Origin of the sequence: Wolbachia endosymbiont of Litomosoides sigmodontis (assembly GCF_013365435.1) — a bacterium.
Taxonomy (GTDB): Bacteria; Pseudomonadota; Alphaproteobacteria; order Rickettsiales; family Anaplasmataceae; genus Wolbachia.
Genome location: NZ_CP046577.1, coordinates 57,672 through 173,014, shown reverse-complemented (window position 1 = coordinate 173,014; position 115,343 = coordinate 57,672). Strand labels below are relative to the sequence as shown.

Here is a 115,343-nt window from a genome sequence, read left to right as displayed (position 1 = left end):
AAGGTACACCTGACGGTATATCTGCTGAAGAGATAAAAAGTAAAATCATATCTGAATTACCTGAAGTGGTAGATGTACATCATATACATGCGTGGTCACTTTCTGATAATTATTTTATAATTACTATGCATGCCAAGGTAAAGGAAAATGCACAACACACTAATATTTTGTATGAAATAAAAAAAATACTACTAGATAAGTTTGAAATAGCGCACTCCACAGTTGAGATTGAACATGATGAATGCGCAGACAACAAGATAATTAAACATTGATATTATAAGCTATCAGCAACAACTGCACAAACAGCATAATTAAATAAACCAAGATTCAAGTAGCTTATAGGAATATAAAAAATTACTTAACACATCTTGTCGGCTCTCTTAATCAGCAGTAAGTTACTTTATACAACTTCCTAATCTGCGCAGATTAAATGATAAAAAGATTTTATATCTGGCACACTATTGCCTAATTACTTGGACTATGTACACCGTATTATGCCCCCTTTATAAAATTTCAAGCTCTCACCTATACAAGCTGAAACGTGCTTATAAAGCATTCAAGACATCACCAAATATCACTTTTTTAAAGTAAAGAGTCAGTAACACTAATTACATTATTAAAGGATAAGGTGGAACTTTTTGGATAACCAAAAAATATTTCACTGACGAACAACTATGTTGAATAGCAAATACGGCATTATGTCGCTTATCACAAAAACTCATATTTTGCACAATCGGAAAGAGTAAATACATTTTTCGAACGAATAATTTTATTCCACTTAACATGTTAAAACAAAAGAGACTAAATCTTTTCACAATCACCTATTTTACCGTCTCTTACACCGCTTAGCTGAATAGATACTATTATACAATCAATGAATCACCTGTCATTTCATTTGGTTTCTTAATTCCAAGTAACTGTAAAATAGTAGGAGCAATATCAGATAATCTTCCATCTTTCAACTTTAGGTTGTTACGAGAATTAGAGTATACAATAAATGGAACTTTATTTAGAGTGTGTGCTGTGTGAGGTGTATTACTTTCTTTATCAAACATACATTCCACATTTCCATGATCTGCAGTAATAATTAACGCAGCATCATTTACTTCCTTAACAGCATTTAATATTTTTGCAAGGCAATCATCAACAGCTAGTACAGCTTTTTTAGCTGCTTTCATGTTCCCTGTGTGCCCTATTATATCTGGATTAGCATAATTTACAACTATTAGCGCAAATTCTTGGGAACAAATTTTTTCTACAAGTTTTTCTGTAAGTTCAAAAGCTGACATTTCGGGTTGCAGGTCATAAGTTTTAACTTTTGGTGAAGGAATAAGTATTCTTTCTTCATTGAAGAAAGGCTCTTCTTTACCACAATTGAAGAAAAAAGTCACATGAGCATATTTCTCAGTTTCAGCAATACGTAATTGCCGCAATTTATTATCTGCTATTGTCTCTCCTAAAGTGTTAGTAAAAGATGTAGGGGCAAAAAGACAAGGAATCTGAAAGTTTTCCTTATATTTCACCATACTTAAAATTGAAGAAAATTTTGCTATCTTAGTATAACCTGTTTTGCCTAGCAAAACACTTGTCAACTGTATCATTCGATCAGCACGAAAGTTGGCTAATAATACCCCGTCTTTTGCTTCTATGCCTTTGTAACCACCTATTACTGCAGGCTTAATAAACTCATCAGGTATATTGTTTTGATAATTACTGTCAATCAACGACATTACACTATTGTGATATGTTGCCTTTGCAAATGCGATAGCTTCGTAAGCTTCTATTGTTCTTTCCCACCTATTATCTCGATCCATAGCATAGTAACGCCCAGAGACAGTAACAATTTCTATGTTATTGCCCTTTATATTCTCTTCAAATTCTTGAATGCACTTTTTTCCTGAATTTGGCAGTGTATCTCTGCCATCTAAAAATGCATGTATTACCACTTTGATCTTATGCTGTGATATTTTATTTGCTAGAATTGACATATGTTTTTGATGCGAATGAACACCACCATCTGAAACCAATCCCATTATGTGACACACGCCATTCTTATCCTTTAGATCACTAATAAAACTTTGTAAATTAGCATTGTTCTCTATTGTTTCAATTTCTTGATTAATACGTTGCAGACTTTGCATTACCACTCTACCACTACAAATGTTCATATGGCCAACTTCCGAGTTGCCCATCTGACCATCTGGTAATCCAACATCAGTTCCACAAGCAGATAAACTGCACTTTGGATAATTAGAGCTAATATATTGCCAACAGGGTGGATTTGCGTTGCTAATGGCATTGTATTTACTATCTCCTATTCCCCAACCATCTAGTATACATAAAATAACTGATTTAAAGTTCATATAGAATAATAGAGAAAAACGCTCCCCGGGCCGGATTCGAACCAGCGACCAATTGGTTAACAGCCAACTGCTCTACCACTGAGCTACCGAGGAATAAACTGTTTTCAATTTATCATGCTGAGCGCTAGTTGTAAACGTTTTTGTGCTTTATAAGATTTTAGTGATATCATCTTGAACAAGCTTCACCAACTTTCTTGTCATAGTACCTAAGCCACTTATTTATTTTCTCTGTACAGATAAAATGACAAAAATTTAATGTATATGAAAAATTCTATAAGCAGCACTTTAAAATAGAAAAAGTTACCAAAATAAGCTCCTTTTGAGAAAAATATAGTTTTTAGTGGCAATTTTAGAGCATTATTAGTAACTAATAGAGTTCTAATTTTATTTATTTCTAGCAAAAGGTTTATGGTTTTGTTTGGCAAAGAATTTTTATTTTTATGAGAAATGTTTTTAAGTTGTAGGAAGGTTGTTGTGTGAGAATGCCTGAAATAATTTGAGTAATTGCTCTTCCTTTTACATATTTGCTCTTATAGATATTCTTTTGAGAAGATGATTTATCAGATAAATGTGATAATTTCTAATATTTTTGATTCTCACCTAATATCAATTTCTACTGTATAAGAAACAAGCAGATAATAATGGAAAAGAAGCCATACTGAAGTAAGTAAAATAGCGAGATTTAAATAGCGTTGAACCCAAAATTATTGGATAAAAAAGCCGTAGAATTAGCAAAAGGAATATGAAGACAGCATTGATTACATGGATAAAGCACCTAAAATTTGAAAGAGAAGTAAAATTATTTACTCTTCTTAATTTCGTAAAAAAAACAGATTTGAATCAGAATCAATTCGAATAAGTTGAAGTATAGATACAAGGAAATCCTAATATTACCATTAAAAATGAGAACAAGGATCAAGGAAAAATTTGGCTTGAATGTCAGCAAGTCCACAATATACCGTAATATGTAGAAAATGAAGTTCTCATATATTACTTCAAGATCAATTCATAATAAACAAGATAAAGGTAGACAAGAAGAGTTTAAAAATTTAATGAGACTATCAAGATAGTATTCTGAACAAGAGTTATTTTTTTTTGATGAATTACGGTTCTGCACCACATTTGAAAGTTGGACAAGAGTGATTTAAAAAGGACGTTAAAACACGAATTAAAATAAAATTAGATAGATAAAATTCTTATCTCTACAGTACAGTTAATCCTAGAAATGAAGAGAGCTCCAGTTTTATTTACGCCTAATGTGGCAATACCGATTGTATGAGTATATTTCTCAAATAAATGTCGCAATATTTAAGAACATAAGAAGCTTTCCTTGTCATAGATATGCTAATTAGCATAAATCAAAAAAATTGAAGCACCTAAAAATATCTAGATTATATACTCACCATCATACTTACCAGAACTTAATCGTACTGAGGAACTTTAGTTATATATAAAACAGAACATTTTGCATAATAAAATCTATAATATAGTGCTTTGCTTGAGAACCCCTTGTGCAAATTTATTACCTCTCTCTTTTCTCACTCCACAATTAAACAACTCTGCAACGTCACTTATTTGACCAGTTTTAATAATGAGAATTAGTACTACTTACTTCAGCATGGCTTTCTTTTCCATTATTATCTATCAGTTCCCTATGTAAGGAGAATCGGTATAAATACCTAAATTTGAGTAAAAGAAATCTCACTATCACTCACTAATCTAGCTAAAATTCAAGTATTTCAATATCTTAGTTATTTCTCAAATAGAATTAAATTCATTGATACAGATAATGAATCACTAATCTTAAATTATGATCAGATTGACTATAAAAAAACAATATTTTCGGTAAGTTACTTACACCCTAACTATAGCTGGCCTTTCATAAGCAGAGATGCAACAAAGTCATTCTTTTATCAATTAATTCTTGTCTATCAGGTCAAGTGTGAATTACTGCACATGCCGGCTGTCGGACTTGAACTGACAACCTACTGATTACAAGTCAGTTGCTCTACCAATTGAGCTAAGCCGGCGTTAAATACGTTAACAATATACAATTATCAATGAATTTCAGTCAACTATTTTTATAATGACTAAAGTATTGCATAATGAAGTGGTATGAAAAAATTTTCATTTAAGCCAAAAAAAAGTCTAGGTCAAAATTTTATTTTATCGAGTGAGATAACAAAAAGAATAGTCATTTTAGCTGGTAATTTAAAAGATTTTAACGTCATTGAAATTGGCCCTGGATGTAGCGCATTAACAAGAGAGATATTAGCGCATAATCCCAAGTCTCTGCTGGCTATAGAAAAGGATAGTAATCTGGTGAAGCGTCATAACCAATTGCTTAATGAATACCAGAACAAATTTAGAATTGTAGAAGCGGATGCGCTTTATGTTGTAGAAGAGGACCTAATAGAACACCCAGTAAAAGTCATTGCAAACTTGCCTTACAATATTTCGGTAGCGTTATTTTTAAAGTGGTTAAACAAAATAAAACTTTTTACAACTTTGACATTAACGTTTCAGAAAGAGGTAGCAGATCGTATTATAGCAAGACCCAATTCTAAAGATTATGGTTCCCTATCAGTGCTAAGCCAGTTACTATGTGATGTAAGAAGGGAGTTTGATATCGAACCTAAAAAGTTTTTTCCAAGGCCGAAAGTATATACTTCAGTAATTACAGTGAGGCCTTTACCTACACAAAGATTCACAGTAAATTTAGAAGTCTTAACAAAATTAACACGTACTGTTTTTGGTCAAAGAAGAAAGATGCTAAGGAATAGCTTGCAAAATGTAACGAATCATACTGAAACCGCTCTTAAAAACGCTAAATTAAGTGGAAATGAGCGTCCAGAAAATTTAACTATTGAACAATTTTGTTTACTAGCAAACAGTATATAAACCACCTAATTTGCCGAAAGCCTTTAGCTACAAATATTACGTAGTAACAAAACAAGATAGACAAAATAGTATAAAAAGATAATGGAGCAAAAGTGGGGTAATAAGATAAACCTTTTAGAATTCTAGAAAAGTCTGCAGCAAAAAATAGCAAAGTTAGAAGCAAAAATAGAAAGATCCGTAAAGAGAGAATGAAAGTCTAAAGCTAAGAGAACAAAACCTTGAAGGTAGAAAATGCTAAATGAAAGGAAAAGGTTAGTTTAAATTCAAAAATTTATCAATATAAAGCAAAAAAGAACAACTGAAAAGCGAAAAGAATATTGTGTAATTAAATTGGGGGACATAAGAAAACTGTCAGGCTAAAATAGATGCAAGTGAGGCTATAAAAGTAGAATTGCTTCATGTGATAAATCACATTTTCACCAATTAAGGTGTTGATTTTCTAAAAATCGAGCCTTATGTGATGAAATATCAACCAGAGCACGTTATTGAAAGAGAGTAACAAATTACCAAAAGCAGTATATCAGACACATTTGGGCCAAGACTTAATACCCAATTCTCATTGTTAACAAGTTAAGTAATTAATATTGCAGAATTGTTTAATTGCGAAGTGAAAAAGAGAGTAATAAATTTGTACAAAGCACTTTCAAGAAAAGCAATTATATCATAAACTTTATTACGCAAAATGTTCTACTTTATATACAACCAAAGTTTCTGAATAAGATTAAGCTTTAGTGAGCATGGTGGTAGGTATACAATCTTAATATTTTAGATATCTTGCAATTTTTTGATTTATGCTAACCAGCATAATCCGTAACAAGAAAAGCTTCTGATGTTCTTTTAAATGGCACAAATAAACCAGGGCTCTCTCCATCTCTAGAATTAACCACATTGTGGAGATAAAAATTTTATCTACCTAATTTTACTTTAACCTGTGTTTTAACGTCCTTTTCTAACTACCATTGTCTAACTTTCAAGTGTGGTGCTAAACTATAATTCATCAAAGATGAATAACTCTTGTTCATGATACTTGCCAATAGTCTCATTAAGTTTTTTAAAACTCTTCCTGTCTACCTTTATCTTGTTCATTATGAATTGATCTTGATGCAATATACGAAAACTTCATTCTCTACATATTATGGTATGGCTGTAGATTCACATATTCAAGCCAAATTTTTCCTGAATCTCATTTCTTTAATGAAAATATCAGAATGTTCTTGCATTCATACTTCAACTCATTCAAACCGACTCTGATTCAATCTAGTTTTTCTACGATCTTAAGAAGAGCAAACAATTTTCTTCTTTTAAATGAAACTTTGCTGCAGCTGTTACACAGTACTTTTTTGCTACAATTACAGCATTTAGTGTTTTTTTGCAACATATGCATTATTTTACACTTCCTTCAAGCATTTTTTTGCTGACTCTATGATTTTCTTACTTAAAAATTTTGATTTCAATGCTATATACTAGCTTTTAACAAAAATGAAAAAGCACTAGCTACAAAACTCACAGAGAATTTCAATGCAAAATTAGCTAAAGGTTTAGATGATATAAGAAAAAATACAAATCTTGAAATGAAAGCATTTGATCTTAACTCTAAAATGTAAAATATGCCTAGCGAATACAAGAGCAAGGTGGTTAAACTATTAAAATGCGTATATATCTGATCTTACATATCAATGCGGAAGATTTAAGAAAAACATAAGAACATTTTTAAAATTGATACTGAGAAGGAAAACTTGACGCTTACATAATTCTAGGTGTAATAAAGAAACACTAAAGAACTATTTCTTTTTTTAACTATTTATATTCAATTACAGAACTACACCATAAAGTTAGTAATGAAATACATGTATTAGTTAAAAGCGATAAATGTAAGTAATTTATATTAAACAACAAGAGAACGTGCTCTTACAATACCAATTCTCACTACATAAGAAACGGATAGACAATAATAAAAAAGAAGCCTTACTGAAGTAGTAAGATAGCGAGATTTAAATGGCGTTGTGTGAAATCAAAATTTTTGAATAAGAAAGTCATAGAGTCAGCAAAAAAATGCTTGAAGGAAGTGTAAAATAATGCATATGTTGCAAAAAAACACTAAATGCTGTAATTGCAGCAAAAAAGTACTGTGTAACAGCTGCAGCAAAGTTTCATTTAAAAGAAGAAAATTGTTTGCTCTTCTTAAGATCGTAGAAAAACTAGATTGAATCAGAGTCGGTTTGAATGAGTTGAAGTATGAATGCAAGAACATTCTGATATTTTCATTAAAGAAATGAGATTCAGGAAAAATTTGGCTTGAATATGTGAATCTACAGCCATACCATAATATGTAGAGAATGAAGTTTTCGTATATTGCATCAAGATCAATTCATAATGAACAAGATAAAGGTAGACAGGAAGAGTTTTAAAAAACTTAATGAGACTATTGGCAAGTATCATGAACAAGAGTTATTCATCTTTGATGAATTATAGTTTAGCACCACACTTGAAAGTTAGACAATGGTAGTTAGAAAAGGACGTTAAAACACAGGTTAAAGTAAAATTAGGTAGATAAAATTTTTATCTCCACAATGTGGTTAATTCTAGAGATGGAGAGAGCCCTGGTTTATTTGTGCCATTTAAAAGAACATCAGAAGCTTTTCTTGTTACGGATTATGCTGGTTAGCATAAATCAAAAAATTGCAAGATATCTAAAATATTAAGATTGTATACCTACCACCATGCTCACTAGAGCTTAATCTTATTCAGAAACTTTGGTTGTATATAAAGTAGAACATTTTGCGTAATAAAGTTTATGATATAATTGCTTTTCTTGAAAGTGCTTTGTACAAATTTATTACTCTCTTTTTCACTTCGCAATTAAACAATTCTGTAATATTAATTACTTAACTTGTTAACAATGAGAATTAGTATAACTAAGTTGATTGTGATAAATTGATTTTACTTTCATTGCAATTTATTATGCATAGGTAATCTTAGTAAAAAGAATGAAGCTAAACGAAATTAGAGAAAGATTTATAAAATTTTTTGTACGTAATAATCATAAACAGATTTCTTCGTCTCCCTTAATTCCAGAACATGACCCAACACTTATGTTCACAAACGCTGGCATGGTGCAGTTTAAAAACATTTTTACTGGTATACAAAAAACTAACATGAAACGTGCTGTTTCGAGTCAAAAATGTCTAAGAGCAGGTGGTAAACATAACGATCTTAAAAATGTTGGCTATACAACTCGGCACCACACATTTTTTGAAATGCTCGGAAATTTTAGCTTCGGTGATTATTTCAAAGAAACCGCAATAGAATTTGCGTGGAAATTTATCACTGAAGAATTGCCTCTTGATAAAAAGAGATTGTTTATAACTATCTATCATACTGATGATAAGTCATATGAGATTTGGCGCAAGGTAAGTGGTTTTTCAAACGATAAAATCATCAGAATTGCAACAGATGACAATTTTTGGAGTATGGGCAATACTGGACCATGTGGTCCATGTTCTGAAATTTTTTACGACCATGCAAAGCCTAATTTACAGTACGACAACAGAATTATTGAAATCTGGAATTTAGTATTCATGGAATTTAACAAAGATGAAGAAGGCAATCTGCAAAAATTGCCCCAAAAATGCATCGACACTGGTATGGGCCTTGAGAGAATAGCTGCTGTGGTGCAAAACGTCTATGATAACTATGACATAGATCTATTTTCTGCTCTGATAAATAAATTACAGGAATACTGTGGAGATGTAGAGAATAAAGCAGCGCATAAGGTCATTGCAGATCATCTTCGTGCAGCTGCATTTCTCATTGCAGAAGGAGTGCTACCTGGAAATGAAGGGAGAAATTATGTATTACGCAGATTAATTAGGAGAGCAGCATGCTATATTCATCAACTTGGATATAATGATTCCCTGCTTCATCACATTTTTCCAGTGTTAATAGATAGAACAAGTTTAGCTTATATGGGAGATGTCTATCCCGAATTAATCAGAGCTAAAAGCTTAATAGAAACAACGTTAAAATCAGAGGAAGAAAATTTTAAAGACACTCTGATGAAAGGCATTAATCTTTTGGAAAAATTCACTATAGATTTAAAACCAGGCGATACTTTATCGGGAGAGTCAGCGTTTAAGCTATATGACACTTATGGATTTCCCTTGGACATTACACTTGATATCTTAAAAGAGAGAAAAATAAACTTTGATCAAAAAGGTTTTTATAATGCAATGAAAGAACAAAAAGAAAGAGCACGTGCTAAATGGACTGGATCTGGTAAAAAATCTGTTGAGCAAGTATGGTTTAATCTGATTAATAAATTCGGCAAAACAGAATTTGTTGGTTATGATTTTAGTGAAGTAAAAGATGCAAAAGTACTAGCTATACTTTCCTCTAAAAATGAAATGATTGATTCTACAAAAGAGGGAGAAAAGATAACTATTATACTTGATAAAACACCTTTTTATGGCGAATCAGGTGGACAGATGGGAGATACTGGTAGTTTCATTACTGCTGAAGGTATAGCTATAGTAGAGAATACCAATAAAGTTAATGACCTATATTTGCATAGATGCATAGTTAAATCCGGCCCAATCTATAAAGATAACATAGTTACAGCAAGCATTGATAAGGAAAGAAGGCAAAACCTAAGAAAAAATCACTCAGCTACACATCTTCTGCACTTTTCATTAAGAAAAATCTTAGGTGATCATATTACTCAAAAAGGTTCCCTAATTGCACCAGATAGACTACGATTTGACTTTAGTCATAATACTCAAGTTACTCACAATCAACTATTTTTAATAGAAGATATGGTAAACTCTTTAATCAGAGAAAATCTTTCCGCGTTTATAAAAATTCAAAGCCTGAATCAGGCAATAGATGAAGGGGCTATGGCATTATTCGGCGAAAAATATGGAGATCAGGTTAGGGTTGTAAACATTGGAGATTCAAAAGAGTTATGCGGTGGTACACACGTAGAGCGTACTGGAGAAATTGGCTTATTTAAAATAGTAACAGAATGTTCCATTGCATTTGGAGTAAGAAGAATCGAAGCTTTAACTGGTCAAGAAGCAATTAATTATGCACGTAACAATGAAATCAACTTAAAAAAAATTGCAGAACTTGTAAAAGCTCCAGTAAATGAAATAACAAGCAGGTTAAGCATTTTAAACCAAGAGCGTAAAGAATCTGAAATTAAAATAAAAAGCCTCTACAAAAAGCTTGTAAGTACAGAAAACATAAAAAGCATTGAAATAAATGGAATGAATTTCATAAGTCATTCTTTTACTGACATTCCAGCAAATATAGTAAGGAAATTTATTTTGCAGCAACAAAAACCAAAAACAGTAATAGCTTTTACGGCAACGGAAAAAAATAAAACAGTATTGATCGTAAAAGTAAGTAAAGATTTAGTTGATAAAGTTAGCACAAAAGAGCTAGTATCTAGCGTAACCGGGAAAAGTTATGGTGAAAACGCTGAGCTTGCTCAAATAGGTTGTGATAGTAGTGATATTTTTACAGCTATTTATAGTTACTTAACAAGATAGTTGTATTACGCCCCTGTTACTGAGCAAAGCTCATTAACAGGATTCTTATGTTCCTGTGTTACAAGCCCATTCAATTTAGCACTTACTGTTTCCTTTGTTTCTTGACAGATATTTCTATTTTTGCTGACTAATGTGAATTCAATATCCTTAAAGAATCTATCCCACATTCCACATAAATGATCTTTTATTTTAGGCCATATATTTTTTTTAAACGTTTCACCATCATCAGAAAATACATCACCTACTAAAGCTCCCACTTCTTCATAACTCGACTCAAAATATTTAAGCAATGTCTCTACTTCCTTATAAGTATCATGTGCCACATCTAACGCTTTTCCTTCTGTACTTTCGTTCTTTTTCGTAGCTGACCAGCCCATTTTAATATAGCCTAAACCAACTTTACAAGAGCTCAAAAATCTTGAAAGTCCACTTTTATTATCCTTTGGTACATTATTTATTATATTTTCTGCCAAATTGCTTATCAAAGGAGACAATAAAGCTTGACAGAAATGTTTGACATTATCTTTCGTTTTAATCACAGGATATTTAATACATTTCTCTGCTAAACAGTACTCAAGCTCTGCTTTCTCTAATAATTTCTTGATTGCCTCTCCATCAAAGGTTTCATTCTTCTTGAAGACATCCAGCAATTCATCTTCTATTACTGCAAATTTTATTTTTTCTCGAGATGTTAGCTCTTCTTTGTAATCACTTTTTGTTTTTTCATTTATTAACAACTCCTCTTTAAATAACTCTAACTGTTCTAACGCTTTTAGAATTCTTTCATTTCTTTCTAAAAGGACTTTTATTAATTTTGTACATGGATGCCCCTTTTCCCTACCATTTAGTTTAATTTTTAAACGCTCATTTTGATCTTTTAGTGCTTGTTCTACCTCCAAATGTCCTTGTCTGCGAAAAATCTCAATCATTTCTGCTAAGCCAGGTTCATATTCTTTTAATATCCTGCATAAATCCAGAACACCTTTCTTCTGTTTTTGAAGTAACCTTTGCATTTCATATTGCTTTATCTCTAAATACGTCCTTTCTACAAAGCCATCTACTTTACTTGAAGTTTTTGCTTCCAACTCATTAAGCTCTTCCATTAAAGACTGCTTTACTCCATCATCTAACCTATTCAATAGAGCCCGAATAGCCTTTATTCTTGATTCTATTAACCTTTGCTCAATCTCTTGATCATCATGATCTAATTTAAAAAGATCTTCTAATCTCCTTTTTAAGGTACCATTTTTTAAGTTACCATTTCTCCAATTCTCATGCATTTTTTCCAGCTCTTTATATATATCATTATACCTTTTTAATACTAACTCCTTCAAATATTGAATTTCTTCTTTTGCATTACCTAGAGCTGTCTTTGTTTCTTGAAGATACTTATTCTCAGAAACCTCAATAAATGTTCTTTTACGCACTTCTTTGCTGTACCTCCATTCTGCTTCATATACAGAAAATTCATATTCTTTTAAGTCTTTTGGTACTTTTATCCCTGCATTCTCCAAATCTTCTATTATAATATCTTTTTTACTTGATAATTCCTTACCTTGGCTTTTTAATTCTTCCTTTACCAATACTTCTTTTAGTCTTTCCTCCAACGAAAAACCTTCCTTCCTCATTCCTTCCCCTTGTGCAATCTTGATTGCCTGTATAAAAGCGACTCCGTAAGCATCCTGCATCAAACGACTTGTTAATTTAGGACCTACACTATTCACCACTCTTAGTCTAAATCCGTTTAACAACTCCCCCAGCTTATCATATATAATATCTTTCTTTTCTAGCTTTATCAGCTCTTCCATAGTCCTCGCAAACTCTTGAATCGAAGTATTAAGCACTTCCTTGATCTCATTATGCAAAGTTATAAGACTATTTCTTAAATGAATATTAGCTGATAATTTCAGTACAGTATTATGTTCCGAATCTCGTGTAACAAATAGCTTATCATTTTTATCTTCATACAAATCTCTAAGCAACTGCTCAAATTGTGGAGGAAATTTTATTTCCATATCCCATGCAATGTTTGGTTCAGTAACTTCTGCTTCATGAAAAGATATTGCAATATTCTGGTGTTCACTGCGATACAGTCCCGCGCTTACTTTAAAAGCAGCACTCAAAGAACGAGATAATTCCTTATTCAAAAAATAAAAAGTAGCCAAAGCGAGTGTTGCAGGAACAATTAATACTATAAGCACAGCTATATTAACAAGAGTCGCTATTGCAGCAAGAAAACCATATACTAATCTTTTTACTGTACTTTCACTTACTTTACTCCTTTCTATTTTATTCTTCTCTGAACTATTCTGTGTTTTACTATTTGCTTGAAATCTGTTATATATAACTAATCCTAATGCAATAACAGCAATATAAGGAAGCATTAAAACAGATAAAGCTAAATTTAGTAGCAGTTTTTCTCGGCAAGTTCTGTTTATCTCTTTAAATATTTCACTTGACACATTATACCAAGAAGTAAAAAAGTCAGAGTCATAACTTTTATGACGAAATACACTTAGCGGGATATCAAAACCAGCCAACAATTTCTTCTTTTCTCCCAACTTGGAAATAGATTGTTGTTTTCCTAAAGTAAGAATAGGTTCTTTTTTATCATTATTTGAACCAAAAACTTTTTCACAACTTACAACAGTATTCATATTATATCACTTTACTACACCTACCTTAAGTATAGCATAAATGCTGATAATTCGCAACTATTAACAATTTAACTCAATACCAATAATTAAATCCCGGTATTCTTTAGAATGAAAGTTAGCTCCAATTTCTATATTAATTTCTAAAGATAAAGAAAGAGTCTGCTCTTTTATATATTTACCCCACATATTTATTGCTCTTTTAATTTTCTCATCTTCGGTTTTGATTATTACTTTGATCCTATCCGATATATGAAAGTCAGCTTGCTTTCTGGTCTCCTGAATGAGTCTTATAACATCCCTTGCAAGCCCCTCTAGGACCAGTGCATCATCTAAGGCAGTATTTAAGATAACAATTCCTTTGTTATTATCAAATACAGAGGAATATTCACTGTTCGTCTTTAATAATAGCTCATATTCGCCTTTTTCTATAATGTAGCTTTCCAACTCATTACCTAAAAATACTTTTTCATTATCAATTTGCTTCCATTTCCCTTCTTTGACATATTGAACTAGTTTCTTGACCTTATCTGGAATTCTTTTCCCAAGCATAGGAAAATTTAATTTCAACTCCAACGATGCAATACCTTCAAGACTATTTACTAATTCTATTTCCTTTACATTTACTTCATCTTTTATCATTTCTTGGTACTCATTCATGCTTGGTGTCATTTCATTGTTTGACCATTCCCACTCTTTCTTGATCTTAGCATCACACATCTGGGTAACATGAGAGAATTTTGGAATGACAACAGAAAGCAGTTTCCTTTTAAGAAAATTGCAGGAAGATTGATGATAAATGATCATGCTGCTAAGTGGCTGTCTAACACGTATATTAAAAGTGTTTCTAATAGATAATGCAGAGTTGCATATTTCTTTTACTAAATCCATCTTGACAATAAGTTCACTATCATATCTCTCTAATTGTGGAAAATCAGCTAAATGAACAGATATTTCTTTATACTTAAGTCCCTGCCATATAGTCTCTGCTATAAGCGGCAATAAAGGAGCAGCAGCTCTTAATATGTAATAAAAAACCGTATATAGAACATTATAAGCATCAGTTTTATCTTGATCTAAATTACTTTTCCAAAAACGCTCACGACTGCGACGAATATACCAATTATTTAACACTTCAAAAAAATCTACCAGAACCTTACAAGCTTCTTGCGAATTATAATCGCTCATAGAAGCTTTGATACGTTCCACAGCCTCAAAGCATTTGGAAATCATGTAGGAATCAATAGTATTCTTATAGTCCTTACAAATCTCAGCTTTAATTCCGTCTGCATTGGCATACATGGTAAAAAAGTGATAACTGTTCCAAATAGGTTTTATTACATTTTTCAGAACATCTCGTACTAGATTTCCTTCTTTATCAAGCAATAAATTGCCTCCATAAACAATAGATCCAGAAAGCATAAGAAAACGCAGTGCATCAGAACCATATTTATCAAAAACTTCCATCGGGTCTGCATAATTATTTAGACGTTTAGATAGTTTTTGTCCTTTTACATCAAGAACTACACCGTGGCATATGCAATTTTTAAATGGTTCACTGTCAAATAAAGCAGTGGATAATACAAAAAGCGTATAAAACCACCCTCTTGTTTGGGCTATATATTCAGTGACAAAGTCTGCGGGGAAATTATCCTCAAACCATTCTCTATTTTCAAACGGATAGTGAACTTGTGCAAATGGCATCGAGGCAGATTCAAACCAACAATCAAATACGTCAGATACACGACGCATAATTGATTTTCCTGTTGGATCATTAGGATTTGGTCTTGTTAAAGAATCGATAAATGGCCTATGTAAATCATCCACTTTAACATCAAAATCTCTTTCTAATTCTGCTATTGAACCATATACATCTATCCTTGGATATTTTGCATCATCAGATTTCCATACAGGAATTGGCGTACCCCAAAATCGGTTGCGAGAAATTGACCAATCGTGTGCTTCTTCAAGCCATTTTCCAAATTGACCATCTCTTATATGGCTCGGCATCCAATTAACTCTCTTATTCAATTCAGTCATTCTCTTCTTGAACTTTGTCACAGCAACGTACCAAGAAGGCATAGTACGATAGATCAAGGGAGTATCAGTCCTCCAGCAATAGGGATAATTATGTATATATTGTTCGGTTTTGAACCAATTCCCTTGCTCTTTTAACTTCTTTATTACTGCATCATTAGCATCAAAAACATGAATTCCCGTTAAATCTGAAACTTCAGTAGTAAATCTTCCACTGTGATCAATTGGACAAATGGCTGAAATATCATGGCTCTGACACAAGTAAAAATCTTCTTCGCCGAACCCAGGAGCAATATGTACAACGCCAGTACCATCTTCTCCTGTAACATAATCAGCAATGAAAACACGGAATGCATTCTTCGTATCTTTAAAATAAGAGAACAGTGGCTTATAAGAAAGACCTGCCAGATCATTTGCTCTAAGTTTTATATTGCAGTTTTTATATAAAATATTGTTTTGTTTACAATAAACAATAAATTTTTCTAGGTAGTCTTTAGAAAAAATATATACCTCATTATTTATTAGACTTCTTTCATTGTCCTCTGCTCTCATTTCAGTAATTCCTTTTTTCATCATCTTAGCATCTGATATTGAGATCCAGGTTTCCTTTTCTTTGGGTTCCAGTGTGTGATGCTGGAATGAGACCAAAGAGTAGACTAATACTGCACAATACTCAATATTTTCTCCTATTGCTAAAGCCAAGTTACTCGGCAACGTCCAAGGAGTTGTAGTCCAAGCAAGCAATTTACATTTTTGTTTAAACTGCCGTGGATTTTCTAAAAGCTCAAATGCAACAGTTACAGCCTTACTAAGCTTTTCTCTATATGCATTATCAAGCCTTGTTTCAAAATTAGACAATGGAGTTTCACATGCCCAACTATATGGAACAACGCGCAGCGATTCATATACTAAACCTTTATCATAAAGCTGCTTAAACGCCCACATGACTGACTCCATGAACGACTTATCCATGGTCTTGTAGTCATTATGAAAATCTACCCATCTTGCCTGCCTATTTACATACTTTTCCCATTTTGATGAAAATTTCATCACAGAAGTACGGCAATAGTTATTGAATTTTTCAATGCCAAATTTTTCTACTTCAGTTCTACCAGATATTTTAAGTTCCTTTTCCGCTCCCATCTCAGCTGGCAGTCCATGACAATCCCAACCAAATCTACGTTCAACCTTTCTTTGAAGCATAGTTTGATATCTTGCAAATGTATCCTTTATGAAACCAGTAAGTAAATGCCCATAATGCGGAAGTCCATTTGCAAATGGAGGTCCATCGTAAAAGACAAAACAGTTATCCTTAGAACGCCTCTGAACTGACAGCTCAAAAATTTTATTTTCCCGCCAAAATTTTATGATTTCCTTTTCTAAGGATGAAAAATCAGGGCAGTTTATTGTAGCAGGGTAATGCTTTAGCTTCATGCTCACTATTTAAAACTAAAGAGTATATAACTTTCTAGAAAATCACAAATTCAAAAACAAATTCATTCCTGTAATTCACACCCTAATAAGCTATTTTGCCAAGCTTCTAATACCTTTACATTTACTATCTTGTCTCTATATTTATTTTCAGGATCATCAATGCACACTGATTGCATATATGGACTTTTACCAATAATTTGATTTTGGTATTTACCTTTTTTATTGCTAAATAGAACAGGTATAGTTTTACCTACCATGCTCTGATTAAAGTCAAGCTGTTGCTTACTAATTAATTTCTGTAAACGAAGGAGTCGTTCTGTTTTAACCTCTTCTGGTACTTGATCTTTTCTTTCTGCCCCTGGTGTACCTGGCCTTGTACTGTATTTAAAGCTATAAGCCTGAGCATACTTCACTCTTTTCACTAATTTTATAGTCTCTTCAAAATCTTTTTCAGTTTCCCCAGGGAAACCAACAATAAAGTCAGAAGAAAATTCGATTTCTGGTTTCAATTTGCGAAACCTTTCTATTACTTCCAAATACTCCTCTACAGTGTGCTTTCTGTTCATCGCACGCAATATTTTATTTGAACCTGACTGTACAGGCAGATGAATAAATGGCATGAGTTTTGGTACTTCCGAATGTACCAAGTAAAGAGACTCATGCATATCTCTTGGGTGAGAAGTTGTATAGCGAATCCTTTCTAATTTTTCAATTTTTGCAATATGACTAATTAACTTTCCTAAATCCCATACTTCCCCTTTGCATTCTCTATGATAAGCATTGACATTCTGACCAAGTAAATTGATTTCCCTTGCCCCACTTGCAACTAATTTCAATGCTTCGCGAAATATTTCATTTACTGGACGCGAATATTCAGCCCCACGAGTATACGGTACCACACAAAATGTACAAAACTTATCACAACCTTCTTGTATGGAAAGAAATGCAGAAGATCCTTGGCTACTACCGTAACACTCATCCTGTAATCTATCAAATTTCACAATCTCAGGAAAATCAATATTTATTACATGGCCTTTATTCCTACTTGCTTTAACTATCAGCTCTGACAGGGTAGCTATGCTCTGTGGTCCAACAACAATATCAACAAAAGGAGCTCTCCTAAATACTTCTTCTCCCTCTGCCTGAGCAACACATCCCGCTACCACTATAGTAATTTTTTTATTTTTTTGTAATGAATGAATTTTCCCAAGCTCAGAATAAAGTTTTTCTGCTGCTTTTTCCCTAACATGACAGGTATTAAGTATCACCAAATCAGCTTTTTCAGGATCACTAACAACGTTAAACCCCAGAGGTTTAATTATATTTTCCATTAAAACGGAGTCATAAATGTTCATTTGACAGCCGTAAGTTTTAATGTACAGGCCTTTCATACTTTTATCATTTGGTACGTTTTTTTTAATTTCTTCACTCTATACATAAATGTCTAAACACGCACACTGATGTCATTCTAGTATGTGATACTAATAGACTTGTCACAGGTAAATGTGATAGATTTTTATGAGATAATACGGATAACTCGATCCCAGTGTCAAGCGTATAGATGTACATACACTATAACTTTAGTCCGCCTGGTGTTTATTTCAGCTTCTTTTTCTGTTACCTCAGTACCCTCCTTCTGTCATCCGAGTATCTGATACTGTGATTTCATTTCACGCATTGTAGCTATAAATATCAAGAAATTTAACAAACAAGAAAAAGGCAAAAGAATCCTGTGATAGAAGTTACTATATCAATTCCTACTGTATCAAGGAACAGACAGACAATAATGAAAAAGAAGTCATACCGAAGTAAGTAAAATAGCAAGGTTAAAATAGCATTAAAATTAATGGACGAAAAAATCGTGCAATCAGCAAAAGAGTTACAAAAAAATTAAATGCTGTAATTATAGCAAAAATATGTTGCATTTCAAGAATATGCACTAACTGCATAGACAAAACACCTAAAATTTGAAAGAGAAGAAAAATTGTTTGATCCATCTTCAATTTCGTAGAAAAACTAAATTGAATCAGAGTCAATTTGAATAAATTGAAGTACGAATACAAGAAAGCCTTAATATTACCAAGAAAGAAATGAGGATAAGAAGAATCCCCTAGAAGTTTTTGTATATTGCGCCAAGATCAATTCATAATGAACTAAATAAAATTAGACAGAAAGAGTTAAAAAAAATTAATGAGACTACTGATAATACCAATTCTCATTGGTAATGAATCAAATAAGTAATATTGCAAAGCTATTCAATTGCTGAGTAAGCAAGGAGAAGTAATAAATTTGCACAAGCACCCTCAAGCAAACAATTGTATTATAGACTTTATTACTCAAAATGTTCTACTTCATATACAACTAAAGTCTCTTAATAAGACTGAGCTCAGGTGAATATGATGTGGTATATAATCTCTATATTTTTAGGCACCTTTAAATTTTTGACTTATTCTAACTAGAATAATCTCTGACAAGAAAGTCTTCTCTTATTCTTAAATATTGTGACATTTACTCAAGAAATACATTCATACAATTAGTACTGACCATTTCAGAGCAATAAGTTAGAATTCTCTCCATTCCTAAAAGATTAACTGTACTTTAGAAACAAAAATCTTATCTACCCAATTTTTTACTTTAACCTATGTTCTAACACCCTTTTTAAACTACATGTACAATTTTCAAACATGTGCTAAACTGCAATTCATTAAAAATGAATAACTCTTATTCAGAATATTTATCAATATCCTTATTAAGCTTTTAAACTTTTCTTATCTACCTTTATCTTATTTATTTATGAATTGACCTTGGTGTAATATACGAAAACTTCATTTTTTGAATATTAGTGTTGTTCCGAAATGCAACATACTTTTGCTACGGCTGTTACACAGTACCTCTCACACACTTTTTTTTCAGCACTTCTTTTGCTGATTCCACAACTTTTTTTATCCAATAATTTTGACTTCAATACCATTTAAACTTCGCTATTTTACTTGCTTCATTAAGGTTTCTTTTTCATTATTATTCATCTGTTCCTTGTATAAGGTAGTGAGAGAATTGAGTATAAATACCTTCAATCTCATGGTAAGGAAATTGACAAAATTTGCCAAGTAGTTTTTCAGCAAGGTTTTATAAACTACTCAGATAAGTAAGAAAAAGAATACTAGATTTTATAACTTTTACACTCAAATTCACATAAATCACGAATCATGCACGTTTCACACGAAGGTTTTTGTGCTCTGCAAACATATCTACCATGTAAAACTAGCCAGCGATGAGCATAGAGTAGGTATTTTTTTGGAACTACATCTAAAAGAGATTTCTCTGTTTTGAATACATCTTTTTCTTTTATAAGGCCAATTCTATTACTTACTCTAAAAACATGAGTATCAACTGCCAATGTTGGAATGCTAAATCCAGTATTTAAGAATACATTAGCGCTTTTTCTTCCAACTCCTGGCAAAGACACTAAGTCATCAAAATTAGCAGGCACTTTACTATTGTATCGCTCAATCAATATCCCGCTGAGCTCAATTATGTTTTTTGCTTTGGAATTATATAAACCAATACTGCTTATGTATTTTTTAAGCCCACTTTGTCCGAGATTTAACATCTTTTCTGGTGTATCAGTGATGCCAAACAGCTCTTTTGTAATTTTATTAACACTCACATCAGTTGTACGTGCCGACAGAATTATTGCAATCAGTAATGTAAAATGATTGGTATAACTCAGCTCTATTCTCGGTATAGGATTCGACTGTTTAAATTTCTCAAATATCAATTCTATCTTTTCTAAATCCATGCACTTAGAGCTAAAAATTTATACTATACTGTAATATTCTACTGCAAAACTCTTTCTGACAAGAGGCATAATTATTTGCATTAACAGTTTTCATAAACCATACTATATCTAATAGAACAGAAAAAACAGCGATAAAGATAGTAAAAAGGAGCTTATCGTCTAGTGTAATACAGATCATTCTGTTCCCCAATTCATCAATAAAAATTTCACTATCTCTATAACTTAGCCATACAATAGATTCGCTAATTTATAAATAACGTATTCATAAACAAAATATCAAATGCTACTATTCTACATAGTAAATAACAGCCTACAGCAATTGGTAATTAATAGATCTAAAGGTAAAGCACCTTCCTTTTCAGACATTTTTTTATGCAACATGAATTCTAATGCCAAGATCTTTTTATCCTCTTCAAAAGCACTCCTACCTTTTCCTAAAAAAATAATATAATTGAATAATTGTATGCTTTGCTTGATATTGATTCAGTTTTTGCATGAACTTTTTAATTTTCATCCCTTTTTTGAAGATATCTAAACTTGGACCTTATAAATTAAGTCTTCTTCAAACAAAAAGTCTTTGACTTTTTGAGTTATAGACATCAATTCACCTTCAGCACCACACTAACTTTAATATATGTGTTCCACAGTGTTCTAAAGGTTTAATATATTTTTTCAGCTCTTCATCAGCTTGATGAAGCTATATAAACCTATTATTGTCTCTATTTTTATTAGAGTGATTTACAAATATCAATTTCTTATGCCGCTCCTTTAAAAAAGAGGCCAAGCTCTTTATAATAATTCAAGAAAAAAACCCCTTTTTTTCATCATACAAATATAACTTATCCATTCTCACCACATCAAATCTATTTTCTTCGAGTTTGATTAGCAGGTCATTTACATCACTGTTTGTAATAATTTTCTTTTCATTATTTACAACAAACCTGCAAGTCACTTGGTCACTCGAAGATTTTGAATACCCAGGCCAAATCTCTAGTCCTTTTGAATATATTGCTATAACCTTCAGATTACTTAATTCAAATAATTTTACTATTTGATCAAAATTACTTGATCCATCCCAAGCAAGTGTTATATCACTACCAACCAATTTCCTAACTTTATAGTCTTGTTCAAAGTTACTTTGTATTTTACTCATTTCACTACTCACACCACTGCTAATTACAAGACTAGGTAATATTTCAGGTTTCTTCCCTAGATTATCTATAACAGCTTCTGCAAACTCTTTTGTACCAACTTTCCGTTTACTCCTTTTCTCTCTATATAAATCAGCAGTATGTATCCCACTCTCCAAAGTCTTTAGCCACGCATCGTAAACTAATTTTGCAACATCTGCTTGATCTATATAGATCAACATATGCACTGCAGCATTTAAAAGGCCAGAAGGATTAGCTATATTTTTTTCTGCAATATCAGGAGCAGAACCATGAACTGCTTCAAACATTGCATACTTACTACCTATATTACTACTTCCAGCAAGTCCTATAGAACCTGAAGTTTGTGCTACTATGTCTGACAATATATCTCCGTATAAGTTCTCAGTTACTATAACATCAAAATTTTCCGGTTCTGTGGCAACACGTGCTATTCCAATATCAACTATATAATGTTCTGCCTTTATATCTGGGTATTCTTTTGCAATAGAATCAAATGCTGTATGGAAAGTGCCGTCGGTCATTTTCATTATGTTATCTTTAGTCAGACAAGTTATTTTCTCCCTATTATATCTTTTTGCATACTCAAAACCGTACCTACATATTTTTTCTGATCCAGATCTAGTAATAATTTTGGTGCACTGGTAGGAATCACCGGTGAGTCTATGCTCCATTCCTGTATAAAGGTCCTCTTCATTTTCGCGTATTATTACAATATCAAACTTATCGAATTTATTTTCTATAACAGGATGATATGAAATGCATGGTCTAATATTTGCATATAACTCTAGCTTTTTTCTAAGCGCAACATTTAAGCTTTTGTGCCCTTTACCTTGTGGAGTTGTTGTTGGAGACTTAAGCAATATCTTCGTTCTTTCAATAGATTCCCAACCACTTGGAGAAATTCCGTGGGACCATTCCTTATTATAAATACGCTCCCCTATTTCAATAACATCTATTGAAATCTTTGCCTCTGCCTGACGCAATATCGACAGCACCGCTTCCATAATCTCCGGTCCGATGCCGTCACCATATGCAACTGTGATTGGTGTTGACATAACTTCCTTAACTACAAACGATTTAATATTAATTCAAATAATAGAGCGGGTCAATTTTAATTAAATTAGCATATTTAAAGTTATTTAATAACGTGAGCAATTAAAGAAATGAGAATTAAAAATCTAGAAAAAATTTACTTGAATGTCAGCAAGATTACAGTACATTGTAATATGTAAAAAATGAAGTTTTCATATATTACGCCAAGACCAACTTGCAATGAACAGTCTAAAGTAGATAGGAAAAATTTTAAAAAACTTAATGAGATTATTGGCAAGCATCCTAAACAAAAGTTGTCTTTACTTTGATAAATTGCGATTTAACCAACATTCAAAAGTTGGACAATGGTAGTTTAAAAAATGGTATTAGAACACAGGTTAAAGTAAAATTAGGTAGACTAAATTTTTATCTCTTACAGAGTAATTATCCTAGAAATAGAGAGAACTATACTTAGTTGCACTGATGTAACACTAATTATATGAATATATTTCTCAAACAAATATCACAATATTTAAGAATAAGAGAAGACTTTTTTGTCAGAGATTATGTTAGTTATAATAAATCAAAGATTTAAAGATACCTAAAAATATAGAGATTATATACCTACACCATACTCACCTGAACTCAATTCTATTACAGAGACTCTTTAGATGTATATAAAACAGAACATTTTGTGTAATAAAGTCTATAATATAATTGCTTCGCTTAAAAATGCTTTAGACAAACTTACTACCTCTCTTTTCTCATTCCGCAATTAAATAACTTTGTAATGTCACTCATTTGATCTATCAACAATAAGAATTAATATTAGCATAGGAAATAAAGCTTGTCATTGAATTTACCTTACACTTCCTCTAATATGGCTGAAATGCTTTTAAATAAAGCAGCAACTATATAAGTAACAGGCTAATATTTGAATTAACATTTTAGTATTTATAATATAGAATTTAGTGACACTTCACCAAGACAATTGGTACTTTATATGCACGCAAAAGATAAAAATACACTTGAAAAAACCACTCTAATATAAGCTAAACAGTAGCTTTCTGAGTGTTATATTTTATAATCGGTTACACACTGCTTAATGTTTTAGTCTACTTATAATTGTATTAACCTTAATCATATTATTAAAGATCTTTAATCAGCGTGAGCAATTTCTTCACGATAAAATTGCAAAAACAGTAGCAATGGATTGCAAATTTAGTTGATATTTTTCTTTAGTTATTGATATCACCACAGAATCCCTCGTTCTCATGTCTTGAACTATTGATAAGCCTATTACAATAAAGTATTATAGCCTTATTAGCTGAACATTACTTTAAGTATATGAGAATTTTATGGACAATTCTGGGGAAAATATTAGGCAAGATTTTTCCTGCTAAAACAGTAAGTTCTTTTCTAGGAATAGGGTATTTACCAGGCTGGCAGAACTATTGGTCTTCTTTCTTAATATTACTTGCTACCTACATTACATTAATTCTCACATATGGAGGCAATTTTATACTATACAAAATGCCAAGTTCTGGCATAGTTGTGGCTGTTATTTTTATGAAGTTAGCAGTAGTTATGTTAGTGCTGCAATTAGTTGGAATATCTATTTTTCATGCTCATGAACCTTCAGCAAGTAGTGGTGAAAATATAGTAATACAAATAGCGTCAGGACAGGTACTGACCGTTGCATTTTCAATGCCAGCAATAATGGCAATTTACTACACCGTGAGCAACCTCTATGGAAATATATGTAAGCAGATACTTCAATGTCCATTCTGGTTTAATGATTTTATGCACTCGTTCTTCTTTTTTATAATACCTTACATATTTTTTAACGTTGTAGAAATGATGAAACCTTGGCCAATAAGTTCAATACAGCTAAGTTATAACAATGCAATATCAATTACCCTTGAAGGGATTTTTCATACGTTTTACGCAGTAATTTTGCTATATTTAACTGCATTTATACTCTGCGACTTAACTATACATAATGCAATCATACTAAACAAAAGCATAATTCAGCACATGAAAGAAAGTTCGGCGTTTTTAGGCGATTATTTACATAACACTGTTAAAAAAATAAATATTGAGTAGTACTTATTTATTTATATATTCAGTATAAAAAGTATATAGTTTGCGTGAATTTACAAAGCATAATAAAAGAATTACAAAATTTTTGGGCTGGTAAAGGATGTACCATACTTCACCCATATACGTCTGAAATTGGAGCTGGAACATTGCATTCTGCAACAATCATGTCAGCAATTGATATAAAACCAACGAAAATTGCATATCTACAACCAGTAATTAGACCAGCAGATGGGCGCTATGGTAATAACCCTAATCGCTTATACCAACACCATCAATACCAGGTTATAATCAAACCTTCTGGCAACAATTTACAAGATGTCTATTTAAGTAGCTTAAAAGCTCTTGGCATATCCATAGAAAAATATGATATTAAGTTTATTGAAGATGATTGGGAAAATCCAAGTGTCGGTGCATCAGGACTTGGTTGGGAAGTAATATGTAATGGAATGGAAGTAACACAACTAACTTATATACAACAAGTAGGAGGTATTGATTGTAAGATAATCCCTGGTGAAGTGGCGTATGGGTTAGAACGTTTAGCGATGTGCATACAAGGTGTAAATAATGTTTATGACATAACGTGGAACGATAGTGGTGTAACTTATGGAGATATTTTCAAGCAAAGAGAGTATGAATTTTCTTCCCTGGCATTAGACTATTATAATACTGAGGTAGTGCAACAGCAATTTGAAGATACAGAAAAACTGTGTAAATTTCTTATTGAAAAAGAGTTACCGGTAGCAGCTTACGACCAATGTGTTAAAACCAGTCATTTACTTAATCTGCTTGATGCAAGAGGTGTACTTGGTATGAATGAACGCACAGCATATATTAGTAGAGTGAGAGAGCTCACAAAAAAATGTTGTGAATTATACATGAGTAAGTAATATATGTCGTCACAATTGTTGTTTGAATGTCTTTCAGAAGAAATACCATCAAGAATGCAGAACTCAGCTGCAGCTCAAGTTAAGAGTTACATCACCAATGCCCTCAATAAAAACAATGTGAAATTTGCATCTATAGAAGTTTTTATAACGGCACGTCGCATCACCCTTTTTGTTGACAATATAAGCATCTCTAGGCTAAAAAGCTCCAATGATGAAATTAAAGGACCAAATGTCAACGCGTCCAAAAGGGCCATCGAAGGTTTTTTAAGGAAGAATAAAAAAAACAAAACAGATCTATTCGTTCGCAAAGTGAATAATGCAGACTTTTACTGTATTAAAAAGGACGTTTGCTCATTTAACATAAGAGAATTTCTCAAAAGGCAACTAGAGGAAATGCTCAAAAATTTCTCTTGGCCAAAAAGCATGAGGTGGAGTGAAAGGAAAGAAAGATGGGTTAGGCCAATTAAAAACATTTTATGTATTTTAAATAACGAGATAATACCTGTATCTTTTGCAGGAATAACAGCATGCAATACAACATATGGCCATAGGTCTTTCTCAAGTGACACAGCATTAACTGTTAAAACACCTAAAGACTATTTTGAATTGCTAGAGAAAAGCAACGTAATCCTTCAGCCGGACAAAAGAAAGCAATTTATACTGGATCAGATCAACAAATTTGCAAAGGAGCGGAATCTACAACTTGAAAAAAATGATTATTTACTAAATGAATTAACAGGACTTATAGAGTGGCCAATTGTACTATTTGGTGAAGTGAACCAAGAGAAATCATTGAGATTACCAAAGGAAGTAATCCTTAGCATAATTAATACACAGCAAAGGTATCTTGCTTTGAGCAGTGGACAGAAAATCTCACATTTTATTACTGTTGTAAACGTTAACAATGATGAAGTTGTTAAAGGACACGCAAAGATATTGGAAGCTCGTCTTGCTGATGCCCAATTTTTGATATCTCAGGACAAAAAGGAAAACTTGGATTATTATGTCAAAAAATTAGACTCTATACTATTTCATGGTTCTCTCGGTAGTGTTGGAGAAAAAGTAAAACGCATTATAACTTTATCAAAATATATAGCAATATATGTTCCACGTGCCTCACTAACCAAAATTGAGCGTGCTGCATATTTAGCAAAAGCTGATCTAGCAACATTAATAGTAAAAGAATTTCCAGAATTGCAAGGAATAATGGGTGGATATTATGCTTCTTATTTCCAAGAAGACGAGGAAATAGTGGAAGCTATAACAGAACATTATAAGCCAATTAGACCAGAGCAAGAATGTTCCAAGTCTTCTACCGCAATTGTTATATCTATCGCTGATAAGGTAGATAGCTTGGTTGGTTTAATTGCAGCAGGTGAAAAAATTTCCGGCTCATACGATCAATTTGGTCTGCGAAGAATGGCAATAAGTATAATCAGAACAATACTCGAAAATAATTTGTATATTCCAATCAAGCCATTAATAAACAAATCAATATCTTTATACCCCAAACTTGCATTTACTAAAGATGCAACATCAGTTGATTGTCCCAATAAATTAACTAGAGCAGAGCTGGTACTTAAGTTTTGCTTAGAAAGATTCAAGGTCATTTTAAAAAACAGAGATATAAGGCAAGGCATTGTAGATTCAATATTATATAAAGATGATATTAATGATCTGCTCACAGCAGAAAAGCAAACTATTATATTGGATCGTTATCTTAGTACGCCCGAAGGCGAGCAGATTCTGAGCACTTATAAAAGGGTTAATAACATAGTTAACAAAGCAGAAAAAAATGATAATACTGCTTACAGCATGCCCTATAATAAGAAGTTTTTTATTGAAAGTGAAGGAATCGCATTATCAGATTATGCTATAATTGCTTGTAGAAGCATTAAACAAGCAATAAAAAGTGACGACTTTAATGCAGCGCTTAATGAACTTACTCAGTTCATCCCATTTATTAATCAATTTATGGACAGTGTAAAGATTAACTGTGCTTCTGATAAATTAAGAAAAAATAAATTATCTTTGCTTGCTAATGTAATTTCCACATTTCATTTAGTAGCACATTTTAACCTCATATAAGTTAAACAATGGGCTATGTTATAAATGTTCAAGCAATAAAAAAACAAATCGAATCATCTCCACAATCTTGTGGCGTGTACCAAATGATTGGAGATAAAGATAAAGTTTTATATGTTGGAAAGGCAAAAAACTTAAAATCAAGATTATCAAATTACCTTCGATATGAAAACCTTTCTGAACGAATTAAATTCATGCTCTCGCAAATTATTAAGATAAAAACACTTATTACTAATAATGAAATAGATGCACTACTTCTTGAAGCACGATTAATCAAATCACTGAAGCCACCTTACAATATTGTGCTTAAGGATGGAAAATCCTATCCTTATATAACAATTTCCAAGCACGACTACCCAAGAATAGCCCAATATAGAGGAAAATTTAAAAAAGATGGACTGTACTATTATGGTCCATTTACATCTACCACTGCAGTTAAGCAAACTATATTATCATTACAAAAGGCTTTTCTTCTGAGAATATGTTCAGATCAATATTTTTCCTCAACAAAAAGGCCATGTATTGAATATCAGATCAAACGCTGCTCAGCACCATGCGTAGACAAAATAACAAAAGATGATTATTATCAATCAGTAAAACAAGCACGAGACACATTACTTGGAAGGAATGAGAAAGTAAAAAAACAGTTATCCTCTACAATGGAAAAATTTAGCAAAGAAGAAAATTATAAGTCCGCTGCTGTATATAGAGATCGGTTAAAATTTCTTAAGCAAATTCAAATGCGGCCAATGGATTTTTCTTTTGAAAAAGATGCAGATTTTTTTAGTATTGCACGTAAAGAGGATCTAGCGTGTATTGGTGTATTATCATTTAGAAATAAAAACAATTATGGAAGCACTCCTTACTTTATTGAGAACTGTAGTGATCATCTAGATGATGAAATTTTATCCACCTTTTTGATCAATTTGTACAATTCAGTTAACATAGCTCCAACACAAATTTATATTCCTGACTTTGTTACCGATGAGGAAATTGTAGAGCAAGCACTACGTAACGTTACTCGAAAACCAATAAAAACCCTACACGCAAAAAGTAAAAAAGAACGTAATTTATTAAAATTTGTTTACGATAACTCACAGCATAGTTTAGAACAAAAGCTTGCTGATTATAAAAATAATCTAGAAAAACTTGAAGAGCTTAGCAAAGTTTTTCTGTTACCAAATATTCCAAGACGTGTCGAAGTTTATGATAATAGCCATACATCTGGAAATCAACAAGTCGGTGTCATGATTGTTGCAAGAAAAGAAGGCTTTTTAAAAAGTGAATACAGAAAATTTACTATCAAAGAAGAAATTTTAGGAGATGATTACAAAATGATGAAGGAAGTGCTAACCAGACGTTTCTCCGGTAATATAAAGGACGTAATCCCTGACTTTCTACTAATTGACGGTGGTCCAGGACATATTTCCGTAGTACAGAATGTGTTAAACACATTAAATATAAACGTTCCTTTTGCTTGCATAGCAAAAGGCTCTTACCGCAATGCAGAAAATGAGAGATTTTATATGCCAAACAGAGAAGATTTTACTTTGGAAAATAACAGCAAACTCATGCTTTACCTACAATCGCTACGTAACGAAGCTCATCGTTTTGCAATAACTTCGCACAGAAAAAAACGTGATAAGCAGTTTTTTATTTCACCGTTAAGCAAAATAACTGGCATTGGCAACAAAAGAAAAAATGCTTTGATGCATCATTTTGGCTCAATAGAAAATATAAGCAAAGCTTCTCTAGCTGAAATTCAAAATATAGCTAGAATTAGTAAGGGGTTAGCAGAAGTTATCATTAAATGCGTCAATAATAAAGAATAGACACAGAGGTATAGTTAAGATATAAGTGAAAAGACTTTAAATTTTTACTCTAACCTAGATTACACCTTAATTTAGCTCATCTCATTCTAATACTAATTCTCATTGTTAATAGGTCAAATAAGTAACATTGTAAAGTTGTTTAATTGCAGAGTGAGAACAGAGAGATGATAAATTTACACAGAGTGCTCTCAAGCAAAGCAATTATGTTATAGACTTTGCTACATAAAATGTTCTATTTTTATATACAACTAAAGTCTCTTAATAAGATTGAGCTATGGTGAGCATGGCAATAAGTGTATAATCTTGATATTTTTAGGTGTCTTTAAATTTTTCAACTTATATTAACTAGCACAATCAATGACAAGAAAGGTTTCTCTTATTCTTAAATATTGTGACATTTGTTCAAGAAACTACTTTACATACAATCAATGTTAACATTCGGTATAAATAAGCTAAAACTCCCCCTATTTCTAAGATTAACTATACTGAAAATAAAAAAATTTTCCACTTAATTTTACCTTAACTTGTGTTCTAATATCAATTCCCGCTATAAAAGGAACGGATAGGCAACAATGGGAAAGAAGTCATACCAAAGTAAATAAAATAGCAAGGTTTAAATGGCATTGCAATCAAAATTATTGGATAAAAAAAAGTCGTGAAATCGGCAAAAGAAATGCTGAAAAAAGTGTGAAATAGCACATATATTACAAAAAAATTAAATGCTGTAATTGCAGCAAAAAGCATAGTATAACGGCCTTAGCAAAAATAAGTTTCATTTCAAGAAATAGCACTAACTGCGTAGACAAAGTATCCAAAATTTAGAAGAGAAAAAAAATAGTTTGCTTTTCTTCAACATCGAAAAAAAATTAGATTGAATCAGAATCAATTTGAATAAGTTGAAGTATTGATACAAGAAAATCATAATATTACCATTAAAGAAATAAAAATAAGAACCCAGGAAAAATTTAGCTTAAATGTTAGCAAGGCTACATTATATCATAATACGCAAAAATGAAGTTTTCGTATATTCGCTAAGACCAATTTATAATAAACAAGAAGATAAAGGTAGACAGAAAAAGCTAAAAAACCTAATAGAGTCATCTTTTTTTGATAAATCGCAATTTGTCACACATTTGAAAGTTGGACATGGATAACTTAAAAAGGGCGCTAGAACATGGGTTAAAGTAAAATTAGAGAGATAAGTAAAAAACTTTTTATCTCTACAGCGCAGTTAATCTTAATAAGATGAAAAAAGTCCTAGTTGTTTATTTGCACCAAGTGTCAACACTGATTATATAAATATATTTCTTGAGCAAATATCACAATATTCAAGAACACGAGAAGCCTTTCTTGTCATTGATTGTGCTAGTTGATATAAGTTAAAAAATTTAAAGACACCTAAAAATATCAAGATTATACACTTGCCACCATATTTATCTAAACTCAATCCCATTAAGAGATTTTGGTTGTATATAAAATAGAACATTTTACGTAGTAAAGTCTATAACACAGTTGCTTTACTTGAGAATATTTTATGTAAATTTATTACCTTCTTTTTCACTCTGCAATTAAACAACTTTAAAATGTCACTTATTTGATCTATTAACAATGAGAATTAGTATTACACATCACAACTATAGCTGTACAAACATTTATTGTGTGAGATAACTTATACAATATAAAGTGTCATTCCAGCACTTGACGCTGAGTAAAGTTAGTCGTACTGTAATTCACTCACGTGGTATCCCTAGGTCCAGCTAATAAGTAACGAAACGATGATAGTAGCAAATATTAAGAAATTTACCAAAAAGAAAAAAAAGCAGAAGAAAACCTGTGTTAGATAGTGTTCACTCTCCAATCTATAAATTAGCATTCTATACTGCCTTAAACACTTTACAAGCACATTTCAGCTTATATTAGGTAAAAATCTAGAAATGTTGTAAAGCCATAAGGCTACATAGTGCAAAAAATCAAATACAAGATGCTAATTATATAATAGCTCGTCATTTTATTTATAAAGATTGAAGATAACTGGACACCTTCAGTGCTAGGCAAGAGAGTTGGGGCAAGGTTTGTTAAGTAGTTTTATATTCCTGTGAGTTACTAAATGACTGGTAGCTGTGCAACCAATCTTCTGACAAGAATGTCAAAAATAAAGAAATTCATTTCTATTATCTCATAATTCTTGTATAATCTTTCAAGTTTAATTGATAATCATGAAAATAATAATAGGTAGTGCTAGTAAAGAACTAAGAAAATTAATAGCTAATAAGCTAAATGTCCAGCTATCCCTTACTCAGGTGTCAAAATTTGCCGATGGTGCAATAAATGTGGAAGTGGAAAGTAACCTCTGCGGTAAAGAGGTATACATAATACAATCCATTTCTCCCCCTATGAATGACAACCTTATGGAGCTTCTGTTCATAATTGATGCAGTAAAGAGGTCAGGAACTAAAAGAATCACAACAATTATTCCCTACTATGGATATAGTAGACAGGATAGAATTATTAAAAATAACAATATGCAATCTGCCTTGAATGCCAAACTAGTTGCAAATCTCATTCAGACTGCAGGTGTAAACAGTATTGCAGTCATTGATTTGCACTCAAGTCAAATTGAAGGGTTTTTTGATATACCGCTAACTAATTTGAGTTGTTTTGAAGCATTCACTGACTCTATACATACAGAGAACTTGGCAATAGTCGCACCAGATATTGGAGCAATCAGTAGAGCACGTGCTTTTGCAAAGATTTTAGAGAAAAAGTACAAGGTAAAATTGAGTGATAAGATTATCGTAATAGATAAATTCAGAGAGAAAGTAGGCACATCTCAGGTAATGAATGTAATAGGAGAAGCTGCAAATAAAAATTGTGTCATTGTTGATGATATAGTCGATTCCGGTGGAACGTTATGTAATGCAGCCCTCACTTTAAAAAATCATGGAGCAAGGTCTGTAATTTCATGCATAACACATGGCATCCTTTCAGGAAATGCAATTGAAAAAATCTCTTTCTCCTCTCTAGACAAGCTAGTGATTACAGATACCATATTTCACAAACTTGAAAAAAGTGATAAAATAAAAATTATTTCAATTGCAAATATTTTAACTCACTTCATTCAAGGAGGTAAAGATGCAAACTAGGTCAGCAGAAGATGTTATCACTTCGCTAATAGAATTTGTAGACAAGAGAAAAGTAACAATCACTAAGGAAGAAATGCTTAAAATCGCACAGCTTGTAAGAATTAAGTTATCAAATGACGAAATCGAGCATTACTCTAAAGAACTGACAATGTTGGATTGGATACATAACATTTTATTACAAGTTAATACTAAAGACGTTTCCCCTATGCGCTATGGCAGTGTAGATAAGAACATTCATGTACGCGACGACATTATCAATTCCCAGAACATTAAAGAGGAAATACTATCCAATACAAAACATGAATATGGATATTTTGTAGTGCCAAAGGTTATAAATGATTAAAACAAGGTTTCTTTTTTTAAGAAAGATTTAGAAGGAATAGAGTTACCAATCGGTATGGTCAAGAGGTCCAATAACTTTACCTATGCATCTAATGCAATAACTAAATTGTAAAGTCTATTGAAGTCTATCATGAATGAAGTAGTGACATTTGGGTATTCTAATCTTTATATAAGTAAGTTAATTAAAAAAGCATTAAGAAAATGATATAGTGGTATACAGCTATGCGATGATAAATGAAGCAGAATGCAGGTAAAACAAAAAATACGCAAGATTTATTAAAAATGATCTAAATAAAGAAATTATTGTAGTTGGCTGTGTTGTCCAATTAGATCATGAATTTTATAGTAATATTTCTGGTGTAAGTAAAGCGTTAGGTAATTAAAATAAGCTAAAGACTGAAAATCACTTAATTAAGTAGCAAAAATATTAGTCAATGATAACCAGGCAAGTAAGTCAGAATCTGCTCTAATTGATAAATCCAAAGATAAGTCAAGAACATTCATCGAAGTTCAAAATTGCTGTAATTATAGCTGCACATTTTGCTCGCTTACTGAAGCAAGAGGAAATAACCGATCCATACTAATAAATAATACTATTGAAAAATCAAGATTTTCGTAGCAAATGGTTATCAAGAAGTAGTATTTACAGGAGTTGACATTACCGATTTTGATACAGATCAATCCAGCAAATCTTCACTTAATTCAATGGCCAGAAGAGTTTTAGAAATATGCCAGAATTAAAGAGGCTTAAAGCTCTCTCCTATTAATGCTGCTGAAGTTGATGATGAATTAATGGATTTAATAGTTAATAAATCAAGGTTTACACTGTATTTGCACTTAAGTTTACAATCTGATAACTATTTAATTCTAAAAAGAATAAAACATCGTCACAGAGAGAAAAAGTGATAAAATCTTGTCATAAAGCAAAAAGTTTAAAACCTAATATAATATACAGCGCTGATATTATTGCTGATCTTCTTAGGGAAACTGATAAGATATTCCAGGATAAAATTAATCTACTCAAAGAGACCAATATAGTGTTTATCTACACGTTTTTCCATATTCAAAGCAGAAGAATACAAATGCTATAGATGCTAAAGGATGTGCGTCAAGGAAGAGTAAAAAACTTAAGAAAATAAATAATGATGAGTAGCTTTTATCAGTCTTTAACAGGCACTAAACAAAGTACTCTAGTTAAGACAAATAATGTTGGTAGAGCAAAAAATCTCACATTAGTAAAACCAATAGCAAAGACTCAAGCTAAAAGTATTGTAAGAGCTATCATTATAGAAATGGAAAGTGGTTACTTAATTGGAAGTATTCTTCCCTAATTTTTTGATATGAGAAAAGCACTGTAAATTGTAAACTTACTTATGATAAAAAAAATTATTTTTTTAAATATATTGCTAATCTTATATATTAGTTTTTTTTCTGTTTATGCTAATGAAAGTTATTCAAATGATGAACAATTTATGGAAAATTTAATGTTTACAGGTGAATCTATATGCTATAAATCTAGAAAATGTAATGAAAAAGAGATTATATCAGTAAAAGATAAAAAACTTGATTTTTATATTAGCGCTAATAGCGGTAAGATATATTCTGATAACTCAGAAACACTTGTAAATGGTATAAAAGCAATTGGAGAAAGAGCTTCCATCTTAATTGAGAGACGTTATGGTACTATAATAAAAAATATAGTAGCAGATGAAATTGAAAGTATAAAAAAATTTGATGGTGAAATTGATTTTCAGTGGCTTAACAGCATATCTTTAGGCTACTATGCTGGAGAAAACGGCCGTATTGATTTCGAAACCATGTATTCTAAGGTCAATATTAAAAATAGTAATTTTCCTCCGGCACTTGATAGATCAGCTAGTATATTCTCATTCTTATTAAACTTTTACTATAATCCCAGTATTCAAGATATACAATTCGCTCCGTACATCGGCCTTGGTATAGGACCAATGATTTTCAGATTGAAAAAGATCAATGAGTCACCTCAGAACTCAATGCCACTAAACGTCCCATGGTTCGCTTACCAAGTAAGGCTTGGTGTTGACTATTCGATAACCACAAAAATCAAAACCTTCTTTGGCTACCGTTACTTCAGCATTCCGATACCTATTGCAGATGATATATCTACCCATAACATTGAAATGGGTTTGATATTCAACTTTTAGAGTAACGATTCAATATATATGTAAATTCTTATCTTCTTTATCAAACAAATCAAATATTGGCATATTGTTGCTTTTAGAAAGATAACAGCTTTTACATATTCTCATGTTATTTACTAATCTCTTTAATTTCTGATTTATCCATTACACCAAGGCGAGCTTTTCAAAGCTTTGCTTACCTTCTCTATGCTCTATAAGCTGCCAATTAACCATAATTTCACCACTCTTAATCTTTAACCATAGGGTTCATTTCTCTAATTTCAATAATTGGAATATTACTATTCAATTTAATTTGATTCTGCTGTGCAATGCACTTTATATTTGAATCTTTAGTGTAGACTTCACTTCTTGATAAAGTGGGGGGATACGTCTCTATGAGCATTTCACTAATATCAATATTAATGCTCAAATGAATTATTAACACTACATCTATTGGCACGCTATTCATTTTGGTCACTAAGATCTGACTTGAATCTTTAATATTTTTTTTGTGTACTATACCAATTTTCATTGTCAATGAGTCAAATAAGTAACACTGCAGAGTAAGAAAGAGAGGTAATAAGTTTGCACACAAAGCACTCTCGAGAAAGCAATTATATTATAGATTTTATAACGCAAATGTTCTGTTTTATATATAACCAAAGTTTTTTAATATGATTGAAGCTTAGATGAGTATGGTTGTAGGTATGTAATCTTGATATTTTTTGTGTACCTTTGAATTTTCTAACTTATTCCAATTAGCACAATCTATGGTAAGAAATGGTCCTCGTGTCTTAAATATTATAACAGCTGTTCAAGAAATATTATATTCACATAATCAGTGTTGACATAGATATAAACAAGTTAGAACTTGCTCCATTTTTAGGACTAACTGCAACTGCATAAATAAAAACTTTATCTACCTAATTTTACCTTAGCCTGTGTTCTAATATTAATTCCCAATGTACAAGAAACGAATAGACAATAATGAAAAAGAAGCCATGCTGAAGTAAGTAAAATACCAAGACTTACATGACGTTAAAATCAAAATCTTTGGATGAAAAAGTCATAGAATGAGTAAAAGAAATGCTGAAGAAAGTGCAAAATAATACAACTCTGCAAAAAAACTTAATGCTGTAACTGCAGCAAAAAAGCATAGTATATCAAGAATAGCATTAACCACATGGATAAACCATCTAAAATTTGGAAGAGAAGAAAAATTATTTAGCCCCACTAACACCATAAAAAAACTAGATTGAATTAGAATCAATTTAAACAAATTGAGCATGGATATAAAAAAATTCTAATACTATCATTAAAGAAGCAAGAATAAGAATCAGGAAAAAATTTGGCTAATACAATGTTCGCAAGTCTACAGTAATATGCAAAAAATGAAGTTTTCATATACCATGCCAAGACCAATTCACAATGAACAAGATAAAAGTATACAAGAAGAGTGAAAAAAACTTAATGAGATATTGTGGGCAAGTATCCTAAACAAGAGCTATTCAGTTTTGACGAATCAAGGTTTGGCACACATTTGAAAGTTATATATAGGTAATTTGAAAAGGACGTTAAAATATAGGTTAAAGTAAAATTAGGTAGACAAAATTTTTATTTTTATAGTTCTATTAACATAGAAATAGAGATAGTTTAACTCATTTGCACCAAATATCAATATTGATTATATGAATATATCTCCTGAATAAATGTTACAATGAAGCCTTTTTATCATAGATTATTGTTAATCTGAATAAGTTAAAAAATTCAAAGGTACATAAAAATATCAAGATTACATACCTACAACCATACTCACCCAAGCTTTAATCATATTGAAAAACTTTGGTTGTATATAAAACAGAACATTTTGCGTAATAAAGTCTATAATATAATTGCTTTCTCGAGAGCATCTTATGCAAACTTATCACTTACCTCTCTTTCTTACTCTGCAATTAAATAACTCTGTTGCAATGTCACTTATTTAACTCATTAATAATGAGAATTGATATATGAAGTTTACATAATAATTTTATGCATCAACAAATTTTCTACTGCACTTCTTCGCTAACATTAACAGAAATAAGTTGACTGCTTCTTGGCTATAAGATCAGTAAACTCTACAGGCAAAGTCATACCTCCGATACTGCTAGTTCGTTGTTTTCTGAAAGGAAGATTTCATTTTTACATCTCTGCAATGAACAAGTTATGTTCACTTACATCATAATGATTTTCACCTTCTATTTCAGCAAGGCTTTTATCATATCTTTGAATAGGTAAACATACACAAAAATAATAAGAAAAGCATCAAAAATTTTAAATATAGTCATTAAAAAATGCACATAAAACCATTCTAATAGATTTCTATAAAAATATTAAAAATATATTTAATTTTATTTTAACCAAGCAGAAGTAACGCTGAATACTAAAGGCCTTTTCACTATTATTAATCTTTTCTAGTATTAATCCAGAGTTTTTATTCATAATCTTTTTACTAGAAGCACATGCAAAAACTTCACTATAATTTTCTATACAAATTGATATAGCAAATTCAGAACTGTGTGCTAGTCCAGTTTATTTTCAAACTCATACTCTAGTATGAGTAACTTATTTTTTCGAGTCCACTCTTGCAGCAAGGTTTTAGGATCTTAAGGAGGACTGAAAATACCTTTAGCTTGCCACTTCCCAAACATTGGGTAACAAATTTTTCAACATCTATAAATTAGCCATCAATATAAATTACACCTATTAGTGCTTCAAGTGCATTTTCTAAACTTTTTTAATTACATCTTCCTTCATTGAAGGTTCACTATTATTCATAATAAACAACGTTACCCAATTTTATTTTTTCAGCACTATTAATAATAGTATCGCCACAAACTAAATCCGTTTCTCTTCTGCCAACTTTCCTTCTCTTTTTTCAGGAAATAGCCTAAATAGTATAGTAGATATAATCATATTCAAAATACTATTACCCTAAAATTCTAGCCTTTCTTAATTTTAAACTTGATTTTTGCTATTTCTTTACTTAATTTTAGATGATTTAATGCTTCTTCTAATGTCGAATCATTTTAAAGATCTATAGTTAATAATCACAGATATAGCATCATCAAGACTTCCATAGCCGTCGTTTTTTTAAGGAAGCATCCATCATCATATCTTCATACCAAAAATTAGTTTTACTCTACCAAAATAAGCTTCTAAAAATTGCAATCACAACCTACTGCCTCACCAATACTATTCAGTCCATCTTTCCTCATTAGCTCTGCAAGTTCTAGATTGATTTTATTCACAACTCGAGGCCCGTGATATATGAGAGCAGTGTATAATTGCACTAAAGATGCCCCTGCCTTTATTTTTTTATATGCATCAGCACCGCTTGAAATGCCTCCACACCCTATCAATAATATTTTACCTTGAGTGAGTTTGTACATGTCACTCAACAATTCTGTTGAAAGCTTAAACAATGGTTTGCCACTTAACCCACCACTTTCATCATGGTAAGAATGCAAGTTATCTCTACTGACTGTAGTATTGCTTATTGTCAAGCCATCAATTTTATACTCTAACGCAAGCTCAGCAATATCTTCCTTTGTCTGCTGACTTATGTCTGGAGAAATTTTCAACACTATTGGAACGGATTTGGAATTATCAATTGATTTTCTGGTTAGAGTTATGGATTTTAACAACTCTGACAATTCCTGCCTATTGTGCAAACTGCGTAAATTAGGTGTATTTGGAGATGAGATGTTTAGCACTATATAACTACTTTTTCCATATACCATCTTTATTAAGTCAACATAATCATTGACTTGGTCCTTTGATGCACTATTTTTCCCTATATTTATACCAAAAATACAGTCGTTAAGCCTGATTTTACCTATTTGCTTAAGAAAAAAGCCTATTCCCTTGTTATTGAATCCTAATCTATTTATTACTCCTTGATCTTCAATTAATCGAAAAATTCTAGGTTTCACATTTCCACATTGAGGATGTCTAGTGACAGTACCTGCTTCAATAAATCCAAAACCAAATGAAAGCATGGGTCTGATAACTTCTGCATTCTTGTCAAAGCCTGCAGCAAGACCCACAGGACTTCTAAATTTATTACTAAAGCAGTTTATACTTAAAGATTCTGGTAGTTCTATAGGTTTTTTGTAAGGCATTCTTTTCAACACCATGATTGCTAAAGAGTGGACAATTTCAGGTGGCAGTAAAAATAGCAAATCACGTAATATCATTCTTGTAAAACACTTCACTTACTTTTAGCTTATTTTCTATCACAAAACGCAGAGTATAACCATAACTTTAAAAGAAGAAGTTTCCTCATTGGTTATACTTATGAATCATGGATAAACTCTCCCCTCATGAAGCTTATTGGAGTACATCTAGCCCATTAGTCAAAAAAACTCTTGTTAAAGATGCAATAGAAAACACTTTAGACAAAGTAATACCAATTCCCCCTGTATAAGGAATGAATAGACAATAATGGAAAGGAAGCTGAAGCTATGCTGAAGTATAGTAGAATAGCTAATTTTAAATGGTATTGAAATCAAAATTTTTGATAAAAAAGTCGTGAAATCAGTAAAGGAAGTGTGAAACAACGCACAGCATAACATGCTTAGCAAAGACAGTTGTATTTCAAGAACAGAATTAACTGCACAGATAAAACACCTAAAATTTGAAAGAGAAGTAAAATTGTTTACTTATCCTCAATTTTGTAGAAAAATTGATTAAATCAGAGTCAATTTAAACAAATTGAAGTATGGATGCAAAAAAAACATAATAGCACAATTAAAGAAATGAGAATAAGAATCCATAAGGAATTTGGCTTAAATATAAGCAAGTCTATAGTATACCGTAGTATGCAAAAATGAATTTTTTTGTATATTGCGCCAAGACTAATTCACAATAAACAAGGCAAAGATAGAGAGGAAGAGTCTAAAAAAACTTAACAAGATTATTGATAAGTGTTCTGAAGAAGAGTTATCATCCTTTGATGAATCGTAGTTTGATACACATTCAGAAATTGGACATGGGTGATTTAAAAAAGGTATCAGAATATAGGTTAAAATAAAATCAGAGTGCAGTTAATTCTAGAAATTGAGAGAGTTTTAGCTTAATTTAAGCACAAAGAAAGCCTTTTTTATCACGAACTCTATCAATTAGCATAAGTTAAAAAATTTCGAGAGATTTTAATTATATATAAAATAAAACATTTTACATAATGAAGTTTATAATATAATTACTTTATTTGAGAGCGCTTTGTGCAAATTTACTACCTCTCTCTTTCACCTCATAACTGAACAACTCTACAATATCAATTATTTCACCACTAACAATAAGAATCAGTATAAATAACAGCTTTAGTACTATGACAAAAAAGAGGTCGGCGAAATTCTCGTCAAAAATAGTTTTTTTGCTTCATAGTTGAGACGTTACCAAAAGTTTGTTATATAGAAAAACTTTTACAAGGTGTAACTTACCTCAAACTTCTTGCAATATCAAGTGCTGCATAAGTGAATATTGCACTTGCACCTGCACGTTTAAAGCCAATCAAAGACTCGTAAATTACTTTATCATAATCCAGCCAACCATTATTCGTTGCAGCTTTTATCATAGCATATTCACCACTTACTTGGTAAGCAAAAATCGGAAAATCAAACTTATCACTCGCCATTTTTATTATATCTAAATATGGCATACCTGGCTTTATCATAATAAAATCTGCACCTTCATTTATATCCATCTCAATTTCACAAATTGCCTCTCTTGCATTTCTGTAATCCATTTGATAGCCACTTTTATCAATAGGATTTGATGACATAGATGAACCAACAACTTGCCTGAATGGCGCATAAAAGCTGGAGCAATATTTCACTGCATAAGACAATATTGAAACATCATAAAAGCTATTATCATCTAACGCTTTTCTTATCTTCTCTACCCTACCATCCATCATATCAGAAGGCGCAACTATATTGCATCCTGCTTTTGCTAAAGCAAGAACTTGCTTGCACAATATTGACACCGTTTCATCGTTTTCCACATCTATCCGATTGCTTTTTAAAATACCATCATGGCCATGAGTAGTGTACGGATCTAGTGCAACATCTGCGATAATACCAATGCCAGGTACCTTTAATTTTATAGCACGAATTGCCTTGCAGATTAAGTTGTCAGCATTGTATGCTTCCTCAGCATTTTCAGATTTTAATTTACTATCAACTACAGGAAAAATTGCAATAGCATTAATTCCTAAATCCTCAGCTTCTTGAGCTATAGAAATTAATCCATCTATTGAGTAACATTTTATGTCAGGTAAGCTGGAAACTGGCTCAGTTATTTCTTTCTGGTCATGAACAAACAGAGGAAGAATTAAATCATTTACTGACAAAGTGCTTTCACTTATTAAAGTGCGAACCCATTTGCTTGAGCGCCTGCGTCTTAACCGTGTGCTTGGGAAATTAAACATCATACCTCCCCTCAAATTATCTTAACAGAAGTAAATATCAATGGCATTTCTGTAATTTCTTCTCAAATTTCATTTTTATGAAAAAAAACATATAATTTATCTTTCTTATCAAGAGATTCGCCTTCCTATTTCACGCATCTCTCTTACTTCATCAATAGAAAGGCCTCAGCTATAACACTTATAGACATATACCCTGCCTTAAGTGAATTTTTTGCTACTGCTACTTTAGCCTTCCTCTCATCTTCCCACTCTACCCTTCTTTGCTCCAAATTTGATACCTTTCTCTTCACTAATTTTAATAGCTCCTTCTCTGTCTTTTTCAGTAGCAAGATTAAGTCTGTATTTAAGGATAGATTTTTCTTTACATAGATCCATTACTCTTTCTGCATACACTACTAGATCTTTTCCATCTTAACGAAACTTATCCAATTCATCATATACTAGCTTTATTATTAGTGCTTTTTCGTCAATCTTTTTTAGATCTATTTCAGTGACATCTTTTACATTCTTAAAAAAGAAATACCAAAACTTTACTATATTTATTAATTGTTTAACTTTATTTTTAGAAAATTTAGGTAACTCAATAAAGACAAGCTGAAAACTTTCCAAGCAATGCCCATTGATTTTTATATCACGCGTACTATGAGTAGAGATATAATTAACTTCTTCAGGAAGAAAGTCACCATTGAAAATAGCAATAAAGAAAAATTTCTTTAAATCAATGTAATTACCAAATTTACCTAATTGTCTTGAGTAAGATTTAGCAGCATAAAATTGAGCAAGTTTTTCAAAGCCTTTATCTCTAGCAAATTGCATCTCAATTACATATCTAGCTTCAGTAATACCCTCGCAGAGAATATCAACTATGCTTTGTTTATCAGAAGCAATTTCAGGATCCATTATAGCACTTATATCAGTGGACCCTAAAATATCATTGAGAACGTAAATAAAAATCTTCTTATTCTTTTCAATGCCAAAGATTTTCTTAAACATTAGCTCTAATTTCAGATCGAGAAATTTTAATAAAGGCATGGCACAAGAATCTTTAAAGCTTTAATATTACATACTATAATACAAAACTTATCAAAAAATTTTTGATATAGTAATCAGCATATATATTTACAACTTTCAATAAGGCAAATTTCCAGTAAAGAGGAGTACTCCTGAAATAAGTATCACCCAAAGCATAGATACTGGCAGAAACACTTTCCAACCAAGACGCATTAATTGGTCATATCGATAACGAGGTATTGTTGCCCTAATCCAAACAAATATAAATAGTAGCAAAACTATTTTTAAAATGAACCAAATTAACCCTGGTATTTTATACAGTAAATTAAACTCTAGTGGAGGATACCATCCTCCCAAAAAGAATATTGTCATCATAGCACTTGCTAAAATCATGTTTGCATATTCCCCCAAAAAAAAGAGAGCAAAAGGTATTGATGAATACTCAACATTATATCCAGAAACAAGTTCTGCTTCAGCTTCCGGTAAATCAAATGGGTGACGATTAGTTTCTGCAAGCAAAGAAATAAAAAATACTACCCCTATAGGCACCATTAGCAAATCAACCCAAAATGGCATACTATGTTTCGTAACTACCATCTCCCCAAGATTTAACGTACCAGTTATAATCACAACTGTAACTAATATTAAGCCTATTGAAACCTCATATGAAATCATTTGAGCAGCTGACCTTATACTACCTAAAAAGGCATAATTGGAATTACTCGACCAACCTGCAACAATAATACCATATACCCCTAGAGAGGATACAGCTAACACATAGAGTGCTCCAACATCAATATTTGCTATCACTTTAGGAATCACTATCTGATGTCCATTTTCTGTAATTACTTCAGCGCCAAATGGTATCACTACCCAAGCAATTAATGCTAAAATAAAAGTAAGCACTGGAGCCAGTATAAACAATATGGTGTTTGCTCTTAACGGTATTATCGGTTCTTTAACTAGTAGCTTAATAGCATCCGCAAATGGCTGTAATAGTCCAAAAGGTCCAACTACACTTGGACCATGTCTTAGCTGAATTGCACCAATAACTTTGCGTTCAAAATATACTAAATATGCAACCGAGAGCAGTAGCAGTATCAAAATAAATAAGATGTTAACTAGCGTGTTCATAAAAGGCCTTAGTACAATCTGCCATTATTTTCGAAGCACGACTTATTGGGTCTGTCATATAGAAATCGCACTCTTTTAAGAAAAAAGGTACATTACTTAATTTTATCTCGTCGCAAGTGATTGACATCCATTTATTTTTTACTACTTGATCAGCATTTCTAAATTGTGGACCAATAGTACTTAACTTTTTTCTTACATCAAATAAACTATCATATGGTAAGGAAAGACCTAAATATTGAGATAAATTCTTAATAATCAACCAATCTTCCCTTGCCTCACCAGGAGGAGATACAGCTAACTTTGCCTTCTGCACCCGCCCTTCAGTATTTACATAAGTTGCATATTTTTCTGTATATGCAGCTCCAGGTAAGATAACATCCGCCATGTGTGCCCCTCTATCTCCATGATGACCTTGGTAAATTACAAATGCGTTTTCTAATTTTAACGTGTCAATTTCATCTGCACCGAGAAGATAAACAACTTCTATCTCGCCACTTTCTGCTTGTTCTAGTATTTGGTTGATATTTTTTCCGTCTTTTTTAGGCACGAACCCAATATCTAGCCCGCCAACTCTTGCCGCAGCTTTATGCAACACATTAAAGCCATTCCAGTCATTTCTAACCATATTAAATTTTTCGGCAATTGCACCAGCCAGAGCTAAAATTGATTCAGAATCATCCCTTGTCAATGCATCTTGACCGATAATGAGCATAGGGTTCTGAGCAGCACTAAGCAGCTTGCAAAATTTATGATTTCCTTTTGCTATTTCACTTAAAACAACAGGATTGTTGCCCAGTTTTTCAATATGATATAAATATTCAACATCAGGACCAATGCTTGCAATAGGAAAATGACCCTGTAAATATCTCTTTCTTATACGCGCATTAATAATCGGTGCCTCTACCTTAGGATTTGTGTTTATAAGCAGGCATAAGTCTGCATTTTCTATACCCTCAATAGTAGTATTAAACACATATGATCCACGATTATTTTGTGGAAGCTTTGCTCCATCTTGTCTACAATCTATATTTGCTGAACCTAGCTTCTGCATAATTTCTTTCAGTAGAAGCATAGACTCACAATCTGCTAAATCTCCTGCAATTGCAGCCATTCCATTAGGTCTTGTATTCCTTAATTTTTTTGCAGTAACAGTTAGTGCTTCATTCCAATCAGTTGGAACTAACTTACCGCCTTTCTTTATATAAGGTTGATCGAGGCGTTGCACTTTAAGCCCATCATAAGCAAAACGAGTTTTATCTGATATCCATTCTTCGTTTACTTCTTCATTGATCCTCGGCAGTACTCGCATAATTTCTGGACCACGATAATCAACCCTAATACTACTTCCCACAGCATCAAGCACATCTATAGTTTCACAATGTGATAGCTCCCATGGACGGGCTGTAAAAGAGTAAGGTTTTGAAGTTAAAGCTCCCACAGGACAAAGATCTATTATATTTCCAGATAATTCAGAGCTAATATGTCTTTTTATATAAGTGCTGATTTCCATGTTTTCTCCCCTTCCAATTCCTCCAAGTTCATTTGTACCAGCAACTTCAGACAAGAATCTAATACACCTAGTACAATGAATACATCGATTCATTGCAGTTTCAATTAGCGGTCCAAAATGTTTTTTTGGTACGGCTCTTTTATGCTCATCAAGCCTGCTGATTCCCCTTCCATAGACCATCGCTATATCTTGCAAATCGCACTCACCACCTTGATCACAAATTGGACAATCAAGCGGATGGTTGATCAGTAAAAACTCGAGCACTCCCTCACGGGCCTTTTTAATTTTAGGGGTATCAGTGTAAATAACCATACCTTCTGCAACTGGCATTGCACAAGAGGCTACTGGTTTCAAAGGCCCACCTTCCACTTCAACTAAACACATTCTGCAGTTACCGGCGATTGCTAAACGCTCATGGTAACAGAAGCGTGGAATTTCAACACCCACGGCCTCACAAGCTTGAATTATAGTAAACCCAGGCTCTATTTCATATTCTTGAGAATTAATAGTAACTTTAACCACAAATTTAAACCTACTATACAGCTTCCCATTTTATAGGGTTACCGCTTACTTCATCTTCAACCAGATTGCCATTATCATATTGAGCAGACATATAATTTACGCGTGAATCACGATCTATATATCTGACTGGTTTTACCGGTTTATCCTTATACATTTTTTGCTCTGCTTTCTTACGACAAGTAGGGTTATTTTTACTAGCCGTTTTTGCTTTTGTGCCTGCTGCCATATGAACTCTTAAAAACTTCTCACTTTGATTTTAACACTTAAGTGTATAGCGTCAATATTAAATAACTTTAAAGTTTTAATGGATAGCTAGAAATTCAAAAAAACTACTTGACAAATTTAACCATCTTCTTAGCTTATAGCACTGAAAGTATTTAATCATTTTCAATCTGTATAAATTAAATAACGAAGTATCATGTAGTTAGCGCCTTATATCCAATTTCTTGTATTATATACACTCTTATATCTTCATAACCTTTTTAGGTTTTCACCTAAATATAATCTAAAACACATATATAAAGCATTTTAAATAATTATAGTACGCCAATTTGCAGGATTAGACAATAAATAACATCTAATACCAATTTTAGCTATACGAGGAACAGAAGATAGACAATAATGAAAGAAAGCTTTACTGAAGCAGTAAAATAACTCGATTTAAATGCGTTGAAATCAAAATTTTTAGATAAAAAAGTCGTGAAATCAGAAAAGAAATACCAAAGAAAGTACAAAATAACGTATATATTGCAAAAAAAACTAAATGCCTGTCATTACAGCAAAAAAGCATAATACAACAGCCTTAGCAAAATAACCTACATTTCAAAAATAGCACCAACTACACAGATAAAGTACCAAAAACTTGAAAAGAAAAAAATCTTTTTCTTATCCACAATGTCATAAAATAACTAGATTGAATCAGAGTCAATTTGAACAAGTTAAAACATGGATACAAAAAACTAATATCACCATTTTAAAGAAATGAAAATAAGAATTTAGGAAAAATTTGGCTCAAATTAGAAAAATTACAGTACAGCGTAATATGCAAAAAATGAAGTTTCATATATTACGCCAAGACCAATTCATAATGAACAAGATAAAGGTAGCAGAAAGAGTCTAAAAAAATCTTAATCCTTAAATGAGGATATTGGTAAGCATCCTGAACAAGAGTTATCCATCTTTTAATGAATCATAGTTTTACACATATTTGAAAATTGGATACTGGTAATTTAAAAAGGGCGTTAGAATACAAATGTAAAGTAAAATTAGATAGACAAAATTTTTATCTCTACAGTGCAACTAATTCTAGGGATGGAGAGAATTATAGCTTATTTACGCTGAATGTTAACACTAATTATATGAATATTTCTTGAATAAATGTTACAATATTTGAAAACATAAAAAACCTTCTTATTATAGATTGCGCTAATTGTGTCAGTCAAAAAATTTAAAGGCACCTAAAGTATCGAAATTATATATCACTTACCATGCTTACCTAAGCTCAATCTTATTAAAAAACTTTGGTTGCATATAAAATAGAACATTTTACATAATAAAATCTGTAATACAATTGATTTGCTTAAGAGCGCCTTGTGCAAGTTTATTACCTCTCTTTCCCATTCTACAATCAAATAACTTTACAATGTTGCTTATTTGAAATATTAACAGTGAGAATTGATATTTTGCCAAAACTCCGTTTTATTATCATTAATCTTCATAAAGGTCAGGCTCAAACTATACCTCAGATTGTCTTGACATATCATGTTTAATGTTAAGCATTGGAATTTTGCTATTACTATAAGTATAAATACGCCATATGATAACTCTGTTGTGTAGGACTTTATATGCTTTTGCTCATCATGCACTAAATCACCAACCTCTCAGTTTTACAAACTTAGTTTTTTCTAATATTCCTTTACCTTTATCAAATCCTTACCTAAAAATATCGAAATAGGCAGTATTTTTCAACATATTCTTCAGCTAAGAGTTCACTTTGAAAATACATATTTATCCCTATCATTGAGAGTTTCTAAAATTGTTAAAATAGAACTTATCTTCAGTATATACGTATTCATTAGTGCGTAAGATACACAACTGTAATGAGAGTGTAATTATCAGAAATACCATTTATATAATCCACTACCTAATTCTTAAAATTCTCAACTTACCATATCATACATAATGATACTAATTAACTAGAAAACCCTTTTTAATTATCCTTTAGCAAGCATCTAGGAAGCGTATTTGTAAGATTGTGACTTTCGTATCTCCCAATTCTTCACATACTTCTGAACTAATTCAGGATAGTTTTTAATAATTAATAAATTTTCAGCATTCCATTTTTTAGCCGCCTCACTAAGGTTAAACGATCCCGTGATGACCTTTTGATTATCAATAATTATCACCTTATTATGGGCAATTTTTGGCTTATCATCAATCCAAACCGGCACACCATTTGAAAATAATTTATTAATGACACTATACTTCGAGTGAAGTTGCGATTTGTCTAAAATAACTTTAACATCAATGCCACGTTTTTTAGCACTAATTAAAGCTTTTGAAATTGCTTCAAAAGTAAATGTATATTCCTGAACTAAGATAGATTCTTTAGACTGGTCTATTTCGCTGATTATTGGTATAGCACAATCTTCTTCAGGTGAAAAGCAAACCGTAGCTCTTGGGCAAGGTGAAAGTACACGATCTATATAATAACACAGAGAAAAACACGCCAACAGAAATAAAAGGTATAAAAGCCTCACAACCAACACCTGAATACATGGTAACAAACTACATCACAGCTCAATCATCTGTCAATCTATATTCCACCCACTTCTCTGTAACCTTTTCTACTATTTCTTGACTCATTTCAACTTTCTTTCCCCATTCTCGTTTAGTTTCAGGTGGAATTTTGTTTGTTGCATCAAATCCCACTTTACCCCCAAGCCCACTTTCAGGAGAGGCAAAATCTAAATAATCAATTGGAACATTCTCTATCATAACCATATCACGTACAGGATCCATTCTCGTCGATATTGCCCACATAATTTCCTTCCAATTACGTATATTTATGTCATCATCAACAACTATAACAAATTTCGTATATAAAAACTGTTTGAGAAAAGAAAGTACGCCCATAACAATTCTTTTCGCATGCCCAGGATAAGACTTTTTTATCGACACTACTGCTATTCTATAGGAACAACCCTCTGATGGTAGATAAAAATCCACTATCTCCGGAAATTGGTTGATAAGAACCGGTACAAAAATTTCGTTAAGTGCTTCACCAAGAATTGATGGTTCATCTGGTGGCTTACCAGTGAACGTACTAAGATAAATCGGGTTTTTGCGCATTGTAATTGCAGTAACATTAAATTCAGGAAATTTCTCAACAGAATTATAGTAACCTGTATGATCTCCGTATGGCCCTTCATCATGATAGCTATCTAAACTCACATAGCCTTCCAGAACAATTTCCGCGTGAGCTGGTACTTGAAGTGGTATAGTCTTACAATTTGTAAGTTCAAGCGGCTTTTTCCGCAGTAGTCCAGCAAATTGGTATTCTGAAAATGCTTCTGGCACCGGAGTTACTGCAGCAATAAGTGTTGCAGGATCACCACCAATTACAGCAGCAGCAGGAAACTTTATACTTCGCCCATCCTCTTTCCATCTTTTATGGTGGCTTGCCCCACCACGGTGAGCAAGCCAGCGCATTAGAGTCGTTTTTTTATCCACGACCTGCATACGATATATTCCCAGATTAAAATTATCTTGTTTATCCTCTGTTGGCCCTTTTGTTACCACAATAGGCCAAGTAATAAGTGGTGCAGGTTCATTTGGCCAACATGTTTGAATAGGCAATAAACTGAGATCAACCTCATCACCAATCAGCACCACTTCTTGACACGGAGCTTTATTTACAATTTTACTTCGCATCGACAACACAATTTTTAACAAAGGAAACATTTTTATAACATCTTTAAAGTTTTTTGGCGGCTCAGGTGAGTGCAAAAATGCCAAAAGTTTACCAAGATCTCTTAGTTCACCAGGATTTATGTTCAACCCCAAAGCAATTCTCTCAATAGTACCAAATAAATTCACCAAAACTGGAATCACACTTTTACCGTTTTCTGTGATAACATTCTCAAAAATAATAGCCGGTCCTTTATTTAACAAAACTCTGCGGTGAATTTCTGTCATTTCAAGAACTGTTGAAACCTCTTTCTTAATCCTAATTAGATCCTTTTTTTTCTCTAATGTTTCAATGAAGTCGCGTAAATTATTGTACATAACTTAAAATAAGTCTTTTAATATAATCAGATGATATATCTTATTCTTTAAATATTGCCTATCAAAAGCTTCATTCGCAGTAATTAATACCAAGAATATCTGCTTTTCAATTTCATTTTTTTAAACTGCTTCCTTTCTCTTTAATTAGAGAATAAATTCCTTGTTACCATAAAATTTATCACTATACTTTACTTCACAAAGCATTATATACTCACCTTCTTGATCAAAAATTAAGTCAATCTGAGTACTACTTCCTTCACTATTTTCCTCTAGCTGATATTACTAAATAGTGAGCACCATTTAATTGCCCTTTTTGCTGCTTCTTAAAACGATTCAATCTACGTTATAATACATATTCATCAATTACTTCTGTAATATACTCATCCCTTTCTCTTGTTCAGGGTAAAATCATCAATAAACCTTTTTCCAACCCACTTAATTTAGTGATCAAGCAACTACCCTTTCAGTGATTTTAGTTGTTTTTATAAGTTCTTTTCTACTAATCCCTTTTGTTTTTTTTCAATCATATATATGTCTCTGGCTTTTTACATAAAGAATGGAATAGCATGTTAAATTCATCAAATAACAAACTATCTCGCTAAAAACAGACCGCATTAATATTTTGCACTGCTAATAGTCCTTTACTTATTTTCTTAAGCCAATGTAATATTTTTCCCATAATATGCAAACTTGTAATATCTGCTAGTGATTAAGGCTAATTCCTAAATATCTTGGGTATTCTTTAGTTTCATGTAAGTAAAAAAAAAGATATTTCTACAACAATACGATTATATAATTCTTCTTTGGTATAAAGTATATTTTTAAACATTTAATGAATTACATATAACCCAAATAACCCACTTTCAGTGGGTCTAAGATATATTCTAAAAATACCCTAATGCTTTAGAAAATCAGATTTTCTTATAGCTAGCTACGGCAATTCATCAAAAAATAAAACAACCTGACTATTCTTACCTATATTATCAATAGTAAATGTTAATTGATATAATACATACATCTAGTTTTCAAAAATACAGCCATTTCTGCACCTCTTGTAAAAAGCTTTAAGCAACGATTTTACAAAAGACCTCAAGCTTCTCACTTGACTACCTTTGTTAAGGACCATTTGTTCAAATAGAGTTACACAATAATATTGGACAAAAATAGCCTTATTAAGTAAATTTAACTTACACAACATCAATCATAAACAGCAATAAATTCAGCAAATTGGGAATGAAGCCTACTTTATAAAATGGCCATTTCCTTTTTTATCACTTATTAGTTCTTTGATATAACTTACCACCATGCTCGTTAGCATTACATGTGGAAGTTATAAGATAATCAACTTTTTACCGTAGTGTTTATAATCACTCTATACATGGCAGCAAAAGATAGAGCGCTCTATAAATTAGCTGTTCTAGCACGCTTCACTCGCCTGATCAAAGTTTCTTGGTAAATCCTATTTAAGTCCCCACGTAAAATTTGCACTTGTATAAAATTAGCTATAATATACACTTAAATATAAAAGTTTTACATATCAATACTAGATGTTTTTTTCAATATAGAGGTAAATGCATACTAAAAGTTTTATATTGTAGATCCTCTAATAAATTCATGTTTAAAATACCATTTTTATTGATTCTAATAATAGTAATAGCAAGTTCAGCAGTAATAAACAATTTACTTCCATATTGCAATCAAGCTTTAAACAATGATTATACAGGTGAGAGACTAGATAACTATATAAACAAAAATTTTAACAAGATTCCCAAGACTCTCCAAGAAGAACTAATTAAAAGCAGTTATCTTATTCATGAGAACACAACTAAAAGTAAAATTTTACAATACAAAAATGAAATACTTGATCCCGCTTACCCTTACTTAGGAAATGAAAATAGCAATGTTATAGCTGTAGGATTTTTTGACTATTCTTGTAAATATTGTAAAGCCATAAAGGATAATATAAAACAGTTAATCAACGATGGCAAAATTAAATACATCTTTAGAGATACTCCAATACTTGGTAACAACTCTTTAAAAGCAGCAAAAAGTGCTTTAGCTATCTATTTTATTGATAAAAGAAAATATTTCGATTTTCACTATGCTGCCTTAGATTACAAAAGAGAACTTTTAGACGAAAATATATTGGACATAGTAAAAAGCACAGGAATCAATGAGAATGACTTCAATAAGTCCATGAAAAATAACGTAGACAAAATTGAGCAAATGATAAACAATAGTAAATTCTTAGTCAAGAAGCTAGGAGTAGGTGGTACACCTTTTTTAATAATCGGGGATAGTCTGTTTATAGGAGCAACAGATTTAGATATATTGCGTAAAAAAGTAGATGAATTAAGCCACAAATGAAACTAATTGTCATAAAACTTTATTTCTTTACTTGATGGCCTAAGAAAATTTAAGTCTAGTAATTATAGACATGGCATATTATACAAGCAATACTAGTTTTTATTGTTAGTAGGTAAAGTAAATGATATTAGAGCTTATTATGTAAATATCCTGTTTATATGCAACTAAAGTCTCTCAATAGTATTAAATTCTGGTGAGTATAGTGTTAGGTACATAATCTCAATATTTTTAGGTACCTTTAAATTTTTTAGCTTATGCTAATCAATACAACTCATAACAAGAAAGGTTTCTCATGTTCTTAAATAGAAAATCAGTGTTGGACATTAGATATAAATAAACTAGAACTAGCTCCATTTCCAGGATTAATTGCACTGTAGAGACAAAAGTTTATCTACCTAATTTTGCTTTAACTTGTGTTCTAATGCCATTTTAAACACCAGTACCCAATTTTCGAATATGCACGTACCAAATCACGATTCATCAAAGATGAATAATTCATGTTCAGAATACCTTAGCAATAGCCTCATTAGTTTTTTTTAAACTCTCTCTTATCTACCTTTATCCTGTTTACTGTGAATTGGTCCTGACATAAGACATGAAAACTTCATTTTTGCATATTACGATATATTATAAACTTCCCAAGATATAAGCCAAATTTTTCCTAGATTCTTATCCTTATTTCTCTAATGATAATATTGATATTTTCTTATATCCATACTTCAACTTGTTCAAATTGACTCTGATTCAAATCTAGTTTTTCTACGACGTTGAAGAGAAGCAAATGATTTTTCTTCTCTTCTAAGTTTCGGATACTTTATCCATGCAGTTAATGCTGTTCCTGAAACGCAGCATATTTTTGCTACACTGTTATATTGTGCTTTTTGCTTACAATTATAGCACTTAGTTTTTTTGAACATATACATTATTTTGCACTTTCTTTGGCATTTCTTTTACTGATCTTACTACTTTTTCATCCAATAATCTTGATCTTAACACCATTTAAACCTAGTTGTTTTATTTACTACAGTAAAGCTTTCTTTTCATTATTATCTATCTTGTTCCTTGTACAGTGAAAACTGGTATAAGATAGATATTTTAAGATTTATGAGACGTATCAAAAAATTGCGAAAGTGCATAAGGTATTACTGTATTTCTTGAAAAAGATATTCCTGTTGCCCAAAGCAATTAAAACCCCCCTAATTACAAAAAACATTTTGAAGTCTAAAAGGATGACGTGAAAATTTCCGAATAACCAGAAAATATTCTACTGATGAACAATCATACTGAATGATAAATACTGCATTATGTTGTTTATCACAAAAACTCATATTTTATACAATCCGAACGAAGAAATGCTTCATTCGAATGAAGAGTTGCATCCTACTTAACATAGAAAAAAGGAGATAAATCTTTTCCACAATCTCCTATTTGTTATCTCTCACACCGCTTAGCAGAACTAATACTAGTTCCACCCACCTACTGTAATCGAATCAACTTTGAGTGTTGGTTGACCAACACCAACAGGCACATTTTGCCCATCTTTTGAGCATATGCCAATACCTGGATCCAACTTTAAGTCGTTGCCAATCATGGAAACTTTCTTTAGCACTGTAGGACCATCACCAATGAGTGTTGCTCCTTTGACCGGCTGTGCAATTTTACCATTTATTATTAAATAAGCTTCTGAAGATGAGAAAACAAACTTCCCTGACGTTATATCAACCTGACCACCACTAAAATTTACTGCATATAGGCCTTTCTTCACGCTAGATATTATTTCTTCTGGTGTGTACTTTCCTGGTAACATATAGGTGTTTGTCATGCGTGGCATGGCAACTTCTTTATAATTCTCCCTTCTACCATTACCAGTTGGATTTACACCCATAAGTTTAGCGTTCATATGATCCTGCATATATTCTTTTAGGATCCCATCTTCTATCAATATATTACAACCAGGCTGAGTACCTTCATCATCTATATTAATAGAACCACGTAAATTAGGTAGAGTTCCATCATCAACTACAGTAATATCATTAGCCGCTACTTGTTTACCTATAGAATGGGAAAACGCTGAAACCCCTTTGCGATTAAAATCACCTTCAAGGCCATGACCTACAGCTTCATGCAATAATATCCCTGGCCAGCCTGGACCGAGAACAACAGTCATCTCTCCAGCTGGAGTTGGAATTGCCTCAAGATTTATTAGCGCTTGTTTCAACGCTTGATTTGCAACTTTTTTCCACCCTTTCTCGGAAATAAACTTGCTATAAGAATCTCGTCCTCCATGCCCTGCAAAACCACTTTCAATTCGGCCATTTTTTTCTACAACAACCAGCACATTAAAAAGCACGAGAGGCCTAATGTCACTTAATCCGCAATCACCCTTTATTATTTGTATAACTTGCCATTCTCCACTTAAAGCTATTTTTACCTGCTTCACGCAGTTATTTTTGGATCTTACATACTCATTAACCTCATTGAGCAGCTTAATCTTTAAACTTAGATCTATTTCATTTATTGGATTAATTCTCGAGTATAGTTTTTTTGCTCCTTTATTTAAATTTACCAAATTTGTTTTATTTAAAGACACTGAACTTTTAACTATAGCAGCAGCATTACTTATTTCTTTTTCACTAATTTCAGAAGAACAAACAAAAGATGTACTATCTTTACAAAAGGACCTTAGGCCAAACCCTTTTCTGGTATTTAAATCCATGTGTTTTAATATGTTATTATCAAAAATCAAAGACTCTGATTGGCAAAATTCTAAAAATAGCTCACCACCATCACTATTATTCAAAGCGTCGTTGACTATCTTATACACGTTATTAATATTAACATTATTCTGAGCAAAAAATATTTGATCTAGGTTTATATTATCTAGCATTACCTTTAAAACTAAAAATTGTTTAAGTATATTATTTAATCTAAACATAGTAAATTACAAAAAGCCCGAGTGGCGAAATTGGTAGACGCACTAGCTTCAGGTGCTAGTAACTTTTTAAGTTGTGGAAGTTCAAGTCTTCTCTCGGGCACTCTTAGTCTTCATATTGTTTTTCGAATGAGTTCATATCACAATATATCAATCATGCTTAATTTACGAGTGGTAAGAAAGAGAAGCTTACTTATAGAAAGAAAACAATAATTTATTCAAAAAGCTTAATTACTACACTATCCACTACTTTTCTCATTGGATATATAGTAGCATCAGTCTTTAATATTACTGGCACTGTATTAAATAGCACTCTCATTTACCTTCAATGTATAGTCATTAAATGACCATTTTCAAAAGCAGGACCTTATACTAATTTTCATTGCTAGTGAATCAAATAAGTGAGATTGCAGAGTTGTTTAATTGTGAAATGGGAAAGAGAGAGGCAATAAATTTGCATGAAGTACTCTCAAGCAAAGCAATTGTATTATAGATTTTATTATGCAAAATATTCTATTTTATATACAACCAAAGTCTCTATAATAGGGTTGACTCAGGTGAGTATAGCGTTAAGTACATAATCTCGATATTTTTAGATACCTTCAAATTTTCAACTTATTTCAATTCTTATAATCTATGATAAGAAGGCTTCTTGTGTTCTTAAATATTGTAACCTTTATTCAAGGAATATATTCATACAATTATTGTTAACATTTTAGTGCAAATAAGCTAAAATTCCTTCCATTTTTATGATTAATTACGCTGTAGAGATAAAAAATTTTGTCTACTAATTTTACTTTAGCCTATGTTCTAACGCCATTTTTAAACATCCGTACCTAACTTTTGAATATGTATCAAACCACGATTCATCAAAGATGAATAATTCTTGTCCAGGATACTTATACCAATTACCCCTGTACAAGAAACAGATAGACAATAATAGAAAGGAAGCTTTACTGAAGTAGATAAAATAACGAGGCTTAAATAACGTTAAAATCAAGATCATTGGATAAAAAAAGTCGTGGAATCAGCAAAAGAAATGCTGAAGGAAACGCAAAATAATGTATATGTTGCAAAAAAACTAGATGCTGTAACTGCAGCAAAAAACACAGTATAACAGCCATAGCAAAAATATGCTGCATTTCAAGAACAGCATTAACTGCAATCACCTAAAATTTGGAAGAGAAGAAAAATTGTTTACTCCCTCAACTTCGTAAAAAAAACTAGATTGAATCAGAATCAATTTGACAAATTGAAGTACTGATATAAAAACTCTAATATTACATTAAAGAAATGAGAATAAGAACTCAGGAAAAATTTGGCTTGAATGTAACAAGTTTATAGTAATATGCAAAAAATAAAGTTTTCGCACATTATACCAAAATCAATTCACAATGAGTAAGATAAAGGTAAGCAGAAAGAGTTAAAAAAAACTTAATGAAACCATTATAAGTATCCTGAACAAGAATTATTCATCTTTGATAAATCACAGTTTGGTACATATTCAAAAGTTGGGTGTAGCTATTTAAAAATAACGTTAGAACATAGGTTAAAGTAAAATTAGTAGACAAAATTTTTTATCTCTACAGTGTAATTAATCATAAAAACGGAAGGAATTTTAGCTTATTTGCACTAAAATGTCAACAATAATTATATGAATATATTCCTTGAATAAAGGTTCTAATATTTTAGAACACAAGAAGCCTTTTTATCATAGATAAATAAGAGTTGAAATAAGTTAAAAAAATTTAAAGGTATATAAAAACATCGAGATTATGTATTTAACACTATACTCACCTGAGTCAATCCTATTAAGAGACTTTAGTTATATATAAAACAGAATATTTTGCATAATAAAACCTATAATACAATTGCTTTGCTCGAGAGTGCTTCGTGCAAATTTATTGCCTCTCTTTTCCCATTTCGCAATTAAACAATTCTGCAATCTCACTTATTTGATTCATTAGCAATAAAAATTAGTATAATAAGGTTTGATAAACAAGTTTAACAAGAGAATTATCATCAATGGTAATATAACGAGCTTAATTAGCTGCATTTTTAGGTTATTCATACCATTGAGTATTAAAAAAAGATAATGAAAGGTGCCGTAAAGCCTAAAATTTCTTTAATATCTAAGCTCATCTAGCATAAAAAAAATCTTTACACTAACAAGAATTAAATTCACAAATAAAAGTGAAGAAATAAAAACAATGAGTAGCAGTGACACATCTAGAGTAGCAATTGATAAAGTCTAGCTTACTTTAAATTTTCATAAAGAAAAATGAACATTTATCTTCTAACAAAATTTCTGTAAGAGTCAATTACAAAATTTTAATGAAATTAAGTATTAGTAACAGAAAATATAATCTATTTAAAAATTTTTATTCAGTAATTTATCCATCAAAGGTATTATTTTTACCTATAGTAAAGTAGATTAGAATGAAGTCTATCTTATTAACAAGGCCTTTATCAGATTCACTAAATACAAGAAGTACACTAAAGAAATATGGGTATAAAGTATATATAGAACCAGTATTTACAATAAAGCATTTGCAGCCTGACATATCTGCATATGAATTTGATGTGGTAATATCCACAAGCAAGAACAGCGTGAAAGCATTTAGCCAAATATGCAGAGTAGGTGATCTTCCAATCATTACAGTTGGTAATTCGACTATGCAAACTGCAAAGGATTCAGGGTTTTCTGATATTATATCAGCAGACAGCAATGTTGAAGGGCTGATATCATTCATAAAAAATTACTACTCAAGAGCAGTAAAGTTCTTGTATATAAGAGGGCAAGAAGTATCATGCGACTTAAAAAAGAGATTATCCGAAGAAGGTTTTAACGTAAGAGAAGTTATATTTTATAAGACCCTTATTAAAAGGGGCCTCACTAATAGGTGTAAAAATTTATTATTAGGTGGTAAAATTAATAGTGTTGCTTTTTTCTCTTCACAGACAGCAAGAATATTCTGTTCTCTAGTTCTAAAGAGTGGTTTATCTAACGCAATGGACAATGTAACTGCATGTGCTATGAGCAAGAATATTGTTGACAGCTTGAAGCCAATCAAATGGAAAAAAATTATAACAGCAAGACTACCTACTCAAGAAAGTTTAATTGACCTAATTAATAAGGATTGCTGATGCTAAAAATTGCAACTTGGAATGTAAACTCTATACGCAAGAGGGTTAATCAGCTCTGTAATTTTATAGTCGATGATCAAATAGATATAATTTTACTGCAAGAGATAAAATGCACAGAAAAACAATTTCCTTACATAGAAATAGAAAAGCTGGGATATGAATGTATTGTCTACGGGCAGGCCGCAAGAAATGGCGTTTGTGTTTTATCCAAGCATTCAATACTAGAGAAATTTAAAATTGACATTGTAGAAGGTCATCAAGAAGCTCGTTATATAGAGTGCTTAATAAAACACAATAATCAAAAGATAAGAGTAGGTAGCGTATACGTTCCAAATGGTCAAAGCCCAGACTCTCATGTATTTGAATATAAACTCAAGTTTTTTGATAAACTATATGAAAGAATGGACAATTTGCTAAAGAATGAGGAACTAACTGTTATAGCCGGCGATTATAATGTTGCACCAGATGAAATTGACGTCTTTGATCCAACTTTATTGACTGATCAAGTGTGTTTTCATATAAGAGAACGTGAGAAATTAAGAGCAATCTTGAATCTTGGATTTAAAGATGCATTTAGAATATGCCATCCAAATTTACAACAGTTTAGCTGGTGGCACTATCAAGGCAATTCATCAAGAAATAATCAAGGAATGAGAATAGATCATATGCTGTTATCACCACAAGCAGCAGATAGGTTGGAAATATGCTATATAGTCGACAGACTACGCAAGTTAAAAAATCCATCCGATCATACACCTGTTGTGTGCGTTATAGGATGATACTTTCTCCTAAAGAGCAAAGGCTTCTCACATTCTTAAATAGAGCGACATTTATTCAAGAAATATATTCATACAATCAATGTATATATTCTCGGTGCAAATAAGCTAAAATTCCCTCCACTTCGAGAATTAACTGCCTATAAAGATAAAAACTTTGTCTGCCAAATTTTACTCTAACCTGTGTTTTAACACTCTTTCTAAACTACCCGTATCCAACCTTTGAATGTACGCTAAACTGCGATCCATCAAAGATGGATAATTCTTACTTAGGATATTTACCAACAACCTCATTAAGTTTTTTTAAACTCTTCCTATCCACTTTTATCTTGTTCATTGTAAATTGGTCCCGGTATAATATACAAAAACTTTATTTTTTACATATTACAGTACTGTAGTCTTGCTGACATCCAAGATAAATTTTTCCAGGTTCTTATTCTTAAATTGACTACAATTCAAACTTAGTTCTTCTATAACATAAAAAAAGAGCAAATAGTTTCTCTTCCAAAGTTTAGATACTTTATCTATATAGCCAATGCCGTTCTTAAAATAAAACTATTTTTGCTACGGCTACTATACTGTGCTTTTTTGCTGCAATTACAACATTTAGTTTTTTTGTAAAATGCACGTTATTTTGCACTTCCTTCAACATTTATTTTGTTGGTTCCATGACTTTTTCATTCAATAATTTTGATTTCAATGCCATTAAAACCTCATTACTTTACTTGCTTCAGTATGGCTTCTTTTCATCTATCCATTCCCTATATAGTAGAAATTGGTATCAATTACCCATATTTTACCGAGGAAGAGAGTGAATTATTCTAATAAAGGATAAATGATCCTTTTCTCCCTTTTAGTTTAGCATGTGATGCTTCTTGGTTATTTTATATGTAGTCTTATGAAAGCAGCTGTTTTGTGACAAAATATAACGTTTTCAATGATTACAAAAGACTGGATCTTAGTGTTAAGGCACTAGAATAGACAAGAAAAGAAAGCATTAGAATGACGAGAAGACGATGTTGATATAATAGGAGAAGGAGGGACTGAAAAACGCCATTTCTAGCTAATTTAGGTAAAGCACCTTTTTCCTGATTATTTTTCTATACATTTTTATCAACGCATTATATAGAAGGCAAAAGAGCTCCTTTGCATATTTTTTATATGACTTTCAGTTATACCACTCACATGTGTAGTCAAATTTTTCTAAAGACATTTTCTCCATGATTCTTTTCACTACTTCACTCCAGGTAAAAATCTCTCCAATTTTTATTCTTAAAATCTCCATATACCTCCTGTCCAGCTGCTCTAAAACTTTAGCTTGTATAGTGCATTTACCTTACTGAGTCTGGTTTGAACAAGTACTATAAATACTATCAAGATTACCGATTATTTCGACTTGAGGATTGGGGTCAGCGATTACCTTATTTGCCACCTTTCTATATCATTTTTTGCAAAATTTAGAGAATACTATATCCTTAAAACGCAAGAGCGCACATGAAATGGTGAAGACGAAACCTTATCATTTTCTTAAATATTGTAAAGCTACTATAAGTAGGAAAATCTTTACCAAACCAGAAAGAATAAACGGTAGCACGCCAACCATTACTACTTGTTTTAAACTCACGTGAATAGCAAGCCAAATTAATACCACAAGCAAAGATTTGTGGCTGTACCAGCTAGACAGTTCAAGAATCGCGTATAAGTGATTTACATTTAGAGTTTTTAGCAATTGGTTTGGTTTACTTTGCCCATAACTATAACAGCTGCTAAAAATCCAATTAAATATCCACTTGCTGGCTTAAGGAAAGTGTAATAGCCACCAAGAAAATCTGCAAAAACAGGTAATCTTGCTGAACCAAGTGATAAATACGTAAATACAGAATATAATGCTGTCCTGTGATTAAATTCAAGTCCAACAAGCATTACTCCTAAACTTTGTAGTGTATATAATATAGCACAGCCTGTAACGGCATGCTTATTTGAGCCATTAGAAATAGGAATAAAACACAAAAAAAGACTTCAATTAACACCGATTTACTGGTAGATTGCGTTGTAAACATATTCCCCTAAGTCAAAATATATTAAAGCTAATTACATTTAGGAATCTTGCAATTTAAATTTTGCTTTTGTTGCTCATAATTATGTTCCTTGTGTGAAATAAAAAGGTTAAACTTCTTTCAATACTCTACCATGTAGAGCTAGTTTTTTATTGAGTGTTAAAAATGATAAGTAAAGAAGATCTATTAGAATTGATAAAAATAAGGCATAGCGGACGTTCATATGACCAAAGTAAATTAGTACATCAGAAAGAAATAAATATGCTAATAGAAGCTACAAGACTATCTCCTTCATGTTATGGTGATGAGCCATGGAGATATGTGATATGTAACAGACAAAGTAATCAAAATGCATGGAAAAAATTACTGAGTTGCCTTACTGAATATAATCAAAAGTGGACAAAAGATACACAAATATTAATCATATCATTGAGCGCTAAAAATTTCCGTGATCACACAAAAGGAGCAAATTTTTGGGGTAGCCATGACACTGGTGCAGCAAATTATGCACTTATGTTACAGGCTACATCTATGAACTTAATGGCTCATCAAATGGGTGGATTTGATAGAGATAAAATAGTGAAAAAGTTCAATATACCCGATGATTTTAACGTAATGTCAGTGATAGCAATTGGTTACGAAAAAAAAGGGGCTGAAGTCAAAGAAAAGACAAGAAAGCCAATAGAGGAAATATTTTTTTATAATGAATGGCCAAAGTCCTAGAAAGAATGCATGGCACTGGTAACAACCTTGTTATCATAGACTCACGTTTAACAAATAATTTAAACTGGAATTATAGAAAAATTGCCAATCAAAATGGCTGTGATCAAGTTATAGTAATAACCAACTCCAGTGCAGCTGATTGTTTTATGCACATTTATAATGCTGATGGTAGCAAAGTTGAAATGTGCGGGAACGCAGCACGTTGCGTTGGATATTTAATAATGTCAGAAAAAAGTACTAAGTATGCTACTATTGAGTTAATAAACGAGCGCATTTTAGAGTGCTTTAAAGTTGGCGTCAAATCTATCAAGGTCAACATGGGCAAACCACTGTTTGAGTGGTATAAAATTCCTCTTTCTGCTAAGTGTGATCCACTTCATTTACCCATAAAGCTTCACATGTTAAAAGATCCAGTTGCAGTAAATATTGGTAATCCTCACATAGTTTTTTTTGTTGATAACATAAGCGAAATACCGTTGCAAAGCTTGGGACCAAAATTAGAAAATCATATATTCTTTCCCAAGAAAGTAAATGTCAACATTGCGCAAGTTGAAAAATCTGGAGAAATAGCTTTAAGAGTTTGGGAGCGAGGCACAGGTATAACTGCCTCATGTGGTAGTGGAGCCTGTGCAGTATTCGTTGCATCCGTGCTACGTGGATACTCGATTACTCGACAGACCTCAGTGAATTTTCCAGGAGGGAAATTACTAATCGAATGGTTAGACAACATATTTATGACTGGCGATATAGGATTTCTATAGTTTCAGTTTAGGCAATATAAGCCTTATGCATTACTTCTAAAACCTTTTTGCCAATCACTGCAGGAGTTTCCGCAATTGCAATACCAGCACTGCTCATAACTTCTAGCTTTGCACCAGCACTTCCTCCGCTAGAAGAAATAATCGCTCCAGCATGCCCCATGCGTCTTCCTGGAGGTGCTGTTTGACCAGCTATAAATGCAACAATTGGCTTTTTAATTTTTTCTGTCTTCACAAAATATGATACATCTTCTTCTTCATTTCCACCAATCTCACCAATAACTACAATACCATGAGTATCTTCATCTTTTAAAAATAGTTCCATGCAGTCAACGAATGTCATACCATGAACAGGATCTCCTCCAATTCCAATGCATGTTGACTGGCCAAGGTTAACAGCGGTTGTTTGTGCAACTGCTTCATAAGTTAAAGTTCCAGAACGAGACATAATTCCTATATGCCCACGCTTGTGAATATGTCCTGGCATGATTCCTATTTTGCATTCTTCAGGTGTAATAATTCCAGGACAGTTAGGACCAATCAATTGACTCTTTGAATTAACAAGTGCATGCTTAACCTTTACCATGTCAAGTATAGGAATGCCCTCTGTAATACAAACTATCAACCCTATCTCTGCATCTATTGCTTCAAATATTGCAGCAGCAGCAAATTTAGCAGGTACATATATGACCGTAGCATTTGCATCAGTTTTCTCTTTAGCTTCTGCTACAGTATCAAAGACCGGCAAATTAAGGTGAGAACTTCCACCTTTCCCTGGAGTTACACCACCAACCACCTTTGTTCCATAGCTGATAGCTTGCTCTGAATGAAATGTACCTTGTGCACCAGTAAAACCCTGACATATTAATCTTGTATCTTTACTTACTAAAACAGACACGCTTTACTCCATCTCCTTTACTATCTTCTGTGCAGCTTCATCGAGTTCATCTGCAGTAATAATATTTAATCCTGATTCTTCCAAAATTCTTTTTCCTTTCTCAAAGTTAGTACCTAATAACCTAACCACTAGGGGAACTTTAATGCTTATTCCTTTTGCAGCTTCAATAATTCCACTTGCAACAATATCACAACGCATTATGCCACCAAATATGTTAACTAAAATTCCTTTTACGTTACCATCAGACAATATAATTTTAAACGCTTCAGTGATAGTTTCTTTATTTGCTCCACCACCAACATCCAAAAAGTTAGCAGGTTCTGCCCCATAATATTTTATGATATCCATTGTTGCCATAGCAAGACCTGCACCATTCACCATGCAACCAATATTGCCATCCATTTTTATGTAATTAAGCCCATATTTTGAAGCTTCTACCTCTTCTTTCACTTCTTCATCATAATCACGGAATTCCATAATCTCTGGATGACGGTACAGAGCATTGTCATCAAAATTTATTTTAGCATCAAGCGCAATAAAATCTCCAGAACTTGTTTCAACTAGTGGATTAATCTCGATTTGGCTTGCATCAGTTGCAATAAATGCATTATATATATTTTTTGCAACATCTGTTATCTTTTCTATTTGTTTTGGACTTAAGTAAAAACTATTGCTTAGTTTTTTGCTATCAAAACTCGCGAAACCAGTAGAATAATTAATATCAAGCTTCACAAGCTTTGTGGGAGAATTTTTTGCAACTTCCTCAATATTCATTCCACCTTCTGAGGAAAATATAAACGTTGGATTACTGAGTTTTGGGTCAATTACTATGCTTAAATAATATTCCTTTTTAACGCTAAAACCTTCCTCAATGTATACTCTCCTTACTTGTTGCCCATTTGGCCCTGTTTGGTGAGTAACTAAAATCATACCAAGCATATCCTTTACAAATTGTTGAGCCTCTTCAGTTGACTTTGCTAATTTTACTCCACCAGCTTTGCCTCTACCACCCGCATGAATTTGAGCTTTAACTACAAGCACATCAGACTTTAATTGACCTATTTTAATTTCTGCTTCTTTTACAGATGTAGCAACAAAACCCCTTGGTACTGGAACATTAAATTTATGCAAAACCTCTTTTGCCTGATATTCATGAATATTCATAAAACAACCAATGATAAAATATCAAAAATTACCAACCATAGCGCTGCTTTCTACTCTCTTGTTGACGCCTCTTTTTTTTAGCTTCAGCTTTCTTTTTAGCTCTTTTTTCTGATTTCTTTTCATGATATTGCTTTTTCATCTTTATTCCTCTTCCTTCCTTTTGAATTGTTTTTTTTAATACTGGAAAAGCCCTATCCACATCACCATAATGAACTGATACTTCAATCAAACTTTACACCTCCTTCAGTACTTACCTTAAAAGTTTATTTATAAATTAGAAAATTAACGTTGTCAATTATTTTATAAACTTAATTATAACATAACTAGAATATGAAGGCTCAAAAACGCGAAGCTCTTGCTAAGAATCGGGGCGGAGAGATTTGAACTCCCGACCCTTTGGTCCCAAACCAAATGCGCTACCAGACTGCGCTACGCCCCGAGTTCTTTATCCAGAATATCAATAACTCAGTAAAAAGCAAGGTTCATTCATTTGCCAAAAAGTATTCACGACAAATATGTTACGTTATTGCCTTTGCACCCTGGTAGTCACTTCATTCTCTTTATTTTTTTGCGTATGTTATTTTATAAGGGCTGTTTCTATAAATATTGCAACATCTATTCAAGGAATATATTCACACAATCAGTATTGATATTGAGTGCAAATAAGTTAAAATTCCTTCTATTTTTAGCATTAACTTAATGTAGAAAAAAAAGTTTTATCTATTTAATTTTACTCTAACTTGCGTTCTAATGCCCTCTTAAATCACCTTTGTCCAATTTTTGAACATGTGGCTTTAATCATGATTCATCAAAGATAAGTAACTTCCATTCAGGACACTTATCAATATGCTCATTAAATTTTCTTTTAAACTTTTCCTGTCTACCTTTAGACTGTTCATTATAAATTGGTCTTGGTATAATATATAAAAATTTCATTACTTCAACTTCTCAAATTAATTCTGATTAAATCTAATTTTAACGACGTTGAGAAATAGCAAACAATTTTCTTCTCTTCTAAATTTTAGGTGCTTTCTTCATGAAGTTAATGTTATTCTCGGAATACAACAGCTGTTATGCTGTGCTTTTTTGCTACAATTACAGCGTTTTGTTTTTTATAACATATGCGTTATTTTGCATTTTCTCCAGCATTTCTTTTGCCGATTCTATGACCTCTTTATTCAATAATTTTAACTTCAACGCCATCTAAATTCATTATTTAACTTACGTCAGTATAGCTTCTTTTCCATATTATCTACCCGTTTGCCGTATAGTAGAAACTGATATTAAAACACAAATTAAAGTAAAATTAGATAGACAAAACTTTTATCTCTACAGCAAATTAATATTAAAAATGAAGAATTTTAACTTATTTACACTTAATATCAATACTATTGTATGAATATATTCCCTGAATAGATGTTGCAATATTTAAGAACATGAGAAGTCTTCTTTGGCAGAAACTATTTTGATTGGCATAAAAGTCAAAAAATTTAAAGATACATAAAAATATCAAGATTATATACTTACTACCATACTCACCTGAGATCTCTCCTAATTGAGAGACTTCAGTTATATATAAAATAAAACATTTTACGTAATAAAGTCTATAATACAATTGCTTTGCCTGAAAGCAATTCATGCAAATTTATTACCCTCTCTTTCTCACCTTGTAATTAAACAACTCTGCAATGTCATTTACTTAACTTACTAATTTAGATTACATTAACTTATCCCGCTGTCTTTAAACAGACGAGTTTCAAATTTTAGAACATTATTTTTTGACATTGCTACAAGAGCTAAAAAACCTGTATATATACTAAAGCCTAAGAAACATTCTTGAACATGGAAATTATTGCAGAAAATAGAAAAGCAAAGTTTGAATACTTTATCTTAGAAGAGTTTGAAGCAGGTATGGTCCTTTTAAGTACTGAAGTAAAATCTCTAAGGGAAAGAAAAGCAAATATTTCCGATGCTTACGTTATCGAAAAAAACGGTGAAATATGGCTACACAATATGCACATTGCAGAATATAAAGCTGCAAACAAAAAAAACCATAAGCAGAAAAGGGAACGTAAACTGCTTCTGCATAAAAAAGAGATAAACAAATTAATCGATCAGATCAAGATTACTGGAGTTGCTGTTGTACCACTTCTAACTTATTTTAATAACAAAGGATTAGCAAAAACTAAAATTGCTATCGCGAAAGGAAAAAAACTTTATGACAAAAGAGCAAATATAAAGCAGAGAGAGTGGGACCGTGAAAAAAATAGATTGTATAAAAATTAACCTATAGCAAAATATGTGTTTAACTCCAGTAGCTTTTAGCATCGGTCCTATCTCTATATATTGGTATTCTTTAGCATATGTTTTAGGTATAGTTTTTGCATATTGGTATCTACATAAATTAGACAAGCAAAAAATATTTACCAAAAATTTTTACAATTCATTATTAACAGTTACCATTGTAGGTATTATCCTTGGAGGCAGGCTTGGCTTTGTATTAATATACGACCCAATCTCTTACATAAGTAACCCTATTGAGATATTGAAGACTTGGAAAGGAGGAATGTCATTTCACGGTGGCGCTATAGGAGTCTTATGTGCGGTAATAATTTCGTGCAGAAGACATAACATTCCTATATTTTACACACTTGATTTAATTTCTTGTGGAGCTCCCACAGGTTTATTTTTAGGCCGCATAGGCAATTTTATAAATGGAGAGCTATTTGGCAGAGCCACAACTATGCCGTGGAGCATGGTATTTCCAGAGAGTGGTGATAATTTACTGCGCCATCCAAGTCAGCTTTATGAGGCATTTTTTGAAGGACTATTGCTTTTTACAATTGTAAATTCACTGTTTTTTTTGACTAGAATAAGACTATATCACGGTGCATTAACTGGCATTGCAGTTATGTGGTATGGAATAGCGCGTTTTGTGGTCGAATTTTTCCGTGAACCAGATTATCAAGTTGGTTATTTATGGCTTGATTTAACCATAGGACAGTTGCTTTCAATACCTATGATTCTGCTAGGAATAATCGTGTATTTGAGTGCATTAAATTCTAAATTTAATACTAAATCTACCATATAAAAAAAGTAAATATTTGTGCAGTTACAGAGGTGAGTCGCAAATTACAACAAACGCAGTGGCACAATCTCCATCATCACTAAGAGAAAGATGAATCATATGGTCTTTAGAGATGAAATCTTTACTAACAGTAAGATGCGGCTTTCCTCTTATATCATTGCATATTTCTATATCCTTCATTACAATACCGTGGCTGAATCCACCCAGTGCCTTAACAAAGGCCTCCTTTGCTGCAAAGCGTTTAGCAAAGTACTTTGCTCGCATTTTTTGACCATTGTATTTTCTGCTTATCTCTATTTCCCGCTCAGTATAGATTTTATTGAGGAACTTTTTCCCGTATTTTTGTAATACCCTTAATATTCTTGGTATGTATACTATGTCAGTGCCGATACCATATATCATTTTGTATTAAAGTAGTTTATTGCTTCTTCAATCTGCATTTCTTCTACCTTTCCAGTTGCTCTATTTTTTATTTCAGCTATATTTTTACTTACTGCTCTCTTCCCAATAATTATTTGCCATGGTAAACCTATGAGATCCATCTTAGCAAATTTTACTCCCACACTTTCTTCTGTATCATCATAAAGCACTTTATCACTTTTTAAAGCACCGTATATTTTATTTGCAATCTCTATGTATTCAGCAGTTTTTGTCTGCAAATTGATTAAACCAATCTTGAAAGGAGCTACTGCCTCTGGCCAAGTAATTCCTTTATCATCATGAAAAGCTTCTATTATTGCAGCAACAAGCCTTGAAACTCCGATACCATACGAACCCATATGTATATTAACATTTCTCTTATCTTGCATAGTAACTTTCGCATTCATTGGCTTTGAATATTTATCACCAAAATAAAAAATGTGCCCTATTTCAATGCCTTTGCTAACATTTAGCTGTTCTTGCGATATGGGGCAAGTTTTAGGGTTATGCATATCATCTACAACTGCATATATACTCTTCAAATTTTCAACATCTTCACTTTCTAGTAATTCAGAAAATTTACTGTCATAATATAAGGTGCTTTCGCCGGTGCTTGCCAATATATGAAACTCGTGGCTCAAATTTCCTCCAATTACTCCTGTATCTGCTCTCACTGCAATTGGAATAAGTCCCATACGTTTGAAGATTTTTATATAAGTTTTATACATCAAATTATATGAATTCAGTGCGCTTTCATAATCTACGTCAAAACTGTACGCATCCTTCATCAAAAATTCCCTACCTCTCATAACACCATAACGCGGTCTTACTTCATCACGGAATTTCCATTGAATTTGATATAGATAAAGTGGCAAATCCTTGTAACTCTTTACCACATCTCTAACTAAACTAGTTGCCACTTCCTCATGCGTTGGACCAAAAAGCATGTCTTCTTCATACCTATCCCTTATACGCAACATTTCCTTACCGTAACCGTCATAACGTCCTGATTCGCGCCAAAGACTTGCCGGTTGCACGCAAGGCATCAACGCTTCAATTGCACCAGACTTATTCATCTCATCCCTGATGATGTCCTCAATATTCCTCAATACACGCAGACCTAGCGGTAACCATGTATAGATGCCAGATGCTATCTGTTTTACTAAACCTGCACGTAAAGAATATTGATGAGAGATAATTTTAGCATGAGCAGGTTTCTCCTTTAAAGTTGGCAAATAATTTTGAGATAGACGCATTTAACAAATCTGATTGTATTAAGCAATCTTAATACAATCAGACTCATAGGTAAACTTATTTTAAAAAAGGAAAAAAGTTTGCAGTGTTTATCTTTCAGTTATTGTTTTATAAGAAAAGCTTTAGATTCTTTTTGCAAATTAACACACTTTAAATCTGGCTTGGGCAACACCTGTAATTGTTCTTTTTTGTTTGACCAATAACTTGAAGGAGTTGCAGTTTCAGGCTCTTGTTGACCTGCTGCATCATCATCAGATACACAACCACTGCTAGGAGTTGTACTGTTCCTTTCACTATATATCTGAGAATTTGAATAAGCAAATTTTCCCTTGTGTTTTGTCAGCTTTTTCTCTCTTAATTCTTCTTGCTCATTAACACTTCTATCACTCCACCCACTACTATCACTGTAATTAGAACGACCACTTTCACTATCTGAGAATCCAATTACCAATCTCCTATATTTAAGTTTTTCGAATAATGCAGCCCTAGAATATTCACCTACACTGTTGTTTAATTGCTCTTTTTTACCATCTTTTATTGCAGCCTGTTTTTTTAATTTTTCATCGCGCTCTTTCTTGGTCAAGAGTTTTGTGCCTTGTCTTATCTGCTCAAGTATAGCATTACGGCTATCATCATACTCAAGTATCTTTACAGAACTGCCAGTCTTCATTGCAGCCTGTTTTTTTAATTTTTCATCGCGCTCTTTCTTAGTCAAGAGTTTTGTGCCTTGTCTTATCTGCTCAAGTATAGCATTACGGCTACCATCATACTCAGGTGTCTTTACAGGATCGCTAGTTTTCTTTAGTTTTGTATTCTTCACCCCTGCAAATAAACCAACACCACTTGATTGAGTTGATGAAATTTGAGAAAAAGGAGGTGGAGGTGGTGCATTGCCTGATAAAGGCAGAGCAGAAGACGAGAAAGTCCTTGTACCACACGTTGGTGAAGATGATGAAAAAGAAATATGTTTATTTAATTCATTTTTCAAATCATCATTCTTATATATAGATTTTCGTGTCAGTCCCTGAGATACAGTACATTGCTGACCAGATCGATTAAGTATTTTTCCACTGGAACAATCTCCTTCTTTCTTATTACTAACTGTAAAAACGGCAAGTTTAATAAGGTACACTGCTGAAATTAGTGCAATAACCATAGAAACAGCAAAAACTGCTAACGGAGCTACTGCAATAGTACTGGAACCAGAAACTGCTGCAATAACATAAGGAAGATATTGACCAGTTGTAAAGCTCAATACAGATAATGATAAAACAGCAATTAAAGGTCCAAAACTAGATATACGCATTTTTTTCTCACTATTGACATAGTATCAATAGTAGAAAATTATCAGTAATTGTCAACAATCTATAGACTAATTAATATTAGTATAAGATAATACACGACCAGCAGTAGCTATACAACATTCACCCTTTAAACATATACCTTAATATCTCACTGGCCATAGCAATATCTTGACGTGGGACTTTGCCGTATTCTATGAACACAGAGACCGCGTAGCGCGGGTCATGGTAAGGGCCATAAGCGATGAATAACTTATGACTTTCACCCTTAGAGTTTATCTCTGGTGTACCGGTTTTACCGGCAATTCGTATATCGCTTAGCCCTTTTCTATAGGTTCCACCTTTGACATTTACCACATTAAACATAGCTTTTCGAACTATTTTAAGATGCTCATGAGCTATACCAATATCAGGAAAATCTTGCACCTTTTTACCCATCTCAATATAGGGAATTACCTCTTTTCCCGTTGCAATTCTTGCCGCAAGAACTACAAGCTGCAGTGGCGTTGCAAGTACATATCCTTGTCCTATAACTAAGTTGATAGTGTCACCTAAATACCACTCTGAATATAGCCTTTGTGTACGCCAACCTTTATCAGGCAATAATCCTGAAGCCTCTTCTTTAAATGTTCCAATTAGTGGCCCACTTCCGATACCGAATTTTCTGGCCATTTCTACTAAAGAGTCGACACTTATTTTTTTCCCTATGTTATAAAAGTAAGTATTGCATGACAAAGCAATTGCTTCATTTAAAGACACATACCCATGGACCTTACTTTTCAAGCAACGAAATCTCCGCTCACCTATCCTCATATAGCCTACACAAGAAAACTTCTCTTCTGGCTTGATTATTCCATCCTTTAAACCTGCAAGTGCAACTATTATTTTAAATATTGAACCAGGTGGAATTTGATACGATAATGCACGATTTACAAGTGGTAATGAAGGAGTATTTAAATCTTCCCAAGCTTCATTTGATAATTTGTTAGCAAAAAGATTATTATCGTAAGAAGGTGAATTATATAACGCTAAAATGTCTCCATTACTTACATCAATCACCGTTACAGAGCCTCTGTGACCTTTAAATATATCTGCGATTTTTTCCTGCAGATCAATATTAACTGTCAGCTGCACATCCCGTCCGTCCTGTTGTGGTATGCTGGATAATTCTCTCACAATGAGTTTTTTAGAATTTACTTCCTGCTCAGATTTCCCTGGCTTGCCTTTTAATATATGATCATATGTATATTCAATACCACTGACTCCTGCTTCATTTATGCCTTGCTGTTTTTTTGTATATCCTAGCATATGTGAACATATTGAACCAAACGGATAGTAACGTTTATAAAGAGCGGTTATTTTTGTTTTTGACGATTTTGTTAAATCAGATTCAATTTCTGACCATGTTTTCCAATCAACTTTTTCACTAGAAACTTTTTGCCCATCAAACAAAACAATGTACGAAATTTTGTTCACTGCAAGTTCAATGCCATTCCTATCTAAAATTCTACCACGCTTAGGCATAATAGTGGCAACTCGTATCCTATTATTATCAGCTAGCATTTCATATTTTCGTCTATTGCATATTTGTAAACTATATAACCTACAACTAAAAATTATGGAAATGGTAAGCTGAATACCACCTAATATAAATGCTCTACGATTAAAGATTTTATTTTTTGTACGCATAAATTTTTTCTAAATGTACCCTCCTCTATTAATATACCTTTGCTTCACAAAGCCTTTCTTCCCATTCTCAAGGAAGTAAATCATAACCAGATTTTTCTAGTGTTTTAATAATCTGAGGTAAAGCTTCAACTGCATTTGATTTGTTATTGTGATCATGTAACAATATGATTACTTTATCATGTACATTACCCATAACTCTTGTAACTAAGATCTCTATTTTACTGCCATACCAATCTAAAGAATTAACCATCTATAATACAGAACACATGTCTAATTGATTAGCGTTTTAGGTTAGATTATTGTCATAATCCCATACGGTAGACAAAACCACTTCATATCCTGTTCTGTTACATTTTTAATTGCCATATTCACCTTTTTCAACTCCGCAACTGTTCTCCACTTGAGAGTGATGTCAATTCTTACGTAATCAGGAGTGATTACCCAGCTCATAACCTGGATTATAGACTTTCTCTATTACCTCAGAAGTTTTTATGCATTCACTAAGAAGAAAAATTTTTGCTTTTACCTTCTAGTTTCCTATCATGTTAATAATATCAGCCACTCTGTTGCTAGATGCCCATAATCAAATGTACCACAATAAACTTGCCATTGCTATTTAACAAATTCTTTTATGTTACCTAAAATTTTTATATGATAGATCTAAATTGCAACTGAGTCCACAGTATAGTAAATTAAAATTACAATCATCGAAGAAAGTTGTGCTCAGATACAGCAAAAAAAAAGTTATTATTAATCATACTTTTAGCCCTACTATTTCAATATCTTTCATCTTGCCCAATTATATTACTGCACAATTATAGATCTTATACCAACTCTCTTGTTAGTGAGTCAAATAAATGACACAACAGAGTTGTTTAATTGCAGAGTGAGAAAGAGAAGTAATAAATTTGCACAGACACTCTCAAGCAAAGTAATTTTATTATAGATCTTATTACGCAAAATGTTCTATTTCATATACAACTAAAGTCTCTCAATAGGGATTAAGGCCTGGTGAATATGATGGTAGATATATAACTCAATACTGTCAGGTGTTTCTAAAATTTTTAATTTGTATCAACTAGCATAATCCATGACAAAAAATGCTTCTCATATTTTTAAATATTGCAACATTTGTTCAAGAAATATATTTATACAATCAGTGTTTGCATTCGGTATAAATAAGCCAGAACTCTCTCTATTTTTAGAATTAGCTCCTGTAGAGATAAAAGTTTTACCTACCTAATTTTACTTTAACCTGCGTTCTAACATCCTTTTTAAATCACCTGTACCAACTTTTGAATGCGTGGTAAACTTCGCTTATCAAAGATAAATAACTCTTGTTCAAGACACTTACCAATAGCCTCATTAAGTTTTTTCAAATTCTTTCTACTACCTTTATTTTGTTCATTATGAATTAATTCTGCGTAATATATGAAAATTCCATTCTTGCATATTACAGTGTGCTGTAGACTTGCTGATATTCAAGACAAATTTTTCTAAATCCTTATCTTTAATAGTAATATTAGAATTTTCTGTATCCATACTTCAACTTATTCAAATTAACTCTGATTCAATCTAGCCTTTCTACGACATTGAGGAAGAGTAAACAATCTTTCTTTTCTCCCAAATTTTAGATGCTTTATCCACGCAGTTAATGCTGTTTCTAAAATGAAACATGTTTTTGCTACTGCTGTTATACTATGCTTTTCGTTACAATTACAGCATTTAGTTTTTTTGCAACACATGCGTTATTTCGCACTTTCTTCACCATTTCTTTTGCTGATTCCACGGCTTTTTCATTCAAAAATTTTGATTTCAATACCATTTCAACTTCACTATTTTACTTACTTCAGTAAGTTTTCTTTTTTATTGTTACCTATCCGTTTCTTGCATATTGGAAATAATATAAGAATACAAGAAGCCTTTCTTGCCATGAATTATATTAATTAATATAAGTTAAAAATTTTAGAATTACTTTAAAATATCGAGTTATACATCTACTACAATACTCACCAAGCTTAATTCCTATTGGGAAATTTTAGTTCTATATAGAATAGAACATTTTGCGTAATAAAGTCTATAATAAAATCACTTTGCTTGAGAGTGGTCTGTACAAATTTATTACCTCTCTTTCTCACTCTGCAATTAAACAACTCTGTAATGTTATTTATTCAACTCATTAACAATGAGAATTAGCATTACTTTAGCATGGCTTCTTTTTCATTATTACCTATTCGTTCCTTGTACAGTAGAAACTGGTATTAAGCTCATAAAATCAGAAATTTCAACTTTCTTCTGCAAGCAAGTAGCAATAACAGTATTTATCATCAAGAATGCAATGGTCATCGGGCCAACGCCCCCTGGTACTGGCGTAATAGCTTTGGCTTTTTCTTTTACTCTATCAAAGTTAACATCACCTATAAGTTTTGTCCGTCCCTTCATATTTACACTATTTATGCCAACGTCAATCACTATTGCTCCTTCCTTTATCCAGCTTTCTTGGACAAAATTTGGCTTTCCAACTGCTGCAACTACTACATCTGCTTTAGAGCAATATTCAGCTAAATTTTTACTTTGCGAGTGCAAAATAGTAACAGTACAGTTTTCTTGCAACAATAGGTAAAGCATTGGCTTACCCACAATGTTTGACCTACCAATCACCACTGCATTTTTACCTGAAAGATCAGTTTCAACCAACTTAATTAAATGCAAAACTCCCTTAGGAGTGCAAGGTACAAGACAATTTCTTTCACCTTTAACTAATCTACCAACATTTTCATCATGAAAGCCATCTACGTCTTTTTCAACATTCACTGTGTTAATTACTTTTCCTGCCCTAATGTGACTTGGTAAAGGTAGCTGTACTAAAGTGCCATTTACAGATGGATCATCATTTAATTCATTAATTTTTTCAATTAATTTATTTTCCGAAATGTTATCAGGTAAAACAATAGTTTCAGAATTTATGCCTATTGATTCTGCTTTTTTTTGTTTATTACGAACATAAATCTGACTTGCTGGATTCTTGTTTACAAGAATTACTTTAAGGCAAGGAAAAATGTTGTGCTTTCTTCTTAAAATAGAGATTTTTTGTGATAATTCCTCACACAGGCCATCAGCTATTTTTTTACCATCGATGATAATTGTCACTTGCTATACTCCTTGCCATTCTTTGAAGTCAGGTAATTTGATATTAAATAAACTCAACACTTTGCCAATAGAGTGACTTACAATATCCTCTAACGATTTTGGCTTGGTATAGAAAGCAGGCATTGGCGGAGCAATTATTGCCCCCATCTCTGTTAATTTCAGCATATTCTGTAAATGACCAAGGTGTAGTGGTGATTCTCGCACTATAAGAACTAATTTTCTTCTTTCTTTTAGTGTTACATCTGCAGCTCTTGTTAACAGATTGGAAGTAACACCTGATGCAATTTCAGACATTGTTTTCATAGAACATGGAGCAACAACCATACCTAAAGTTTTAAATGAGCCACTCGCTATTTTTTCTCCTATTCTTTCTTCACAATAATAAAAATCTGCAAGTGATATAATATCTTCAAGTCTTTCTGTAACTTCATGAGATATAGTTATTCTTCCAGCACGGCTTATTACTAAATGTGTTTCACAATTAGCACTTTTTAGTGCCTTTAAAATATGCACACCATAAATAGCACCAGATGCTCCACTTATTCCAATCACAATCCTGTTATTCACCTAATTTTCTTTGCAACTCATTCCCAATGCGCGTTCATAAGTATTAAGCAATATCTCTTGTCTATACTCTATCATCATCTTCCATTTTTCTCAGCCTAATAATTTGTTTCATCATTTTTGTATTACGACTTCTACCTGCGCTTTTGCATATACATCACAAATGAGATCGTATACACTCTTCTTTTCTTGTTCAAGTTTTTCAATTCTTTCTGTATAATTCTTTAACTCCTTAGCCGTTACTTTTACTATATTTTCCATTAAATTCAATTAACTAATTGCTATTACAGTACTATCAGTTTTTACTTGTACTTCAATAACAGTAATAATATTTCTATCTTTTTTTAAAATCCTAAAGTAAAAACTAAACATAGAAAATTCCTCACCTTCTTCAGGAATGCGCTCTATCTCATTTACAATCATACCAGCTAAAGTTGTAGCTTCTTCGTCAGGGAGATCCCAGTGTAACTGTCTGTTAATATCCCTAATAGTAGATTTTCCTTCTATGTGATATACATTATCAGATATCTTCTTTATAAAATTCTCCGTAACTAAATCATGTTCATCAGAAATTTCCCCAACTATTTCTTCCAGTATATCTTCAAGGGTTACAATTCCCTGCAGCACTCCATATTCATCAATAACAAATGCAAGGTGTTTCCTATTTTTGCGGAAGTTATGAAGTTGTACACTGAGCGGTGTACTTTCTGGCAAGAAATAAGGTTTTGACATAACTCGAGCAACGTCAACCTCATCTACTTTATTATCCTTTTCACGCAAAGCATTTATTAAATTCTTCACGTGAACTACTCCGACAATGTTATCTGGCTCTTTTTGCCATAAAGGTACTCTACTGTGGCTGCTAGTTAAAATTTCTCTTATTAATTCTTCTTTATTCTTATCTATATCAAGAGAAAATAGGTTTCTCCTATGGGTCATAATTTCTGATATTTCTGTTTCAGCTAAGTCAAGTATGCTGCTTAACATATCTAAATCTTGCTGTAACATTGTTCCTTCACTGCGGTGAAGAGCAATCATGTTACGCATTGCATCTGCTGCAGATATCGCCTCCCTATTCTTATGAAGACCACATAATTTTAAAATGAAATTGACAATAAATTGAATGCTTAACGTTAATGGAGAAAAAACATTGACAAAAAACAATACAAAATAAGCAGAGAATGACGTAAATTTTTCAGGATTTTGCATAGCATAAGTTTTTGGTAGTACCTCACAGAACAGCAAGATACAAAACGTCATTACAATCGTTGATAGAAAAACACTTTCATTTCCAAAGAAATTTATAAATATTGCTGTAAATAAAACGGAGCAAGTAATATTAATAATTGTATTTCCAAGTAATATTGTTCCTATTGTTAATTCTTTTTTATTTAATAAGTGGTCTATCATCTTGGCTCTTTTACTGCCGTCTAGTTTTAGCTTATTGACTAGAGAACGACTAATTGAAGTTAAACCTATTTCTGCTCCTGAAAACAAAAACGATAAAATTAACAAAATAAAAATTACTGATAATATTAAAACCAATAACCAATTCATTAAAGTATGATGTTATTGAGACGAAAAACAGAGCTAATTTTATATGTTATAAGAAGCATTTGCAAGCTCAAAGTTTTATAGGATAAGTTTTACATATTTAAAATGTTAATGTAACTTTAACCTTAAAAAATAAATTATAGAGTATATCACACGCTCGCCTATATATTTATCCTCAACAATAAGTGAAGGGTTATTCTTATTACTCTACTATTCAAAATCTCAGTTGCTATTAAACCTTGATCAAGAGACTGCTGATAATTTTATCATTATAAAGAAGTTTAAAGTTCTATTTCTGTAAATAAGCCTTCCCCACTCACCACGAATTTTAGAAATTATCTCCGGAAATTCTTCAATTAAAAGCAACAGTTTTTCTTTTAGATATTTACTAACTTCCTCAATATGATTAAGGAAACCTTTTTTCAGCGTTATACTAAGCACTATATTATCAACAATCATAGTAATTCGATTACTACTATAAGTTGATCCATGTATTCCTGGAGTAATTACCCCTGCATTATAACCTTTTACTAACACTAACTCTCATTCTTAACAAGTTAAATAAGTGACATTGCAGAGTTATTTAATTGCGGAATAAGAAAGAGAGGAATCTCTTTGCACTAAAGAGCTCTTAAGCAAAGCAATTGTATTATGGATTTTATTATGTAAAATACTCTGCTTTATAACAACCAAAGCTCTCAATAGGATTGAGCTTTAGTAGGTATATAACTTTGATATTTTTAGGTACCTTTAAATTCTTTGACTTATGCCAACTAACACAATTCATAACAAGAAAGGTTTTTCCTATCCTTTAACATTGTAACATTTGTTCAAGACAAATATTTATACAATCAGTGTTGATATTCGGTATGAACAAGCTAGAAACTTCTCTATTTTTAAGATTGACTATACTGTAGAGATAAAAATTTTTATTTACCTATTTTACTTTAACCTGTGTTCTAGCGCCCTTTTCAAATCACCTGTTTCAATTTTTAAATGTATGTAAATCACTATTCATCAAAGATGAGCAACTTTTCCCAGATACTTACCTATAGGCTCATTAAGTTTTTTTTAAAACTTTTCCTGCTTACCTTTATCTTGTTTATTGTAAATTGGTCTTGGCATAATATATGAAAACTTCATTTTTTGCATATTACGATATACTGTAAACTGCTGATATTCAAGCAAAATTTTTCCTAGATTCTTGTTCTCATTTCTTTAATGGTGATATTAGAATTTTCTTGTATCCATACTTCAACTTATCAAATTAACTCTGATTCAATCTAGTTTTTTACGACTTTAAGTGAGTAAACAATTTTACTTCTTTTCCAAATTTTAGATGATTTATTCATGCAGTTGGTGCCGTTCTTAAAATACAGCATATTTTTGCTACAGCTACTGTACTGTGCTTTTTGCTGCAATTACAGCACAGCATTTAGTTTTTTTTGCAACATATGCGTTATTTTGCACTTTCTTCAGCATTTCTTTTACCACGACTTTTTCATCCAATAATTTTGATTCCAACGCAATTTAAACCTTGTTATTTTACTTACTTCAGTCTAGATTTTTTCCGTTATTGTCTATCCGTTACTTGTATAGTAGGAATTAGTATTAGAACACAGGTTAAAGTAAAATGAGCTAGATAAAATTTTTATTTCTACAGTGCAGTTAGTTCTAGAAATGAAAAGAATTTTAGGTTGTTTGCACTAAATGTCAACATTGGTTGTATAAATATGTGTTCTGAATAAATGTTGCAATAAGGATGGGAAGAACCTTTCTTGTCATGAATTTTATTAATTAGCATAAGTCAAAGAATTTAAAGGTACCTAAAAATATCAAGGTTATATACCTACTAAAGCTCAATCCTATTAAAAGGCTTTAGTTGTATACAGAACAGAGCATTTTATATGGTAAAGTCTATAATACAATTGCTTTGCTTGAGAGCTCCTCTTTGTACAAAGAGATTCCTCTCTTTCTTATTCGCAATCAAACAACTCTGCAATATCACTTACTTGACTTATTACCAATGATAATTGGTATAATAATGGAACAGCTATTTGCAAGAATTAACTGCTAATATAAAGCTGCTTTCGGGGAAAAAATTTACATATAAAATCCTTTTTCGGCTTTTGGCTTAATAATTAAGATGTTCTTGGGATAAATCTTTAATGACAATAATCATGTAGTATTTACATCAATAGAAATTGATGACCATAAAAGTGATTAAGCTTGGATAATGACAAGTAGCAAAATTACTCTGTAAAATCAATAGTATTAAGCCACTCATCTATTAAATATGGCAACATGGTTTAGCTTTCCGAAGTCAAGTTTTTTAAAGTTTTATTCAACAATCTTTTTTTCTTTTAGCAAACTCTGCAACTCTCCTTTTTCATACATCTCACGAGTGATATCACAGCCACCAATAAACTTTCCCCCTATGTATAGTTGTGGAATTGTTGGCCAATCAGAAAACTTTTTTATGGACTGACGTGTCTCATCATTTTCCAAAACATCAATGCACTTAAACTTCACATTCAATTTTTTGAGAATTGATACAACAAGTCCAGAGAACCCACATTGAGGAGAATCAGATGTACCTTTCATGTATAACACCACATCATTTTCTGCTATGTCTTTTTTTATTTGTTCGAAATTGTTCATAATGTTACCTTAATTTTAAATACTAGTTTCTAATTGCAATTCATACATAGATTGACACCCCATAAGTCCTTATTATACTACCATGTGCTATTCTATTTTCGCCTTTTTAAGAAAGCACTTAAAGGTTATTTTTAAATAACAATGATTATCTATCTATTATAAATCTAAAACAACTGTATGCAATTGAATTATCAGTTATATAGTTGCTAAATTAAAATCAAAATTATTGGATGAAAAAATCGTGTAACCAGTAAAAAAATGCTGAAGAAAATAAGAAATAACGCATATATGAAAAAGAACTAAATGCTGTAATTATAGCAAAAAAGCACAGTATAATAGCCTCAGCAAAAACACATTGCATTTCAGAACAGTATTAACTACATGAATAAAGTACCTAATACCAATTCTCGTTGTTAATAAGTCAAATAAGTGACATTACAAAAGTTATTTTATTACGGAGCAAGGAAGAGGAAGTAATAAATCTGTACAAAGCACCCTCAAGCAAAGCAATTGTATTATAGACTTTACCATATAAAATGCTCTGTTCTGTATACAACTAAAGCCTTTCAATAGGATTAAGCTTTAGTAGGTATATAACCTTGATATTTTTAGGTACCTTTAAATTCTTTGACTTATGCTAATTAACAAAATTCATGACAAGAAAGGTCCCTCCCGTCCTTATTGCAACATTTGTTCAGAACACATATTTATACAACCAATGTTGACATTTAGTGCAAACAACCTAAAATTCTTTTCATTTCTAGAACTAATTGCACTGTAGAAATAAAAATTTTTGTCTACTTCATTTTACTTTAACCTGTGTACAACACTCTTTTTAAATCACCAGTATCAACTTTCAAATGTGTGCCAAACCGCGATTCATTAAAGATGAATAACTCTCTTGTTTATGATACTTACAATAGTTTCATTAAGTTTTTTAAAACTTTTCCTGTCACCTTTATTTTGTTCATTGTAAATTGGTCTTAGCACAATACACAAAAATCTCATTTTTATATAATTTTATGCTGCACTGAGATTTGCTAAAATTCAAGCCAAATTTTTCCTGGATTCTTAATCTTCATTTCTTTATATGGTAATATTAGGATTACTTTGTATCTATACTTCAATTTGTTAAGTCTGATTCAAGAGAATTTTTCTACAATGTTGAGGGCAAATAATTTTTCTTCTCTTCTAAATTTTAGGGCTTCACCCGTGCAGTTAGCGCTGTTCTTAAAGAACAGCATATTTTTGCTACAATTATAGCATTTAGTTTTTTTTGCAATATATACGTTATTCCGCACTTTCCTTAGCATTTCTTTTATTGATTTCACGACTTTTTACCCAATAATTTTGATTTAATGCTACTTAAACCTTGCTATTTTACTTATTTTAGTCTATCTCCTTTCTCATTATTGTCTATTCGTTCTTTTTATAGTGGTTATTGGTATAAAAACTTAAATTAAGGAACTCCTTCATGGGTTAACAGATTCCTTCTGTTAGCTACTGTTTAATAAACTCCTTGAATATTTGTAGCTACCTTCATCCCTCTGTTTACCAGCGCCTTAGGGATATTACAAGAATTTTGCTACGACGGTGGCAGTTACCCGATATTCCAGCGCTTGATGCTGGCTTTCTATACTAAAAAACCATAAGATGACGAAAATATTAAACAAGTTTACTAGATTCCAGTGCGTGGTATTGGAACAATAATAAAGGGACTACTAAGATAATACAAGAAGGAGACATTAAATAATACCATTTATTGCGTAAATTACCTATAAATTGCTATGTTTATACAGTTGTGTCACCTAGCTCTAGCCCTTCTTTACTCCTCACATATCACTTCTACTACTCTACAGTTTCCTTCATCTTTATACAACGTTGTAGGTACGTTACTAAAGAAGTACTAGAAACACCAGAAATTTTATGTAGAAAAATTTTAAAAGGGAAGTTTAAACCCAGGTGGTAAACTCATCATACCTGCAAGATCGGAGGTTGTATTTGTCATATCCTCCTCTGCCTTCTTAACAGCATCATTGAATGCTGCCGTTACCAAATCTTCTACTATATCCTTCTCCTCATTCCTCATAAGCTCTAAGTCTATGTTTACCTTTTTAGCCTTATAACCACCTATTTTTATGACTTTTATCAACACAGAAACTCTACCCCCACCGGAAATACCTTGAAATTCTTTACCAATATACTTTTCTTGAGCTTCTGTAAGCTTCTTTTGCATCTCTTGCGCTTGCTTCATTATCTGATTAAAATCCACAACTTACTCCTTATTCTCTATATTAACCACCTCTGCACCCTTAAATGTATCAAGTATACCCTTGATTGCAGGTGTATAACTTAAGCTACTTGCTCCCTTATTTATATAACCTGCATCAATTATAACAACCCACTCTTGCTTAGTTAGCTGACTTAAGTAATTTTTTAAGTCATTACAAAAATTACTATCCAACTGAGATACAGCTTTTAATTTTAAATACCCAGGTTTGCAGTCCACTAATTGTAGATTATTACATAGCTGCTTGTAAAGATAAATTTGGTTATTCCATCGTAATAGTTGCAAAATCTTGTCAAAATCATAACTTTTTTGTTGTATGTTTTCTGCGCTGCATGTATTCCTCCGCTGTGTACTTTGCGCAAGAACCTTCTTAACTACCTGCTCAGGAGAAGGTAGATCAGAAAGATAACAGAGGCTAATTAACATCATCTCAGCAGCAACATCACTGCATGTCGAAGTTTTTATATCTTGAACTCCCTTGAGTAATATTTTCCATAATCTTGATAAAAATATTAAAGACTTCTTTACACCCAGGTCTTTTATCCTGTTCTTCTCACATTCCGTAACCGAATTATCAATCTCCTTTGTAACTAAAAAACGGCATATCAACTGAATTGTCTGTAATAGACCTTCAAAAATACTAAGCGGGTTTGCTGTTTCCACTGCTTTATCGAACAATGATAGAGCTTTCTGTAAATCACCATTCAATATTGCTTCCAATAGATCAAACATAATATCTTTATTCACTAAGCCAAGTATATCCATCACACTTTTGGCAGATATTATACTATCTTTAGTATAGAGCACTGCTTGATTCATCAAAAACAAGGCGTTACGCATTGAATTGCCAGAACGACGCGCAATTAATTCTGATGCCTCTTTTTCAAGGAAATAATTTTCTTTCTGTGCAATATCATTCAAACGCTCTATTACTTTAGCTATAGGAATGTTACGTAAATCAAATCTTTGACAACGTGCAACAATAGTGATTGGTATCTTTTTTATCTCTGTAGTTGCTAAAATAAACTTTACACTTAACGGTGGCTCTTCTAAGGTTTTAAGTAATGCATTAAATGCACTACTGGATAACATATGTACTTCATCTATAATATAAACTTTGAACTTAGACCTTATAGGTGAATAGCAAATATCTCCTAGGATTACTTTTATATCATCAACGCTAGTATGACTTGCTGCATCGATTTCAATCACATCTGGATGGCTTGAATTTTTTATCGCCAGACAATTTTTACATGATCCACACGGCTCAAAAGTTGGTCCCAAGGAACAATTTAAACACAAAGCTATTATTCTTGCTGTGGTAGTTTTACCCACTCCACTATTGCCGGAGAGTAGTATAGATTGTGGAATTTTGTTGAGATTAAAAGCGTTTTCTAATATACGCACTAATATATCTTGACCTACTAAATCTTTAAAGCTGCCAGGACGGTATTTTAATGCTATGTTCATGATTTATGTTAAAATAAATGACAAGATTAGGTATGCAACCCAATAAAGATTCTGATATGGCTGCTTCATCTCTGATCTGACCAAGTTACAGAGTTTTTGCCTGCATACCTTGTAAAAGGTTATACTTTATTTTTTTATTTAGCAAGGTATATTCTATATTAGCCTCATAATTTGATATGCTAAATTTTTTACAGCGCTACTTTGAAGTAAGTAAAAAGTTAGTTGTTATGCAAGTCACTACAAGATTGTTATCTAAATTTTTATTTATATCATTTTAGTTAAGTGCTTATTTATATCATCCTAATGCGCAATACTAGAACCTGGAAATCTCTTAAACAACTAGACCATGTGGCCAAGCCATAGAATGATAAGTGCCAAAGCAATAAGAGGTTATTGTACAAGATCTACTAAAATCCACATCTTTTTCTTTGGATCACAGTATCACGTACTCGGATGACAAAAGAAAAAGAGAGCATGAAGAAAAGAAAGATGATAGGAGAGGTATTATGATTTTACATCACTTTCCCCTTTGTCCATTTTCACGAAAAGCCAGAGCCTTCCTTAAGGAAAAAAAGCTGAGCTGCGATTTAGTATATGAAAATCCTTGGGAGAAGCGAAATGAATTTATGAAGATTAATCCAACTGGACAGGTACCAGTGCTTATAGATAATAGCTTTATTATAGCAGACAGCAACGCTATTTGTGAATATCTAGAAGAAACTTACAATAGCGATATCAAATTGCTTGACTCGTCTATTGTTGTTAAATCTCAAATACGTGCTTTAATTAATTGGTTTGATAATAAATTTTATCATGAAGTTACTAAATATATTATAAACGAGAAAGTAATAATTAACCGCAGTCCTGACTCCAGGTTTCTCCATGCAGCTCAACATAATCTATCTTGCCATATAGAGTATATTGAGTACTTAATTAACAAAAATGTTTGGCTTGCAACTGATAAGTTCACTTTAGCTGACATTACTTTGGCATCACATATTTCTGTAATGGATTACGTAAATAGCTTTCCATGGGAAAAAAGTAAAATTTTAAAAGAATGGTATTCCATTGTAAAGTCAAGGCCTTGCTTTCGTGAGATGTTATTAGAAAGAGTTCCCGGGTTAATTCCTCCTCCACACTACGCTGACTTTGATTTTTAGTTTACGTAAGCTTTAAAGCTACAGTCATTCCTTCATCAGTTGGAATTAATATAGAGTAATATTTTTCTTCATCTGATAACCTATAATTAAATTCCCTCATAGCACACCATGATTTTTCTGATACTTCTTTTGGAGGTGATTCCAAAAACACTGTGTTAAATAATAGAGTATTATCTGCAACAATCAGTCCGTCTTGTCTAATGTACGACTCTGCCCAATCTAAATATTTAGGATAGCCATCCTTATCAGCATCAATAAATATCATGTCATATGGTGACTTCGCTGATAATTCAGCCAATTTTTCCAATGCATTGCCTACTATTAAAGTAATTTTATTATCTAGATTAAAAGCACTAAAATTTTTTTTTGCTATTTTAAAGTGCTCAGGATTATTTTCTATTGTATATATATGGCCAAACTCAGGTAGAGCTTTTGCCATACAAATTGATGAGTAACCATATAATGTGCCAATTTCAACGATACTTTTTACCTTATGAATTTTTATAAATAAACTTAATAACTTTCCTTCTTCAGCGCTAATTTGAATGTGTTGTTTTTCTTTAAGAAGACAATACTCTTCTATTTCTTTGCATTCTTTTGCAAATAAATCTCGTATATATGACAGTTTTACGTTAGATTTATTACGTGCCATGTTTTGTATTACAGGAAGGCTTAATTAATACAAAATTCATAAATAATGATATACCTAAAATAATACAAACATTTACTTTAGGCCATTATTTTATAGCGTAAAATTTTAAGTGACAAAAATTGTGATATATAGTACCATAGTTAACTAATGTAACAGCTGATTGGCTGCCACATTAAAATTTAAAGGAACTACTTATATGCAAGTTTCTCTTTTAAATATAATTTTCATAATCAATTAGAGGGGATTATATGTCTTATAACATTGCTAGTGAAGTTGAAACGTTAAGCAAAAAATCTAACAAAGATGAAGGAGTTACATTATTAAATAACCCAGCTTATCGTGAAAAGTATAGGGAACGTTTTGATGAAGCCCAGAAAAAAGTTATGGATATGGTTCAGTTTTATGATGGAACAATAATATTGATAGAAAATAAAATTGCTATGTATTATTACGCTTGGCACAGTAAAAAAAGAGAGTTTGAGCGTAAAAAACAACAAGCAGTGATGAAAAATGATGGATCAGTATAGAGCCTTTTGTATGATAAGCTACAGTGGTATCACTTCACTATAGCTTTTTCATATAGTTTGTCTATTACGTTAGCAAAATATCCTAGCGTTTTATATCCTTCATATCTAATTTTATCAGGCTCTATATGTGATTTATCATTGTTAGGTCTTATAAAAAATATCGGAGTGGCCATAATGCCAAGCTTATTAATTGCTAGTGATTTATCATTTATAATTTTATCCATTACTTTCTCATCGTTAATACATCGATTAAATGTATCTTGCTTTAAGTTGCTTAGTGCTGCCACTTTTTGTAACACAGTTAAATCACCTAAATTAGAGTAATTCCATGAATCTATCGAACTAAAAACAGCTTTATTAAAATTAAAATAATCTTCTTGCTTCTCGTAGCAATAACTTAGCATTGCAGCCTTTAGTCCCCTGTAATCTAAAGGGAAATGACGAAATATATATAGCATTTTACCTGTATCTATATATTTCTTTTTAATTTCAGGAAAAACTTCCCTATGAAAAAGAGAACAGTGATAACAAGTAAGTGAAGCATATTCTATCATTAGAATTGGTGCTTTGTGGTTTCCCAATAATTTATCACCAGACAACGGCGACAGTAGTTCTTTTGGTGTTATTTCATTAGTTTTTTGAGTGTACTGATTGTTAGATAAGTCCTGCTTAATCACTGCATAAGAATTAACACTTATAAAGATCAATAAAAATAATAACTTAAAAATCATTACAATATAAATATTTAACTTGCTAAATAACTACGTATTTATATCAATAATGTCAAGATAACTTTTTCTTATACCAATCTCCACCGTACAAGGAAAGAATAGACAACAGGAAGCTCTAATGAAGTAGGTAAAATAACGAGATTTAAATTGCGCTGAAATTAAAATTATTGGATGAAAAAGCCGTGAAATCAACAAAAGAAATGCTGAAGGAAGTGCGAAATAATGCATATGTACAAAAAACTAAATGCTGTAATTGTAGCAAAAAGCACAGTATAACATACATAGTAAAAACATGTTTCATTTCAAGAATGGCACTAACTATACAGATAAAATATCTCAAATATGGAAGAGAAGAAAAATTGTTTGCTACTTCTTAACGTTACAGAAAAACTAGATTGAATCAGAGTTAATTTGAACAAATTGAAGTATATATGCAAAAAAAAATTAATATTACTGTTAAAGAAATGCAAATAAGAACTCAGGAAAATTTGGCGTGAATGTTAATAAATCTACAGACACCGCGTCATATACAAAAAATGAAGTTTTCATATATTACGCGGAGACTAATTCACAATAAACGAAATAAAGGTAGATAAAAAGTAAAAAAACTTAACAAGACTATTGCAAATATCCTAAACAAGAGTTATTCATCTTTGATGAATGCAGTTTGGCACACATTCAAAAGCTGACACTAGTAATTTAAAAATGACGTCAAAACACAGGTTAAAGTAAAATCAAGTAGACAAAATTTTCATCTCTACAGCGTAGTCCATTCTAGAAATGGAGAGAATTTTAGCTTATTTGCACCAAATGTTAATACTGGCTACATAAATATATTTCTTGAATAAATGCCGCAATCACGAGAATCCTTTCTTAACATAGATTATGTTAGTAAAAATAAATCAAAAAATTTAAAGGTACCTAAAAAATATCGAGATTATATATCTATCACCAGATTTGCCAGAGTTCAATCTTATTGAGAGACTTTAGTTATGTATAAAACAGAATATTTTGCGTAATAAAGTCTATAATACAATTGCTTTGCTTGCGAGCTCTTTGTGCAAATTTATTACCTCTTTTTCTCACTCACAATTAAACAATTCTGTAATGTCACTTATATTTGATCCACTAATAATGAGAATTGGTATTCGAATGATAATATTGAGTCTTTCTCATTGGTTTCAGCTATATGGATTATAGGAGTATTTTTTCAGAATTGTTTAGTTTGCTAAGAAAACCCTTTAATACGATCAAGAAAAAAACTTTTAGTCTGCTATCAAGCAGCTTAGGCCAATAAAGCATGTACCATAAATTATTGTTATACTTTAATTCATCTATAACATGCATTATACTATATATAGAATTTTTACTAAGTTGAGAATATTGATTAATAGAAACGCTTATCCCGTTCATTGCAACATCACTAACTAAGAAAGAACTGACATTTTTGGTAACTTTATAAATCAATATTTATAAATTCTTCATTGTTATAAGAAAATCTTGTACTAATCAAACAACTTACATCGTCAACTGCTCTTGAGCTTATTATAGTCATTTTATTATTATTCATGTATTTATAATAAAATTATGATACACAAACGTGTAAAATACATTTCATTTCCTCTTTAAAAATCTTCTCTTTCTTTTTTGGTAGCTAAAGCTACATATTTTTCCATAATAAATTGAGATATTTTTTGAAATCAACATCATTTTGAACGATTTCCTGAAGCTTTTTATATACATGCTCCCCTATTTTTTTATTTTCCGTTATAGATATGCCATCCACTTTTTGCTTCACAGGATGCACAAAAATTCCACGATCTGCACAATTAGTGTAAGCGTTTAAAGAAATTACAATGAAAATAATAATGATTAAGACTCTAATAATATTCATGAGATGTATTCACTAACTATGACATGCAAAATGCAAAGTTTAATAAAAGCTAAATAATAGCTAGTTTTTTGCTGACTGCAATATACTTATAGACACGCCTTGCATAAATTGGCTATAATTGCAGGGGTCTGTTCTACACGTTATAAGTTAAGTTAAATTTCCCGAGCGATAATTTCTAATCAAGGGAATTGCCTCTATTGATTTCATTGAAGTTGATACGTAATGCCCACCTTAACTTCTGGTCTCAGGAATCTACTAAGGCTAACGTTAGATACGGATCTCGTTCCAGTTAATTTAAATTAATGCTTCATCAATACAAAGAACAAGATATTTTCTTATGTTTACCTGATAAGGTATTTCAGGTTGTAATTGATATTGAGAAATATCCTGATTTTGTTCCTTGGTGCAAAGCTGTTTACTTAAAGAAGAAAATTAATAATCAGGTAGTTGTGGATCTCACAGCCGCTTTCCACGGAATTAAAGGAAGATATACATCGGAGGTAACTTTCCTTTCTCCGAATGGAACGAATGAAGGTTGGATAAAAGTAGTATCCTCAAATGGAATATTCAAGCGTTTATATAATGAATGGAAATTCGTTCTTATAGATGAAAAGAAAACTATGGTGAAGTTTTATATAGAGTTTGAGTTTAAATCTAGCTCATTTTCCATTTTATTAAATTCAGTATATAAATATACACAAAGTAAAATAGTCGCTGCGTTTAAAGACAGGGTTGAGAGCTTTGCTAACACAAATCATCATTTTTAATGGGCAAATAACTGACATTGCAGGATATTTAATTGTGGAATGAAAAAGATGAGATAATAAATTAGTACAAAGCCCTCTTAGGTAAAGCAATTATATTATAAACTTTACTATGTAAAATGTTTTGTTTTATATACAACCAAAGTCTCTCAACTAGGATTGAGTTTAGGTAAGTATGGTGGCAGGTATATAATCTTGATATTTTTAAATATCTTTAAGTTTTTAAATTATTCTAATTAACACAATCAATGATAAGAAAGGCTCCTCGTGATTGCAACATTTGTTCAAGAAATATATTTATATAGCCAGTATTAACATTTGATGCAAATAAGCTAAAATTCTCTCTATTTCTAGAATGGACTACGCTATAGAGATAAAAATTCTGTCTACTTTATTTTACTTTAACCTGTGTTTTGACATCATTTTTAAACTACTAGTATCAACTTTTGAATGTGTGTCAAACTTGCAATTCATCAAAGATGAACAACTCTTGTTAGACTATTTACAATAGTCTTGTTAAGTTTTTTTACTTTTTATCTACCTTTATCTCGTTTATTGTGAATTAGTCTCCGCGTAATATATGAAAACTTCATTTTTATATATTACAGTGTACTGTAGACTTATTGACATTCAAGCCAAATTTTCTAAGTTCTTATTCGCATTTCTTTCAATAAGATCAGGCTTTCTGCATACATACTTCAATTTATTTAAATTGACCCTGATTCAATCTAGTTTTTCTACAACATTAAAAAATAGCAAACAATTTTTCTTCTCTTCCAAATTTGAGATATTTTACTTGTACAGTTAGTGCTATTCTTAAAATGAAACATATTTTTATTATAGATGTTATACTGTACTTTTTGCTATAGTTACACAGCATTTAGTTTTTTGTACGTATGTGTTATTTCGCACTCCCTTCAGCATTCCTTTTGTTGATTTCACGATTTTTTTTATCCAATAATTTCAATTTTAACACTATTTAAATCTCGCTATTTTACCTACTTCATTAGGGCTTCTTTTCCATTATTATCTATCTGTTTCTTGTACAGTGGAAATTAGCATCAGCATCCTGAATAAGAGAGTTATTCATATTTAATAAATTTTGGTTTAATAGACACTTGAAAATTAAATACGGGTAGTTTTAAAACAGCATTAAAACACAGACTAAAGTAAAATTAGGTAGATAAAATTTTTATTTCTACAATGCAATTAATTCTAAAAATGAAGAGAGTTCTAGCTTATTTATGCCAAATATTAATATTGACCGTATGAGTACATTTCTTGAACAAATGTTCTAATCATGAGAAGCCTTTCTTACTATAGACTGTGCTGGTTGGCATAAATTAAAAAAATTTAAGGGTCTCTAAAAATATCAAGATTATATGCCTACCACCATACTTACCTGAGCTCAATTCTATTGAGAGACTTTAGTTGTACACAAAACAGAACATTTTACATAATAAAGTCTATAATACAATTACTTTACCTAAGAGCGCTTTGTACCAATTTGTTATCTCATCTTTTTACTCTGTAATATCACTTATTTGATCACCAACAATGAGAATTGACACAAGCAGGTAAAAGATAATTTTGCTAAAACATTCATATAATTTTTGATATTATTCGTAACAAAAATGTGAAAAAAAATTCTTGAAATACCTAAAACCTTATATCAAACTACTATGCATAATTTATGTCAAATCTTAACCCAAAGCAACAAATACAAATCTAATCAGGAAAGGAATATCAATAATAAATAAAAATGCCATTGAATATAAATTAAAATCAGCGATGCTGCTATATTAAATCGCACACTAAAAGCCCTATTCAAAACGTTAAAACTATACTAATTTGTGGTTCGTTATCTCTAATCAGAGACTTCTGCCACGGAGAATGATCAAGCTTTTTAAAACTTATATCAATTAGTAGTATATTTTTCTCCAAAAGAAGCTATATTATAACTATGGATAACATAATAGTAAAAAAATTTGGTGGAACCTCGTTAACTGATCTAACCAGAGTTGCAAATTTAATAAAAAAAGATGTTGATAATGGTTGTAGTGTAGTCGTTATTGTTTCTGCTGTTGCAGGGCTTACTGACCAAATGATTTTTCAGGCTAGACAAATCTCAAACTTAAGCCATAAACAAGAACTATCAGAATACGACGTTATGCTTTCAGCGGGAGAGCAAATTTCCTGTGGCCTATTAGCGATCACTCTTCTATCTATTGGAGTAAATGCCAAATCTTGGCTTGCTTGGCAGCTACCAATTATAACTGATGATTCTTATTCCGAGTCTAAAATAAAAACAATAAAGATTGATCATTTAAAAAGATCTTTCGCTGAAGGTTATACTGTGGCAATCATCGCTGGTTTTCAGGGCACATATAATAATAGAATCACTACCTTAGGAAGAGGAGGCTCTGATATATCAGCAGTTGCCTTAGCAGTAGTTTTTGGTGCCAAAGTTTGTGAGATTTTTACTGATATAGATGGAATATATACTGCCGATCCGAAAATTGTCCCAAAAGCACACAAACTTAAATACATCTCTTATGATGAAATGTTGGAGATGTCATCATCAGGTGCTAAAATACTGCATAATCGTTCAGTACAACTCGCAATGAAACACAACATTAAAGTACAAATACTATCCACTTCTAAAGAGATAGAAGGCACTGCAGTATTACACGAAAATGATGTATTAGAGAAACACACAATTACTGGAATAACTTATAGCACTAATAAAGCTCTTGTAACTTTTACCAACCTTGCAAATAACTTGCATGCTCTAAAAGACATGGCATGGGCAAATATTAAAATTGATATGATACATGGATCAAGTATCGTAATTTCCGAGTTTGATATTGACTTAGTAAAAAGGTTACTAAACGAGAATAAAGATTATGTTATAAACAATAACGCAGCTAAAATTTCAATAATTGGTATTGGTGTTATGTCTGTGATGTGTCATATACTCAAGGTCTTCAGTGAAAAAAAGATAAAAATACTTGCAATTACAGCATCCGAAATCAAAATTAGTATCATCGTTCAAAGGGAATATGCCGAAGCTATAGTTAGGGATTTACATACTGAGCTGATGTGCGCAGAAAGTAGCTGATCATCTCTTATGCCTTATAACCTTCCCTTTCTAATATATTTCGCAGAGAAAGGCAAGTACCATATTAACAATGTAGCAGAAATCCATGAATGATTTAAAAGCCTATCTTTTACCATTGGTACATCTTATTCTATAAGATAGAGAAAAATTTTAAACACAAGGAAGTTGAATATTTGCGCAAAATAGTGTATAACGAATAATATTTTTAAGTAAATTTTTTATAGCTTTTTCCGAGTTTCTGCAAGCATCTTTGCACTGAGAAAAACAAGAATATTCTTATTCATTTTCTCAATGACATTTTAGATTAAATTGGTAAAGCTAAATAGAGAATGTGAGTTTTCTAATACCAATTCTCACTATATAATAGGTCAAATATAATGACATTGCAGAATGAGAAAGAGAGGTAATAGCTTTGCAAAAAAACACTTTCAAGCAAAGCAATTGTATTATAAGCCTTATTACGTAAAATGTTCTGTTTTATATGCAATCAAAGCCTCTTTCAATAGGGTTTTAGCCTAAATAAACATGAGGTAACATGTATATAATCCGACATTTTAGATATTTTTAAATTTTCAATTTATGTTAACTAAAATAATCCACGATAAGAAAAGCTTGTCATGTTCTTAAGTATTGCAACATTTGTTCAAGAAATATATTCATACAATTAGTGTTGACATTTTGGTATAAATAAGCTAGAAATCTCTTCATTTCTAGGGTTATTACTCTGTAGAGATAAAAATTTTATCTAACTAATTTTCTCCCAATTGTGTTCTAACGCCTTTTTTAAATCACCAGCGCTCAACTTTCAAACGTGTACCAAACTGTGATCCATCGAAGAAAAATAACTCTTGTTCACAACACCTACCAATAGTTTCATTAAGTTCTTTTAATTCTTCTTGTTTACCTCTACCTTATTCATTGTAAACTGGTCCTAACGTAATATGCAAAGACTTCATTTTTGCATATTACTGCAGATTTACTAACATTCAAGCCAAATTTTTCCTGAATTCTTATTCTCATTTCTTTAATAGTAACATTAGGAGTTTTCTTATATCCATACTTTTACTTATTCAAATTAATTCTGATTTAATCTAGTTTTTCTATAACATTAAGGAAGAGTAAACCATTTTTCTTCTCTTCCAAATTTTAGGTACTTTCTTCATGCAGTTAGTGTTGTTCTTGAAATGCAATATATTTTTGCTAAAGCTGTTATACAGTGTTTATTTATTGCAGTCTCAATATTTAATTTTCTTGCAATATTTTGCACTTTCCTCAGCATTTTTTTCTGATTCTACCACTTTTTTATCCAACAATTTTAATTTTAACGTCGCTTAAGCCTTGTTATTTTACTTACTTCAGTATGGTTTCTTTCCCACTACTTTTATTTATTTCTTGTACACTAGAAATTAGTATAAGTATACTGAACAAGAGGATTTTTCTTTGTAAATCTTAGTGGCACGCATTCGAAAGTTAGAGACAGGTATTAAAGAAAATGTTAAATACAGGTTAGAGTAAAATTAATAAGTTAAAAATTTAAAGACATCAAAATGTCGAGATTATATACATGCTTACCTAGCTAAAACCCTATTGAGAGAGGAGGCTTTGGTTACATATAAAACAGAACATTTTGCGCAATAAAAGGCTTATAATACAATTGCTTTGCTTGAAAGTGCTCTTTTTTGCAAAGCAATTACCTCTCTTTCTCACTCTGCAATGTCATTTATTTGACCTATTAATAGTGAGAATTAGTATTACCCCAGCATAACTTCTTTTCTATTATTTTCCACCTATTTCTTGTACAGTAAGAATTATCATTAATAGATGAACTTACTGATTTTCCTTAAGCAGAAATTGCACAACTTAAAGAAGAAGTCATTAATTGATACTATCCCATTAAACGCTAAGTTGAATGGGTCATGGCATCAACTTAAGAAAAATACTAGTAAGTGTATATAAAACTTCTCTATAAAATTCATTATATCTTCAGGAGAATTCACTAAGGAAGATGCTTAAGTTGATACCCATTAGCTGAACAGATATAAGCATGATCATTCTGAAAGCAAAAACCTTCTATACTTTACCTGAGTGAAGTTACTTAATTTTTACATATCTGTTATAAAATATAAAAAACTAAATTTGGAATAAAAATGCTAGTTGAAGCTTGGGCTCTACTAATACTTACACTATTTGAAACAATACTTAGTGTAGATAACTTAATCTTTATTTCTCTAGTAATAGATAGAGTACCAAACGCATTAAAGGAAAAAGTACGCATCATAGGTCTTACACTAGCACTATTGATGCGCTTTGTAACACTTTCTTTTACATCACATATATTATCAATGCAAAAACCTATATTTTACGCTGCATCATTCAACTTTTCAGTAAAAGATCTACTCATGATAGCAGGAGGATTATTCTTAATCATTAAAAGCTTCATAGAGCTATGGAACGACATTTTCTCATGCAAGCAAATCAAAAAAAAAACAGACACTAAATCACAAATGTTTTCAGCTGTACTACAAATTATATTAATAGACTTAATTTTTTCAGTTGATTCTTTACTAACCATTATAGCATTAACTCATAGCATGGTAACAATTGCTATAGCATACACATTTTCCATACTAACAATGATATTGTTGTCAAATTATACCACTCAGTTAATTAAACCTAGTCTAAGTTTAAAAACAATCTCCATCTTATTTATTATACTTATTGGTACGCACCTAATGCTTAATGGACTTCACATAGAAGTACCAAAAGAATACTTATATTCTTCATTGATGTTTTCATTCTTCGTAGAAGCTATAAATAGAATAAAGAAAAAAGTGCAGTGCATGAAGAAAAAAAACAGCCCTAAATTATTCCCACTCAATAGTCGCCGGTGGTTTTGAAGTTAAGTCATACATAACTCTATTTACTCTGGAAACGTTATTAACAATTATGCTGCTGACATTTTGTAGAAAATCCCAAAACACTAATGAATGCTGATTTTTATTTTCAAATGGAAATGCATCAGCTGTCATACCATCAAACGATGTCACAGCTCTCAAAGCACAAACATATTCGTACGTACGATCATCTCCCATAACACCCACAGTTCTTATCGGCAATAGCACAGCAAAAGCTTGCCATATTTTATCATATAGACCATAATTTTTCATTGTATTGATATATATTTCATCTATTTCTTGCAATATTTGCACTCTTTCCTCATCTACTTCACCTATGACCCTCACTGCAAGTCCAGGTCCTGGAAACGGATGTTGTAATATTATCTCATCTGAAAGACCAATTTCTTTCCCAAGCAGCCTTACTTCATCCTTAAAGAGGTAGCGTAAAGGCTCCACTAGCTTTAGATTCATCTTCTCTGGCAATCCACCAACGTTATGATGAGATTTGATTGTACTAGTATTTTCCGAAGCATGCCCTGATTCAACCACATCAGAGTAAATAGTACCCTGCATTAAAAAATCTACATGACCTATTTTTTTTGCCTCCTCTTCAAACACTTCAATAAAAGTATTACCTATAATTTTTCGCTTTTCTTCTGGATCAGTTATACCTTTTAATCTATTTAAAAATAAATTTGACTTATCAACATAATTTACTGGAATCTCTTCTAACACAGCAATGGTCTGGTTCTTACGTAACAACCCAGTATTAATAAAAATACAATTTAATTGTTTTCCTATAGCTTTATATGTAAGAGCCGCTGCAACATTTGAATCTACTCCTCCACTTACCGCAGCAATTACTTTTTTTTCTCCTACCAAATTTTTGATTCTTTCCTTTTGCTTTTCAATGATTGACTTCACTGTCCAATCCCTCTTACAATTTGCAATATCCAAGAAGTTAGAAAGCAACTTACTACCATTCGCTTTAGGCTTAACTTCAGGATGGAATTGAGTACAATATATCTTACGTTGTTCATTAGCAACTATCGCAATAGTTTGATTTATTATACCTAATGCAATAACAGTAAACCCTTGTGGTGCAATTTCAACACTGTCCGTATGATTCATTACCACATCCACTTCAGAATTAACATCCCACACATTCTTTATAATAGGAGATTCCTTTAGTATCTTGATCTTAGTTTTGCCAAACTCCTGTTTAAACTCTTTTTCTACTTTTGCTCCAAAATAATGACAAATAAGTTGTTGCCCGTAGCATATCCCAAGTATAGGCACATTTGTTACCTCATTAAGTTTTATAATCTTATGCACCACTCCATTTATCTCAGAAAAATTATTATGCACAGACTGCGGTCCCCCAGAGAGGATAAATCCATTGAATTTCGATATTATCTCAAAATTGATGTTGCTTGGGAATATTTCACAATAAACACCCACTTCTCTGACTCGTCTTGCGATAAGCTGTGTAAATTGTGAACCAAAATCAATAACGGCAATTGCTGACAACCCACTCCTCCATATTATTTAAAGCAATACTTAATAATAAAGAAAATAATAGAGCAAGTAAACTGAGACCTCTTTTAAAGCCTTAATATATGACTTAAACGTTAGTTATAGAAACGTCAGAAAAGTACGAACAACGTATATGTTACAAAAAAACTAAATGCTCTATAATTGCAGCAAAAAGCACAGTATAATAGACCGTAATAAAAACATGTTACATTCAAAAACAGCACTACTGCACAGATAATGTACCTAAAATGTGAAAGAGAAAAAAATTGCTTGCTTCTCCTCAATGTTGTAAAAAAAACTGATTGAATCATAATCAATTTGAACAAGTTGAAGTATGGATAGAAGAAAACCCTAATATTCTGTTAAAAAATGAAAATAAGAACCTAGAAAAATTTGGCTTAAATGTCAATAAGACTACAGTGCACTGTAATATGCAAAAATGAAATTTTTGCAAACTGCGCCAAGACCAATTTACAATAAACAAGATAAAGTAAATAAGAAGAGTTTAAAAAAAACTTAATGAGACTATTGGTGATATTCTAAACAAGAGTTATTTATCTTAGCTAAAATATGATTTAGCATATATTCAAAAGTTGAACACAGGTGGTTTAAAGAGGGCGTTAGAATATAGGTTGAAGTAAAATTAAGTAGATAAAAATTTTATCTCTACAGCGCAGTTAATTTAAGAAATGGAGAGAGTCCTAGCTTATTTGCACAGAATATTAACACCAATTATATAAATATATTTCTTGAATAAATATCGTAATATTTAAGAATACGAAAAGCCTTTTTTATTATGAATTGTGCTAATTGGAATAATTTAAAAAACTTAAAATTACCTAAAAATATCAAGATTATATACCTACCGTTACACTCACCTGAGCTCAATTCTATTGAGAGACTTTGGTTGTATATAAAACAGAATATCTTACATAATAAAATTTACAATGCAATTGCTTTGCTTAAGAGCGCTTTATACAAATTTATTACCTCTTCTTCTTCACTACTCAATTAAACAATTCTGCAATGCTGCTTATTTGACCCTTTAGCAATAAGAATTGCATCATTTCTTTAATGATAATATCAGGGCTTTCTTCAATTTATTTGAATTTACTCTGATTCAATCTAGTTTTTTCACAATGTTGAGAAGAAATAAACAATTTTCCTTCTCTTCCAAATTTTAGGTACTTTATCTGCACAGTTAGTGCTGTTCTTGAAATGCAACATATTTTTGCTATGGTCGTTATAATATGCTGTCTTGCTACAATTACAGCATTTAATTTTTTTGTAACATACACATTATTTTGTACCTCCTTCAGCAATTTTTTTTACCAATTCTATGTCCTTTTCATCCAATAACTTTGATTTCAATGCCATTTAAACCTCGCTATTTTACTACTTCAGTATGACTTCTCTCCAATTATTATCTACCCGTTTCTTATATAGTGAGGATTGATATAAATATTTAATAACTACGACTCAACTGCATTCTTAATGCAACTAAAACTTTAATCCTAAATATTTAGGAAATTTACTATATAAAAAAGGCAAAAAATACACCGTATTAGACAGTATTTACCCCCTAATTCTGTAAATTAACATTCTATACTGCCTTGAATGCTTTATAAGCGCGTTTCAGTTTATATAAACCTAGAAATGGTATAAAGATATAAGGCGCACATAGTGTAGAAAATTAAATATAAGAGACTACCATACAATACTTTATTGTTTAATCTATACAGATTGAAGGCAACTGAATATCTTCACTGTTGAGATAAGGAGAACTTGGCAAAATTCGTCAAGTGATTTTTGCGCTTCTATGAGCCGCTTAGATGACACCTCTCTACAACATTTTTTGTACAGCTTTGCATAACCTTTTGCTATATTATGGATCTTGCTTTAGCTACCGTATTCATATAAAATGAAATAAATCAGAGCTACAAATTAAATGTTAACAAGATTTGCTCCAAGCCCAACTGGCCATCTTCATATAGGAAATGTCCGCACTGCACTCATTTGCTGGATGTACACACGCAGTCAAAACGGAAAATTTTTACTTCGTTTTGATGACACTGACCTTCAGCGTTCAGATATCAAATATATAGACAGCATAGTCCAGGACTTAAGATGGATTTGCATAGATTGGGATGCAAACTTTAAGCAATCAGAGCGCTTTAAGCGTTATAATGAAGCGTTTCTACAGTTAACAACAAAAGGGTACATTTATGCATGCTATGAAACAAGAGAAGAGTTAGACATTAAACGAAAATTGCAGTTAAAACAGGGACTTCCCCCGGTATATGATAGGAGCGCGTTACTTCTTACTGAACAAGAAAAAATTCTTTATGAGCAAGAAGGACGAAAACCACATTTCAGATTTAAGTTGGACAAGAATAAAATTGTTAAATGGAATGATGAAATTAAAGGTGAAATAAATATTGCAATCAGCAGTATCAGCGACCCCGTAGTAAAAAGAGAGTGTGGAATTTATACATACATGTTACCTTCTGTTATTGATGATGTTGACTTTAATATAACTCATGTTATACGCGGAGAAGATCACGTAACTAACACTGCAGTTCAGATACAAATGATACAAGCATTAGAAGCCAAAATTCCTGTATTTGCTCACCTTCCCCTGCTACATTTTGATGATAGTAAGATATCAAAGAGAAAAGGTGGACTGGACATCAAATTTATTAAAGAAAATGAAATTGAACCAATGGCACTTGCCAGTTATTTAACGAAACTTGGAACATCTGATCCAATCAAAGCTTATGCTAACATACAATCTTTAATTGACTCATTTGACATTAAAAAATTTGGCTCAGCTTCTGCTCGACTTAGCTTGAGTGAAATATATAAGCTAAATAGTAAAGTCCTGCAACAAATGCCATTTGAAGTAGTAAAAGAGCGTTTAAGTCAAACTGGAGTGAACTTTCCAGAGTTTTGGTATTTTATAAGGAACAATATAGAAAAATTCTCGGAAGTAGCTGAGTGGTGGCAAATATGTAAATCTAATATAGAACCTGCGATTCTTGATAAGGAGTTTATAAAAATCGCGCTCGATGTATTGCCTCAAGGTGATTGCAATGAAAACACATTGTCGGAATGGATGAAAGCTATTCAACAAATAGTAGATATCAAGACGAAAGATTTGTTTATGCAGCTGCGTTTAGCCTTAACAGGCATAAAAACAGGCCCTGAACTTGCCAAGCTATTAATTTTTATCGGTAAAGAAAATATCATTGCAAGGTTAAAGAACTATTAGCTAATTACGTGTAACTTACAGAAGTAACCTAAACCACTATAACCTGAAATTTTGAACACAAGCCTTGGACAAAAGGTCATTTTTTCGGCAAGCAAAAGATGGTGAAAATTATTGAAGGAATAACCAACAACAAAAACTATAGAAAAAATACACGAAATTTTTAAAATAGTTAAAAGATCACATTGCTACAAACCGTTGCAAAATGGCGCTTGCAGTAAGCCTATTTTGGCTCTATCATACTAATTCTCACTGTCCAGTAAGTTAGATCAAATAAAGTGACATTGTGGAGTGAGAAATGAGGTAATAAATTTGCACAAAGTGCTCTTAAGCAAAGCAATTATATTATAGATTTTATTACGCAAAATATTCTATTTTATATACAACTAAAGTCTCTCAATAGAATTGAGCTCAGGTGAGTGTAACGGTAGGTATATAATCTTGATATTTTTAGGTAATTTTAAGTTTTTTAAATTATTCCAATTAGCACAATTCATAATAAGAAAGGCTTTTCGTATTCTTAAATATTAAGATATTTATTCAAGAAATATATTTATACAATTAGTGTTAATATTCTGTACAAATAAGCTAGGACTCTCTCCATTTCTTGAATTAACTGTGCTGTAGAGATAAAATTTTTATCTACCTAATTTTACTTCAACCTATATTCTAACGCCCTCTTTAAATCACCTATGTTCAACTTTCGAATATATTCGAAATCATATTTTATTCAAGATAAATAACTCTTATTTAGACCATCACCAATAGTCTCATTAAGTTTTTTTAAACTCTTCTCATTTACTTTATCTTATTTATTGTAAATTGATCTTGACGCAGTTTGCAAAAATTTCATTTTTGCATATTACGGTGCACTGTAGACTTATTAACATTTAAGCCAAATTTTCCTAAGTTCTTATTCTCATTTCTTAACAGAATATGAAGGTTCTCTTGCATCCATACTTCAATTTATTCAAATTGACTACGATTCAATCAGTTTTTTTATGACGTTAAGGAGAAGCAAACAATTTTTCTTCTTTTCTAAATTTTAGGTACTTTATCTGTGCAGTTAATACTGTTCTTGAAATGCAAAATATTTTTGCTACGGTTATTACATTGTGCTTTTTTACTGCAATTACAGCATTTAGTTTTTTAATATATGCGTTATTTCGTACTCTCTCCAGCGTTCCTTTTACTGATTCCCAGATTTCTTCATTCACAATAACTTTGGTTTTAATACCATTTAAAATTCACTATTCTACTTACTTAAGTAAGGCTTCTTTTTCATTATTATCTACCTGTTCCTTGTACAGTAGAAATTAGCATGAATTTGTTAAACTTTACCAAGTAATTTTTTGCTTGTGCCTTTCTGAGTATTGTAAAGATACAGTGACTCAAGGACAGTTATTATCAAGCCTTTTTGCCAATTACTACAACATCTTCACTTGGGAAAAAATAATCAGGTATAACCATATTTTTTGGTGCAGGCCCACCAATTACTCGACCAGATGTATCATAATAAGAACCATGGCAAGGGCAAAACCAACCGTTCCCATCTTCTGTAGCGTGGTTAACTGGCACACATCCAAGGTGAGTACATACTCCAACCATAATTAGCCATTCATCTTTTCCTTTGTACACTCTTTGCTCATCCGATTGAGGGTCCCTCAAATCCTCTACATTCACAACCCTTGCAGCTTTAATTTCTTGCTTTGTACGTTTGCGAATAAACACTGGTTTACCTTGCCATTTCACTTTTACTCCGTGTCCTTCTTGAATTCCAGTTAAATTAACTTCAACTGTAGACATTGCCAAAACTTCAGCGGAAGGGTTCATAGACTTAATCAGTGGCCAAAACCCACTCGCAGTTCCTATACCTGCCATAGCACACGTAGTTAATGCTATAAAATCCCTCCTACTCTTATTTTTTTTAGCAAGACCTTTAATATGGAATATTTTTTTATCATCTTTATCTACCACTGGCTTTTTATTCTTAGTTAATTTCTTATTCATCGATCTCTACTCAGCTATGAGTATATATTCTAGTTCATATACTATAGATTAATCAACAAAAACTTGCACTTTTTACTTTTAGTATGTATTTCATAATACTACAAGTTAAGAGAATGTAGAATCTTCAATCTCAGACATATTCTCTTCAGTAGGACCAGAATCTTCAATTTTTGCTGCTGATACTACCTTTTCTCCACTCTCTGTTTTAAATAGAGTAACTCCCTGAGTGCTACGTCCTGCAATTCTAATTCCATTAACTGAAATGCGAATTAACTTTCCTTTATCTGTAATGAGCATTATATTGTCATCCTGCTCAACTGGAAAGCTAGCAACAACATTGCCATTTCTGTTGGTAGTGAGTATATTGGTAATACCAACACCACCCCTATTAGTTACTCTGTACTCATATGCAGAAGTTCTCTTACCAAATCCATTTTCAGTAACAGTTAGTATGAATTCCTCATTTACTGCGAGTTTTAAGAACAATTCGTTCTCTATTCCTAAATCATTCAGGACTTTTTCTAATTTAGAATCAATAGAGTTATTAACTATAGTTTCCAATCTTTTTGCTAATGGAACTTTTAGATAAAGCTCTTTTATTTCTGTTACAACACCTATACCATTCAATATGGTCATAGATATCACGCTATCGTTTTTTGCAAGTTTAACACCTCTTACTCCATCTGAATTGCGACTTTTAAATTGACGCACATCGCTTATAATAAATCTAATACTTTTTCCCAGCATTGTTGAAAGTAAAACGTGATCAGTTTCATTGCATACTTTGACCGATATTAATTTATCTCCTTCATCAAGCTTTATTGCTATTTTCCCGTTGCTAGGAATATAATGAAAATCAGCTAAAGAGTTACGTCTTATATTCCCATGAGCAGTAGCAAAAACTATATTTTGACTTTCATCACTCTCACTTGGCAGTGGCATTATATTGGTAATTGTTTCGCCATCAGCAAGAGGGAATATGTTAACAAGCGCTCTTCCACGTGCAGTTGGCTCTGCAAGAGGCAATTTATAGACTTTTAATCTATAAACTCTACCAACATTGGAAAAGAATAAAAGACTAGTATGGGTATTACCAACAAATAATTTTGTGATTACATCTTCTTCTTTTAGGCCCTGCCCTAACTTTCCTTTTCCACCACGACGCTGAGTTTTATAGTGAGAGAGCTTTACGCGCTTAATGTAACCATTCATAGTTACTGTTATCACCATATCCTCTTGTGGAATTAAATCTTCAGCTTCAATGTCTGCATCTAATTCTTCTATTACAGTTTTGCGTGGTACAGCAAATCTGTTCTTTATTTCTTGTAAATTATTTTTTATTTCTTTCATTAATTTTTCTTCCGAACCAAGAAAGGTGATATATTCTTTTATCAAGTTGATCATTGAGTTTAGCTCGGCTTCTAATTTGTCTCGTTCAAGACCGGTTAAACGTTGTAATTTCATATCAAGAATAGCTTTCGTCTGTAGCTCAGTTAACTTATATACTCCATCTTTCAAAAAGCTCATGCTATCTGAAATCAAGCCAATAATTGTATTTATCTCAGCTGAAGTTTTCCATTCCTTATTTAAAAGCTTTTTGTTTGCTTCTCCAGGATCTTTTGCACTTTGGACAATTTTTATCACTTCATCTATGCTCAAGACTGCAATATAAAGTCCTATATATAGGTGAGCTTTTTCTCTCATTTTTCTCAAACGAAATTCCGTTCTTCTGATTAATACTTCTTTTCTAAAATCAATAAAAGCGACTAAGATTTCTTTTAAGGACATTAAAGCAGGTCTGTTATTACTGAGGACTAAAGTATTGACGCTAAAACTACTTCTTAGAGAAGTAAGCCCCAGTATTTGATTCAGTATAAAATCTGCTGCAGCATTTTTTCTAAGGTCAATCACTACCCTAATACCAGTCTTATCAGACTCATCTCTAATTTCTGTTATACCATCAATTTTCTTTTCTTTTACAAGCTCACCTATCTTCTCAATTAATTTCACTTTATTTACTTGATAAGGTATTTCATCAATAACTATTGCTTGCCTATCTTGTGGAAGATCTTCTATATGAGTTTTACCTTGTATAATAATTGAGCCTCGACCTGTAGCAAATGCTGATCTTATTCCAGACTTACCAAGAATTGTTCCGCCAGTCGGAAAATCTGGCCCTGGCACTACTTCAAGCAATTCATCTAAGGTTACTCCAGGATTGTCTATATATAATACGCAGGCATCAATTATTTCTCCAAGATTATGAGAAGGGATATTAGTTGCCATACCAACTGCAACACCACTTGCACCATTTATCAACAGATTTGGAAATTCTGCAGGCAGTACAACAGGCTCAGATTCATTTCCATCGTAATTTGGCCTAAAGTCAACCGTATCTTCATCAATATCATTCAGTAAGAAGTGCGACACTCTTTGAAGTCTTGCTTCTGTGTATCGCATTGAAGCTGGTGGATCTCCATCTATCGAACCAAAGTTACCTTGCCCGTCAATAAGTGGTAAAAGAAGAGAAAAATCTTGAGCCATTCTGACCAAGGAATCATAAATAGCTGCATCACCGTGTGGATGATATTTCCCCATTACATCCCCAACTATACGAGCTGCCTTTTTATATGGCTTGCCAGCATCATATCCAGCCCTTGACATTGCATACAATATGCGCCTATGAACTGGTTTAAATCCATCTCGCACGTCGGGTATAGCCCGACTTATAATTACGCTCATTGCGTAAGAGAGATAAGAATCTTCTAGTTCTTTCACTATTGAAATTGGTATTATATTGCCTTGCATCTTCTGTACTTTAATCGAAGCAATTTCAATACTAACATTTAGTTAAGCAAATGGTCAATTAGAAATTAGGCTACATTTTAGTCCTACTTTTTGTTTACAACAATACTATTGAGCTGTAAAATTACTCTTTAAAAGGGGCAATTAGCTCAGCTGGTAGAGCATCTCGTTTACACCGAGGAGGTCGGCAGTTCAAGTCTGTCATTGCCCATGAGTATATAGATCTAGCATATCACAAAATTCACAAAATAGCCTATTCTAAATCAGCTATCATATCACTTAATATATTTAAATTTTTCCAGAATCTCCTATTTCCCATAACTTTCTACCGTTTTTTTCGCATGGTAAGTATTTTTTACATATTTTAGTCATGGTAAAAATTAATCCAAACTCTTATTGTTAATGGGTCAAATAAGTAACGTTACAGAATTGTTTAATCACGGAGTAAGAATAAAGAGATAATAAATTCGCATAAAGCATCCTTAAGTAAAGCAATTATATCATAGACTTTATTACGCAAAATGTTCTGTTTTATATACAGCCAAAATCTCTCAACAGAATTGAATTTGGATAAACATAGTGGTAGGTATATAATCTCGATACTTTTAGGTACATTTAAATTTTTTAATTTATTCTAATTAGCCAAATACATAATCAAAAAAGGCTTCTCGTGCTCTTAAATATTATAATATTTGTCTAAGCAATATATTCACACGATCAGTGTTAAATATTCAGTGCAAATAATACAGAACTATCTTCTTTATTCCTAGATTAACTACTCTGTGGAGATAAAAATTTTATCTACCTAATTTTACTTTAACCTGTGTTTTAATACCATTTTTAAACTACCTATGTCTACTTCTGAATGTATACCAAATTTCGCTTTATCCAAGATAAATAACTCTCTTTTAGGATATTACCGATAATCTCATTAAATTTTTTAAAACTCTTCCTATTTACTTTATCTTGTTCATCGTAAATTGGTCTTGCTAATATATGAAAACTTTATTTTTTGCATATTACGATGTGCTATAGACTTATTGACATTCAAGCCAAATTTCCCTGAGTTCTTATTCTCATTTCCTTAAAGGAATATTAGGGTTTTCTTGCATCCATACTTCAACTTATTCAAAGTAACTCTGATCAATTTTTTACAACGTTGAGGAGAAGTAAATAATTTTACTTCTCTCCAAAATTTTAGGTACTTTATCTGTGCAGTTAGTGCCATTCTTGAAATGCAATATGTTCTTGCTACGGCTAGTATATAGTGCTCTTTTGCTGTAATTACAGCATTTAATTTTTTGTAACATATGCGTTATTTCGCACCACTCAGCATTTTTTTTTACTGATTTCCTGATTTCTTCATCCAATAATTTTAATTTCAATTCCATTTAAATTATACTGTTCTACTTACTTAAGTAAAGCTTCTTTATTCACTATAATCTACTATTTCTTGTACAGTGGAAATTGATATTAGGAGGGAAAAAGGCAAAAAAAACCTTAGTCAATAACTTACTTTTTTAGGAACTTAGCGTTAATATTATGTACGCTTAACAAGTAGCAGAACTTAAGATTCAAATAATCATTACATTATAGTAAAGGAAATATAGTTAAAGAAAATACAGAAGTTTGTTAAGTAATTTTTATAAAAAAAGACAAAATTAGAGTTCCACGATGTAAGTTGTCTACTATTCTATTCTCTCCAAAAACTTGGCGCTTAATTCTCTTTTACATCGCTAGCGAGGTTTAGCTGGCAAAGATATGAGATACCTATATAAGGAAAACTAAACATAACACGCCTAGTTTAATACTAGGCTTTTGTCACTTAAAACAAAGGTTCAAGATAAATTTCTGATAAATACCTTGTAATTAAAAGTGGTTAACAAGGTTTATCAAGTATTTTCCCATTCTTAGAACACACTACTCTAAAGATATTGCTATATTAGAATGGATTTAGTCTTTTCATTAGTAAAATCTTTACTCTTCTATAAAAATTAGTTTAAGTGTCAAACATTTTGTGTTATTAAGTTAGCACTTGACTTAGCTTTAGTTTTTACTTAACTTACTAAAGTGGAGTTTTAATTTTTTTAACGAGGGCAATTATGCATTATAAAAAGTTTTTTTCAGCAACCGCGTTAGTGACGTTGCTAAGTTTATCAAATTCTGCTTTTTCAGACCTTATTGGTCCAATAGCTGACGAGGAAACTAGTTACTACATTCGCTTGCAGTACAACGGTGAGTTTTCACCTTTAAATACAAAGGTTGATGGTATTATAGGAGCTCAAAAGGATAGTAAAGACACTAATGACCTGTATAAGCCTTCTTTTATGTCTGGTGGCGGTGCATTTGGTTATAAAATGGATGATATTAGAGTGGACATTGAAGGACTTTATTCACAATTAGGTAAAGATACTCTTTCACGAACTCCTACTCCAGATATTGTAGATGATTTAACAGCAATTTCGGGGCTAGTTAATGTATATTATGACATAGCAATTGAAGATATGCCTATTATTCCATATATTAGTGTTGGTCTTGGTGCAGCATATGTCAGCAATCCTGCAAAGACACAAGTTATTGCTGATCAAAAACGTGGGTTTGGTTTTGCTTACCAGGCAAAAGCTGGTGTTAGTTACAATGTAACTCCAGAAATTAAACTCTTCGCTGGAGCTCGTTATTTTGGTTCTTATGGCGCTAGTTTTGATAAAAGTGAAACAGTAAATAAAAAAGCCAGTGACGATAAAAAAATAGAAGATAAAGAAACAAAAGTCACTGTGGGTGCATATAAAGTTCTTTACAGTACGATTGGTGCAGAAGCTGGAATAGCGTTTAATTTCTAATCTACCCTAGCTGTCTCTTGTTATCCCAGCCTTGTATTCAAATAGTTGATACTATGGTGACATTAAAGGGAAGAAATGTGGATTCCAGTGTCTCTTAAGCACTGGAATGACACTATTTACTATGTTAAGTTATTTTGGCATCACATATAGCAATCGGTGTTGAGGAATTTGAAATTTGAGTTAGATATAGTAGGGATATACAATAAGTCATACTTTCTCTAAATTAGAGCTTGAATTTTTGCTGAAAAGTCAATATATTGTATGCATGAAATTTTAATTTAAGTTGTTATGTTGACCCCAGCTGTAAACTTATGTATTAACAGTAGCACTAATCTCATACAGTATATTGCTGAAGTGCAAAAATTTCCTATGCTATCTCAAGAGGAGGAGATTAGATTGGCGAAAAGTTGGAACAAGTGCGAAGATATTTCTTCTGCTCATAAGTTGATTACCAGTCATTTGAATTTAGTAGTAAAAATTGCAATGAAATTCAAAAATTATGGGCTATTATTGATGGACTTAATTATGGAGGGGAATATGGGTTTAATGCATGCAGTGAAAAAGTTTAATCCTGATTTGGGATTTCGCTTTTCAACTTACGCGGTGTGGTGGATTGAAGCTTCAATAAAAGACTTTATATTAAAATCTTGGTCATTTGTAAAAATAGGTACAACGCAAGCACAAAGGAGATTATTTTTTAGTTTGCGTAAAATAAAAAAAAGAATTTTGCAGTATACAAATAGAGAAACTTTAAATAATGAAGAAATAAAAGCAATATCCAATGAACTCTCTGTATCTGAAGTGGATGTTATACAGATGAATTACCGTTTAGCTTATAAGGATCAGTCACTAAATAATTGCATAAAAATAGGTAATGACTTTAAAAAAGAGCTACAAGATATGATCCCATGCAACTCAGTCAATCAAGAAGCAACATACCAGAATCGTGAAGAAAAAGAATTAAAAGAAACAATTTTAAGCAATGCACTAGCAAACCTTAACGAAAGATCGAGAAACATTTTTATTAGCAGGTATTTGTCTGAGAACGCTCAAACTCTAGATGAGCTTAGTAAAAAATATTGTGTTTCAAGAGAAAGAATAAGGCAACTAGCTGAACAAGCGATGGGTAAGGTGAAACAATATATACAGTCAGAAAGTTTGAAATTTAGCTTGCGTGCGTAGTTTTTTTGTATTTCTAATATTTTTTTCAATAAGTGCTCTTGCATCGATTAGCGATGTACAATTGAAGGAAAAATATAGGGATTGGCTTGTGTATACTGCACTGGAAGATGGAGAGAAAGTATGTTATATCGTATCTTACCCTAAAAAAAAGAGCGAACATTATACAACTGACCGTAAGCCATATATAATGGTCAGCTACGTTAGTAAAAAAGCAGACGAGGTAAGTGTTGCTTCTGGTTTTCAGTATGGTAAGGAACCTGTAGTTCTCAATATCGATAAAAAAATAAAATATACATTACCTATAATACAAGGAGATCTTGCATGGACAGAGTATCTAAAAACAGATCGAGATCTAATTCTCGAAATGAAGCATGGGTTATCAATGGTGGCCAGTAAGACAATAAAAGGAGCAATTATTGATGATACTTATTCTCTACTTGGGTTTCAAAAGGCGTACCAAAAAATGCATAATTTATGCCACGTAAAGTGAACTGCTGTAATTTCAAGCTAAGCCACAGTGTAAAAAATCATTCCTCCGGTAGAAATATAAATAAGTACTTTACTTTACGCAGAATATTGATATCATTTAAAATATATTTTTAAGAATTGATAATGTCAGAAGTTGCAGGTGTAGAAGTTAAAAAACAAAATTCTTTATATGGACAAATGCGTTTTAGCGTAAGCCGTGCAAATCTTTTAAAGACGCTATCTAGAGTAAGTGGAGTAGTTGAACGGCGCAATACGATAGATATTTTAGCATGTATGAATATCAAAGCACAACATAGCAACATAAAATTAATGGCTACTGATCTTGATATTTCAATATTTGCTTCACTCGCCGCAGATATATCAATAGAAGGAGAAGTAAAAGTTTCAGCACATACTTTACACGATATAGTAAAGAAGTTGCCAGCTGATTTGGATATCACTTTTGAAGTAAATGACCAAGGAAAATTATTGATATCTTGTGGGAATACAAACTTTTCTTTACCAAACGTAGTCTCAAACAATCCCCTCATTCTTGAAGAAGGCGATTATAAGTATAATTTTACTCTACTGAATACAGACTTGATAGATTTATTAACTAAAACAAAATTTGCTGTATCACTAGATGATATAAGATATAATTTAAATGGAATATATTTACATACCGATGAGCAGTTTCTATATTGCGTCGCAACTGATGGTCACCGTTTATCGTGTGTAAAGAGGCCCAAACCCCAAAATATCAATGGCGAGCTTGGTGTAATCATACCGCGTAAAACTGTTATAGAACTGCTAAAAGTACTGGATGACTGTAATGAAATTAATATAAAACTTTCAGGCAGAAAAATCAAGTTTACATGTGGTGAGTATATCCTAATATCAAAATTAATAGATGGAACTTTCCCAGATTACAAAGGCGTTATTCCAGCATCTCAAGATAAACAAATAGTTGTTGAAAGCAGTAAACTTGCTAGCGCTATAGATCGAGTTTCCGTTGTTGTATCTGATAGAATAAAATCTATCAAGTTTTCATTACAAAAAAGGTTATTAACCCTACACTCAAACTCTCAAGAATGTAATGATGCAACTGAGTCTATAGAGGTAGACTACAATGGAGCACCTATAGAAATAGGTTTTAATTCACGCTATTTGCTTGATGCTTTATCTTGTATAAAAAGCAAATGCAAGCTTAGCTTATTAAATAATAATAGTGCTACAGTTATTACTGACGAAAATGATCCTAATGCATTATATATAGTGATGCCAGTAAGGACATAAGCTATTAACTAGTAATCTATCTTTGTTAAATATAAACCAAAAGGTGGTGCAGTAACTCCAGCAGCATTTCTCTTGCATTGATTTAATATACTTAGCATTTCTTGTGGATTAGTTCTATTTTTTCCAAATTCAACTAAAGTTCCTACAATGATCCTCACTTGATTATGTAAAAAAGAAATAGCAGATATTTTGATGTATATATGACTCCCATTCTGTACTATATCAATACCATCAATCGTTCTTATTGGATTTATAGCCTGGCAATCTTTTGAGCGGAAACTTGAAAGATTATGCTTTCCAAGCAGATATTTAGCAGCTTCACGCATGATGTTTACATCAAGTGGATTAAATACTTGCCACGCATAACCTGCTTCTAGAACTACAGGAGCGTAGCGATTAATTATTCTGTATTCGTAATATCTCTTCTTTGCTGAAAATCGCGAGTGAAATGTATCATCTACAGCTTCTGTATTCAGCACAACTACAGGAATTGATTTTAAGTGATAATTTATGGCATTTCTTATTCTATAAAGCTCAAATTCCCTTTTCATATCAAAATGAGCAACTTGTCCTAAAGCGTGAACTCCTGCGTCAGTTCTGCCACTACAATGCAGAGTAACTTTCTCACCACTGAAATTAAATATAGCATTTTCTATGGTCTCTTGAATTGAGTTAGCAGAATATTGCTGCTTCTGCCAACCAGAAAAACTACTGCCGTTATACTCTATCGTTATTTTGTATCGCACTGCAAAGTTTATCTAATTTCCTATCTTAACATAATTGGGTATACAACTAACAAAGTCAGCTATGTTGCAAGGTTCTGCATTTAAAACAGTATGTGCCATACCTTTTAAATCATATAACTTATCTCTTCAAAATATTATTTTTTTTCGCCAAATAATATATGAACATTAGAAATGTCTTGGCAAGTCATTCACGTTAGATTATCATAAAAATAAAACAAATTCACAAATAATCTATAGCAAGCAATCTAAAAAAAATAATGATAAGCAAAAAGCATTCAGTAAAAATGCAATAATAAAGCTGAAGCAAAATCATATAGAGAAAATAGATATGGCATTTACAGAATTAATTGAATTGCATTTGATTTAGTCATAAGTGTTGGGAACTGCTTAAAGGACGTATGGTTAAAATATTTGGTCTAAAAAGTTCTGATAAGACCACTTTTGCTTTGCATATAATTGCTAAAGCACAGAAAATAAAGATGGGCTGTGTACATTTATTAATACAGAACATGCATTAAATATCATATATGTTGTAAATTTAGAACAAACACCAGTTACTTAATAAGTTCGCAACCTCTAACTCTGAAAAGAGCAAGCTTTGCATATCGTTGAGTATTTAGTGTGTTCTAGAGCAGTTGATGTAATAGTTGCTGACTCTGTTGCAGCATTAACTCCAATAGCTAAAATTAAAGAAACATGAGTGATCAGTACACAAGATTACAAGCAAGACTTTTAAGTTATGGACTACAAAAGCTCACCTCCGTAATTAAAAAGCAAATTATATACTGATATTTATCAATCAAATTCGTGTGAAGATAAGTATGGCATGCAAAAATTCTAAAACTACTACGGATGGAAATACGTTAAAATTCTATTCTTCTGTAAGACTTGATATAAGAAAGGTTAGTACAATAAAAGGTAAAGAGAATATTACAGGCAATGAAACAAGAGTGAAGGTTATAAAAAAACAAGGCATCTCTTTGTTTAGAGAAGCAAAATTTGATATAATACATAATAAAGGCATACCGAAACTTGGAGAAATAATAGATATAGGAGCAAAACTTAGGGTGTCCTTGAAAAAGCTGACGCTTATTATTACTATAACAACACACACCTTGAAAAGAACAGAGAATATAAAAAATCATTTCAAATCAAACAAAGAAGTTACAAATGAAGTAAAAGCAAAAATCAGAGACTTACCTGAAAATAGTGGTGATTTCATCATAAATAGAGACGAAAAGAAGCTGGTTTCTTTAGAAGAAGAAATTTTTTAATTTTAGCTAAAACTTGTACCTGGTGAGTTGTTGTAGCACATTTATAATACCCTACAGACTTAGCATGAATTCCATTGTGGAATAATGATTTATCAAATCGTTTAACTATAATATGGCAATTTTTAATGTTATCTTTATACCAAAAAGATTTTATTAAAGTAGCATATATTTTAAAAAAAGCTTTTCATCAAGAGTGATAGATGATAAATTATTAATAATAGATTATTATCAACAAGATTATGTGTTTTAGTTTACCTAGTATAAATAGGGGAGGTTATCTATTTATAGTAGTTTCTTTTATAGTGACATGCATAGCATTCTCTATATCTTGGGGATTTGGTGTTACATGCTTGTTTCCAACATTATTGTGCACTTATTTCTTTCGTGATCCAGCAAGGATTATACCAAGCAACAAGGATCTTGTACTAAGTCCTGCCGATGGTATAATTTCAAAAATTGAAGAAGTTAATTATCCTTTGTCAATAGACAATGGAGAAGAGAAAAAGTTTACACTTGTTAGCATATTCTTGAGCATTTTGAACGTACATGTGAATCGCATACCAATATCTGGTACAGTAAAGGAAATGTACTATAAAAAAGGTAAGTTCGTGTCTGCAATGAGCAATAGATCTGGCAATGAAAATGAAAGGCAGGTTATTGTAATTGAATACACAAAGGGAAAAGAGATTATTATAGAACAAATAGCCGGATTAATTGCACGTCGTATCGTTTGTAATTTAAGAGTATCTCAAAGCGTCAAAGCAGGTGAAAGATTTGGAATTATAAGATTTGGCAGTAGAGTGAACATTTACGTTCCTACTGATATAGAAATAAGAGTTTCAGAAGGGCAAACTGTTGTTGGTGGTGAAACAATTATAGCAAACCTGAATAAGGAAAATGCTCAAGAAAAGCTTATTTTTGACATTATATGAGCAACAATAGCAGTAACAGTAGATCTCTACCTATTGCTAAATTATTCCCAAATTTTATAACTTTATTGGGTTTGTGTTCTGGCCTTACTTCGCTTAAGTTTACATTTAATGAACAGTGGGAGTTTGCAGTAATTTTTATTATTATTGCAGCAATTATAGATGGAATGGACGGCAGAATAGCCAGAATTCTAAAATCAACTAGTGATTTTGGAGCGCAGCTTGATTCTTTTGCAGATTTTCTAAATTTTGGAACAGCACCTGCATTTCTTTTATATTTTTGGAAATTAAAGGAAATTAAAGTTATAGGCTGGATATTAGTGATGATATATGTAATCTGTATCTCAATAAGGCTTGCAAGGTTTAATGTGTCATTAAACGTAGAACAACTTAACTGGGAAAAATTTTTCTTTTCTGGAGTTCCAGCACCAATATGTGCTTTACTTTCTTTATTGCCAATAATTGTTACCTTTCATTCTCAAGAAAGTGAGTATCTACTTCTTATAGAACAACTTTTTAACGTAAAGAATATGACTTGTTACTTTTTGACTA

The 115,343-nt window shown here is 31.9% G+C and carries 78 protein-coding genes, 5 tRNA genes, 2 other RNA genes and 12 pseudogenes (2 of these 97 cut by a window edge); 40 read left to right on the top strand and 57 right to left on the bottom strand.

What is annotated here, in order from left to right; all coding sequences use genetic code 11:
- On the top strand, positions 1–272 hold the 3' portion of the coding sequence (locus GOY07_RS00705; protein WP_175837453.1) for a cation diffusion facilitator family transporter. Its footprint begins 625 nt before the window's first position; 272 of the gene's 897 nt are visible here — the last part of the coding sequence; its start codon lies off the left edge, out of view; its stop codon occupies positions 270–272.
- Between the two features lie 591 nt (positions 273–863).
- On the opposite strand, the gene gpmI is transcribed toward GOY07_RS00705, so the two are convergent.
- The 3 genes from gpmI to GOY07_RS00690 form a co-directional block, all read right to left on the bottom strand.
- Entirely contained in the window at positions 864–2,363 is a 1,500-nt protein-coding gene (gene gpmI, locus GOY07_RS00700; protein ID WP_175837451.1) for a 2,3-bisphosphoglycerate-independent phosphoglycerate mutase, read from the bottom strand.
- 21 nt (positions 2,364–2,384) lie between these two features.
- Positions 2,385–2,456, bottom strand: a tRNA-Asn gene (locus tag GOY07_RS00695).
- A gap of 1,864 nt (positions 2,457–4,320) precedes the next feature.
- Positions 4,321–4,393, bottom strand: a tRNA-Thr gene (locus GOY07_RS00690).
- Between the two features lie 85 nt (positions 4,394–4,478).
- Between GOY07_RS00690 and rsmA the strand changes: the two genes are divergently transcribed.
- Together rsmA and alaS are read left to right on the top strand one after the other, a co-directional pair.
- Positions 4,479–5,264, top strand: coding sequence for a 16S rRNA (adenine(1518)-N(6)/adenine(1519)-N(6))-dimethyltransferase RsmA (rsmA, locus tag GOY07_RS00685; protein WP_175837449.1), 786 nt, complete (start codon positions 4,479–4,481; stop codon positions 5,262–5,264).
- A gap of 2,987 nt (positions 5,265–8,251) precedes the next feature.
- Complete coding sequence (gene alaS / locus GOY07_RS00680) at positions 8,252–10,813, top strand: alanine--tRNA ligase (RefSeq protein ID WP_175837447.1); 2,562 nt, start codon at positions 8,252–8,254, stop codon at positions 10,811–10,813.
- A 5-nt stretch (positions 10,814–10,818) separates the two neighbouring features.
- Here alaS and GOY07_RS00675 read toward each other — a convergent pair whose 3' ends face one another.
- The 6 genes from GOY07_RS00675 to icd all read right to left on the bottom strand — a co-directional run bounded on the left by GOY07_RS00675 (position 10,819) and on the right by icd (position 22,964).
- Positions 10,819–13,470, bottom strand: coding sequence for a hypothetical protein (locus GOY07_RS00675; protein ID WP_175837445.1), 2,652 nt, complete (start codon positions 13,468–13,470; stop codon positions 10,819–10,821).
- A gap of 60 nt (positions 13,471–13,530) precedes the next feature.
- Positions 13,531–16,938, bottom strand: coding sequence for a class I tRNA ligase family protein (locus GOY07_RS00670; protein WP_175838467.1), 3,408 nt, complete (start codon positions 16,936–16,938; stop codon positions 13,531–13,533).
- A 62-nt stretch (positions 16,939–17,000) separates the two neighbouring features.
- Positions 17,001–18,329 carry a tRNA (N6-isopentenyl adenosine(37)-C2)-methylthiotransferase MiaB gene (gene miaB / locus GOY07_RS00665; protein ID WP_175837443.1) on the bottom strand — a complete coding sequence of 443 codons (1,329 nt, stop codon included), beginning with the start codon at positions 18,327–18,329 and terminating at the stop codon, positions 17,001–17,003.
- Between the two features lie 1,448 nt (positions 18,330–19,777).
- Complete coding sequence (locus GOY07_RS04485; RefSeq protein ID WP_256359454.1) at positions 19,778–19,909, bottom strand: hypothetical protein; 132 nt, start codon at positions 19,907–19,909, stop codon at positions 19,778–19,780.
- A 189-nt stretch (positions 19,910–20,098) separates the two neighbouring features.
- Positions 20,099–20,737 carry an endonuclease III gene (nth, locus tag GOY07_RS00660; protein ID WP_175837442.1) on the bottom strand — a complete coding sequence of 213 codons (639 nt, stop codon included), beginning with the start codon at positions 20,735–20,737 and terminating at the stop codon, positions 20,099–20,101.
- Positions 20,738–21,536: 799 nt separating this feature from the next.
- A complete protein-coding gene (icd, locus tag GOY07_RS00655; protein WP_175837440.1) occupies positions 21,537–22,964 on the bottom strand; it encodes an isocitrate dehydrogenase in 1,428 nt (475 codons plus the stop codon).
- 180 nt (positions 22,965–23,144) lie between these two features.
- Between icd and GOY07_RS04480 the strand changes: the two genes are divergently transcribed.
- From GOY07_RS04480 to GOY07_RS00610, 10 genes and pseudogenes are all read left to right on the top strand, one after another.
- On the top strand, positions 23,145–23,270 hold the full coding sequence (locus tag GOY07_RS04480) for a hypothetical protein (protein ID WP_256359453.1): 126 nt from the start codon (positions 23,145–23,147) through the stop codon (positions 23,268–23,270).
- A 1,018-nt stretch (positions 23,271–24,288) separates the two neighbouring features.
- Positions 24,289–25,047 (top strand): phosphatidylglycerophosphatase, encoded by a 759-nt coding sequence (locus GOY07_RS00650; RefSeq protein WP_175837438.1) that lies wholly within the window; start codon positions 24,289–24,291, stop codon positions 25,045–25,047.
- Positions 25,048–25,091: 44 nt separating this feature from the next.
- Positions 25,092–25,931 (top strand): glycine--tRNA ligase subunit alpha, encoded by an 840-nt coding sequence (locus GOY07_RS00645; RefSeq protein WP_175837436.1) that lies wholly within the window; start codon positions 25,092–25,094, stop codon positions 25,929–25,931.
- A 3-nt stretch (positions 25,932–25,934) separates the two neighbouring features.
- On the top strand, positions 25,935–28,019 hold the full coding sequence (glyS, locus tag GOY07_RS00640; protein ID WP_175837434.1) for a glycine--tRNA ligase subunit beta: 2,085 nt from the start codon (positions 25,935–25,937) through the stop codon (positions 28,017–28,019).
- A gap of 8 nt (positions 28,020–28,027) precedes the next feature.
- Positions 28,028–29,848: an excinuclease ABC subunit UvrC gene (uvrC, locus tag GOY07_RS00635; RefSeq protein WP_175837432.1), complete on the top strand. Its 1,821-nt coding sequence runs from the start codon at positions 28,028–28,030 to the stop codon at positions 29,846–29,848.
- 617 nt (positions 29,849–30,465) lie between these two features.
- Positions 30,466–31,446, top strand: a pseudogene (locus tag GOY07_RS00630) (IS630 family transposase).
- 618 nt (positions 31,447–32,064) lie between these two features.
- Positions 32,065–32,991: a ribose-phosphate diphosphokinase gene (locus GOY07_RS00625; RefSeq protein ID WP_175837430.1), complete on the top strand. Its 927-nt coding sequence runs from the start codon at positions 32,065–32,067 to the stop codon at positions 32,989–32,991.
- Positions 32,981–33,334 carry an Asp-tRNA(Asn)/Glu-tRNA(Gln) amidotransferase subunit GatC gene (gene gatC, locus GOY07_RS00620; protein WP_175837428.1) on the top strand — a complete coding sequence of 118 codons (354 nt, stop codon included), beginning with the start codon at positions 32,981–32,983 and terminating at the stop codon, positions 33,332–33,334. The genes GOY07_RS00625 and gatC overlap by 11 nt, the downstream gene beginning before the upstream one ends.
- A 1,141-nt stretch (positions 33,335–34,475) precedes the next feature.
- Positions 34,476–34,664 carry a hypothetical protein gene (locus GOY07_RS04290; RefSeq protein ID WP_246224426.1) on the top strand — a complete coding sequence of 63 codons (189 nt, stop codon included), beginning with the start codon at positions 34,476–34,478 and terminating at the stop codon, positions 34,662–34,664.
- Positions 34,665–34,706: 42 nt separating this feature from the next.
- A complete protein-coding gene (locus GOY07_RS00610; protein ID WP_175837426.1) occupies positions 34,707–35,516 on the top strand; it encodes a P44/Msp2 family outer membrane protein in 810 nt (269 codons plus the stop codon).
- A 223-nt stretch (positions 35,517–35,739) separates the two neighbouring features.
- Here the strand turns inward: GOY07_RS00610 and GOY07_RS04580 are convergent, their stop codons facing one another.
- Positions 35,740–36,024, bottom strand: a complete 285-nt coding sequence (locus GOY07_RS04580; protein WP_175837424.1) for a hypothetical protein — start codon at positions 36,022–36,024, stop codon at positions 35,740–35,742.
- Between the two features lie 554 nt (positions 36,025–36,578).
- Here GOY07_RS04580 and GOY07_RS00600 point away from each other — a divergent pair.
- Positions 36,579–37,448: pseudogene (locus tag GOY07_RS00600) on the top strand (transposase).
- 405 nt (positions 37,449–37,853) lie between these two features.
- On the opposite strand, the pseudogene GOY07_RS04575 reads toward GOY07_RS00600, so the two are convergent.
- From GOY07_RS04575 to GOY07_RS00555, 9 genes and pseudogenes are all read right to left on the bottom strand, one after another.
- A pseudogene (locus tag GOY07_RS04575) lies at positions 37,854–38,591 on the bottom strand (ribonuclease III domain-containing protein).
- Positions 38,592–38,689: 98 nt separating this feature from the next.
- A pseudogene (locus tag GOY07_RS00595) lies at positions 38,690–39,773 on the bottom strand (quinone-dependent dihydroorotate dehydrogenase).
- Between the two features lie 1,198 nt (positions 39,774–40,971).
- On the bottom strand, positions 40,972–41,964 hold the full coding sequence (gene hemB, locus GOY07_RS00590; RefSeq protein ID WP_175838464.1) for a porphobilinogen synthase: 993 nt from the start codon (positions 41,962–41,964) through the stop codon (positions 40,972–40,974).
- 143 nt (positions 41,965–42,107) lie between these two features.
- Positions 42,108–42,996: pseudogene (locus GOY07_RS00580) on the bottom strand (Rpn family recombination-promoting nuclease/putative transposase).
- Between the two features lie 96 nt (positions 42,997–43,092).
- Positions 43,093–44,109: an NADH-quinone oxidoreductase subunit NuoH gene (nuoH, locus tag GOY07_RS00575; RefSeq protein ID WP_175837423.1), complete on the bottom strand. Its 1,017-nt coding sequence runs from the start codon at positions 44,107–44,109 to the stop codon at positions 43,093–43,095.
- On the bottom strand, positions 44,093–46,141 hold the full coding sequence (gene nuoG / locus GOY07_RS00570; protein ID WP_175837421.1) for an NADH-quinone oxidoreductase subunit NuoG: 2,049 nt from the start codon (positions 46,139–46,141) through the stop codon (positions 44,093–44,095). The genes nuoH and nuoG overlap by 17 nt, the downstream gene beginning before the upstream one ends.
- A 13-nt stretch (positions 46,142–46,154) precedes the next feature.
- Positions 46,155–46,367, bottom strand: coding sequence for a hypothetical protein (locus GOY07_RS00565; RefSeq protein ID WP_175837419.1), 213 nt, complete (start codon positions 46,365–46,367; stop codon positions 46,155–46,157).
- A 2,005-nt stretch (positions 46,368–48,372) separates the two neighbouring features.
- On the bottom strand, positions 48,373–48,900 hold the full coding sequence (locus GOY07_RS00560; protein WP_175837417.1) for a phospholipase D family nuclease: 528 nt from the start codon (positions 48,898–48,900) through the stop codon (positions 48,373–48,375).
- A 40-nt stretch (positions 48,901–48,940) separates the two neighbouring features.
- Entirely contained in the window at positions 48,941–50,428 is a 1,488-nt protein-coding gene (locus GOY07_RS00555; RefSeq protein WP_175837415.1) for a UbiD family decarboxylase, read from the bottom strand.
- A gap of 1,614 nt (positions 50,429–52,042) precedes the next feature.
- Here GOY07_RS00555 and GOY07_RS00550 point away from each other — a divergent pair.
- Entirely contained in the window at positions 52,043–52,795 is a 753-nt protein-coding gene (locus GOY07_RS00550) for a DsbA family protein (protein WP_175837413.1), read from the top strand.
- 728 nt (positions 52,796–53,523) lie between these two features.
- Here the strand turns inward: GOY07_RS00550 and GOY07_RS00545 are convergent.
- Together GOY07_RS00545 and tldD are read right to left on the bottom strand one after the other, a co-directional pair.
- Positions 53,524–53,712 carry a hypothetical protein gene (locus GOY07_RS00545; protein ID WP_175837412.1) on the bottom strand — a complete coding sequence of 63 codons (189 nt, stop codon included), beginning with the start codon at positions 53,710–53,712 and terminating at the stop codon, positions 53,524–53,526.
- A 545-nt stretch (positions 53,713–54,257) separates the two neighbouring features.
- On the bottom strand, positions 54,258–55,682 hold the full coding sequence (tldD, locus tag GOY07_RS00540) for a metalloprotease TldD (protein WP_175837410.1): 1,425 nt from the start codon (positions 55,680–55,682) through the stop codon (positions 54,258–54,260).
- A 63-nt stretch (positions 55,683–55,745) separates the two neighbouring features.
- Between tldD and GOY07_RS00535 the strand changes: the two genes are divergently transcribed.
- The 4 genes and pseudogenes from GOY07_RS00535 to GOY07_RS00520 all read left to right on the top strand — a co-directional run bounded on the left by GOY07_RS00535 (position 55,746) and on the right by GOY07_RS00520 (position 59,653).
- A tRNA-Leu gene (locus GOY07_RS00535) sits at positions 55,746–55,830 on the top strand.
- A gap of 936 nt (positions 55,831–56,766) precedes the next feature.
- A pseudogene (locus tag GOY07_RS00530) lies at positions 56,767–57,694 on the top strand (transposase).
- A gap of 472 nt (positions 57,695–58,166) precedes the next feature.
- Entirely contained in the window at positions 58,167–58,874 is a 708-nt protein-coding gene (locus GOY07_RS00525) for a uroporphyrinogen-III synthase (protein ID WP_175837408.1), read from the top strand.
- Positions 58,874–59,653, top strand: coding sequence for an exodeoxyribonuclease III (locus tag GOY07_RS00520; RefSeq protein WP_175837407.1), 780 nt, complete (start codon positions 58,874–58,876; stop codon positions 59,651–59,653). Before GOY07_RS00525 ends, GOY07_RS00520 begins: the two co-directional genes overlap by 1 nt.
- A gap of 1,165 nt (positions 59,654–60,818) precedes the next feature.
- Here the strand turns inward: GOY07_RS00520 and GOY07_RS04280 are convergent.
- On the bottom strand, positions 60,819–60,935 hold the full coding sequence (locus GOY07_RS04280; protein ID WP_246224420.1) for a DUF1284 domain-containing protein: 117 nt from the start codon (positions 60,933–60,935) through the stop codon (positions 60,819–60,821).
- A gap of 437 nt (positions 60,936–61,372) precedes the next feature.
- Positions 61,373–61,660, bottom strand: coding sequence for a biotin transporter BioY (locus tag GOY07_RS04275; protein WP_246224418.1), 288 nt, complete (start codon positions 61,658–61,660; stop codon positions 61,373–61,375).
- Between the two features lie 212 nt (positions 61,661–61,872).
- Between GOY07_RS04275 and GOY07_RS00505 the strand changes: the two genes are divergently transcribed.
- Together GOY07_RS00505 and dapF are read left to right on the top strand one after the other, a co-directional pair.
- Positions 61,873–62,430 (top strand): nitroreductase family protein, encoded by a 558-nt coding sequence (locus GOY07_RS00505; RefSeq protein WP_175837405.1) that lies wholly within the window; start codon positions 61,873–61,875, stop codon positions 62,428–62,430.
- On the top strand, positions 62,415–63,191 hold the full coding sequence (dapF, locus tag GOY07_RS00500; RefSeq protein WP_246224413.1) for a diaminopimelate epimerase: 777 nt from the start codon (positions 62,415–62,417) through the stop codon (positions 63,189–63,191). Before GOY07_RS00505 ends, dapF begins: the two co-directional genes overlap by 16 nt.
- Before the next feature lie 7 nt (positions 63,192–63,198).
- Here the strand turns inward: dapF and sucD are convergent, their stop codons facing one another.
- The 5 genes from sucD to GOY07_RS00475 all read right to left on the bottom strand — a co-directional run bounded on the left by sucD (position 63,199) and on the right by GOY07_RS00475 (position 66,186).
- Entirely contained in the window at positions 63,199–64,086 is an 888-nt protein-coding gene (gene sucD, locus GOY07_RS00495) for a succinate--CoA ligase subunit alpha (protein WP_175837403.1), read from the bottom strand.
- 3 nt (positions 64,087–64,089) lie between these two features.
- Complete coding sequence (sucC, locus tag GOY07_RS00490; RefSeq protein ID WP_175837402.1) at positions 64,090–65,250, bottom strand: ADP-forming succinate--CoA ligase subunit beta; 1,161 nt, start codon at positions 65,248–65,250, stop codon at positions 64,090–64,092.
- A gap of 28 nt (positions 65,251–65,278) precedes the next feature.
- Positions 65,279–65,479 (bottom strand): 30S ribosomal protein S21, encoded by a 201-nt coding sequence (gene rpsU / locus GOY07_RS00485; RefSeq protein ID WP_175837400.1) that lies wholly within the window; start codon positions 65,477–65,479, stop codon positions 65,279–65,281.
- Between the two features lie 136 nt (positions 65,480–65,615).
- Positions 65,616–65,689 (bottom strand) — tRNA-Pro (locus GOY07_RS00480).
- Positions 65,690–66,048: 359 nt separating this feature from the next.
- Positions 66,049–66,186: a hypothetical protein gene (locus GOY07_RS00475; RefSeq protein WP_175837398.1), complete on the bottom strand. Its 138-nt coding sequence runs from the start codon at positions 66,184–66,186 to the stop codon at positions 66,049–66,051.
- Positions 66,187–67,092: 906 nt separating this feature from the next.
- Here GOY07_RS00475 and smpB point away from each other — a divergent pair.
- Together smpB and lgt are read left to right on the top strand one after the other, a co-directional pair.
- Positions 67,093–67,536: an SsrA-binding protein SmpB gene (gene smpB / locus GOY07_RS00470; protein WP_175837396.1), complete on the top strand. Its 444-nt coding sequence runs from the start codon at positions 67,093–67,095 to the stop codon at positions 67,534–67,536.
- 13 nt (positions 67,537–67,549) lie between these two features.
- Positions 67,550–68,341 (top strand): prolipoprotein diacylglyceryl transferase, encoded by a 792-nt coding sequence (gene lgt, locus GOY07_RS00465; RefSeq protein WP_175837395.1) that lies wholly within the window; start codon positions 67,550–67,552, stop codon positions 68,339–68,341.
- 21 nt (positions 68,342–68,362) lie between these two features.
- On the opposite strand, the gene GOY07_RS00460 is transcribed toward lgt, so the two are convergent.
- The 18 genes and pseudogenes from GOY07_RS00460 to ffs all read right to left on the bottom strand — a co-directional run bounded on the left by GOY07_RS00460 (position 68,363) and on the right by ffs (position 84,806).
- Positions 68,363–68,740: a holo-[acyl-carrier-protein] synthase gene (locus tag GOY07_RS00460; protein ID WP_175837393.1), complete on the bottom strand. Its 378-nt coding sequence runs from the start codon at positions 68,738–68,740 to the stop codon at positions 68,363–68,365.
- Complete coding sequence (gene proS / locus GOY07_RS00455) at positions 68,737–70,014, bottom strand: proline--tRNA ligase (protein WP_175837391.1); 1,278 nt, start codon at positions 70,012–70,014, stop codon at positions 68,737–68,739. The genes GOY07_RS00460 and proS overlap by 4 nt, the downstream gene beginning before the upstream one ends.
- A 98-nt stretch (positions 70,015–70,112) precedes the next feature.
- Complete coding sequence (locus tag GOY07_RS00450; RefSeq protein ID WP_175837390.1) at positions 70,113–71,318, bottom strand: WH2 domain-containing protein; 1,206 nt, start codon at positions 71,316–71,318, stop codon at positions 70,113–70,115.
- 118 nt (positions 71,319–71,436) lie between these two features.
- A complete protein-coding gene (locus tag GOY07_RS00445; RefSeq protein ID WP_175837388.1) occupies positions 71,437–73,002 on the bottom strand; it encodes a penicillin-binding transpeptidase domain-containing protein in 1,566 nt (521 codons plus the stop codon).
- 67 nt (positions 73,003–73,069) lie between these two features.
- Positions 73,070–73,252 carry a polysaccharide deacetylase family protein gene (locus GOY07_RS04270; RefSeq protein ID WP_246224412.1) on the bottom strand — a complete coding sequence of 61 codons (183 nt, stop codon included), beginning with the start codon at positions 73,250–73,252 and terminating at the stop codon, positions 73,070–73,072.
- Between the two features lie 41 nt (positions 73,253–73,293).
- Positions 73,294–73,452, bottom strand: a complete 159-nt coding sequence (locus tag GOY07_RS04265) for a polysaccharide deacetylase family protein (RefSeq protein ID WP_246224411.1) — start codon at positions 73,450–73,452, stop codon at positions 73,294–73,296.
- Positions 73,453–73,843: 391 nt separating this feature from the next.
- Positions 73,844–74,827, bottom strand: a pseudogene (locus GOY07_RS00435) (IS630 family transposase).
- Positions 74,828–75,228: 401 nt separating this feature from the next.
- The gene (gene folD / locus GOY07_RS00430) at positions 75,229–76,152 is read right to left on the bottom strand and encodes a bifunctional methylenetetrahydrofolate dehydrogenase/methenyltetrahydrofolate cyclohydrolase FolD (protein ID WP_175837386.1); all 924 of its coding nucleotides are present in this window, start codon (positions 76,150–76,152) and stop codon (positions 75,229–75,231) included.
- A gap of 3 nt (positions 76,153–76,155) precedes the next feature.
- Positions 76,156–76,719 carry a UbiX family flavin prenyltransferase gene (locus GOY07_RS00425; protein WP_175837385.1) on the bottom strand — a complete coding sequence of 188 codons (564 nt, stop codon included), beginning with the start codon at positions 76,717–76,719 and terminating at the stop codon, positions 76,156–76,158.
- Positions 76,720–76,780: 61 nt separating this feature from the next.
- Positions 76,781–76,977, bottom strand: a pseudogene (locus GOY07_RS04260) (DUF2312 domain-containing protein).
- 9 nt (positions 76,978–76,986) lie between these two features.
- Positions 76,987–78,273, bottom strand: coding sequence for an HlyC/CorC family transporter (locus GOY07_RS00415; protein WP_175837383.1), 1,287 nt, complete (start codon positions 78,271–78,273; stop codon positions 76,987–76,989).
- Between the two features lie 240 nt (positions 78,274–78,513).
- Positions 78,514–78,807, bottom strand: coding sequence for an aminotransferase class III-fold pyridoxal phosphate-dependent enzyme (locus GOY07_RS00410; RefSeq protein WP_175837381.1), 294 nt, complete (start codon positions 78,805–78,807; stop codon positions 78,514–78,516).
- A gap of 42 nt (positions 78,808–78,849) precedes the next feature.
- Positions 78,850–79,800 (bottom strand): annotated as a pseudogene (locus GOY07_RS00405) (IS630 family transposase).
- A gap of 810 nt (positions 79,801–80,610) precedes the next feature.
- Positions 80,611–80,931, bottom strand: a complete 321-nt coding sequence (gene grxD / locus GOY07_RS00400) for a Grx4 family monothiol glutaredoxin (protein WP_175837379.1) — start codon at positions 80,929–80,931, stop codon at positions 80,611–80,613.
- Between the two features lie 1,142 nt (positions 80,932–82,073).
- Positions 82,074–82,262, bottom strand: coding sequence for a hypothetical protein (locus tag GOY07_RS04145; RefSeq protein WP_218938971.1), 189 nt, complete (start codon positions 82,260–82,262; stop codon positions 82,074–82,076).
- 608 nt (positions 82,263–82,870) lie between these two features.
- Positions 82,871–83,185, bottom strand: coding sequence for a YbaB/EbfC family nucleoid-associated protein (locus GOY07_RS00395; RefSeq protein ID WP_175838460.1), 315 nt, complete (start codon positions 83,183–83,185; stop codon positions 82,871–82,873).
- Positions 83,186–83,206: 21 nt separating this feature from the next.
- Complete coding sequence (dnaX, locus tag GOY07_RS00390) at positions 83,207–84,691, bottom strand: DNA polymerase III subunit gamma/tau (RefSeq protein WP_175837377.1); 1,485 nt, start codon at positions 84,689–84,691, stop codon at positions 83,207–83,209.
- A 15-nt stretch (positions 84,692–84,706) separates the two neighbouring features.
- Positions 84,707–84,806, bottom strand: an RNA gene (gene ffs, locus GOY07_RS00385) — signal recognition particle sRNA small type.
- A 391-nt stretch (positions 84,807–85,197) separates the two neighbouring features.
- Between ffs and GOY07_RS00380 the strand changes: the two genes are divergently transcribed.
- Positions 85,198–85,851, top strand: a complete 654-nt coding sequence (locus GOY07_RS00380) for a glutathione S-transferase family protein (protein ID WP_175838459.1) — start codon at positions 85,198–85,200, stop codon at positions 85,849–85,851.
- A 1-nt stretch (position 85,852) separates the two neighbouring features.
- On the opposite strand, the gene GOY07_RS00375 is transcribed toward GOY07_RS00380, so the two are convergent.
- On the bottom strand, positions 85,853–86,503 hold the full coding sequence (locus tag GOY07_RS00375) for an O-methyltransferase (protein ID WP_175837375.1): 651 nt from the start codon (positions 86,501–86,503) through the stop codon (positions 85,853–85,855).
- Between the two features lie 248 nt (positions 86,504–86,751).
- Here GOY07_RS00375 and GOY07_RS00370 point away from each other — a divergent pair, with 248 nt between their 5' ends.
- On the top strand, positions 86,752–87,030 hold the full coding sequence (locus GOY07_RS00370) for a DUF2671 domain-containing protein (RefSeq protein ID WP_175837373.1): 279 nt from the start codon (positions 86,752–86,754) through the stop codon (positions 87,028–87,030).
- Positions 87,031–87,059: 29 nt separating this feature from the next.
- Here the strand turns inward: GOY07_RS00370 and GOY07_RS00365 are convergent, their stop codons facing one another.
- Entirely contained in the window at positions 87,060–87,761 is a 702-nt protein-coding gene (locus tag GOY07_RS00365) for a thioredoxin domain-containing protein (RefSeq protein WP_175837371.1), read from the bottom strand.
- Between the two features lie 146 nt (positions 87,762–87,907).
- Here GOY07_RS00365 and GOY07_RS04570 point away from each other — a divergent pair.
- Positions 87,908–88,885: pseudogene (locus GOY07_RS04570) on the top strand (IS630 family transposase).
- Between the two features lie 536 nt (positions 88,886–89,421).
- On the opposite strand, the gene GOY07_RS04565 reads toward GOY07_RS04570, so the two are convergent.
- The gene (locus tag GOY07_RS04565) at positions 89,422–89,655 is read right to left on the bottom strand and encodes a hypothetical protein (RefSeq protein WP_367618204.1); all 234 of its coding nucleotides are present in this window, start codon (positions 89,653–89,655) and stop codon (positions 89,422–89,424) included.
- Between the two features lie 122 nt (positions 89,656–89,777).
- On the opposite strand from GOY07_RS04565, the gene ssrS reads away from it, so the two are divergent.
- Positions 89,778–89,939: non-coding RNA, 6S RNA (gene ssrS / locus GOY07_RS00350), on the top strand.
- A gap of 18 nt (positions 89,940–89,957) precedes the next feature.
- The gene (locus GOY07_RS00345; RefSeq protein WP_175837368.1) at positions 89,958–90,422 is read left to right on the top strand and encodes a type II toxin-antitoxin system RatA family toxin; all 465 of its coding nucleotides are present in this window, start codon (positions 89,958–89,960) and stop codon (positions 90,420–90,422) included.
- Here GOY07_RS00345 and GOY07_RS04255 read toward each other — a convergent pair.
- Positions 90,400–91,398 (bottom strand): annotated as a pseudogene (locus tag GOY07_RS04255) (IS630 family transposase). The gene GOY07_RS00345 and the pseudogene GOY07_RS04255 overlap by 23 nt on opposite strands.
- Positions 91,399–92,382: 984 nt before the next feature.
- Here GOY07_RS04255 and GOY07_RS00340 point away from each other — a divergent pair.
- Both GOY07_RS00340 and GOY07_RS00335 read left to right on the top strand, forming a co-directional pair.
- Complete coding sequence (locus tag GOY07_RS00340; RefSeq protein WP_175837366.1) at positions 92,383–93,540, top strand: aspartate kinase; 1,158 nt, start codon at positions 92,383–92,385, stop codon at positions 93,538–93,540.
- A 2,147-nt stretch (positions 93,541–95,687) separates the two neighbouring features.
- Complete coding sequence (locus GOY07_RS00335) at positions 95,688–96,437, top strand: TerC family protein (RefSeq protein WP_175837364.1); 750 nt, start codon at positions 95,688–95,690, stop codon at positions 96,435–96,437.
- On the opposite strand, the gene guaA is transcribed toward GOY07_RS00335, so the two are convergent.
- Positions 96,405–97,967: a glutamine-hydrolyzing GMP synthase gene (gene guaA, locus GOY07_RS00330; RefSeq protein WP_175837362.1), complete on the bottom strand. Its 1,563-nt coding sequence runs from the start codon at positions 97,965–97,967 to the stop codon at positions 96,405–96,407. The genes GOY07_RS00335 and guaA overlap by 33 nt on opposite strands.
- 802 nt (positions 97,968–98,769) lie before the next feature.
- Here guaA and GOY07_RS04560 point away from each other — a divergent pair.
- Complete coding sequence (locus GOY07_RS04560; RefSeq protein ID WP_175837360.1) at positions 98,770–98,988, top strand: transposase; 219 nt, start codon at positions 98,770–98,772, stop codon at positions 98,986–98,988.
- A gap of 85 nt (positions 98,989–99,073) precedes the next feature.
- On the opposite strand, the gene GOY07_RS00320 is transcribed toward GOY07_RS04560, so the two are convergent.
- Positions 99,074–99,295 carry a hypothetical protein gene (locus GOY07_RS00320; protein ID WP_218938970.1) on the bottom strand — a complete coding sequence of 74 codons (222 nt, stop codon included), beginning with the start codon at positions 99,293–99,295 and terminating at the stop codon, positions 99,074–99,076.
- Between the two features lie 626 nt (positions 99,296–99,921).
- On the opposite strand from GOY07_RS00320, the gene gltX reads away from it, so the two are divergent.
- Complete coding sequence (gene gltX / locus GOY07_RS00315) at positions 99,922–101,244, top strand: glutamate--tRNA ligase (RefSeq protein ID WP_175837356.1); 1,323 nt, start codon at positions 99,922–99,924, stop codon at positions 101,242–101,244.
- Between the two features lie 1,004 nt (positions 101,245–102,248).
- On the opposite strand, the gene GOY07_RS00310 is transcribed toward gltX, so the two are convergent.
- The 3 genes from GOY07_RS00310 to gyrA all read right to left on the bottom strand — a co-directional run bounded on the left by GOY07_RS00310 (position 102,249) and on the right by gyrA (position 106,059).
- Positions 102,249–102,458, bottom strand: a complete 210-nt coding sequence (locus tag GOY07_RS00310) for a hypothetical protein (RefSeq protein WP_175837355.1) — start codon at positions 102,456–102,458, stop codon at positions 102,249–102,251.
- Positions 102,459–102,648: 190 nt separating this feature from the next.
- On the bottom strand, positions 102,649–103,251 hold the full coding sequence (gene petA, locus GOY07_RS00305; RefSeq protein ID WP_175837353.1) for a ubiquinol-cytochrome c reductase iron-sulfur subunit: 603 nt from the start codon (positions 103,249–103,251) through the stop codon (positions 102,649–102,651).
- A gap of 105 nt (positions 103,252–103,356) precedes the next feature.
- Entirely contained in the window at positions 103,357–106,059 is a 2,703-nt protein-coding gene (gene gyrA / locus GOY07_RS00300) for a DNA gyrase subunit A (protein ID WP_175837351.1), read from the bottom strand.
- Between the two features lie 135 nt (positions 106,060–106,194).
- Between gyrA and GOY07_RS00295 the strand changes: the two genes are divergently transcribed.
- A tRNA-Val gene (locus GOY07_RS00295) sits at positions 106,195–106,267 on the top strand.
- 940 nt (positions 106,268–107,207) lie between these two features.
- On the opposite strand, the gene GOY07_RS00290 is transcribed toward GOY07_RS00295, so the two are convergent.
- Entirely contained in the window at positions 107,208–107,447 is a 240-nt protein-coding gene (locus GOY07_RS00290; RefSeq protein WP_175837349.1) for a hypothetical protein, read from the bottom strand.
- A 711-nt stretch (positions 107,448–108,158) separates the two neighbouring features.
- On the opposite strand from GOY07_RS00290, the gene GOY07_RS00285 reads away from it, so the two are divergent.
- The 4 genes from GOY07_RS00285 (at position 108,159) to dnaN (ending at position 111,842) form a co-directional block, all read left to right on the top strand.
- Positions 108,159–108,896: a P44/Msp2 family outer membrane protein gene (locus GOY07_RS00285; RefSeq protein ID WP_175837348.1), complete on the top strand. Its 738-nt coding sequence runs from the start codon at positions 108,159–108,161 to the stop codon at positions 108,894–108,896.
- Between the two features lie 288 nt (positions 108,897–109,184).
- Positions 109,185–110,078 (top strand): RNA polymerase factor sigma-32, encoded by an 894-nt coding sequence (locus tag GOY07_RS00280; protein WP_175837346.1) that lies wholly within the window; start codon positions 109,185–109,187, stop codon positions 110,076–110,078.
- The gene (locus GOY07_RS00275) at positions 110,071–110,568 is read left to right on the top strand and encodes an invasion associated locus B family protein (protein WP_175837344.1); all 498 of its coding nucleotides are present in this window, start codon (positions 110,071–110,073) and stop codon (positions 110,566–110,568) included. The genes GOY07_RS00280 and GOY07_RS00275 overlap by 8 nt, the downstream gene beginning before the upstream one ends.
- A gap of 122 nt (positions 110,569–110,690) precedes the next feature.
- Entirely contained in the window at positions 110,691–111,842 is a 1,152-nt protein-coding gene (gene dnaN / locus GOY07_RS00270; protein ID WP_175837342.1) for a DNA polymerase III subunit beta, read from the top strand.
- A gap of 8 nt (positions 111,843–111,850) precedes the next feature.
- Here the strand turns inward: dnaN and truA are convergent, their stop codons facing one another.
- Complete coding sequence (gene truA, locus GOY07_RS00265; RefSeq protein ID WP_175837340.1) at positions 111,851–112,588, bottom strand: tRNA pseudouridine(38-40) synthase TruA; 738 nt, start codon at positions 112,586–112,588, stop codon at positions 111,851–111,853.
- Positions 112,589–112,817: 229 nt separating this feature from the next.
- Between truA and GOY07_RS00260 the strand changes: the two are divergent.
- From GOY07_RS00260 to GOY07_RS00250, 3 genes and pseudogenes are all read left to right on the top strand, one after another.
- Positions 112,818–113,862 (top strand): annotated as a pseudogene (locus tag GOY07_RS00260) (recombinase RecA family protein).
- Between the two features lie 239 nt (positions 113,863–114,101).
- Positions 114,102–114,794 carry a phosphatidylserine decarboxylase gene (locus tag GOY07_RS00255; protein ID WP_175837338.1) on the top strand — a complete coding sequence of 231 codons (693 nt, stop codon included), beginning with the start codon at positions 114,102–114,104 and terminating at the stop codon, positions 114,792–114,794.
- Positions 114,791–115,343: the 5' portion of a CDP-alcohol phosphatidyltransferase family protein gene (locus tag GOY07_RS00250; protein WP_175837337.1), read on the top strand. It continues 218 nt past the right edge of the window; 553 of the gene's 771 nt are visible here — the first part of the coding sequence; its start codon is at positions 114,791–114,793; the stop codon falls past the right edge of the window. The genes GOY07_RS00255 and GOY07_RS00250 overlap by 4 nt, the downstream gene beginning before the upstream one ends.

Excerpts from the sequence above, each read along its gene's own strand:
- GOY07_RS00290 (WP_175837349.1), bottom strand. The coding sequence starts at position 107,447 with ATGGAATTGAAATTAAAATTATTGGATGAAGAAATCAGGAAATCAGTA.
- sucC (WP_175837402.1), bottom strand. The coding sequence starts at position 65,250 with ATGAATATTCATGAATATCAGGCAAAAGAGGTTTTGCATAAATTTAAT.
- GOY07_RS00285 (WP_175837348.1), top strand. The coding sequence starts at position 108,159 with ATGCATTATAAAAAGTTTTTTTCAGCAACCGCGTTAGTGACGTTGCTA.
- gpmI (WP_175837451.1), bottom strand. The coding sequence starts at position 2,363 with ATGAACTTTAAATCAGTTATTTTATGTATACTAGATGGTTGGGGAATA.
- dnaX (WP_175837377.1), bottom strand. The coding sequence starts at position 84,691 with ATGAACATAGCATTAAAATACCGTCCTGGCAGCTTTAAAGATTTAGTA.
- GOY07_RS00505 (WP_175837405.1), top strand. The coding sequence starts at position 61,873 with ATGATAAGTAAAGAAGATCTATTAGAATTGATAAAAATAAGGCATAGC.
- GOY07_RS00565 (WP_175837419.1), bottom strand. The coding sequence starts at position 46,367 with ATGGCAGCAGGCACAAAAGCAAAAACGGCTAGTAAAAATAACCCTACT.
- GOY07_RS00610 (WP_175837426.1), top strand. The coding sequence starts at position 34,707 with ATGATAAAAAAAATTATTTTTTTAAATATATTGCTAATCTTATATATT.
- nuoH (WP_175837423.1), bottom strand. The coding sequence starts at position 44,109 with ATGAACACGCTAGTTAACATCTTATTTATTTTGATACTGCTACTGCTC.
- petA (WP_175837353.1), bottom strand. The coding sequence starts at position 103,251 with ATGAATAAGAAATTAACTAAGAATAAAAAGCCAGTGGTAGATAAAGAT.
- GOY07_RS00380 (WP_175838459.1), top strand. The coding sequence starts at position 85,198 with ATGATTTTACATCACTTTCCCCTTTGTCCATTTTCACGAAAAGCCAGA.
- GOY07_RS00345 (WP_175837368.1), top strand. The coding sequence starts at position 89,958 with ATGCTTCATCAATACAAAGAACAAGATATTTTCTTATGTTTACCTGAT.
- GOY07_RS00375 (WP_175837375.1), bottom strand. The coding sequence starts at position 86,503 with ATGGCACGTAATAAATCTAACGTAAAACTGTCATATATACGAGATTTA.
- hemB (WP_175838464.1), bottom strand. The coding sequence starts at position 41,964 with ATGTTTAATTTCCCAAGCACACGGTTAAGACGCAGGCGCTCAAGCAAA.
- GOY07_RS00280 (WP_175837346.1), top strand. The coding sequence starts at position 109,185 with ATGTTGACCCCAGCTGTAAACTTATGTATTAACAGTAGCACTAATCTC.
- icd (WP_175837440.1), bottom strand. The coding sequence starts at position 22,964 with ATGTCAACACCAATCACAGTTGCATATGGTGACGGCATCGGACCGGAG.
- GOY07_RS00650 (WP_175837438.1), top strand. The coding sequence starts at position 24,289 with ATGAGAATTTTATGGACAATTCTGGGGAAAATATTAGGCAAGATTTTT.
- GOY07_RS00395 (WP_175838460.1), bottom strand. The coding sequence starts at position 83,185 with ATGAAGCAAGCGCAAGAGATGCAAAAGAAGCTTACAGAAGCTCAAGAA.
- smpB (WP_175837396.1), top strand. The coding sequence starts at position 67,093 with ATGGAAATTATTGCAGAAAATAGAAAAGCAAAGTTTGAATACTTTATC.
- GOY07_RS00445 (WP_175837388.1), bottom strand. The coding sequence starts at position 73,002 with ATGCGTACAAAAAATAAAATCTTTAATCGTAGAGCATTTATATTAGGT.
- GOY07_RS00475 (WP_175837398.1), bottom strand. The coding sequence starts at position 66,186 with ATGAAATTTTTATATATTATACCAAGACCAATTTATAATGAACAGTCT.
- uvrC (WP_175837432.1), top strand. The coding sequence starts at position 28,028 with ATGGGCTATGTTATAAATGTTCAAGCAATAAAAAAACAAATCGAATCA.
- GOY07_RS00335 (WP_175837364.1), top strand. The coding sequence starts at position 95,688 with ATGCTAGTTGAAGCTTGGGCTCTACTAATACTTACACTATTTGAAACA.
- GOY07_RS00545 (WP_175837412.1), bottom strand. The coding sequence starts at position 53,712 with ATGTTCAAAAAAACTAAGTGCTATAATTGTAAGCAAAAAGCACAATAT.
- GOY07_RS04565 (WP_367618204.1), bottom strand. The coding sequence starts at position 89,655 with ATGAATATTATTAGAGTCTTAATCATTATTATTTTCATTGTAATTTCT.
- gltX (WP_175837356.1), top strand. The coding sequence starts at position 99,922 with ATGTTAACAAGATTTGCTCCAAGCCCAACTGGCCATCTTCATATAGGA.
- proS (WP_175837391.1), bottom strand. The coding sequence starts at position 70,014 with ATGCGTCTATCTCAAAATTATTTGCCAACTTTAAAGGAGAAACCTGCT.
- alaS (WP_175837447.1), top strand. The coding sequence starts at position 8,252 with ATGAAGCTAAACGAAATTAGAGAAAGATTTATAAAATTTTTTGTACGT.
- GOY07_RS00520 (WP_175837407.1), top strand. The coding sequence starts at position 58,874 with ATGCTAAAAATTGCAACTTGGAATGTAAACTCTATACGCAAGAGGGTT.
- GOY07_RS04265 (WP_246224411.1), bottom strand. The coding sequence starts at position 73,452 with ATGAGCTGGGTAATCACTCCTGATTACGTAAGAATTGACATCACTCTC.
- nth (WP_175837442.1), bottom strand. The coding sequence starts at position 20,737 with ATGGATTTAGAAAAGATAGAATTGATATTTGAGAAATTTAAACAGTCG.
- GOY07_RS00670 (WP_175838467.1), bottom strand. The coding sequence starts at position 16,938 with ATGAAGCTAAAGCATTACCCTGCTACAATAAACTGCCCTGATTTTTCA.
- GOY07_RS04560 (WP_175837360.1), top strand. The coding sequence starts at position 98,770 with ATGAATTGTGCTAATTGGAATAATTTAAAAAACTTAAAATTACCTAAA.
- gatC (WP_175837428.1), top strand. The coding sequence starts at position 32,981 with ATGCAAACTAGGTCAGCAGAAGATGTTATCACTTCGCTAATAGAATTT.
- GOY07_RS00460 (WP_175837393.1), bottom strand. The coding sequence starts at position 68,740 with ATGATATATGGTATCGGCACTGACATAGTATACATACCAAGAATATTA.
- lgt (WP_175837395.1), top strand. The coding sequence starts at position 67,550 with ATGTGTTTAACTCCAGTAGCTTTTAGCATCGGTCCTATCTCTATATAT.
- dapF (WP_246224413.1), top strand. The coding sequence starts at position 62,415 with ATGGCCAAAGTCCTAGAAAGAATGCATGGCACTGGTAACAACCTTGTT.
- GOY07_RS00525 (WP_175837408.1), top strand. The coding sequence starts at position 58,167 with ATGAAGTCTATCTTATTAACAAGGCCTTTATCAGATTCACTAAATACA.
- rsmA (WP_175837449.1), top strand. The coding sequence starts at position 4,479 with ATGAAAAAATTTTCATTTAAGCCAAAAAAAAGTCTAGGTCAAAATTTT.
- GOY07_RS00555 (WP_175837415.1), bottom strand. The coding sequence starts at position 50,428 with ATGTACAATAATTTACGCGACTTCATTGAAACATTAGAGAAAAAAAAG.
- gyrA (WP_175837351.1), bottom strand. The coding sequence starts at position 106,059 with ATGCAAGGCAATATAATACCAATTTCAATAGTGAAAGAACTAGAAGAT.
- GOY07_RS04270 (WP_246224412.1), bottom strand. The coding sequence starts at position 73,252 with ATGGTTAATTCTTTAGATTGGTATGGCAGTAAAATAGAGATCTTAGTT.
- GOY07_RS00255 (WP_175837338.1), top strand. The coding sequence starts at position 114,102 with ATGTGTTTTAGTTTACCTAGTATAAATAGGGGAGGTTATCTATTTATA.
- GOY07_RS00370 (WP_175837373.1), top strand. The coding sequence starts at position 86,752 with ATGTCTTATAACATTGCTAGTGAAGTTGAAACGTTAAGCAAAAAATCT.
- miaB (WP_175837443.1), bottom strand. The coding sequence starts at position 18,329 with ATGAAAGGCCTGTACATTAAAACTTACGGCTGTCAAATGAACATTTAT.
- GOY07_RS04480 (WP_256359453.1), top strand. The coding sequence starts at position 23,145 with ATGAAGTTTTCATATATTACGCCAAGACCAACTTGCAATGAACAGTCT.
- GOY07_RS00340 (WP_175837366.1), top strand. The coding sequence starts at position 92,383 with ATGGATAACATAATAGTAAAAAAATTTGGTGGAACCTCGTTAACTGAT.
- tldD (WP_175837410.1), bottom strand. The coding sequence starts at position 55,682 with ATGCTAGATAATATAAACCTAGATCAAATATTTTTTGCTCAGAATAAT.
- GOY07_RS04290 (WP_246224426.1), top strand. The coding sequence starts at position 34,476 with ATGATGAGTAGCTTTTATCAGTCTTTAACAGGCACTAAACAAAGTACT.
- GOY07_RS00625 (WP_175837430.1), top strand. The coding sequence starts at position 32,065 with ATGAAAATAATAATAGGTAGTGCTAGTAAAGAACTAAGAAAATTAATA.
- GOY07_RS04485 (WP_256359454.1), bottom strand. The coding sequence starts at position 19,909 with ATGGTATTGAAGTCAAAATTATTGGATAAAAAAAGTTGTGGAATCAGC.
- GOY07_RS04280 (WP_246224420.1), bottom strand. The coding sequence starts at position 60,935 with ATGGAGATTTTAAGAATAAAAATTGGAGAGATTTTTACCTGGAGTGAA.
- GOY07_RS00675 (WP_175837445.1), bottom strand. The coding sequence starts at position 13,470 with ATGAATACTGTTGTAAGTTGTGAAAAAGTTTTTGGTTCAAATAATGAT.
- dnaN (WP_175837342.1), top strand. The coding sequence starts at position 110,691 with ATGTCAGAAGTTGCAGGTGTAGAAGTTAAAAAACAAAATTCTTTATAT.
- GOY07_RS00450 (WP_175837390.1), bottom strand. The coding sequence starts at position 71,318 with ATGCGTATATCTAGTTTTGGACCTTTAATTGCTGTTTTATCATTATCT.
- grxD (WP_175837379.1), bottom strand. The coding sequence starts at position 80,931 with ATGAACAATTTCGAACAAATAAAAAAAGACATAGCAGAAAATGATGTG.
- glyS (WP_175837434.1), top strand. The coding sequence starts at position 25,935 with ATGTCGTCACAATTGTTGTTTGAATGTCTTTCAGAAGAAATACCATCA.
- GOY07_RS00415 (WP_175837383.1), bottom strand. The coding sequence starts at position 78,273 with ATGAATTGGTTATTGGTTTTAATATTATCAGTAATTTTTATTTTGTTA.
- GOY07_RS04580 (WP_175837424.1), bottom strand. The coding sequence starts at position 36,024 with ATGAAAATTGGTATAGTACACAAAAAAAATATTAAAGATTCAAGTCAG.
- GOY07_RS00550 (WP_175837413.1), top strand. The coding sequence starts at position 52,043 with ATGTTTAAAATACCATTTTTATTGATTCTAATAATAGTAATAGCAAGT.
- GOY07_RS00365 (WP_175837371.1), bottom strand. The coding sequence starts at position 87,761 with ATGATTTTTAAGTTATTATTTTTATTGATCTTTATAAGTGTTAATTCT.